The 108,160-nt window shown below is 38.2% G+C and carries 109 protein-coding genes and 38 pseudogenes (1 of these 147 running past the window's edge); 35 read left to right on the forward strand and 112 right to left on the reverse strand.

Features of this window, described 5'->3' with window-relative positions:
* The 3 genes and pseudogenes from JCM13188_RS04205 to JCM13188_RS04215 all read left to right on the forward strand — a co-directional run.
* A protein-coding gene (locus JCM13188_RS04205; RefSeq protein WP_054752365.1) for an FAD-binding protein crosses the window boundary here: on the forward strand, positions 1–465 show its 3' portion. The gene continues 363 nt to the left of window position 1, outside the view; 465 of the gene's 828 nt are visible here — the last part of the coding sequence; its start codon lies beyond the left edge, outside the window; the stop codon is at positions 463–465.
* The gene (locus JCM13188_RS04210) at positions 443–736 is read left to right on the forward strand and encodes a 2Fe-2S iron-sulfur cluster-binding protein (protein WP_054752367.1); all 294 of its coding nucleotides are present in this window, start codon (positions 443–445) and stop codon (positions 734–736) included. The genes JCM13188_RS04205 and JCM13188_RS04210 overlap by 23 nt, the downstream gene beginning before the upstream one ends.
* A 116-nt stretch (positions 737–852) precedes the next feature.
* Positions 853–1,786: pseudogene (locus tag JCM13188_RS04215) on the forward strand (NADP-dependent oxidoreductase).
* A gap of 62 nt (positions 1,787–1,848) precedes the next feature.
* Here the strand turns inward: JCM13188_RS04215 and JCM13188_RS04220 are convergent.
* The 3 genes and pseudogenes from JCM13188_RS04220 to JCM13188_RS04230 all read right to left on the reverse strand — a co-directional run bounded on the left by JCM13188_RS04220 (position 1,849) and on the right by JCM13188_RS04230 (position 3,721).
* Positions 1,849–2,264 (reverse strand): annotated as a pseudogene (locus JCM13188_RS04220) (VOC family protein).
* Positions 2,261–2,917: a hypothetical protein gene (locus tag JCM13188_RS04225; protein ID WP_054752369.1), complete on the reverse strand. Its 657-nt coding sequence runs from the start codon at positions 2,915–2,917 to the stop codon at positions 2,261–2,263. Before JCM13188_RS04225 ends, JCM13188_RS04220 begins: the two are co-directional and overlap by 4 nt.
* Before the next feature lie 72 nt (positions 2,918–2,989).
* Positions 2,990–3,721 (reverse strand): hypothetical protein, encoded by a 732-nt coding sequence (locus JCM13188_RS04230; RefSeq protein ID WP_279401371.1) that lies wholly within the window; start codon positions 3,719–3,721, stop codon positions 2,990–2,992.
* A 352-nt stretch (positions 3,722–4,073) separates the two neighbouring features.
* Here JCM13188_RS04230 and JCM13188_RS04235 point away from each other — a divergent pair, with 352 nt between their 5' ends.
* From JCM13188_RS04235 to JCM13188_RS04260, 7 genes and pseudogenes are all read left to right on the forward strand, one after another.
* On the forward strand, positions 4,074–4,760 hold the full coding sequence (locus JCM13188_RS04235) for a response regulator transcription factor (protein ID WP_054752371.1): 687 nt from the start codon (positions 4,074–4,076) through the stop codon (positions 4,758–4,760).
* Positions 4,760–5,767 (forward strand): annotated as a pseudogene (locus JCM13188_RS04240) (sensor histidine kinase). The gene JCM13188_RS04235 and the pseudogene JCM13188_RS04240 overlap by 1 nt, the downstream one beginning before the upstream one ends.
* Positions 5,764–6,243, forward strand: a complete 480-nt coding sequence (locus JCM13188_RS04245; protein ID WP_054752373.1) for a hypothetical protein — start codon at positions 5,764–5,766, stop codon at positions 6,241–6,243. Before JCM13188_RS04240 ends, JCM13188_RS04245 begins: the two are co-directional and overlap by 4 nt.
* Positions 6,189–6,380: a VanZ family protein gene (locus tag JCM13188_RS20365; RefSeq protein ID WP_369404815.1), complete on the forward strand. Its 192-nt coding sequence runs from the start codon at positions 6,189–6,191 to the stop codon at positions 6,378–6,380. The genes JCM13188_RS04245 and JCM13188_RS20365 overlap by 55 nt, the downstream gene beginning before the upstream one ends.
* Positions 6,381–6,457: 77 nt before the next feature.
* A complete protein-coding gene (locus tag JCM13188_RS04250) occupies positions 6,458–7,219 on the forward strand; it encodes an ABC transporter ATP-binding protein (RefSeq protein ID WP_054752375.1) in 762 nt (253 codons plus the stop codon).
* Positions 7,209–9,160 (forward strand): annotated as a pseudogene (locus JCM13188_RS04255) (FtsX-like permease family protein). Before JCM13188_RS04250 ends, JCM13188_RS04255 begins: the two are co-directional and overlap by 11 nt.
* Positions 9,161–9,285: 125 nt before the next feature.
* Positions 9,286–9,507, forward strand: a complete 222-nt coding sequence (locus JCM13188_RS04260; protein ID WP_054752377.1) for a hypothetical protein — start codon at positions 9,286–9,288, stop codon at positions 9,505–9,507.
* Here JCM13188_RS04260 and JCM13188_RS04265 read toward each other — a convergent pair.
* On the reverse strand, positions 9,496–9,714 hold the full coding sequence (locus JCM13188_RS04265) for a hypothetical protein (protein WP_054752379.1): 219 nt from the start codon (positions 9,712–9,714) through the stop codon (positions 9,496–9,498). The two genes, JCM13188_RS04260 and JCM13188_RS04265, sit on opposite strands and share 12 nt — an antisense overlap.
* A gap of 36 nt (positions 9,715–9,750) precedes the next feature.
* Complete coding sequence (locus tag JCM13188_RS04270) at positions 9,751–10,359, reverse strand: DUF3267 domain-containing protein (RefSeq protein ID WP_054752381.1); 609 nt, start codon at positions 10,357–10,359, stop codon at positions 9,751–9,753.
* A gap of 146 nt (positions 10,360–10,505) precedes the next feature.
* Between JCM13188_RS04270 and JCM13188_RS04275 the strand changes: the two are divergent.
* Together JCM13188_RS04275 and JCM13188_RS04280 are read left to right on the forward strand one after the other, a co-directional pair.
* Positions 10,506–11,635, forward strand: a pseudogene (locus JCM13188_RS04275) (alpha-hydroxy-acid oxidizing protein).
* A 29-nt stretch (positions 11,636–11,664) separates the two neighbouring features.
* On the forward strand, positions 11,665–12,075 hold the full coding sequence (locus tag JCM13188_RS04280; RefSeq protein ID WP_054752383.1) for a hypothetical protein: 411 nt from the start codon (positions 11,665–11,667) through the stop codon (positions 12,073–12,075).
* 33 nt (positions 12,076–12,108) lie between these two features.
* On the opposite strand, the gene JCM13188_RS04285 is transcribed toward JCM13188_RS04280, so the two are convergent.
* The 27 genes and pseudogenes from JCM13188_RS04285 to xylA all read right to left on the reverse strand — a co-directional run bounded on the left by JCM13188_RS04285 (position 12,109) and on the right by xylA (position 33,143).
* Positions 12,109–12,489, reverse strand: a complete 381-nt coding sequence (locus JCM13188_RS04285) for an SH3 domain-containing protein (protein WP_279401372.1) — start codon at positions 12,487–12,489, stop codon at positions 12,109–12,111.
* A 68-nt stretch (positions 12,490–12,557) separates the two neighbouring features.
* A pseudogene (locus tag JCM13188_RS04290) lies at positions 12,558–12,963 on the reverse strand (NUDIX hydrolase).
* A gap of 17 nt (positions 12,964–12,980) precedes the next feature.
* Positions 12,981–13,400: a nuclear transport factor 2 family protein gene (locus tag JCM13188_RS04295; RefSeq protein ID WP_054752386.1), complete on the reverse strand. Its 420-nt coding sequence runs from the start codon at positions 13,398–13,400 to the stop codon at positions 12,981–12,983.
* Positions 13,401–13,476: 76 nt separating this feature from the next.
* Positions 13,477–14,243, reverse strand: a pseudogene (locus JCM13188_RS04300) (LamB/YcsF family protein).
* A gap of 1 nt (position 14,244) precedes the next feature.
* Positions 14,245–15,251 (reverse strand): annotated as a pseudogene (locus tag JCM13188_RS04305) (5-oxoprolinase subunit C family protein).
* Complete coding sequence (gene pxpB, locus JCM13188_RS04310) at positions 15,248–15,862, reverse strand: 5-oxoprolinase subunit PxpB (protein WP_369404816.1); 615 nt, start codon at positions 15,860–15,862, stop codon at positions 15,248–15,250. The pseudogene JCM13188_RS04305 and the gene pxpB overlap by 4 nt, the downstream one beginning before the upstream one ends.
* Positions 15,823–15,954, reverse strand: coding sequence for a hypothetical protein (locus JCM13188_RS20370; protein WP_369404817.1), 132 nt, complete (start codon positions 15,952–15,954; stop codon positions 15,823–15,825). Before JCM13188_RS20370 ends, pxpB begins: the two co-directional genes overlap by 40 nt.
* Before the next feature lie 152 nt (positions 15,955–16,106).
* Positions 16,107–16,940, reverse strand: a pseudogene (locus JCM13188_RS04315) (patatin-like phospholipase family protein).
* Entirely contained in the window at positions 16,828–17,688 is an 861-nt protein-coding gene (locus tag JCM13188_RS04320; protein WP_369404818.1) for a class I SAM-dependent methyltransferase, read from the reverse strand. Before JCM13188_RS04320 ends, JCM13188_RS04315 begins: the two are co-directional and overlap by 113 nt.
* Before the next feature lie 93 nt (positions 17,689–17,781).
* Positions 17,782–18,150 carry a hypothetical protein gene (locus JCM13188_RS04325; protein WP_054752388.1) on the reverse strand — a complete coding sequence of 123 codons (369 nt, stop codon included), beginning with the start codon at positions 18,148–18,150 and terminating at the stop codon, positions 17,782–17,784.
* Positions 18,151–18,244: 94 nt separating this feature from the next.
* On the reverse strand, positions 18,245–18,541 hold the full coding sequence (locus JCM13188_RS20375) for a TIGR04104 family putative zinc finger protein (RefSeq protein WP_054752389.1): 297 nt from the start codon (positions 18,539–18,541) through the stop codon (positions 18,245–18,247).
* Between the two features lie 372 nt (positions 18,542–18,913).
* Entirely contained in the window at positions 18,914–20,593 is a 1,680-nt protein-coding gene (locus JCM13188_RS04335) for a CocE/NonD family hydrolase (RefSeq protein WP_054752391.1), read from the reverse strand.
* Positions 20,594–20,654: 61 nt separating this feature from the next.
* Positions 20,655–21,533 (reverse strand): glycine betaine ABC transporter substrate-binding protein, encoded by an 879-nt coding sequence (locus tag JCM13188_RS04340; protein ID WP_054752393.1) that lies wholly within the window; start codon positions 21,531–21,533, stop codon positions 20,655–20,657.
* Between the two features lie 23 nt (positions 21,534–21,556).
* Positions 21,557–22,389: pseudogene (locus JCM13188_RS04345) on the reverse strand (ABC transporter permease).
* A pseudogene (locus tag JCM13188_RS04350) lies at positions 22,389–23,584 on the reverse strand (quaternary amine ABC transporter ATP-binding protein). Before JCM13188_RS04350 ends, JCM13188_RS04345 begins: the two co-directional pseudogenes overlap by 1 nt.
* 113 nt (positions 23,585–23,697) lie before the next feature.
* On the reverse strand, positions 23,698–24,090 hold the full coding sequence (locus JCM13188_RS04355; RefSeq protein WP_369404819.1) for a thioesterase family protein: 393 nt from the start codon (positions 24,088–24,090) through the stop codon (positions 23,698–23,700).
* A 12-nt stretch (positions 24,091–24,102) separates the two neighbouring features.
* Positions 24,103–25,037: pseudogene (locus JCM13188_RS04360) on the reverse strand (3-hydroxyacyl-CoA dehydrogenase NAD-binding domain-containing protein).
* Positions 25,038–25,049: 12 nt separating this feature from the next.
* On the reverse strand, positions 25,050–25,925 hold the full coding sequence (locus JCM13188_RS04365) for a beta-keto acid cleavage family enzyme (RefSeq protein ID WP_054752395.1): 876 nt from the start codon (positions 25,923–25,925) through the stop codon (positions 25,050–25,052).
* Between the two features lie 212 nt (positions 25,926–26,137).
* On the reverse strand, positions 26,138–26,713 hold the full coding sequence (locus JCM13188_RS04370; protein WP_054752397.1) for a TetR/AcrR family transcriptional regulator: 576 nt from the start codon (positions 26,711–26,713) through the stop codon (positions 26,138–26,140).
* 305 nt (positions 26,714–27,018) lie between these two features.
* Positions 27,019–27,201 carry a hypothetical protein gene (locus JCM13188_RS04375; protein ID WP_054752399.1) on the reverse strand — a complete coding sequence of 61 codons (183 nt, stop codon included), beginning with the start codon at positions 27,199–27,201 and terminating at the stop codon, positions 27,019–27,021.
* A gap of 482 nt (positions 27,202–27,683) precedes the next feature.
* On the reverse strand, positions 27,684–27,983 hold the full coding sequence (locus tag JCM13188_RS04385; RefSeq protein ID WP_054752402.1) for a hypothetical protein: 300 nt from the start codon (positions 27,981–27,983) through the stop codon (positions 27,684–27,686).
* A 5-nt stretch (positions 27,984–27,988) separates the two neighbouring features.
* Positions 27,989–29,290, reverse strand: a complete 1,302-nt coding sequence (locus JCM13188_RS04390; RefSeq protein WP_279401375.1) for a DUF4139 domain-containing protein — start codon at positions 29,288–29,290, stop codon at positions 27,989–27,991.
* A gap of 94 nt (positions 29,291–29,384) precedes the next feature.
* The gene (locus JCM13188_RS17890; RefSeq protein WP_279401376.1) at positions 29,385–29,681 is read right to left on the reverse strand and encodes a hypothetical protein; all 297 of its coding nucleotides are present in this window, start codon (positions 29,679–29,681) and stop codon (positions 29,385–29,387) included.
* Positions 29,678–29,978: pseudogene (locus JCM13188_RS04395) on the reverse strand (DUF2089 family protein). The gene JCM13188_RS17890 and the pseudogene JCM13188_RS04395 overlap by 4 nt, the downstream one beginning before the upstream one ends.
* 129 nt (positions 29,979–30,107) lie before the next feature.
* A complete protein-coding gene (locus JCM13188_RS17895) occupies positions 30,108–30,263 on the reverse strand; it encodes a 4-hydroxythreonine-4-phosphate dehydrogenase PdxA (protein WP_377328673.1) in 156 nt (51 codons plus the stop codon).
* A 10-nt stretch (positions 30,264–30,273) separates the two neighbouring features.
* Positions 30,274–31,769, reverse strand: a pseudogene (gene xylB / locus JCM13188_RS04400) (xylulokinase).
* Between the two features lie 54 nt (positions 31,770–31,823).
* Positions 31,824–33,143: pseudogene (gene xylA / locus JCM13188_RS04405) on the reverse strand (xylose isomerase).
* A gap of 97 nt (positions 33,144–33,240) precedes the next feature.
* On the opposite strand from xylA, the gene JCM13188_RS04410 reads away from it, so the two are divergent.
* Positions 33,241–33,588: a DUF624 domain-containing protein gene (locus tag JCM13188_RS04410; protein ID WP_054752406.1), complete on the forward strand. Its 348-nt coding sequence runs from the start codon at positions 33,241–33,243 to the stop codon at positions 33,586–33,588.
* A gap of 11 nt (positions 33,589–33,599) precedes the next feature.
* Positions 33,600–33,854, forward strand: coding sequence for a YesL family protein (locus tag JCM13188_RS04415; protein WP_279401377.1), 255 nt, complete (start codon positions 33,600–33,602; stop codon positions 33,852–33,854).
* Here the strand turns inward: JCM13188_RS04415 and JCM13188_RS20380 are convergent.
* The 6 genes and pseudogenes from JCM13188_RS20380 to JCM13188_RS04435 all read right to left on the reverse strand — a co-directional run bounded on the left by JCM13188_RS20380 (position 33,846) and on the right by JCM13188_RS04435 (position 39,040).
* A complete protein-coding gene (locus JCM13188_RS20380; RefSeq protein ID WP_369404820.1) occupies positions 33,846–34,067 on the reverse strand; it encodes a hypothetical protein in 222 nt (73 codons plus the stop codon). The two genes, JCM13188_RS04415 and JCM13188_RS20380, sit on opposite strands and share 9 nt — an antisense overlap.
* Positions 34,068–34,144: 77 nt before the next feature.
* A pseudogene (locus tag JCM13188_RS04420) lies at positions 34,145–35,811 on the reverse strand (glycoside hydrolase family 52 protein).
* Positions 35,804–35,953 carry a hypothetical protein gene (locus tag JCM13188_RS20385; RefSeq protein WP_369404821.1) on the reverse strand — a complete coding sequence of 50 codons (150 nt, stop codon included), beginning with the start codon at positions 35,951–35,953 and terminating at the stop codon, positions 35,804–35,806. Before JCM13188_RS20385 ends, JCM13188_RS04420 begins: the two are co-directional and overlap by 8 nt.
* A 12-nt stretch (positions 35,954–35,965) precedes the next feature.
* Positions 35,966–36,789, reverse strand: a pseudogene (locus JCM13188_RS04425) (carbohydrate ABC transporter permease).
* Positions 36,790–36,803: 14 nt separating this feature from the next.
* A pseudogene (locus JCM13188_RS04430) lies at positions 36,804–37,681 on the reverse strand (carbohydrate ABC transporter permease).
* A gap of 75 nt (positions 37,682–37,756) precedes the next feature.
* The gene (locus tag JCM13188_RS04435) at positions 37,757–39,040 is read right to left on the reverse strand and encodes an extracellular solute-binding protein (RefSeq protein WP_054752410.1); all 1,284 of its coding nucleotides are present in this window, start codon (positions 39,038–39,040) and stop codon (positions 37,757–37,759) included.
* Positions 39,041–39,256: 216 nt separating this feature from the next.
* Here JCM13188_RS04435 and JCM13188_RS20390 point away from each other — a divergent pair, with 216 nt between their 5' ends.
* From JCM13188_RS20390 to JCM13188_RS04460, 6 genes and pseudogenes are all read left to right on the forward strand, one after another.
* Positions 39,257–39,589 carry a MarR family transcriptional regulator gene (locus JCM13188_RS20390; protein ID WP_369404822.1) on the forward strand — a complete coding sequence of 111 codons (333 nt, stop codon included), beginning with the start codon at positions 39,257–39,259 and terminating at the stop codon, positions 39,587–39,589.
* A complete protein-coding gene (locus tag JCM13188_RS04440; RefSeq protein ID WP_369404823.1) occupies positions 39,564–40,397 on the forward strand; it encodes an ROK family protein in 834 nt (277 codons plus the stop codon). Before JCM13188_RS20390 ends, JCM13188_RS04440 begins: the two co-directional genes overlap by 26 nt.
* Before the next feature lie 3 nt (positions 40,398–40,400).
* Entirely contained in the window at positions 40,401–40,598 is a 198-nt protein-coding gene (locus JCM13188_RS20395) for an aldose epimerase family protein (protein WP_054752411.1), read from the forward strand.
* Positions 40,508–40,876 carry an aldose epimerase family protein gene (locus JCM13188_RS04450; protein WP_279401378.1) on the forward strand — a complete coding sequence of 123 codons (369 nt, stop codon included), beginning with the start codon at positions 40,508–40,510 and terminating at the stop codon, positions 40,874–40,876. Before JCM13188_RS20395 ends, JCM13188_RS04450 begins: the two co-directional genes overlap by 91 nt.
* The gene (locus tag JCM13188_RS04455; RefSeq protein ID WP_279401400.1) at positions 40,872–41,420 is read left to right on the forward strand and encodes an aldose epimerase family protein; all 549 of its coding nucleotides are present in this window, start codon (positions 40,872–40,874) and stop codon (positions 41,418–41,420) included. The genes JCM13188_RS04450 and JCM13188_RS04455 overlap by 5 nt, the downstream gene beginning before the upstream one ends.
* 506 nt (positions 41,421–41,926) lie before the next feature.
* Positions 41,927–42,781, forward strand: a pseudogene (locus JCM13188_RS04460) (endo-1,4-beta-xylanase).
* Between the two features lie 83 nt (positions 42,782–42,864).
* On the opposite strand, the gene JCM13188_RS17900 reads toward JCM13188_RS04460, so the two are convergent.
* The 3 genes and pseudogenes from JCM13188_RS17900 to JCM13188_RS04470 all read right to left on the reverse strand — a co-directional run bounded on the left by JCM13188_RS17900 (position 42,865) and on the right by JCM13188_RS04470 (position 46,488).
* The gene (locus JCM13188_RS17900; RefSeq protein ID WP_279401379.1) at positions 42,865–43,038 is read right to left on the reverse strand and encodes a hypothetical protein; all 174 of its coding nucleotides are present in this window, start codon (positions 43,036–43,038) and stop codon (positions 42,865–42,867) included.
* Positions 43,039–43,166: 128 nt separating this feature from the next.
* Positions 43,167–46,055: pseudogene (locus tag JCM13188_RS04465) on the reverse strand (DEAD/DEAH box helicase).
* Positions 46,056–46,076: 21 nt separating this feature from the next.
* A pseudogene (locus tag JCM13188_RS04470) lies at positions 46,077–46,488 on the reverse strand ((deoxy)nucleoside triphosphate pyrophosphohydrolase).
* Between the two features lie 153 nt (positions 46,489–46,641).
* On the opposite strand from JCM13188_RS04470, the gene JCM13188_RS20400 reads away from it, so the two are divergent.
* From JCM13188_RS20400 to JCM13188_RS04480, 3 genes are read left to right on the forward strand one after another with little or no spacing between them, the layout of a single operon-like run.
* Positions 46,642–47,379: a nuclease-related domain-containing protein gene (locus JCM13188_RS20400; protein ID WP_369404824.1), complete on the forward strand. Its 738-nt coding sequence runs from the start codon at positions 46,642–46,644 to the stop codon at positions 47,377–47,379.
* A 13-nt stretch (positions 47,380–47,392) separates the two neighbouring features.
* Positions 47,393–48,568, forward strand: coding sequence for a DEAD/DEAH box helicase (locus JCM13188_RS20405; protein ID WP_369404832.1), 1,176 nt, complete (start codon positions 47,393–47,395; stop codon positions 48,566–48,568).
* Positions 48,561–48,887: a nucleoside triphosphate pyrophosphohydrolase gene (locus tag JCM13188_RS04480; RefSeq protein ID WP_054752418.1), complete on the forward strand. Its 327-nt coding sequence runs from the start codon at positions 48,561–48,563 to the stop codon at positions 48,885–48,887. Before JCM13188_RS20405 ends, JCM13188_RS04480 begins: the two co-directional genes overlap by 8 nt.
* Before the next feature lie 135 nt (positions 48,888–49,022).
* On the opposite strand, the gene JCM13188_RS04485 is transcribed toward JCM13188_RS04480, so the two are convergent.
* Positions 49,023–49,952, reverse strand: coding sequence for an HNH endonuclease signature motif containing protein (locus JCM13188_RS04485; RefSeq protein WP_279401380.1), 930 nt, complete (start codon positions 49,950–49,952; stop codon positions 49,023–49,025).
* 227 nt (positions 49,953–50,179) lie between these two features.
* Between JCM13188_RS04485 and JCM13188_RS04490 the strand changes: the two genes are divergently transcribed.
* The 3 genes from JCM13188_RS04490 to JCM13188_RS04500 are packed head-to-tail and all read left to right on the forward strand — an operon-like array spanning position 50,180 to position 51,811.
* Positions 50,180–50,668, forward strand: a complete 489-nt coding sequence (locus JCM13188_RS04490) for a hypothetical protein (RefSeq protein ID WP_054752421.1) — start codon at positions 50,180–50,182, stop codon at positions 50,666–50,668.
* A 38-nt stretch (positions 50,669–50,706) separates the two neighbouring features.
* The gene (locus JCM13188_RS04495) at positions 50,707–51,042 is read left to right on the forward strand and encodes a DUF4260 domain-containing protein (RefSeq protein WP_279401381.1); all 336 of its coding nucleotides are present in this window, start codon (positions 50,707–50,709) and stop codon (positions 51,040–51,042) included.
* A 10-nt stretch (positions 51,043–51,052) separates the two neighbouring features.
* Positions 51,053–51,811, forward strand: a complete 759-nt coding sequence (locus JCM13188_RS04500; RefSeq protein ID WP_054752425.1) for a GNAT family N-acetyltransferase — start codon at positions 51,053–51,055, stop codon at positions 51,809–51,811.
* Here JCM13188_RS04500 and JCM13188_RS04505 read toward each other — a convergent pair.
* The 6 genes and pseudogenes from JCM13188_RS04505 to JCM13188_RS04530 all read right to left on the reverse strand — a co-directional run bounded on the left by JCM13188_RS04505 (position 51,806) and on the right by JCM13188_RS04530 (position 54,452).
* Complete coding sequence (locus tag JCM13188_RS04505; RefSeq protein WP_054752427.1) at positions 51,806–52,084, reverse strand: hypothetical protein; 279 nt, start codon at positions 52,082–52,084, stop codon at positions 51,806–51,808. The two genes, JCM13188_RS04500 and JCM13188_RS04505, sit on opposite strands and share 6 nt — an antisense overlap.
* 128 nt (positions 52,085–52,212) lie before the next feature.
* Positions 52,213–52,617 carry an NUDIX hydrolase gene (locus JCM13188_RS04510; RefSeq protein ID WP_054752430.1) on the reverse strand — a complete coding sequence of 135 codons (405 nt, stop codon included), beginning with the start codon at positions 52,615–52,617 and terminating at the stop codon, positions 52,213–52,215.
* A 23-nt stretch (positions 52,618–52,640) separates the two neighbouring features.
* The gene (locus JCM13188_RS04515; RefSeq protein ID WP_279401382.1) at positions 52,641–52,958 is read right to left on the reverse strand and encodes a MazG nucleotide pyrophosphohydrolase domain-containing protein; all 318 of its coding nucleotides are present in this window, start codon (positions 52,956–52,958) and stop codon (positions 52,641–52,643) included.
* A gap of 13 nt (positions 52,959–52,971) precedes the next feature.
* Positions 52,972–53,405 (reverse strand): annotated as a pseudogene (locus JCM13188_RS04520) (GNAT family N-acetyltransferase).
* A 35-nt stretch (positions 53,406–53,440) separates the two neighbouring features.
* A complete protein-coding gene (locus tag JCM13188_RS04525) occupies positions 53,441–53,779 on the reverse strand; it encodes a VOC family protein (protein WP_279401383.1) in 339 nt (112 codons plus the stop codon).
* Between the two features lie 4 nt (positions 53,780–53,783).
* Positions 53,784–54,452, reverse strand: a complete 669-nt coding sequence (locus tag JCM13188_RS04530) for an HAD family hydrolase (RefSeq protein ID WP_054752432.1) — start codon at positions 54,450–54,452, stop codon at positions 53,784–53,786.
* 233 nt (positions 54,453–54,685) lie between these two features.
* Between JCM13188_RS04530 and JCM13188_RS04535 the strand changes: the two genes are divergently transcribed.
* Positions 54,686–55,261 (forward strand): hypothetical protein, encoded by a 576-nt coding sequence (locus JCM13188_RS04535; RefSeq protein WP_279401384.1) that lies wholly within the window; start codon positions 54,686–54,688, stop codon positions 55,259–55,261.
* A 320-nt stretch (positions 55,262–55,581) separates the two neighbouring features.
* Here the strand turns inward: JCM13188_RS04535 and JCM13188_RS04540 are convergent, their stop codons facing one another.
* The 20 genes and pseudogenes from JCM13188_RS04540 to paaA all read right to left on the reverse strand — a co-directional run bounded on the left by JCM13188_RS04540 (position 55,582) and on the right by paaA (position 73,754).
* Positions 55,582–56,379: an ABC transporter ATP-binding protein gene (locus JCM13188_RS04540; RefSeq protein WP_054752436.1), complete on the reverse strand. Its 798-nt coding sequence runs from the start codon at positions 56,377–56,379 to the stop codon at positions 55,582–55,584.
* Positions 56,372–57,363 (reverse strand): annotated as a pseudogene (locus JCM13188_RS04545) (ABC transporter permease). Before JCM13188_RS04545 ends, JCM13188_RS04540 begins: the two are co-directional and overlap by 8 nt.
* A 60-nt stretch (positions 57,364–57,423) precedes the next feature.
* On the reverse strand, positions 57,424–58,425 hold the full coding sequence (locus JCM13188_RS04550) for an ABC transporter substrate-binding protein (protein WP_054752438.1): 1,002 nt from the start codon (positions 58,423–58,425) through the stop codon (positions 57,424–57,426).
* A 254-nt stretch (positions 58,426–58,679) separates the two neighbouring features.
* Positions 58,680–59,633, reverse strand: coding sequence for an oxidoreductase dimerization domain-containing protein (locus JCM13188_RS04555; RefSeq protein ID WP_279401385.1), 954 nt, complete (start codon positions 59,631–59,633; stop codon positions 58,680–58,682).
* Between the two features lies 1 nt (position 59,634).
* A complete protein-coding gene (locus tag JCM13188_RS17905; RefSeq protein ID WP_279401386.1) occupies positions 59,635–60,111 on the reverse strand; it encodes an FAD-dependent oxidoreductase in 477 nt (158 codons plus the stop codon).
* Positions 60,112–61,313 (reverse strand): annotated as a pseudogene (locus JCM13188_RS04560) (dihydrolipoamide acetyltransferase family protein). It lies immediately after the preceding gene.
* Positions 61,314–61,329: 16 nt separating this feature from the next.
* Positions 61,330–62,348: pseudogene (locus JCM13188_RS04565) on the reverse strand (alpha-ketoacid dehydrogenase subunit beta).
* Positions 62,348–63,405 (reverse strand): annotated as a pseudogene (gene pdhA, locus JCM13188_RS04570) (pyruvate dehydrogenase (acetyl-transferring) E1 component subunit alpha). Before pdhA ends, JCM13188_RS04565 begins: the two co-directional pseudogenes overlap by 1 nt.
* 12 nt (positions 63,406–63,417) lie before the next feature.
* Positions 63,418–64,567 (reverse strand): annotated as a pseudogene (locus tag JCM13188_RS04575) (Leu/Phe/Val dehydrogenase).
* Positions 64,568–64,620: 53 nt separating this feature from the next.
* Positions 64,621–65,016 (reverse strand): thioesterase family protein, encoded by a 396-nt coding sequence (locus JCM13188_RS04580; RefSeq protein ID WP_054752440.1) that lies wholly within the window; start codon positions 65,014–65,016, stop codon positions 64,621–64,623.
* A gap of 142 nt (positions 65,017–65,158) precedes the next feature.
* Entirely contained in the window at positions 65,159–66,124 is a 966-nt protein-coding gene (locus JCM13188_RS04585) for an NAD(P)H-dependent flavin oxidoreductase (RefSeq protein ID WP_054752441.1), read from the reverse strand.
* A 22-nt stretch (positions 66,125–66,146) separates the two neighbouring features.
* Entirely contained in the window at positions 66,147–67,352 is a 1,206-nt protein-coding gene (locus tag JCM13188_RS04590; protein ID WP_054752533.1) for a thiolase family protein, read from the reverse strand.
* A gap of 174 nt (positions 67,353–67,526) precedes the next feature.
* A complete protein-coding gene (locus tag JCM13188_RS04595; RefSeq protein WP_054752443.1) occupies positions 67,527–69,044 on the reverse strand; it encodes an aldehyde dehydrogenase family protein in 1,518 nt (505 codons plus the stop codon).
* A gap of 18 nt (positions 69,045–69,062) precedes the next feature.
* On the reverse strand, positions 69,063–69,839 hold the full coding sequence (locus JCM13188_RS04600) for an enoyl-CoA hydratase/isomerase family protein (protein WP_054752445.1): 777 nt from the start codon (positions 69,837–69,839) through the stop codon (positions 69,063–69,065).
* Positions 69,840–69,842: 3 nt separating this feature from the next.
* Positions 69,843–70,615, reverse strand: a pseudogene (locus tag JCM13188_RS04605) (enoyl-CoA hydratase/isomerase family protein).
* A pseudogene (locus tag JCM13188_RS04610) lies at positions 70,596–70,912 on the reverse strand (EthD family reductase). The pseudogenes JCM13188_RS04605 and JCM13188_RS04610 overlap by 20 nt, the downstream one beginning before the upstream one ends.
* A 178-nt stretch (positions 70,913–71,090) precedes the next feature.
* A pseudogene (gene paaD / locus JCM13188_RS04615) lies at positions 71,091–71,543 on the reverse strand (1,2-phenylacetyl-CoA epoxidase subunit PaaD); the annotation flags it as partial.
* Positions 71,544–71,594: 51 nt separating this feature from the next.
* Positions 71,595–72,403 (reverse strand): annotated as a pseudogene (gene paaC, locus JCM13188_RS04620) (1,2-phenylacetyl-CoA epoxidase subunit PaaC).
* Positions 72,400–72,758 (reverse strand): annotated as a pseudogene (paaB, locus tag JCM13188_RS04625) (1,2-phenylacetyl-CoA epoxidase subunit PaaB). Before paaB ends, paaC begins: the two co-directional pseudogenes overlap by 4 nt.
* Before the next feature lie 15 nt (positions 72,759–72,773).
* Entirely contained in the window at positions 72,774–73,754 is a 981-nt protein-coding gene (gene paaA / locus JCM13188_RS04630; RefSeq protein WP_054752449.1) for a 1,2-phenylacetyl-CoA epoxidase subunit PaaA, read from the reverse strand.
* 231 nt (positions 73,755–73,985) lie between these two features.
* Here paaA and paaX point away from each other — a divergent pair, with 231 nt between their 5' ends.
* Positions 73,986–74,807: a phenylacetic acid degradation operon negative regulatory protein PaaX gene (paaX, locus tag JCM13188_RS04635; protein WP_054752450.1), complete on the forward strand. Its 822-nt coding sequence runs from the start codon at positions 73,986–73,988 to the stop codon at positions 74,805–74,807.
* A 221-nt stretch (positions 74,808–75,028) separates the two neighbouring features.
* On the opposite strand, the pseudogene JCM13188_RS04640 reads toward paaX, so the two are convergent.
* Positions 75,029–75,555: pseudogene (locus JCM13188_RS04640) on the reverse strand (gamma carbonic anhydrase family protein).
* Positions 75,556–75,674: 119 nt separating this feature from the next.
* Between JCM13188_RS04640 and JCM13188_RS04645 the strand changes: the two are divergent.
* The 3 genes and pseudogenes from JCM13188_RS04645 (at position 75,675) to mntR (ending at position 77,572) form a co-directional block, all read left to right on the forward strand.
* Entirely contained in the window at positions 75,675–76,010 is a 336-nt protein-coding gene (locus tag JCM13188_RS04645; RefSeq protein WP_054752452.1) for a hypothetical protein, read from the forward strand.
* 291 nt (positions 76,011–76,301) lie between these two features.
* Positions 76,302–77,101 (forward strand): annotated as a pseudogene (gene zupT, locus JCM13188_RS04650) (zinc transporter ZupT).
* A gap of 75 nt (positions 77,102–77,176) precedes the next feature.
* Positions 77,177–77,572, forward strand: a pseudogene (gene mntR / locus JCM13188_RS04655) (transcriptional regulator MntR).
* A gap of 233 nt (positions 77,573–77,805) precedes the next feature.
* Here mntR and JCM13188_RS04660 read toward each other — a convergent pair.
* From JCM13188_RS04660 to JCM13188_RS04665, 3 genes and pseudogenes are all read right to left on the reverse strand, one after another.
* A pseudogene (locus JCM13188_RS04660) lies at positions 77,806–78,198 on the reverse strand (DUF3231 family protein); the annotation flags it as partial.
* Between the two features lie 10 nt (positions 78,199–78,208).
* Positions 78,209–78,367 carry a hypothetical protein gene (locus JCM13188_RS17910; RefSeq protein ID WP_279401387.1) on the reverse strand — a complete coding sequence of 53 codons (159 nt, stop codon included), beginning with the start codon at positions 78,365–78,367 and terminating at the stop codon, positions 78,209–78,211.
* A gap of 195 nt (positions 78,368–78,562) precedes the next feature.
* Positions 78,563–79,039 carry a PaaI family thioesterase gene (locus JCM13188_RS04665; RefSeq protein WP_054752456.1) on the reverse strand — a complete coding sequence of 159 codons (477 nt, stop codon included), beginning with the start codon at positions 79,037–79,039 and terminating at the stop codon, positions 78,563–78,565.
* Between the two features lie 122 nt (positions 79,040–79,161).
* On the opposite strand from JCM13188_RS04665, the gene JCM13188_RS04670 reads away from it, so the two are divergent.
* Positions 79,162–79,887, forward strand: coding sequence for a DUF421 domain-containing protein (locus JCM13188_RS04670; RefSeq protein WP_054752458.1), 726 nt, complete (start codon positions 79,162–79,164; stop codon positions 79,885–79,887).
* Positions 79,888–80,124: 237 nt separating this feature from the next.
* Here the strand turns inward: JCM13188_RS04670 and JCM13188_RS04675 are convergent, their stop codons facing one another.
* Positions 80,125–80,703, reverse strand: coding sequence for a DUF899 family protein (locus tag JCM13188_RS04675; protein WP_054752459.1), 579 nt, complete (start codon positions 80,701–80,703; stop codon positions 80,125–80,127).
* An 88-nt stretch (positions 80,704–80,791) separates the two neighbouring features.
* Positions 80,792–82,050, reverse strand: a pseudogene (locus JCM13188_RS04680) (YeeE/YedE family protein).
* A 336-nt stretch (positions 82,051–82,386) separates the two neighbouring features.
* On the opposite strand from JCM13188_RS04680, the gene JCM13188_RS04685 reads away from it, so the two are divergent.
* From JCM13188_RS04685 to JCM13188_RS04690, 3 genes are read left to right on the forward strand one after another with little or no spacing between them, the layout of a single operon-like run.
* Positions 82,387–82,617, forward strand: coding sequence for a hypothetical protein (locus tag JCM13188_RS04685; protein ID WP_054752461.1), 231 nt, complete (start codon positions 82,387–82,389; stop codon positions 82,615–82,617).
* A complete protein-coding gene (locus JCM13188_RS17915) occupies positions 82,529–82,816 on the forward strand; it encodes a hypothetical protein (protein ID WP_279401388.1) in 288 nt (95 codons plus the stop codon). The genes JCM13188_RS04685 and JCM13188_RS17915 overlap by 89 nt, the downstream gene beginning before the upstream one ends.
* Before the next feature lie 46 nt (positions 82,817–82,862).
* The gene (locus tag JCM13188_RS04690) at positions 82,863–84,053 is read left to right on the forward strand and encodes a M4 family metallopeptidase (protein WP_279401401.1); all 1,191 of its coding nucleotides are present in this window, start codon (positions 82,863–82,865) and stop codon (positions 84,051–84,053) included.
* A gap of 75 nt (positions 84,054–84,128) precedes the next feature.
* On the opposite strand, the gene JCM13188_RS04695 is transcribed toward JCM13188_RS04690, so the two are convergent.
* The 38 genes and pseudogenes from JCM13188_RS04695 to JCM13188_RS17935 all read right to left on the reverse strand — a co-directional run.
* Positions 84,129–84,932 carry a hypothetical protein gene (locus JCM13188_RS04695; protein ID WP_054752465.1) on the reverse strand — a complete coding sequence of 268 codons (804 nt, stop codon included), beginning with the start codon at positions 84,930–84,932 and terminating at the stop codon, positions 84,129–84,131.
* A gap of 23 nt (positions 84,933–84,955) precedes the next feature.
* The gene (locus JCM13188_RS04700) at positions 84,956–85,171 is read right to left on the reverse strand and encodes a hypothetical protein (protein ID WP_054752467.1); all 216 of its coding nucleotides are present in this window, start codon (positions 85,169–85,171) and stop codon (positions 84,956–84,958) included.
* Positions 85,172–85,219: 48 nt separating this feature from the next.
* Complete coding sequence (locus JCM13188_RS04705; protein WP_054752469.1) at positions 85,220–85,735, reverse strand: hypothetical protein; 516 nt, start codon at positions 85,733–85,735, stop codon at positions 85,220–85,222.
* A 13-nt stretch (positions 85,736–85,748) separates the two neighbouring features.
* A complete protein-coding gene (locus JCM13188_RS04710) occupies positions 85,749–86,012 on the reverse strand; it encodes a hypothetical protein (protein WP_054752471.1) in 264 nt (87 codons plus the stop codon).
* A gap of 217 nt (positions 86,013–86,229) precedes the next feature.
* Positions 86,230–86,415 carry a pilus assembly protein TadG-related protein gene (locus JCM13188_RS04715; protein WP_054752472.1) on the reverse strand — a complete coding sequence of 62 codons (186 nt, stop codon included), beginning with the start codon at positions 86,413–86,415 and terminating at the stop codon, positions 86,230–86,232.
* Positions 86,415–86,798, reverse strand: a complete 384-nt coding sequence (locus tag JCM13188_RS04720) for a TadE family protein (RefSeq protein ID WP_054752475.1) — start codon at positions 86,796–86,798, stop codon at positions 86,415–86,417. The genes JCM13188_RS04715 and JCM13188_RS04720 overlap by 1 nt, the downstream gene beginning before the upstream one ends.
* 51 nt (positions 86,799–86,849) lie before the next feature.
* Positions 86,850–87,251, reverse strand: a complete 402-nt coding sequence (locus tag JCM13188_RS04725; RefSeq protein WP_054752476.1) for a hypothetical protein — start codon at positions 87,249–87,251, stop codon at positions 86,850–86,852.
* Positions 87,223–87,522, reverse strand: coding sequence for a hypothetical protein (locus tag JCM13188_RS04730; RefSeq protein ID WP_054752478.1), 300 nt, complete (start codon positions 87,520–87,522; stop codon positions 87,223–87,225). Before JCM13188_RS04730 ends, JCM13188_RS04725 begins: the two co-directional genes overlap by 29 nt.
* Positions 87,523–87,715: 193 nt before the next feature.
* The gene (locus JCM13188_RS04735) at positions 87,716–88,039 is read right to left on the reverse strand and encodes a hypothetical protein (RefSeq protein ID WP_054752480.1); all 324 of its coding nucleotides are present in this window, start codon (positions 88,037–88,039) and stop codon (positions 87,716–87,718) included.
* Between the two features lie 52 nt (positions 88,040–88,091).
* Positions 88,092–88,394 (reverse strand): hypothetical protein, encoded by a 303-nt coding sequence (locus JCM13188_RS04740; RefSeq protein ID WP_054752482.1) that lies wholly within the window; start codon positions 88,392–88,394, stop codon positions 88,092–88,094.
* 167 nt (positions 88,395–88,561) lie between these two features.
* Positions 88,562–88,969 carry a hypothetical protein gene (locus JCM13188_RS04745; protein WP_279401389.1) on the reverse strand — a complete coding sequence of 136 codons (408 nt, stop codon included), beginning with the start codon at positions 88,967–88,969 and terminating at the stop codon, positions 88,562–88,564.
* Positions 88,970–89,027: 58 nt separating this feature from the next.
* On the reverse strand, positions 89,028–89,387 hold the full coding sequence (locus JCM13188_RS04750; RefSeq protein ID WP_054752486.1) for a hypothetical protein: 360 nt from the start codon (positions 89,385–89,387) through the stop codon (positions 89,028–89,030).
* A 66-nt stretch (positions 89,388–89,453) separates the two neighbouring features.
* Complete coding sequence (locus tag JCM13188_RS04755) at positions 89,454–90,290, reverse strand: hypothetical protein (protein ID WP_054752488.1); 837 nt, start codon at positions 90,288–90,290, stop codon at positions 89,454–89,456.
* 19 nt (positions 90,291–90,309) lie between these two features.
* Entirely contained in the window at positions 90,310–90,663 is a 354-nt protein-coding gene (locus JCM13188_RS04760) for a hypothetical protein (protein WP_279401390.1), read from the reverse strand.
* Between the two features lie 26 nt (positions 90,664–90,689).
* The gene (locus tag JCM13188_RS04765) at positions 90,690–91,004 is read right to left on the reverse strand and encodes a hypothetical protein (RefSeq protein WP_054752492.1); all 315 of its coding nucleotides are present in this window, start codon (positions 91,002–91,004) and stop codon (positions 90,690–90,692) included.
* Between the two features lie 8 nt (positions 91,005–91,012).
* Positions 91,013–91,630, reverse strand: a complete 618-nt coding sequence (locus JCM13188_RS04770; protein WP_054752494.1) for a hypothetical protein — start codon at positions 91,628–91,630, stop codon at positions 91,013–91,015.
* Between the two features lie 2 nt (positions 91,631–91,632).
* Complete coding sequence (locus JCM13188_RS04775; RefSeq protein ID WP_054752496.1) at positions 91,633–92,352, reverse strand: hypothetical protein; 720 nt, start codon at positions 92,350–92,352, stop codon at positions 91,633–91,635.
* Between the two features lie 46 nt (positions 92,353–92,398).
* On the reverse strand, positions 92,399–93,193 hold the full coding sequence (locus JCM13188_RS04780; protein ID WP_054752498.1) for a vWA domain-containing protein: 795 nt from the start codon (positions 93,191–93,193) through the stop codon (positions 92,399–92,401).
* Between the two features lie 316 nt (positions 93,194–93,509).
* Positions 93,510–93,731: a hypothetical protein gene (locus tag JCM13188_RS04785; protein WP_054752500.1), complete on the reverse strand. Its 222-nt coding sequence runs from the start codon at positions 93,729–93,731 to the stop codon at positions 93,510–93,512.
* 53 nt (positions 93,732–93,784) lie between these two features.
* The gene (locus tag JCM13188_RS04790; protein WP_054752502.1) at positions 93,785–94,408 is read right to left on the reverse strand and encodes a hypothetical protein; all 624 of its coding nucleotides are present in this window, start codon (positions 94,406–94,408) and stop codon (positions 93,785–93,787) included.
* 246 nt (positions 94,409–94,654) lie between these two features.
* On the reverse strand, positions 94,655–95,095 hold the full coding sequence (locus JCM13188_RS04795; protein WP_054752504.1) for a hypothetical protein: 441 nt from the start codon (positions 95,093–95,095) through the stop codon (positions 94,655–94,657).
* A gap of 237 nt (positions 95,096–95,332) precedes the next feature.
* Entirely contained in the window at positions 95,333–95,752 is a 420-nt protein-coding gene (locus JCM13188_RS04800; RefSeq protein WP_054752506.1) for a hypothetical protein, read from the reverse strand.
* A 67-nt stretch (positions 95,753–95,819) separates the two neighbouring features.
* Positions 95,820–96,263 (reverse strand): hypothetical protein, encoded by a 444-nt coding sequence (locus JCM13188_RS04805; RefSeq protein ID WP_054752508.1) that lies wholly within the window; start codon positions 96,261–96,263, stop codon positions 95,820–95,822.
* Positions 96,264–96,403: 140 nt separating this feature from the next.
* The gene (locus JCM13188_RS04810; RefSeq protein WP_054752510.1) at positions 96,404–97,252 is read right to left on the reverse strand and encodes a VWA domain-containing protein; all 849 of its coding nucleotides are present in this window, start codon (positions 97,250–97,252) and stop codon (positions 96,404–96,406) included.
* A 23-nt stretch (positions 97,253–97,275) separates the two neighbouring features.
* Positions 97,276–98,697 (reverse strand): VWA domain-containing protein, encoded by a 1,422-nt coding sequence (locus tag JCM13188_RS04815; protein WP_054752512.1) that lies wholly within the window; start codon positions 98,695–98,697, stop codon positions 97,276–97,278.
* 73 nt (positions 98,698–98,770) lie between these two features.
* Positions 98,771–98,989, reverse strand: coding sequence for a Flp family type IVb pilin (locus tag JCM13188_RS04820; protein ID WP_054752514.1), 219 nt, complete (start codon positions 98,987–98,989; stop codon positions 98,771–98,773).
* Between the two features lie 47 nt (positions 98,990–99,036).
* A complete protein-coding gene (locus tag JCM13188_RS17920; protein WP_279401391.1) occupies positions 99,037–99,447 on the reverse strand; it encodes a type II secretion system F family protein in 411 nt (136 codons plus the stop codon).
* Positions 99,448–99,466: 19 nt separating this feature from the next.
* Positions 99,467–99,853, reverse strand: coding sequence for a hypothetical protein (locus tag JCM13188_RS17925; RefSeq protein WP_279401392.1), 387 nt, complete (start codon positions 99,851–99,853; stop codon positions 99,467–99,469).
* A gap of 100 nt (positions 99,854–99,953) precedes the next feature.
* Positions 99,954–100,883 (reverse strand): type II secretion system F family protein, encoded by a 930-nt coding sequence (locus JCM13188_RS04830; RefSeq protein ID WP_279401393.1) that lies wholly within the window; start codon positions 100,881–100,883, stop codon positions 99,954–99,956.
* Positions 100,855–102,225, reverse strand: a complete 1,371-nt coding sequence (locus JCM13188_RS04835) for a TadA family conjugal transfer-associated ATPase (protein WP_054752516.1) — start codon at positions 102,223–102,225, stop codon at positions 100,855–100,857. The genes JCM13188_RS04830 and JCM13188_RS04835 overlap by 29 nt, the downstream gene beginning before the upstream one ends.
* Before the next feature lie 18 nt (positions 102,226–102,243).
* On the reverse strand, positions 102,244–103,377 hold the full coding sequence (locus tag JCM13188_RS04840) for a CpaE/TadZ family protein (protein WP_054752518.1): 1,134 nt from the start codon (positions 103,375–103,377) through the stop codon (positions 102,244–102,246).
* A gap of 24 nt (positions 103,378–103,401) precedes the next feature.
* Positions 103,402–103,725: a hypothetical protein gene (locus JCM13188_RS04845; RefSeq protein WP_054752520.1), complete on the reverse strand. Its 324-nt coding sequence runs from the start codon at positions 103,723–103,725 to the stop codon at positions 103,402–103,404.
* On the reverse strand, positions 103,707–104,183 hold the full coding sequence (locus tag JCM13188_RS04850; RefSeq protein WP_054752522.1) for an SAF domain-containing protein: 477 nt from the start codon (positions 104,181–104,183) through the stop codon (positions 103,707–103,709). The genes JCM13188_RS04845 and JCM13188_RS04850 overlap by 19 nt, the downstream gene beginning before the upstream one ends.
* A gap of 336 nt (positions 104,184–104,519) precedes the next feature.
* A complete protein-coding gene (locus tag JCM13188_RS04855; protein ID WP_369404827.1) occupies positions 104,520–105,164 on the reverse strand; it encodes a GntR family transcriptional regulator in 645 nt (214 codons plus the stop codon).
* 76 nt (positions 105,165–105,240) lie between these two features.
* Positions 105,241–106,547, reverse strand: a pseudogene (locus JCM13188_RS04860) (TRAP transporter large permease).
* Positions 106,547–107,026, reverse strand: coding sequence for a TRAP transporter small permease (locus JCM13188_RS04865; RefSeq protein ID WP_054752526.1), 480 nt, complete (start codon positions 107,024–107,026; stop codon positions 106,547–106,549). The pseudogene JCM13188_RS04860 and the gene JCM13188_RS04865 overlap by 1 nt, the downstream one beginning before the upstream one ends.
* A gap of 24 nt (positions 107,027–107,050) precedes the next feature.
* Positions 107,051–107,572, reverse strand: a complete 522-nt coding sequence (gene dctP, locus JCM13188_RS17930) for a TRAP transporter substrate-binding protein DctP (protein WP_279401394.1) — start codon at positions 107,570–107,572, stop codon at positions 107,051–107,053.
* Between the two features lie 44 nt (positions 107,573–107,616).
* Positions 107,617–108,160: type 2 periplasmic-binding domain-containing protein (locus tag JCM13188_RS17935; protein ID WP_500796489.1), on the reverse strand; the 544-nt coding region annotated here is incomplete at its 5' end.

Here is a 108,160-nt window from a genome sequence, read left to right on the forward strand (position 1 = left end):
CGTGCTGGACAGAAAGCTGCAGCGTACTCACAAAATTCCAATAACATTTCGTTGGAACCATTACATCTAAACCTTAAAGGTGAACATCGCCCGCATGAAATCAAGTCAGAAATTCAAAGAGTGATGTCCGATTATTTTGGGGTGATTCGAACGAGTGAAGAATTAACTACAGCTTTATCAGAGATTAACACCATCAAGCATAAGCTTAAGGATGTGCATATTTCATCTATTAAGCCTTACTCAAGGGAAATCATCGACTACATTGAGGCTACCCATATGACCCTTACAGCTGAAGCAATGACTTTATCGGGCATTCACCGTAAGGAAAGCCGAGGAGCACACTTTAATTCAGATTTTCTAGAACAAATGAGTCCTGCCCACCATATTTTGGTTCGGTTGGGGAACAATCAATTGAAAGTTCTGCATAAGGAGGTCAAGTCTGATGAATCTTCACGTCAAAATTGATCGCGGTTCGCATGTGAGTGAGTACCATGTCAATTGTCCTAAAGTTATGACTGTGTTAAATGTTCTAGAAAAAATTTATCAGGAACATGACCCTAGTATCGCTTATCGTTTTTCATGCCGAACAGGGCTTTGCACAACATGTATGATGATGATTAACGGCAAGCCTGACTTAAGCTGCCAGAAAAATGCTGAAGCCGGGAGTGACGGTTATTTAACATTGGCTCCCCTACCGAAAGGATACACAATACGCGATTTAGTTAAAGAATATTAAGTTTAGTTACTAAGCAGATGATTTTATGTTAAGCCACTTACATTTTACAATTGCATTTGAATAACCTTTGAAGCTACACACATATTAATAACATGAATTTAAAATGAGGTGACAACATGAAAGCAATAGTCATGAATGAATATGGTCATAAAGACGTTTTAAAAGAACAGAAGTTTGAAAGGCCAACTCCTGAAGAGGGACAAGTCATTGTGAAGGTGAACGCAACTTCCATTAATCCAATTGACTGGAAACTACGCGAAGGTTACCTAAAGATATGGTGCCTTTTGAATTTCCTATTATTTTAGGATGGGACGTAGCAGGCGTCGTGGATGAAGTCGGTGAAGGCGTGAACGATTATCAAGTCGGAGATCAAGTCTTTGCCCGCCCTGAACTGACAAATCGCGGAACATATGCAGAATATACAGCAGTTGACGCTCACTTGCTTGCGAAAATCCCAGAAAACGTAAGCTTTGAAGAAGCTGCAGCAACGCCACTAACAGCGCTAACGGCATGGCAGTGTCTATTTGAACACGGCAGCGTTAAAGAAGGCGACAAGGTGTTAGTCCATGCAGGCTCAGGCGGGGTCGGTTCCTTTGCAATCCAACTTGCTAAAAACGCCGGTGCATATGTCGCAACAACTTGCAGCACGAAAACGTGGAGCTCGTCAAAGAACTTGGTGCCGATGAGGTCATTGATTACACCAAACAAAACTTTGAAGAAGAATTAACAGACTATGATTTCGTCCTTGACACGTTAGGCGGAGATATTCAAGAGAAAAGCTACAAAATCTTGAAGTCAGGCGGCGAACTTGCGTCAGTTGCTGCACCACCAGAAGAAGAAAAGGCTAATGAGCACGGCGTCAAAGCATTCTTCGTATGGTTAGAACCAAAAGGCGAACAGCTTAAACAAATCGCGAATCAAATGAAAGAAGGTAACCTCAAGGTCATTATTGGCCACCGCTTCCCGCTAACGGAACAAGGAATTCAGGATGCACACGAACTAAGCGAAACCCACCATGCGAAAGGGAAAATTGTTATCAATGTTGAATAAATTTAAGAAGGCATCAAGCTAGAGCTTGGTGCCTTATTTATGGGGAACTAACAAAGCATCCCTTACTTGATCGAGAATTTTTCTTTGAAAATCGGACTTAGTTCACTCCAAACGTCGAACTTATTTCCATCTAAATCTGAAAACACAAAGTTTCTACCTGGATGTCCGCGATCTTCAATTTCTCCAACCTGCACTCCGCGATCTTTTAAATCACTATGTAAAGAACTTAAAGCTTCCAAACCGTTTACTTCAAATGTTAACGAAAACCACTCGATCCCTTTGTAATCTACAAAATTAGCGCTTTGGTTTTCCTCTGATTTGACCAAAACAGACTCTGATTGGCAAAGTTGATAATGGCTTTATCGTGGTCTTGATAACTCAGTTCCGCTCCTAGCTTTCCAACATACCATTCTATTGATTGTTCGACGTCCATTACAGGTATATAATTCGTACCGACTCTAACCAGCTCTTTCATCATTCTTGCGCCTCCTCAACATCCACTCTTGTATTTAAATCAATTTGAATGCATTCTAGCGTAGGGTTATTTAATAGTTTCATAGCCAGCTTTTCATTGCCGCCCAAAATAGAGAAATCAGAATCGTAATCTGTATACAAACACCAACTTCTCTCATTGTCCCACAAGTAAGTTGGAGAACCCAATCCGGCGCGGTTGCCACTGTTGTACACCTTTAAAACATTACTTAATAACCCGTTATATAGTAGCCCATCCTTGTAGTCTTGCAAATCAGGAACTTCATTTACCAATTTTAAAATGTCGTAATAAAAATGACATTGACCCTGGTCCGTAAATGGCATCAAGACTGAGGTTAGCTCGTAGCAGGATTTCTCATCCAAACTCCCCTCTTCACCTAAAATTAAATATCTCGGATAACCGCCTAGCTTTCTCGCAATTTCTGCTGAACTATACTCTTTCGAATATGTGAGTCCATATTTCTTAGCTAGTTCTCGATGATAGATTCTCTCGCCAATAACAGGCTCAAATGTATCTGAATCGAATTCACTGTATAGCAGCCACTCATCTTGAATACTTAAATCTCGGTAAATTTGGGTGTAGTACTTTAATATAATGACTATACGTATTAGGCAAAAAATTCGAAACTTGAACCCCATTCGATTGATTTAAATCGATCGTTTCGTCCTTAATCCATTGTAGATTCTTTAGAACATCCCCTTCTAACAATTTTATACTCTCCCAAACCGTTTTAATAATTTATATCGATCGACCGTTAAAATGCCTTGCCAATACCGTCTTGAGATGGCAAATTCATTCGGATACTGCCCCCATTCCCAGGAGATATCCCAAATCCCTTCATCAAGCAGATCCTCAATAAAGAAATTTAGATTCTTCTCAATCAGCGAACCAAACTCCTTTGCAAGCGGATCATCAGGACTTTCTACAAAATCTAATGGAAAAGGTTGATAACTTGTCCCCCACTTCGATGGGTCTTGCTCGACGGTCTGTAAAATAAGGTTATCTACTTTTCTACTAACCTCTTCAAATGCGTAACCTGTCTGCTCTTTAAACTGAGCTTGATTAGATTCAAGTAACTTAACCATCTGATTAAAATTGCTAATCTCATGAAAGTCCATGTCTTCTGCACTCATAAGACGCCTGCAAGCCTTAGTAAGCGAATCCCAGCCAACTTGCCAAGCTTCATCTTTTTCGTTAGACCAATGTACTAAGAAAGCGGCTAGCTCTGCACTCGGGTTAAACATCCAGTTATTCTGAGCATCTTCTGAATAGCCCCACCACGGTGCATGAGGGTAGTCGTTGTTTTCTGGTATTACTGATGCCCACATACCAAGGTCCTTATCATACGTGTTGATTAAGTACGAGATCGTAGATTGCACCATGTCGTGATTAGCCCGCACATCCAAATCTATTAAAATTTGCCCTGCAGCCCACGTCGCCATCGCATTCGAGTGTGGCACCCAGAAATCAGGTTCTATACCGTGCCCAAACCCTCCGTCTTCATTTTGAAATGCCTTTAAATGTTTTAAAACCTCATCCTTCGTTCCATCCTCAAACTTATAAGCCCATCTCGCCGCCTCTAAAGGCTCGCATGACGCTTAATCCATCTAGAAGATACTTCAAAAGCCTTCGTTTTTACATCTAACATAAACTAACCCCGCTATTACTTTTATTTACTAATACATAAGTTCGACAACATTTTATTTAATCCTTTTATCTTGTTTTTAAGCCACACACCCTTCCATCACATTTGATATACTAGCCTTAATACAAGTTATATTTGAAGGTGAAAATATGTTTAAACTACTCATCATTGAGGATGACGAGTCCCTTTTTAATGAAATCAAAGAACGACTTACTCAGTGGTCTTATGATGTTTATGGGATACAAAATTTCGAGAAAGTTATGGAAGAATTTACAGGCATCAAACCAGACTTAGTTGTGATCGACATTCAGCTTCCTAAGTATGACGGGTTTCACTGGTGTCGAATGATTCGCTCGCATTCGAACGTGCCCATTATTTTCCTATCATCACGCGATCATCCAACTGACATGGTTATGTCGATGCAGCTAGGCGCTGATGACTATATTCAAAAGCCGTTTCATTTCGATGTACTCATCGCGAAGGTTCAAGCGACGCTTAGGCGGGTATATAATTACAATACCGATCATGTTCAGCTGAAAACATGGTGCGGGGCCACGATTGATTACGAGAAAAATGAAGTGACTAATGACCAAGGCAGCATTGAGTTAACCAAAAATGAAACATTTATTTTAAAGAAATTAATTGAACATAAAAATAAAATTGTTAGCCGGGAGTCCCTGATTAACAGCCTATGGGAAGATGAACGGTTCATTAGCGACAACACGCTTACTGTAAACGTTAACCGTTTACGTAAGCGACTTGGTGAAATTGGTTTAGGTGATTACATTGAAACGAAAGTTGGACAAGGCTATATCGCGAAAGAAGGAACACCCTAATGTTGATTAAGTTTTTAATCGAACGTATTAGTTGGATTCTAATGATTTTATTCATGCATGGCCTTATTTTATTCATTGCGTATGTAGATTCAGCAATTGCAATTCAATCCATTTTATACTACACATTTTTTATCTAACTTAGTGTTTTTGCTCTTTTTCATCATTCGTTATAAACGAGAAACAGACTTTTACAAAAAGCTGAACGACCGGGCTAATTTATTAGATGAATCTGAACTACCTGAACCAAAGTCGCCATTTGAAAAGATTGTGTCACAAAACGTTACGAAACAAACCGAACAATTAAAACAAATCGAATCTAACAACCGAACGAACTTAGAACAGGAAAAAGACGAGTTACTGTCGTGGATTCATGAAGTTAAAACACCTCTAACCGCTATGCAACTCATTATCGACCGAATTGAAGATCAGGCGCTTAAAACCAGTCTAGATTACGAATGGCTTCGGATTCACCTCCTTCTTGACCAACAATTACACAAGAAGCGAATGGCGATTATTGAAAATGACCTTTACATTGAACAAACAAATTTAGAACCAATTATTTATCAAGAAATTAAAAATCTAAAATCATGGTGTATTCATAAAGGAATTGGGTTTGACATTGACTTAAACGAACCTAAAGTATTAACAGATGGTAAATGGCTTGCCTTTATGGTGAGACAGTTACTCTCTAATAGTGTGAAATACAGTGAGAACTCAGATATTCTCATACAAAGTTTTGAACAAAATGGACAGACCAAACTCAAGGTGCAAGATGATGGTCGTGGAATTGATGATAAAGACTTACCACGTATTTTTGAAAAAGGATTTACATCTACGGCTAAACATCAGGATAATTCAGCTACTGGAATGGGATTATATTTAACCGAGCAAGTAGCTAACTCATTAAAAATAAACTAAATGTCGAGTCTTCAGTAGGAGAAGGATCGACTTTTACACTAACGTTCCCAAAGAAAAATGACTTCGTTCAGATCGCAGGTGACTTATGATTAGATTAATCACATGTATCATCATCTCACAACTTTTATTTGTCACATTAATCCCAGTTTGGGAAGAACTAATTGAATATCTTAATATTCTCGTCATAGCTGTTGCGTGGCTAAGTATCACCACTATCGGTATTATTTTCGGATTGCTTTGGAGTAAAAAGAAAATCAACCTTTCTGTCACGACTGTTCATGTTGGCATGTTATTTTACACAGCAGGCTTAATCATTTTGCTCTTTTTCAGACCAAACGGACCAGGCGCTGACAATATTAATGTCATCCCTTTTGAAACGATTAAACTCTATTTGTCAGGAAACGCCGAGCCCTTAGTCGCTTTATATAACATTGGAGCAAACATTGTCTTAACGATTCCGCTTGGGATCTATTACAGACTCGTTGCTAAAAAACCTAGTCTGTTAACCTATTGCTCATTGCTGTTTTATCTATTTCTATTATTGAAGTTTCTCAACTCATTTTAGGCCGCGGCAGCATGGATATCGATGATTTAATCCTTAATACAACAGGGTTTATAGTAGGGTACCTTTTAACTCCTCTTATCCAAAAAAACGCTTCACATAACACGCATGTGACGAAAAATGTCACATGCTTTTTCTAATTGTTAGGTAAAATGAAGGAAAAGAATCCCATACCCCATTTACAATGAATTCAGATGAACGGAAAGGAGTTTTTAACATGAGCCTACTTAAAGCTCACAAAATCCATAAAAGTTACGGAAACAAATTTAACAGACAAGAGGTCTTAAAAGGAATCGACCTCACACTTGAGCAAGGTGAATTCGTTAGTATTATGGGGGCATCTGGTTCAGGTAAAACGACGTTACTTAACGTCCTATCTTCCATTGATCAAGTCAGCCATGGGACGATTGAAGTAGAGGGTAACCTCATCACAAGTATGAAGTCGAAAAAACTTGCGGAGTTTCGTAAGCATCATCTCGGGTTTATATTCCAAGAGTATAATTTACTCGATACATTAACGGTTAAAGAAAATATTTTACTGCCTTTATCCATTCAAAAAGTATCAAGGAAAGAAGCGAGCGAACGTTTTGAATCACTTGCTAATGAATTAGGTATTTTAGATATTCAAGATAAATATCCTAATGAAATATCAGGCGGTCAAAAACAGCGGACATCAGCAGCAAGAGCTTTCATTCATGAACCAAGTATTATTTTTGCCGATGAACCAACAGGAGCACTCGATTCAAAATCCGCTTCCAACTTATTAAATAAATTAAGCGATTTGAATGAAAAACTAAAGGCAACGATCATGATGGTCACGCACGATCCCGTAGCCGCCAGCTACAGTAAACGGGTCATTTTTATAAAAGATGGGCAAATTTATACTCAATTAAATAAAGGCAATGAAGACAGGCAAAGCTTTTTCCAAGACATTATGAAAACGCAAGGCGTATTAGGTGGCGTTCAGTATGAACATTAATCAGCTCATCATTCGTAACCTTAAGAAAAACTTAAGTAACTACTACCTCTACGTCTTTGCCCTAATCTTTAGTGTCACAATTTATTTTGCCTTTGTCACATTACAATACGACCCATCCATGGACCCTGCAACTGGGACGATCAAAGGTCAAGCGGGGGTCAAAGCGGGCTCTGTTGTATTAATCGCAATCGTTGGGATATTCTTGATCTATGCGAACAATTTATTTATCAAAAGAAGAAGTAACGAAATTGGACTTTTTCAGTTAATCGGCATGACTAAAGGACGTATTTTTCGTATATTAAGTATTGAAAATTTCATCCTTTACTTTAGCTCAATGCTAATTGGTATTTTGCTTGGATTCTCAGTTTCAAAATTAATCGTCATGATTGTGTTTAAAATTACAGGCGTTGAAGCTGTTGCGACATTATCATTTTCACAAGAAGCGCTCATTCAAACTATACTTGTTTTTCTAGGCATTTATTTACTAATTATGCTGACGAACTATCTATTTATAAAAAAACAAAGCATTCTAGCTTTATTCCAAGTTCGGTCTTCAACAGAAGTCAAAGTCAACGTTTGTCTATTTGGCAGGTCATAATAGGAGTCTTAGGCATTGGATTAATCGGAACAGGATATTATGTATCTCAGAAGCTATTTGATCTAGCTTTTTCCTCTATTAATGGAATGGCTTTTGCCATGGCGTTCATTCTAGGTTCCGTCATTATAGGCACTTACTTATTTTACAAAGGATCCGTTGCGTTTATTTTCCAGCTCATCCGAAGACAACATAAAGGCTACCTCAACATCAATAAAGTTATGTCGTTATCTTCCATTATGTTTAGAATGAAATCAAATGCATTATTGCTAACCATTATTACGACTATCTCAGCTCTTGCAATCGGATTTTTAAGCTTAAGTTATATCGCTTATTATTCGGCAGAACAAATGGCAGAAGACTATGTGGTTCACGACTTTGCATTAGTTAATGAAGAATCCGTAGATAAGTTTACAACAGCCTTAGAAAGTAACGATATTGATTACTCTATGAAACAAGTTGAGGTCATTCAGTACGTGGCAGATGCCTCAGACATTCTCGATTTAAATATGGATCAAGATGACGCTATTATGGTTGATCCTAGCCAGTATCAAGTACCAGTCGTTAGTGATGCAGATTTTGAACAAATCAATGTTGAAAAAAATGAAGCACTATTACACGGCTACTCTGATCTTACGATGAGCTTTATGAAAATTAAAGACTCAGGAACTCTAATTTTTAAAGGTCAATCGGAAAAGTTTGAACTTCAGCAAATTGGCCTCAAGCGTGAGCACCTTGTTTCGTCATACTTTAGTGGAGGCGGTTTGCCATTAGCTGTCGTTGATGACTCAACTTATGAAAAACTAAAACAAGACTTAAACCCAGACATCCAAATGAGCACTAAATTGTTCACAGGAATTGATGTAAGCAAAGGTGACTTACAGAAAGCCAATGAATTATACATCAGTCAGAATTTAGAAGAATGGGCTGGCAATGATTCACAACTGAAGTCGAGCCAAGATCAGAAAATGAACATGGGGCTAATCATGTTTATCGTGGGCTTCCTTGGACTGACTTTCCTTGTCACGTCGGGCTGCGTCCTGTATTTTAAACAAATGGACGAAAGTGAAAGCGAACAGCCCAGTTATACAATCTTAAGAAAGCTTGGATTCACTCAGTTTGATTTATTAAAAGGTATTCAGCTTAAGCAATTATTTAACTTTGGCATCCCGCTCGCAATCGGACTTCTGCACAGCTATTTTGCCGTTCAGTCAGGTTGGTTCTTATTCGGATCAGAGTTGTGGACTCCAATGCTCCTCGTCATGGTTCTTTATACAGCTCTATATTCGATCTTTGGCATCCTGTCTGTCATTTATTATCGTAAAATCATCGGCAATGCGCTGTAGCCTGAGGGTTATGAGGAAAAATTCATTTTATGAGGAAAACGGAACACCCTTGCTCAAAAGGTGTTCCGTTTTTTCTCTTTTTGATATACTTGAGTTTAGTATTTTGCACTGAAAGGAGGTTATCTATGATTAGAAAAATTGAAATCGGCGTTCTAGCTATTGGCCTATTAATCTTTATCTTAGATTATACATATGACGGGTTTACACTTTCAGACACGAACTTATTCTTACTCATTGCTGTCGTTACAGGTGTATCCGCACTATCGGCATACAAAGAAGGTAAAAATCGTTCAGTTATATCTACTTTCTGTTCTCTTCACTTTGTCTTGTCACCTTTATTGTTTTGATATTAAATTAACTTCACAAGTCCGGCCGCGACTTAAAACCGGCATCACTTTATTCTTCGTCCACACACCAAGGGCTATAGAAATAACCAATTCTATAATCCGAATGAGTTCATGATCAATCCCAACCAAAGGATGAATTAATGAAAACATAATTAAATATATAAACGTAAACAACGCTATTAAAAATGAATTAAGAAAACAAATCATGTTAACCACCTCATACATGATTGTATCACAGAGGGATTACGCTGCCTTCCAATACGTCTTGAAACCATTATTGATTAAGCGACCCTTCTTTGGTACCTGGGTCATAATCAAATAAACATTCAGCATGTCGACACATGAAGCGATCGCATTAAACAAAATGAGTACCTTCATAAGTGGAGTCAGCATACCTACTAAACTTAAAACAATTGGCAATAAGATTGATAGAACGATAAACGGCGCAAATGAGATCACCAAGAATCTAGACCTTGAAATAATATCCTCTGTTAAAACAAACCCTGCCTGCCAGGTAATCCCGATATAAGTTTTCTTAGACTTTATAAAATGAGGTACAAAGATTAAATGAATAAGTTCATGTACCACAATCAAACCAAGTAGCCATAATAAATGACTCCCATTAATACTGATTGTGACACTTGAATCTGTAACCCCAAAATCTTTAAGTGACAAACCAGAGGTAGCTTCTATAACGACCCAACAAATAATTAGATTAATCAGCATGAAAGGAATGGACAAAAGTGAAGCCAACCCTATACTTTTTGGCTCCTTAAGTGGTGTCCACTTGTCCCCAATTAATTCCTCATCAAATGTTGGGTCTTCTTTCGGTAAACCAAATTTTATTTTCAATTGAGATCGTCTCCCTTAGGATATCTTTAATCAATTATACGAACAGGAAAACCAATAAGTTTCATAGAAGTAAGACTAAAAGAATCTGAAAGGAGATTGTCTATGAAAAATATTGGAGATCAAATACAATTTGACATCTACAAAACATGAGAAACCCAGATCCTGACAGACTTCCCGTTTCATATGAGGAATGGGAAAAGGCAGCACGTCACAAACTGGAAGACGGTCCTTTTTATTACGTTAAAGGTGGTGCAGGTGGAGGCCGTACCATGGATGCTAATGTCTCAAGCTTTAATCGCTGGCAAATCGTACCTAGAATGCTCAACAATGTAGATGAGCGTGACCAATCCATTCAGTTGTTTGGCCAATCATTCCCATCACCTATTTTACACGCCCCAATCGGAACTCAGTCGGTCATTCATAAAGAAGGCGAACTTGGTTCAGCAAAAGCTTGTGCGGAATTAGGCATCCCGTACATTGCAAGCTCTGCCTCAACTTTTCCAATGGAAAAATCGCAGAAGCTATGGGAGATGCACCTCGTTGGTTCCAGCATTACTGGAGCCGAGACCCGGAAATTGCCGCTAGCTTCGTCAAAAGAGCCGAGGCCTCAGGCTACTCTGCTATTGTGGTCACACTCGATACTCCTATGATGGCATGGCGAGAGGATGATTTACGGAACGTATATTTACCATTTCTCATTGGAGAAGGTGTTGGAAACTACTTCACGGATCCAGCTTTCCTAAGTAAACTCGACCAATCACCTCAAGATGATCCAGAAGCAGCGGTCATGCACTGGACGAAAGTATTCGGAAATACAGGACTTACTTGGGATGACCTAGCTTTTCTAAGAGAACACACCAACTTACCAATCTTATTAAAAGGAATCCTCCACCCAGAAGATGCTGAACTTGCATTAAAATATGGCGTCGATGGAATCATTGTCTCTAATCATGGCGGTAGGCAGGTAGATGGAGCCATTGCAGCCATTGATGCATTGCCGCTTATTACTGATACGGTTCAAGGTCGAATCCCGGTATTAATGGATAGTGGCATTAGGCGTGGTTCCGATATCATTAAAGCCATGGCATTAGGTGCTAAAGCCGTTTTAGTTGGCCGTCCAGCCATGTACGGACTAGCAGTAGATGGTCAACGCGGCGTAAAAGAAGTCTTACAAAACCTTGCAGCGGACCTAGACATTACGTTAGGATTAATTGGGAAGAACTCTGTCAATCAAATTGACGAATCCGTAATTGTTGAAGCACAAAATTTAGATTGAGGGAATCAGTGAAGTAAGAGGTTAGTAAAATGAAGAAACTCTTTAGTATTACCACGATCATGATTGTCGCCATCATAGGTCTATTTGTTTGGTTTCAAAGTCAGAATCAAACATGGGCATTTGAATATGTAAATTTAGACCATGATAATCTACCATTATCTGAAAAACATGCCCTCACAGTCGCCAGCCGTCATGTAGAAGGGCGTATCAATACTTATCTACCGAATCAGGAGTCACCATGGGACACACCATCTGGAGTAAATTGGTCAGATGAACTACGAGAAGAGATTGATGTCGTAACAGACAAAGAGGATCACTTCGTAGTAGAGTTTAGGCATCGAGGCGACTTTTGTGATCAAAAATTTGTTTATGTTAAGAAAAAGACAGGTCACGTTATAAATGTACAAAATGGTTATAGTAAACACGAAGCCTGTGAATAAACAAACCCACTACGATTGGTGTAGTGGGTTAAATTAATAAGCTTTCTTTTTCAAATGGAAAATATCTTCATCGTGATCCATTAATTTATGTTGAATATACTCGGCCTTTTCGTTTAAACTATCAAGTCCTTTTTTAAGTTGACCTTGTCCTTCTTTTAGTTCATTAATGCTCTCGGTGTTTTGCTCGACTTTCTCAGATAAACCTTTGACTTCGCCTTCTAGACCATTTACCCTTTCAGATAAACCATCGACTTTTCCTTCTAGATCATCTACTCTTTCAGTTAAAACATCAACCTTACCTTCTAGACCATCTACTCTTTCAGTTAAAACATCAACTTTTCCTTCTAAACCTCTAAACTGACCCGACAATTCACGAATGGCTTGCATAATCATATTAAATTGTTGTGTTTCCAATTGAGGTTCCTCTCCTTCAATCGATTTACTAAGAATATTATACAACGGAACCTCCAAAACATAAATAGTTAAAATTCGACATAGACAGGTAGAGCTTCATCATTCAAACAGGCCTCAATTCGCTCTCTAAAGTTTTTATACTCTACCATTTTAATGCCTCTTCAATCGGAAAAAATCCAACCTCTAAGCTTTCTGGACTCGTTGTTGGCTTACCACCTATTGACTTACACAAAAATAATGTATTGCAAATCGAACGCTCAACATTTTGAAAAATACCACAAAATTTCAAGACTTCAACATCTATACCAGACTCTTCTTTCGTCTCACGAATCGCAGCTTCACGTGGTGACTCACCTTCTTCAACTTGTCCACCTGGCATTTCCCAGCCTCTTAATGGGCCCTTGATTAACAACAATTCATTATGATCATTTAAACGACCGTTGCTGCAGACACGATGTGCTTCGGTGGGTTCATCATGCTTCCTCCAGTTCCTATGTATGAACTTTTTGCTCAAGACTAAAACCATTCTCGACGTATTCCCGAATCTTTTTCCACTCGCCTTGTTCTTGGCGAAACGTTTCAGCGAATAACAATTTAGAGTTGACTAATGATCCATCCAACTCAAACGTTACTAGGAAAACCGCAACCCCTTCTTGCTGACTATTAATATCAATAAATAGATCTTCAAAGTGCCATTTAGGATTTCTGCCTTCAAACTGCTTGTAAGCCTGATACCAGCCTTCTTTTGCAGCATCAGCACCCCAGTCTGAGACTTCCGCATCGGGATTTGCCCAGCGGACAATTAGATCCTTTGATTGATGGGCTGACATCCTTTCAGCATCCAAGCTATTCCATGATTCACGGTATTCCTTTAAGAAACGTTTAAAATCGTTTAGTAAATTTTGATCCATAAAGATCAACCTCCTATTACTAACAATTCTATTAAAGTAAAAATATTCCTTTGAAATTTAAAAACTACTAAATTCATTAAACTATATCACTTATTTTATGAAGTGAAATACCAGAATCTTCTAAGTCAGTTGTGATGTGCTTTGCAAAATCTAATGCATGGGGCCCGTCTCCATGAATACAAACCGTTTGTGCTTCAATCAATACATCACTGCCTTGAATGGACACTACTTTACCTTCTGTGATCATTCTTTTTACCTGATTAACAGCCGTCTCATGATCTTTAATTAGGGCGTCTCGTGACGTCTAGACGTTAAAGAACCATCCTCTTGATAGGTTCGGTCTGAGAACACTTCGCTCGCTGTTCTTAAACTTGCTTTTTTACCTGCATTAACTAGTTCACTACCCGGCAAGCCGAATAAAATTAATTCAGGGTCGACTTTGTATACTGCCTCTGCGATGGCTTCAGATAAATCCGCATCTTTCACAGCCATATTAAAGAGTGCTCCATGCGGTTTTACATGCTGAAGCTGACCGCCTTCAGCTTTTACAAATCCATATAATGCTCCAATTTGATAGACCACTAGATCATAAGCTTCCTGAGGCGAGATTTCCATCGGTCTACGCCCAAATCCAACTAAATCCGGCAGTCCAGGATGAGCTCCAATCCCAACATTTTTACCAAGTGCTAAACGCACCGTTCTTCGCATAGTGGCAGGGTCTCCTGCATGAAACCCGCATGCAATATTGGCAGATGTTACATAGTCAAGGATTTCTTTGTCTCGACCCATCTGATAAGCGCCAAAGCTCTCACCCATATCACAGTTTAAATCGATCTTATTCATGTTAGCCCTCCTTTATCTTGTTAAAAACTGAATTCTTAAGCTGAAGAAGTTCTTCTTCTCTTTTAAGAAAATCACGCTGTGCTTCTTCGATATTTACTTCTTTAAAATTTACCGCCATTCCCGGCTTCAGCTGGGCAACCTTTGGCAAATCAGCAGATGCCACTTGCGCAACCTTAGGGTAGCCTCCTGTCGTCTGCCGGTCTGCGAGTAAAATGATTGGCTGACCGTCTGAGGGTAGTTGAACCGTCCCAAAGCTAACCGCTTCTGATGCCAGTTGAATTGGCTGTTCTAATTCGAGAGGTGGACCTTCTAATCGGTACCCCATTCGATCAGACTGTGGAGTAATTTTAAAGGGTTGGTCAAAAAGAGCTTCTTTACTCTTTTGATCTAGTAAATGATACTGCTTTCCTGGAATTACCCGAACTCAGAATTCTGATTCACATAATTGGTAAACTTAGACGTTACGGCCCAGTTCACTTCATAGAATTCTTCATAAGAGACTTTTGATTCTAACCTTGTAAAAAACATTTGCGAAGTTATAGAAAGTTCCTTTATCTCAAGTTGATCACCTTTTTGAAGCGCGCGTCCATTAAAGCCACCTATACCAGCACGTAAATAAGTTGACTGGCTCCCCATCACCTCATCTACTTTCAGGCCACCAGCAATGGCTAGATAGGCCCTACACCCTGTCTTCGTTCCTTTAAACGATAGAACGCTCCCTTTCTTAACGATGATCGGACGCCACGTTTTAATGGGTTGTCCATTTATTTTCGCTGTTAAATCACCGCCGCAAATCGCAATGAGGTGATCATGTTGAAATTCTAATTCAGGTCCAAGCAAAGTAAGCTCAAGGGTTGCTTCAATTTCCGAATTACCCACTAATAGGTTAGCGATACGATGAGCTAATAGGTCCATGACTCCGCTTGCGATCACACCATACTTCTGATACCCGATTCTTCCTAAATCTTGAACATTCGTAAGGAGGCCAGGCTTTTGAACTTCAATCATTGCTCTGCCTCCTTCTCTAAAAACTCATCATAAGAAATTGGCTTAAACTTAATTTTGTCCCCTGCTTGAAGCAAGGTTGGTGGAGATTGTTCAGGTTTAAAAAGCTTCAATGGCGTTCGTCCAATCAACTGCCAACCTCCTGGGGTCTCAATTGGATACACACCCGTTTGGTTATTCGCAATCCCTACTGTTCCATCTGGAATTTTTAACCTTGGGGATTTTTGACGAGGTGTGGCAATTTGTTGATCCATCCCACCAATAAACGGAAACCCTGGTGCAAAACCCAGCATGTACACTAAATAATCACCATTTGAGTGGAGCTCGATTACCTTACTGGTTGATAAACCATTGTACTCGGCTACATATTCCAAGTCTGGCCCGAACTCACCACCATAGCATACAGGAATATCCACAACTCTAGGTTCGATTTGTTCCTTAACCTTTACATCTGCTAAAAGGACCTTGAGTTGATCACAAACATAATCATATGGTAACTGACCCTCTGCTTGTTTTGATACTTTTAAGATGTCATAAAATACCGTCACCGAAGCGTAAGCAGGAATATATTCAATCACCCAATCAATGGATACTTCTTCAAAATAAGCGACCACCATTTCAACTTTTGGTGATTCTCTATATTAATACTTTGACCTAACTCAATCACAACAGCCTGGTCACCTAACGGTTGCAGTCGAAAATCCATATTATCTCCCTTTAAAGTCTGAATTTAATGATAATTAATACTAATTATATTCCAATTATTCTACTGATTCAATTTCCTATATCATGTTGGGATATTATCATCCTCAATTGTAAATATATCGACCCCACAAAAAACACCCTAACCACAATTGGTTAAGGTGTACTTAAAAATTCCTTTAGTCGATGTTCAACGCTTTTGACGTCCTGATAACCCTGATTATAAAGTGATGTCAGTTTATTTTTATTCCGCTCAACTCGTCCTACTTTTAATTTCTCTGATGGGCAAATTACAAATACGTTCCCTTTCTTCTCTTCATCAAATATGTACTGAAGCGTTTCGTTATAAACGGCGTGACGTTTTTCCATTGCTTCAATTAACCCTGGAAATCAGCATATTTCTTTCGTAAATATCGCATAAATGACTGCGGCTTTTTAACATACCCACGATTCCGCGTTAACACGATCACATTCTTTGTATTACCATCTTTCCGATTGTTTAATTGGAATGGGGTCTGAAATCCCGCCGTCCATCAAGTACTTTCCGTCAAATTCAACCATTGGCGCGAACATTGGTAGTGAACTCGAGGCCCGAAGTAACGTCACGGCATCTGTTGGATACTCTGATTTTTTATAAAATAATGCCTCACCTGTTTTACAGTCTGTCACCCCAATGACAAACTCCTCATCCGCTTCATAATAAGCATCAAAATTAAACGGCGCGAGCTTATTTGGTAGCGTATCAAATAAAAAGTCCATCCCAAATATCTGCCGCTTCTCAATCCAATTTCTAAGCGATAAATATTCAGGGTGATCCACAAAATCAATGTTGACGGTTCGATTTCGGTCAATTTGCCGCGCGATATAAGACGATCCATTACAAGCACCCGCCGAAACCCCAATCGTATATGGCAGGTATATATTTTGTTCCATTAAATAATGAAGGACGCCTGCCGTGTAAACACCCCGGCTGCCTCCACCTTCTAGCACTAATCCAGTCTGTGTCATGACATCCCCTCTTGTTTTGTACTACATACGTTACTGCATTTGTTTTTAATAAAATAGGTACACCATTACGTTCTATGTTATATTCTAAAGGTTTAACGAGGTGTTTAACCAGCTTCCAGCCTTTAAAAACTGGATTTAATTCATGAATCATATCATAGGTTGACAGGTTAACTTCTATTAAAGCATCTAAGCTCTCTCCAGTATGTAAATCGATCTCTGTTACCTCAGTATTAATAACTAAGCAAACTAACCCTCCAGGTTTAGTGCCCTTTTCCATATCCGTTAACACTCTCTTTAATGTCAATTCTGAGCTCACATGTTCTAGGCTTGAGACAGCAACCACAAAATCGTAGCTTTGTTCCCTAATTTCAAAACCTTCGATATCCGATAAATAAGGTTCAATGACCTGTTCAACTTCAAACTGTTTGCTATAGCATAGAAGATTCTCAATAGCAGATTCTAATAAATCTACACATACAACTTTCCCTCGATTTGATTTAACAGCTTCGGCAATTGGAATGCTGTTTCGCCCAACTCCAGAACCTAAATCTAAAACATTAGGATTCTCGATCTCTTTTATTTTAGGCAGCATTTCTAAAACAGTCTGGACAGGTTTATACAACCAAGAGCCTTTTTCAAATAACTTATGTTGCTTATAACACTCATCATGGTACTTCTTCTCTTCAGCTCGTATCATATCTACTCTTTTCATAACTTCTCTACCACTCATACCCTTCAGCTTTCAGCATGTCCGTTATGATGTCAACAGGATTGGGCCCTCCTTCGATGTCATACACACGATCCATAATCAGCCGATCTGTCCCTACTTCGATAAAAACGTCTGGTTCGAATAATGATTCTCCTCAATTTCCTTTTGGTAAGTGAAAACTAACCGAAACCTGGTCTGCATACTTAACTCATTCGTTTGTTTAACCTCAGTCGAATCAATCTTACCGATTAACTCTTGTATAAACGACTCATCAGAAATGGAAAAACCCTTAATAGGCCTAGAAAATTGGCTACTATTCTTACCCTCTCTAAACACTTCGACACTTAATTGTTTAAATGTCAAACTATCATCCACTCGTTCATCAACTAACTCCCCAATAGTTGTATGTTTCTCTGCCTGCACATAAATGTAAAGGCCTAGTACGGATAAAATTACTACCGCAGTAATCACATTCTTCTTCATTTGTTCCCCCTATGTAACAACACCATCTTGCCTGCTGCATACCTGTTTTTGCAAACCCAATGTTTTCCATGAGAATGCATTTTGAATCAGCTCCTTAAAATAATGGTTGTTTACGATTAGTGAATCTTATTAGATAAGGGATAGGTATTATTGTCATGAGTAACATGGCAATAAGAATAAGTAATTGTAACCAAAAATCAATCGGTAGTATCCAAATAAACACAATCGCAATCAAGTCATAAATCAATAAGTAGGAAGTCATTTTAATAGAATCCGATGTCACATATTGCATCTCCTGACAGTTTGGACATCTCTTTTTCCAACCTAAGATGAATAGCAACTCCGACCATTTAAATTGAAAATCACAATTCCAACAAGTTGGTAACTTCATCTAATCACCCCCAACTTAATTATACCATTATATGTAAGAATTTTCAGTTAAGTCGCAAAAGATCATCTGTGAATTTAGGTGATTTTGTTCCCACGAAGAGTTGAATTGTTCGCATTTCACTGAGGTCTGTTCGCATTAGTCGGAGATTTGTTTGCATTTCAGAGAGAATTGTTCGCATCAGACGAGAGACTGTTCACATTTCTCGGAAATCCGTTCATGTCAGACGTGGATTTGTCCGTATTTCGAAAAATTCACCTTGCAGCACTATACTTCATTAACTATTAGTTTTAAAAACTAAAATTTTTTAGCCATGTTTTCTACTAATATGATTTCTTTTATTAATAAAACCCCGGCTCAAGCCGGGGTCTCCTATTAACCTTCTATAATTGGTAAAATAATGTGAGATGCATAATCTGCGCCCATATGAAGCGTTTGGTTAGCATTAATTATTTTAGTTGTATCAAGTAGTGTGTCTCCTGTGTTAGGGTTTGGGTCATACATAGGGAAGTTACTCGAAGTAACTTGAACACGGAGTGAATGTCCTTTCTTAAACACTTGACTGGTTGACCACATATCAATCTCATACTCGTAGACTTCACCCGGTTTAAGTGCACCGTGTATGGTGTTTGTTCGGACGATTCCTTCTGTCACATTAATAGATTTACCGTCTGGTAGTACGTCCGTTAATTTAACCACAAAATCAGTATTCACTACATCTGTTGAAGCGTATAATTTAAACTTAACCGGACCTGTTACTTCAATGTCTTCGCCTAAAGGAGCACTAGTATAAACTAGAACATCCTCTCGCTTTTCAACCTCTCTTTGATCTAATGGTCCCGTATTTATACCATGAATGAATAATGATGGTCCACCTTTTGTCGGAACAGGGTTGTCAGGATCATAAACGTAAGAATCGAGCGCAGACTCTGTCGGTTTGTCAAAACTTAATTGACCGTGATTGTGTAAATACAATGGCTTATAGTTCGTACGCGCTAATGGCCACTCATACTCGCTTCTCCACTCATTTGCCCCCATCACGAATAGTTTAATAGGTGCATCCTCTTCAAAAACCTCAGTCTGGTCATCTTTTAGCCAGTGATCAAACCATTTCAAATGAAGGGATGTGACATCATCAACTCCATCAATTAAGTCCCCAGAGGCTTTAAGACCAAAGTATCGTTCACCAAAGTAAGGAGTGAACACGCCATGTCCCCAAGGTCCAATAATGAGCTGCTGATCGTCCTTTCCTTGCTTTTCTAATTCAGAAAAATTATGAATCGTTGCTTGTAAGAAGCAGTCATACCATCCTGCCATATGAAAACCAGGTACGTTCACATCACCGATCGATGCACGGTCATTTACTGATAACTCACCATAAATATAAGCTTTATACAACTCTTGTAATTCTGGATGTTTCATGACAGGTGACCAGTCTTTAAATGGAAAATGACTGTGCCAATCTAGTATGTGATCTAAGTCTGCAATCAGCTCTTGAGACGTTTTCTGAAAAGTCTCTGAATCTTGTATTCTCTTCAAGTAGTCTGGCGCAACCGAATCTAGCATCCACGTCTCAAGCTTTGCTAGCTCATAGGCACCACCTCGCTTAGATAAATCACGATCAATATTGTGACCTGTAAAAGCTGGGAAAATTGCTTTAAGTGAAGGAGGCTTAGCCATGGCAGCAAACATCTGAGTAAAACCATAATACGACAGGCCGAACATTCCCACTTTGCCATTACTATAAGGAAGAGATGCTGCCCATTCTACAGAGTCATAGCCATCTTCTAATTCTTGTGCGAATGGTTTAAAGTCACCTTCAGAACTAAATCGCCCTCGCACGTCTTGAATGATGACGACATAACCATCCAACGCCATTCGAATTGGATCAATATAACGATGGGAGAAATTTGGTAGATTTTTATTGTAAGGAAGGCGAGTTAACAGAACTGGGTATTCTCCTTCACTCTCAGGCCGATAAACATTTGCATACAAAGTTACTCCGTCCCTAAGCTGACACGGGACATCACGTTCGATAACGACTTGTTCACTCATTAAAATCCCTCCAAGTAGCAAAAGGCCTGCATCTTATGGATACAGACCTTTTCATCAAATATTACTTACCTAACATTTTGTTAACTTTATCTTGATTATTATCAATCCACTCTTGTGCAACTTCACGCGGATCTTGTCCATCTTCAATTTTAACAATCATTGCTTCTACATCTTCTAAAGGAATACTCCAGTTTTGTAAGAACTTATATACATCTGGCGCTTTTTCTTTTAAGTCTTTATTTGCTAAAACATGAACGTCAGAAGGTGTAAAGTAACCATAGTCATCTTCAATCACTTTAATATCGAATTTATTAAACATTGTGTGTGGTCTCCAGCCATAGAAAATAACTGGATTATTTTGACTCATCTCTCTTTGAGCTTGAGCTAACATTCCACCTTCTGATGATGTTACAAGCTCTAAGTCAAGATCAGCCTCTTTAATTAAATCACGCATCATTTTAGTCGCACTAGCGCCTTCTTCAATGCCATATATTTTATTACCAAACTCATCTTCACGACCCTTTAAGTCACTTACTTTCTCAATACCTTCCACGTAAGTTGGAATAACTAGACCTGAATCAGCATCTTTATAGCTAATGGAGACTTTTTCGATAGAATCTTTATATTCCTCATATTGATATTGGTGTGCTGGCATCCATGAATCCATGAATACATCTAAATCACCACGTGAAAGCCCAACAAATGTCGAACTTACATCTGCCTGAGTTTCTTCAACTGTATAACCCATTTCTTCAATAATTAGTCCAGCCACTTTAGTCGGTGGTACAGTACTAGTCCATGGCGTTACCGCAAATGTAATTGTTCCTTTTTCCTCAGCTTTATCGCTACCTTCAGCACTGCTACCTTCTTCATTATTAGAACCGCATGCTGCTAATACAACTAGACTTACTGCCATTAATGTTAATATAAACTTTCTCATGTAATCTCCCTCTCCTAATTTATTTATGCTTTACCTTGACCTAACCCTTGAGTGATCCGGTCAAGAACAATCGCTAGTACAACAATTCCTAAACCACTTACTAAACCTAAACCTATGTTCACTCGAGAAATAGCTGTTAAAACAGATGCACCTAGACCTGGCGCACCGATCATCGAAGCGATAACCGCCATCGATAATGACAACATAATCGTTTGGTTAACCCCTGCCATGATGCTTGGAACAGCTAGTGGAAGTTGAACTTTAAAAAGTAACTGACTTTTAGTTGAACCAAACGCACGTGATGCCTCAACAACTTCTTTAGATACACTGCGAATACCTAGATTGGTCATACGAACTGCAGGTGGTGCTGCGAAAATAAACGTCGCAATAACCGCAGGTACACCTCCAAGACCAAATAATAGTACCGCAGGAATTAAATAAACAAAGCTTGGTAATGTCTGCATGAAGTCTAAAACTGGTCGAACCGTGTTTTGTACATGGTTATTAAGTGCACTAAATATCCCAATCGGAACACCGACTACTAATGACACAAATGTTGCCACAATAACAATAGATAATGTTTGCATCGATTGTTCCCATATGTCGACAGATCCAATAAATAGAAAACCTATTACGGTAAAAACGCCATACCTTTTCCTGCAAATCTCCAAGCAATGATGGCTAAGATTAACGTAAATAATTCTGCAGGTATGAATAAAAGGACATCTGTCACACTATTGATGAAAGCATTCAACCCATTACTCATGGCATCAAATGTATTACTAAACGTCGGCAAAAACCAACCATTTACAAACTCATTCGTCCATTTTTCTAATGGTAAGTAAAAGTAATCCATTAGCTTGTCACCTCAGCTTTCTCTTTTCCAAGAACGAGTCCTGAAAGAATAGAGACTCGAGATACAATCCCTAAGAGTTTACCGTCTTCTACGACAGCAATTGGATACTTAGCATCTGCTGCAACACCGATTAAATCGTTAAGCGGCGTCTCAGGCGTTGTTTGATGGACATCCGTAACTAAAACTTCTTCCATCGAAATATCATTCTTATAAGCATTAATCGCATCATCAATCGTAAGTAAACCTTTAAAGTTATCTTCACGATCTACCACAAAATACTTGATGCCCCTACTTCCTCCATTTTTCTAACGGCCATACGCGGGCCATCTTTATAAGTCGTTAACACTTCTGGCTTTCTCATAACAGCCTGCGCATCGAGCACCTTAGAACGGTCAACGTCTTTAACGAAATTGCTGACATATTGGTTAGCAGGATTCTCAAGGATTTCTTCTGAAGAACCAACCTGAACAATCTGTCCATCTTTCATGATCGCAATGCGGTCACCTAATTTTAATGCTTCATCTAAATCGTGAGTGATAAATAAGATTGTTTTATCTAATTTATTTTGAAGCTTAAGTAACTCATCCTGCATTTCTTTACGAATAAGAGGATCTAATGCACTGAAAGCTTCATCCATAAGCAAGATATCCGTATCATTCGCAAGTGCCCTCGCTAAACCAACTCGCTGCTGCATACCGCCACTCAGTTCATTCGGGTAGCTATTTTCATAGCCTTTTAAGCCAACATCTTCAATCGACTTCTGTGCTCTCTTTTCACGTTCCTCTTTACCAACGCCTTGTATTTCAAGACCATAAGCAACGTTTCCGACAACTGTACGGTGTGGGAATAACCCGAAATTTTGAAATACCATTCCAAGCTTTTGGCGACGTGTTTCAATTAATTGGTCTCGTTTCATTTTCGTAATATCTTCACCGTCAATTAATACCTCACCATCAGTCGGCTCAATAAGGCGATTAACTAAACGGATTAGGGTAGATTTACCACTACCAGATAGACCCATAATGACGAAGAACTCACCGTTTTTAACTTCAAATGAAGCTTTGTTAACTCCAACAGTGTTACCGGTTTGTTCTAAAATGTCGTCTTTTGAATATCCTTCTTCTAACATTCTTAAGCCCTGTTTTGGATGTGATCCAAAGACTTTTGTTAGATTTTTGATTTCAATATTACTCATAAACATTCTCCTTTTATGTACAAGCAAGAAGGAGAATTACTTCCTGCGAATCCCTATAACTCTCCCTGCCTGTTTCGGTTTTTCTAAATGTTCATGCTCTCTCCAAACGTCATCTATCTTTTCTTGAATAAATGATAAAAATGGCGCAGGCTTTCCTTGACCTTGATCCATGCCCATGAGCATTTGTTCACTTGTTGCGACCAAGTCACCATTGTGTTTTTCATGGAAAAGAAGGCATGGAGCCTTTTAACATCATGGTCAAGTAACTGCCATTCAACCGTTAACGATTCACCTTGGTGAACCTCATTTAGATAACATAGATGCGTTTCTAATGTAAAAATCGTATATTGTTTTTCTTGAATTACTTCTTCAGTAATGCCGAGGTGGCCCATCAAGGCATCCACAGCACGACTGAATACTTCTGCATACGCGGCGTCATTCATATGGCCGTTATAATCGACCCACTGCTCTATGACGCTTACGTTATATTTAAAGGGGGTAGACATAACTTTCACCTCTTAAGGCCAATAATCTTCAACTAGATCAATCAATTTCACTAAAAATTCATTACGTTTACATTCAAGCTCTGCAACTGAACGATCATCTGCGAAGCTCTCGCATCCGTTAATAACACGCTCTTTAAGTTCATCTGTTAACTCAGGTGCTTCAAGCTTCGTCCAAGGTAATTTTAATGCAGGACCGAACTGTTCAAGCATGTGGCGCATCCCTTGGTCTCCTCCAGCTAAGTGAAATGTCATAAACGGCCCCATCTGAGCCCATCTAAGACCTGCTCCATACGTAATTGCTTTATCTACTTCTTCAGTTGTCGCAATACCGTCATTAACAAGGTGTAACGCTTCACGCCATAGAGCTTCCATTAAACGGTCTGCAATGAAGCCTTCAATCTCTTTATCTATAATCATCGGCTTCATTTGCGCTGATTCATAAATCTTATAGGCTTTCTCAACCGTTTCTTGACTCGTAGACTCTCCGCCTACAATTTCAACTAACGGCAAAATATATACTGGGTTAAAAGGGTGTGCAACGACTATCTTTTCAGGATTTTCTAATGTTTCTTGAAGTACAGTCGCTTAATGCCTGACGTACTAGAACCTATTACAGCATCTGATTTCGAACTTATATCTATATCTCTTAAAACAGATTGCTTTAGCTCAACACGTTCTGGGACGTTCTCTTGAATTAGGTCCGCATCTTGAACTGCTTCTTCTAAAGTCGAAACAAATGTTAGACGATCCTTAGATGCGCCTTCTTTAAGTCCAAGAGCTTTAACTGATTCCCAAGCACGCTCTACTGTATCTCTGGTTCTTTCTGCCGCTCCTTCAGCCGGGTCAAAAGCGACCACGTCAAAGCCATTTGCTAGAAAACGCGTAATCCAGCCATTTCCGATGACGCCAGTTCCGATGACCGCAACTTTCTTTGATTCACTTGCCATTCGCCTGACCTCCTATTTCCTTAAGTTGTAAGCCTCTCTTGCCTCGGCAGGAGTCATGACTTCAATATTATTTGTGTGTAATTGTTTAACGGCTTGTTCAACGAGTGATTCGTTCGAAGCTAGAACACCTTTCTTAAGGTAGATATTATCTTCTAACCCCACTCGAACGTTTCCACCTAAGAGCGCCGTTTGAGTCACCATCGGAAGCTGCATACGTCCAATACCAAATGCTGACCAATGTGCGTTCTCAGGAAGACGGCTTTTCATATACGAAATTGTCTCAACATCCGCTTCAGCTCCCCAAGGAATACCCAGGCAGAACTGATACATCGGACCGCCATCAATTAAACCTTCTTTAACTAACTGATTCGCAAAACGAACATGCCCCGTATCAAAGCATTCTAATTCCGGCTTAACGCCACTGTCTTGTACTAATTTCGCTTGCTCTCTTAACCAGTCTGTCGGGCTCATGTAAATCATGTTGCCAAAGTTCGTACTTCCGCAATCAAGTGTGCACATCTCCGGCAAAAGCTCCCCAACTGGCTCATGACGTTCAGATGGCGTCTGAATATCTGTTCCATCTCCTCCAGCTGCAGGTGTATCAAGACTTGGAATAAAGTCACCACCACCGCCAGATGTAATATTAATAATCACGTCTGTTTCAGATTCACGAATACGATCCACAATTTCACGGTAATGATCAATGTTATGACTGATACCACCTGTCTCAGGATCACGAGCGTGAACGTGAGCAACTGTTGCTCCAGCCTTCGCAGACGCAATCGCTGATTCTGCAATTTCTTTCGGAGTTACTGGAACGTTTGGATTTTTCGTAGTTGTATCCCCAGCGCCTGTAACCGCTGCTGTAAGCATCACTTTTTGACTCATGCTGAACCTCCTAAATGTTAAAAATCGCGCTACTTATTACTATACCGTACGGACGGTTTTTCAATCCGTTTGTTACTATACCATCTAGACGGTTTAATATCAACACTCTTTTTAAAAACAATTATTTAATCAAGTATTTAAGACATAAAAAAGCCCGCATTTAGCGGGCTTTTAAGCATCAATAATATAAAATTAAAAACTGTATTTACAGTCTAGTTTTCTTCTTTTTTCTTCTTCTCAGCATCTAAATAAAGATCCTGAATCCATTCATGTAGCCGTTTATAAACAGCCTTTTTCTTCTGATCATCGATATTGTAAAGCTCCAATAATTCAGCTAACCAAATCCCATCTGTCGCAAGTCGAATAATCGTCGCATCAATAGGATCTAAACCGTCGTTCTCAATATTCGTCTGCCACTCCTCGTAAGCCTGGTATAGCGGTAACATCAACTTAGGATTAACAGCCTTCGCCGCAAGTAAACCCGCATGCATATCCTTATTCGGATACCCCTGATTAAACGTTACATTTAAGAACGCTCTTGTCCATTTACCACGATCTAACGGGTCATCTTCTACATTCCGAGCAATCTTACTACGATAGTTATGCGCTAAGTGTTCAACCATTCCCTGAACAAGCGCCTCTTTAGAGGGAAAGTGGTACAAAAGCCCACCTTTACTAATCCCAGCCTCTTTCGCAACAGCCTCTAACGTTAAATTAAATATACCTTTTTCACTCACAATTGACGAAGCCGCCTCTAAAATCGCGACTCTCCTTGATTCCTTAGCCAATGTCATCATCCTCAGCCCAAAAGATTAATTCTACTAAAGGTTACTATACTATCTGGACGGTATAGAATTCAATACATACGCAAAAATAATATAAAAGTATTACACCAATCGTATAACATCATAAACTTATTGTAGCTTTGCAAAGCTTATTTATACTATGTACACGACTTACGTACCTCTATCGTACCACGTTTCATCTTAATTTTCCGTCATTATTGGTAAAATATAGTATTACTATTTTAAAAAAAAAAGCCCAAAACCAACTACGGCTTGGACGTTTGGGCTTATTTGATCAATTAGAAGTTCTACCTAAACTTTTCAGGCTTATCCACTTTCATAGATGACACCTCACCACATTGACTACAAAACGTCAACGTCATGAACGAACTCCCCATGACCTTGTTCAAAGGCGTTACCGCAGTCGTCCCATTCCCCAATCTCCCTTGATTGAACTCATCATTCCCACATTCCTTACAGACTTCTGCCATACAAAATCCCCCTCTTATAAAATTTTATCGGTCGGTTTCTCTGATTTATCTTGCAGTTTTTCTCCAGTCATTGAAAATGATACGGCCCCTTTTCGAAAACTTACGGCCTGTTTTCAAAGATTAACGGCCTCTTTTTGAGATTTATCGGCCCTTTTTTGAAATTTAACGGCCTGTTTTGCCAACTTTTCGGCCCCTTTCTCAATTTTTACGGCCAGTTTGTCTACACATTTATCCAACAGCCCTTCTTGCTAATTGCTGAGTTTAACCTTATGTGGGAAGAAGATGATGACCAACGGAAACATGAGCACAAATAGAACGTCTATATAACCTACTGTCAAAAACCGCTGCGTAGTACTGGATATGTACTGTCGCTCCCCGCAGTTCGCACATTTCTTCCCATCCTTTGACCAAACTCCTGACCAGATATCTTTCCTTGGCCACTGATACTGATAACCATTACATTCCGCCAAAATATTCTTCCCCTAAATTGTCGAAAATCCCATATTTAGATAAACAAATAATACAATGGCAGAGCCCACCGCAAAAGCGAAGTAGTTCTCTTTCCTCGATTCAGAATCTTTCTTACTAATATGAAAGATCACCAGTAGGGCAAAATTAAGTGCATTCATCAATAAAGCGTAAAAAATCACATCAAGAAGTAGATTAGAATGCGGATCTGTCAAGCTTGCACCAAGCAACAACATGAGTATGAAAAACAAATGAGCTGGTAGACTTGCTAAATTGGCAATTAAATAAACGCGTTTAATTGGAATAATCAGCACCTCACTTATTCAAACTTAACCGTACGGCTAATATCAACTCTATATCTAAACGTAATTTTAAGTGTTTCATTGGCAGCGACGGTTTCGTTATACTCTATTTCTCCACTATTGAGCTTTTCATACTTGTGACTTGACTCAACCATTTCCCAGCCTCGCTTATAAATCGAATGGTTAATTTTCATCTGGGCCTCTTCATCTTTATGATTGTTAATGACATACTCATATTCTTTATATTCATAGATTCCGTGTTTATATGCATCCACCTCGCGGCTTTTGCATTCAATATCAAACGCCTGACCAAGGTTCAGTTCAATATCTGTGTTTTTGGCTTGATGGTCAATGAGGTCTTCGCCGATCAGCTCTAAGCTACCATCCTCTTGGTCTTCGTCATAAACTTTGACCTTACCAGCCGGAAAAGGCATACCTAAGTGTTGTTTTTCACCATTATGAAATTTCAGCATGATATCTGCCTTTTCATCGTTATAAGAATACCGATAATACCTCTCAAACGGAACTTCTGCCGCTTCAAATAACGTAATTTGTTTCTCTTGTTGATTCTTCAAAGTTGTTTTCCCTTGAAGAGTGTATAGGTGAAAATCCGAGAAGCTCTTTTCCTCAAAAGCAGGCATTTCAGCATAAGAATATAGTGAATTTTCTTGTACAGGTGGTAATGCGATAACGTCCTCAACTCGATTAACATCACCTGCAATGAGCTTCAAACGAACATTTTCAAAGTTCGTCCCTGACTGATTATGTAGTAACACCCAAGCCGTTAAATCAAACGAGTCCCCATTTAAATGAATCACATAATTCGCTTTCCACTTAAGACCACCAGTCGTATACGTCACATGAACCTCATCAACGTCAGCCTTCTCAACCTCCCAAATCAATGAAGGCTTAATAATGAGTCCATTTGGTAGTTTCGGCAAAGTCAAATTCTCCTCAGGTGGATTTAATATAATCTCTCCAGTCTCAAGGTGCTCAAGTACTAGCCCTTGCTCCGCACTTAAAAGACGATAAAATTCTTTGTGTTTAGACTTTGGGTCCACTAACTGAACCATTTCCCCGATGTACTTCTTAAGCAGCTTCACCTTATCGACCAGATCGTGGTCATAATTAAGCTCTTTAATCTGAAGTCCATCTACTATAATGGAATCCGTTTCAATCTTCTCAGACACATCTTCAAATCGGATTTGAGTCTCTTTGTTATATCCTTCGAACGAACGCTTGTCTTTTACCACTGCGAAGTTCTGGTTATAAACTGTTAACGCTAAATCTTTAGAATCCTGACCTTTAGAAATGAACATGTCTGCACCTCCCATTACTTTCCAATTCCATATTGAAACAGGAAATCCTCTTTTTTATAAAAATACTTGGAGCCAAATTAACTCCAAGTTTTGTTCATTTCATATCCATTGTTTTCATTTGATTTAATTCACGCTCTCTTTTAGATTTTAAAGATGATCTTCCATTTGCCCAAATCGAAAGTAAGATGATTGTTCCTAGAATTATAACTCTTAAAAATTCACCATTAGTTATATCATTAAACCATATTCTTGTTGCCACAAAATAAAGATACTCACCACATACACTAATGGAATAATGCCACCAAAATATGCATTTTCTGTTCTTGACAGAAAATATTGAGTTGCCACAATAATTAAGGCTATCAACACTCCAATCGTATAACTCACTCACAAATCCCCCTTTTCTTTTCTATACTTATCTATTATTAACTTAGCTGCTTCAAGACTTACCTCATCATCAATAGATAACTTTTTAATAAATTCTACAAACTCATCGTCCTCCCTACTCTCACTTACCTCAATTTTTTTGTATCATACGATCTAATCTAAGTCGAACGGTAGGGTAGGAGACATTATATAGTTTTGCAACTTCCTTCAAAGAGCCTGAGTTCATTGTAAACTTCTTAATAAACTCTAGATCTTCATATTCAAGCGCAAGGATCCATTGTGGTACATCTCTAGCTTCCATGTCTGATCCTCCTAAATATTTTATAATATTACATTAACATAAACTTTAATTTTATTAAAGTATTATTTAATATTATTAAACAAAAACTTGGAGCCTTTAATAATACTCCAAGTTCTAAATCATACTCTATTAATTTTTCGGTGCTAATTCGACACCTTGCCTGATCGCTTCAATTAAACTTTTTTCATCTGTAATACCTTTACCTGCTATGTCACACACAGTTCTATAATCAATGCTTATTCGTATGGTCAGTAAACCGACAATAATATTTAAGCCTGCCTCTATTCAATTTTTACTAACGAAAATCTACTAAACCATCATTAATTGACTTTGTCTGGTAGTATACGTTCTTATATAGATCAAATAACCTTCGATACTTCTCAACATTTTCTGGAATAGGCTTAATCTCATCCTTAACCTCTATTAAATTAGAAGCTCCTTCCAATAGACTTTGATACCATCCGAGTCCATACCCTGCTAGTAGTGCCGCACCCATGCCAGGACCTTGTTCACTTGTCAGTCTTACAATATTAGCATTAAAAATATCCGCTTGAATTTGTATCCACTCTTGATTTTTAGCCCCTCCGCCAATGGAGTAAATTGTGTCTATTGTTTTCCCTCGTTCTCGGAACATCTCTATGGTTTCGTTTAGCGAAAACGTGATGCCCTCCATAACAGCTCTTGCGAAATCTTTTATTTCGTGAGAGCTATCCATTCCGATAAAACTCCCTCGAATCTGAGCATCTGCATGAGGTGTACGTTCTCCGACAAGGTAAGGGGTGAATAATAGTCCTCGACTTCCAACGGGAACTTGATCAACATCAGCTAATAAATCTTCAAAACTTAACTCCTTGGCAAAGGTTTCTTTAAACCAGTTAAGACTGTACCCAGCTGATAAGGTCACACCCATTGCGTAGTATGCTTCTTCCTTACCATGGTTAAAAAAGTGAGCTTTTCCATCATAAGTCGCTGTCGAATCGTCTTCATAAGATAATACGACCCCTGATGTTCCAATACTACACATCGTTTTACCTTCTCCTAATATTCCTGACCCAATAGCCCCACACGCATTATCAGCACCACCAGCAAATACTTTTGTTTTAGCACTCAACCCTGTCTCCTCTACAAACTCTTCATTCAACTGACTAACATATTTGTGTGAGTGGACCAATTCCGGACATAAACTTTCATCAAGACCAACTGCGCTAGCAATTTCAGAACTCCATTCACCTTTATTTAAATCTAGCATCCCTGTTCCCGCTGCATCTGAATAGTCCATATGAATTTGACCAGTCATTCGGTACCTCAAATAATCTTTTGGCAAAACGAACTTCGCTGCCTGTTCAAATATATGAGATTCATTCGACTTCACCCATAATATTTTCGGCAACGTGAACCCTTCCAAAGCAAGATTTTTAGTTAGCTCTATGTATCGTTCCTTACCGACTAAATCATAGATTTCTTGGCATTGTTTAGTTGTTCTCGTATCATTCCATAAATGGCGTTCCTAAGTACTTGACGATTTTCATCTAATAAGACTAGACCGTGCATCTGTCCGGAAAAACTAATTCCTTCGATTTGTTCACTAGGCACTTGAGCTTGTTTAACTAATTGAGCTAAGGCTTTCTTAGTCCCACTAACCCAATCCTCTGGTTTTTGCTCACTATACCCTGCCTTTTCTTGAATTAATGGGTAATCACAAGAGGACTCCGAAACGACCTCACCTTGCCGATTCACAAGTAAAACTTTTACAGCGCTTGTTCCTAAGTCAACTCCAATGACATAACTCATGTTGATCCCTCCTCTAAAAATGTGAAGGCTAACCCAATTAGGTTAGCCAACATATTAGGCGAATGCCGTTAGTAGATACTGGTTAATCTTTGCTCTGATTTGTTCTACATGATTTGATTTATTTTCAATTTGGTCATGTTCTAACGCATACTCATACAATTTCTTAAAATCTGTTTCTCCATTAACTATGTCTTTGCCAATCCCTTTTGGTAGCTAGAATAACGGTCGTCAATAATCCCTTCTAGCACTCGATCCTCAAGTAGTTTATGAGCTACTTTGAGGCCAACTGCGAAACTATCCATCCCAGCAATGTGAGCGTGGAATAAATCCTCATCAGCTATAGATCCACGTCTTAATTTGGCATCAAAGTTAAGACCACCTGTACCAAGCCCGCCGTTTTTTCAAGATCTCATACATAGCTAAAGTCGTGGAATATAAATCAGTTGGAAATTCATCCGTATCCCAACCTAGAAGTAAATCGCCTTGGTTCGCATCCACCGAACCTAAGAGTCCATTTGCACGTGCATAATGTAGTTCATGTTCAAACGTATGACCAGCTAATGTCGCATGGTTGGCTTCAATATTAAATTTAAAGTAGTCCTCTAATCCATAAGTTCTTAAAAAAGCAAGACCAGAAGCGACATCAAAGTCATACTGATGTTTCGTCGGCTCTTTCGGTTTTGGCTCAATTAAAAATTGACCGTCAAATCCAATTTCTTTAGCATAATCAACCGCCATATGGAAAAAGCGTCCCAAATTATCTAACTCAAATTTCATGTCCGTATTAAGGAGGGTCTCATAACCTTCACGCCCTCCCCAGAACACGTAGTTTTGACCGCCTAATTCTTTACCAATCTCTAAACCCTTTTTAACTTTAGCTGCCGCAAAGGCAAACACATCTGCATTACTAGACGTTGCTGCTCCATGAGTAAAGCGGGGGTGTGTAAACATGTTTGCTGTATTCCACAACAACTGGGTACGGCTATTCTTCATGTATTCTTTAATCATACCTACGATTTCATCTAAGTTATCAAACGTTTCCTTTAATGTATCGCCTTCTGGAGCCACATCAATATCATGAAAGCAAAAGTAAGGAACCTGCATTTTCTCAAAAAATTCAAATGCCGCTTCAACACGCGCCTTAGCACGGTCCATTCCATCCAGGTGATCCCAAGAGCGAACCATCGTACCTGCACCAAATGGGTCTTCACCATTAGCTGTAAATGTATGCCAATAAGCAACGGAGAATCTTAACCACTCTTCCATTGTCTTGTCGCCAACTCGCTCACCTGGATTATAATATTTAAAAGCATATGGATTTTGGGACTGAATACCTTCGTATTTTACTTGTGGAAATTGTTCAAAATAACCCATTACTCATTCTCCCTTTCTATTAAATAAATTTTTCACTAGTTCAAAATTTCGATATAATAGTTAAAAGACTTCTAGAAAATAAAGGGGATTCCAAGCGATGAAACAGTTTATTCAATCAATCTACCAACTGACTAATTGGATTATGAGCCTTGTGTATATGAACCTTTTATGGGCTGTATTCACCTTATTAGGCGGAGTGGTGCTTGGAATACTCCCTTCAACTGTTACGCTTTACGCCATATCTAAAAAGTGGATTCAAGGCGATTATAATTTCAAATTACACCAAGAGTTTTGGAAGCATTATAAGTATGTTTTCTTAACCTCAAACAAACTCATTTTAATCGTACTCCCTCTCATATTAATAGCATTTATTAACCTATTATTTATTGTCGAGCAAGGAGCTTTTCAATTGGTACATCTACCTTTTGGGGAATCTCTTTCTTAGTTGGCATGACATTGTTATATATCATACCAACTTATAACACTTTTGATCTGCCACTATTAGGTATCTTAAAAAACGCTCTATTCATAATGCTCATCAGTCCGATTCAAAATCTGTTATTACTACTTAGTTTAGGTTCTTTACTTGTCATCTACTATTTCATCCCTGGCATTGCTTTCTTTTTTAATGTTAGTGTCTTTGCCTGGCTCAACACGTTTTTTGTCATGGATGCTACGAAACAAGTTTTGGTGAAAAAGCAATCAGTTTGACTCATCCAACCACAGAATACTTGTCACACCACGCGGATAGTATTTACTTGCGGATATTTCACCATTTATAATTTGATCACTCCAACTCCAAATGGATAAGGTAGGATGAGTTAACCATTGAACATGAGCGCGGTCAGCGGCTTGACCTTTTTCATCCCAAGATAATCCTAATATTTCCCTTGCAATATACTGATTAAGGTAAATCTTACTCAACCAAGAGTTTTGACTTGTTGAAGAAATCTTCCATCCACCATCTTCAAATAGACAGACACCTTTAACTAAAACAGTATTCAGATGACGTTTAAGGCTTTAATATATTGACCGAACTCACCTTCTTCGCTAACAGCATCTGTATCCCCTATATAGTAAGGGTAAACAAGTCCTTCTATGGCAGGAATAATTCTAGATTGATTGTTTTTCTCGATGACAGCTGGAATGAAGCCTTCGTCAGTCACATGAGATACGATTGTATTTGAGCAATTTAAAGCTTGATCTTGGGCAACTTTTGCCAGTTCACCTTCCTCAAATTGTTCGAATAAATTTTTAAGCAAAACATAAGCAGCCCAAGTTTTACTTGCTAAGTAAATGTTGTTGCGACTTTGCCCTAATGAAATATCTAAACTATCATATGTCGTGATTTCCGCACCATTTTTCGTACGGGAAGAATCTAACCCCATAATACCGTTTCGTTTAAACTCTTCTGGGTGATCACGATTTAATAGGCTTTCTAAGCACTCCTCAAAAACGACCTTTTTATCATTGAACCATTCAACATCATTGGTTTTAATAACATATGTGGCAGCTGACAATACCCAATTAAGCAGCTCTTCATGCGTCATATGAGAAAAGCAACCATCAATGTTATATAACTCATATACTGAATACTCAGGACGAGAAAATGTATTTGCGACGCCCATATCATGAGTAAAACTTCTCCCACCTGGGTGACTTTCATTTGAGTCCGGATATTTGACTTCGTCTACGTAGCTATAACGTTCAACATATAAGTCTAGAACATTTCTCATTACCCACGGATTCATCTTCAGCTCATAGAATAACTGATCAACCGTCAAATCAAATGTATTCATCATGCGGTATTCGCCTTCATTGACCACCCATAAAGGCTTTCCATCTCGTTCTAACAGTTGTGTATTCCCATAGTAACTACGAATAGCGTGCGCCATCATAAATTTCTGATCATTATTTAAGGTAGAAGATTCAATTAATTGATTAGATTCTAAACATCGTTCTTTGAACTCATCAAAATGCTCTAATACATAGCTGGATACATCTTCAATATTATTAAATAACTTTGTGTAATAATATGTTGTATCTAAGCCTACCGTTGCCCAACCATCCCTAAAAAATGAAATACAGATTGGATACGTTGCCACTTCACCAGCAGGAACATCAAATATAAGAGCACCTACTGTTCCAAGCCCAAATGTCCAATTGTCCTCATCACTTTCTAGCAAAATATCTTCCATACTAAAATGCATTGCAGATGTCGCTTGAGAGTCGTTTGTTGAGATGGCTGTCAATCTCCCTTGACCTACACCAACCAACGAACTTGTGTCATCTAATCGTCTCATTGAACTGTACGGATCATTTCCTTCATATCCAAAAACGCTCGTCTTGGTTTCTTACCATTTCGGTTATCAATCTTAAGTTCAGCAAAAACCGCTGGCACAGTCACCTTCTTAAGCTCATCTTCTGAAGCATGATTAGGCTCTGGAATTGGTTTAGCCTGAGTATAAACCGTAAAAGTTAAATCTCCTGCTTTCCAAGTATCGGACCCTAAGTTAAAATCACGTTTAATCTGATCTTTTTTAAACGCTTTAATGACATCTGGTTTATCTGGGTTAGGATCTGGATTTTCGATATCAAATCTCAGACTCTCATCTTCCTTACCCTCAAAAATGGAAGAGTATCGTATCGGTTCTCGTCTTCTAACGATTCCAGCCCGATAAACACACTTTTCGAGGAGGTTTTGCCATCTCTAAATCAAAACCACCGCCTGCTCCTGGGAAACCTAGAGTAAAACTTGCAAAAGACCCAATAGGTGAATGATGTGCATTAAAAAACATATTTTCTGGCATATTTCACTCCTCCTAACCTTTTAAAGCGCCTGCTGATATACCATCAATGATTTTGTTACTGAAAAAGATAAATGCAATTAAAATTGGAATAACACTAATCATTAAAGTTGCACCAATAGCTCCCCAATCTGTCATATACTGACCGACAAAGTTTTGGATTCCTACGGTTAATGTTTTAAAACGATCAGAGCTAATAAATGTGTTAACAAAGACATATTCGTTCCAGTTAAAAATCATATTTATAATTACTGTCGTTGTAATAACAGGTGTTGTTAAAGGCAGAATCACAGTAAAAACATTCTATTAATAGAACAGCCATCCACAATGGCTGCTTCTTCAATCTCTCGAGGTAATGTGTAGTAAAAACCTAGCAAAATCATCACTGTGATTGGTAGGTTGTAAGCTGTATATGTTAGAACAATTGATAACGGATGGTCGATTAAGTTAACTTCTAAAAACATTTTAAATAATGGAATTAAAGAAGAATGTACTGGTATCATAAGACCTACCATAATAAGCCCTAATACCACACCATTTAACTTCCATTTCATTCTTGTAATCGCAAACGTCGCCATACTTGCAATTAAGATAGTTAATATAATAGAAGACACTGTAATCCAAACACTGTTAAAAAAGTAGACACCAATATTCCCATCTGTCCATACCTTTAAGTAATTCTCCCATTTCGGATCTTCCGGAAGAGCAAATGGAGATTTACCAAAGATTTCGTTAGTATCTTTTAGCGAGAACTTTAATAACCAAACTAACGGATAAATCTGAAAGACAGCCACGATTGCTAAAAATAAATATAGTAAGAAATACAATATTTTACGCATAGTAAAGTTCACTCCTAATATTGAACTTCGTCGTTTTCATGAGAGGTCAGTTTTCTTATGATATACGTCGTGATGAGCGTGATAATCAGTAAGAAGAAAGCTATCGCACTACCATAGCCAAAATTATTACTACTAAAAGCTTCTTTATACATGTAAGAGGCCATAACCTCACTATGACCATTAGGACCGCCACCAGTCATAACCCAAATTAAGTCGAAATACTTTAATGACCCGACAATAGCTAAGACAATGGTGACCTTAATAATCCCAGCAATTAAAGGCAACTTGACCTTAAGTGCGATTTGCAGAGGTGAAGCCCCATCAATACGGGCTGCTTCAATTAATTCATTAGGTACATTCTTTAATGCCGCATAATAAATCAAAATGTAAAAACCAGCGTACTGCCATAAATTGGTATGAAAATGGCATATAGGACAATCTGTGGGTCAGCTAACCAATCTGGTGTATTCTCTATTCCAAAAAACCTAAAAACTATTTAACATCCCATTGGAAGGATGGTAAATCTTCAGCCACAACTGAGCGATAGCTACTGATGATAACAACATAGGAATCAAATAAACTTTCCTTAAAAAATCGCTACCCTTAATTTTAGAATCTAGAATCATTGAAATTAGTAGATAAATAACTAAGCTGGCTGTCGAGAAGACAGCTAATAAAAACGAATGAAAAACACTGTCCCAAAACTTTTTATCCACTAATAATTCTTTATAGTTTTCAAGCCCAATGAAAGTCATTGACCCTATTCCACTCCAATCCATCAGACCATAATACCCAGTCAGTACGATTGGAACGAAAATAAAGACTGAAACCATAAGAAGTGCCGGTAGGATATAGAGAGCAATCATAATTTGTTCGACATAACTTTATCCATTAGGAATCGCCCTTCTTTTATGTATTAGTGGAAAAGGAACATACCAACTTTGGCATGCCCTTTTCAATATTATTCTTACTCCATCGCTGCCTCATGTTCTTCTGCGAATTCTTCAGGTGATACTTCGTTACCAAACAGTCCCTGAATAAGATCTAGATGTGTCTGAGCTGCATCAGGTGACATTTGAACATCAGCAAATAATGTAATATTACTTGCATTATTTAGGTCATTTAATACATCAATGTACATTTGATGTAATTCAACTTCATCTGTGTCAACTTTTGTTGCTGGAATAACACCCGCATTTGATACAGCATCTTCTCCCCAGTTTTCAACAAAGTACTGAACAAATTCTTTCGCTTCATCTTTAACTTCGGAATTTTCAGATACAAATAACCCAACACCTGGACCACCTACAAAGCTGCTTGGATCTCCGTTTCCATTAACCGTAGGAAACTTGAAATAATCAATTGAATCCCTAACTTCTTGCGGAACATCTTCACTTGTTGTGTAATTAGGAAGATCCCACGAACCAATTAAGTACATGGCAGCTTGTTCATTGATAAACATGCTCTTCGCTTCTTGGTCACCTAATCCGTTATAACCTTTAATGAACGCATTCTTATCAACTAAATTCTGAATTTCTTCAGCTGCACTAACAAAGGCTTCATTCGTAAAGCTTTCATCACCATTAATGGCATCTGTTAATAATGTTGGTCCACCAATTCGATCAGCTAAGTACATGTACCACAATGAACCTGTCCAGGCATCCTTATTTCCTAAAGCAATTGGTGCTACGTCATTTTCCCTTAACACCTCAACGACATTTACGAACTCTTCATAGGTCTTTGGCGCCTCTAACCCATGCTCTTCAAAAATTGCCTGGTTATAAAAGACTGGAGCGATGTTTAATTCTAAAGGCAGACCATAAGCCGTGTCCTCAAAACTATAAGCATCAACAGTACCCGGAACAAATAGGTCACCAAATTCACCATCTAAGATATCGTTTAAGGATGCGAATTGACCTCCTTCAACAAATGGTTCCATGTAACCTGCAGCCCAAGTCATCCCGACATCAGGAAGTTCATCTGATGATGATAATACTTGAACTTTTTCCTTATACTGTTCATTACTTAATACTTCTAAGTCAATCGTTACTCCAGGATTTTCACTTTCGAAACCTTCTATGATGTCGTTAACAATATTGTGATGAGCCGTTGAATTCCCTTCAGGCCATAAATGCATAAATTCAATGACTTTCCCATCACCATTACTTTCCTCTCCCTCATTCGAACAAGCAGTTAACACTAAGAAGCACGACATAATCAAAACCATCAATGAAACCGCTTTCCTTTTCATCCTAAAAAATCCCCCTTGAAAAAATTCTGAATTTTAACTAAAGTATAACAATACCAACTTAGTTTGTCTAGTGGCTAAACAAAGTTATTTAAATATTTTAAATTTGATAGTATAATAAGCATTAATCAAAGTTGTTAAAGGAGATTAACATGTATAATTTCAGTAGTAAGACGTTTAATCAATATGAAGTCAAAAAGGGAAACAAATCACTAGTGCTTGAGGCAATTAAAAACTATTCCCCCCATTTCTCGGGCATCCATTGCAGAAAGAACTCAACTTAATAAAGGAACTGTCTCTTCTTTAGTTAACGAACTAGTGGAAGATAAGATCGTAACTGAAACAGGTCCAGGGCAATCATCTGGCGGCAGACGTCCGATTATGCTTCTATTCAATTCAAACGCTGGCTATTCAATAGGAATAGATATCGGCGTAAATTATTTATTAGGTATATTAACCAATCTAAATGGTGAGATCTTGACTGAAAAGAAAATTACCCTAAACGACCACGATTTTAAAAAACGTCATGGCTCAAGTTCGTTCCATTGTTGATCACCTTAAAACTAGTATACAGCCTACTCCTTACGGTTTAGTTGGAATTGGTGTCGGTGTTCCTGGCGTTGTTCACAAGAACGGAACTGTATTATTAGCTCCAAATCTAGGGTGGAGTAACGCTCCATTAAAAGAGCATATGGAAAGTACATTCAAGGTTCCTGTAACGATTGAAAACGAAGCAAATGCTGGCGCATACGGAGAAAAAATTTACGGCGTTGGGAAAGGACACGATAACATCGCCTACATTAGTGCAGGAATCGGTATTGGAGTTGGACTCATTATAAATGGTCAGCTGTACAAAGGTGACAACGGCTTTTCTGGAGAGATGGGGCATATGACCATTGAGTTAGATGGTAAACTGTGCAGATGTGGTAATCGTGGGTGCTGGGAGCTTTACGCTTCAGAACAAACAATTATCGAAAAAGCGATGGAGTCAGGAATTTCAAAAGAAGAAGCAACACTTGAAAATCTCACACATTTAGCAGAACAAGGAAACGCCATGGCTAATCAAATCTTTTCTGATATAGGTGAACTGCTCGGAATAGGAATTACTAATATTATCAACACGTTTAATCCAGAACAAATCATTATCGGTAATCGCTTAGCTATGGCTAACAATTGGATCAAGCCTTCATTGGACCGAAAACTAAAGCACAACTTACTCTCTTTTTTCCATGACGATCTATCGCTTCAATTTTCAACATTAAATAGTTATTCTGCTTCACTGGGAGTCAGTGCTTTTACCATTGAAAATTTTCTAATGATTAGTTTAACGAACGGGACAAATATGACATTTGGGTGGTAAATTATGGAAATCGAACAACGAAACGTTCTCAATAAATGGACGGAGTATACATTGACCAATGACCATGGAATATCAATTAGTCTTTTGAACTATGGTGCCACTATTACCAAATGGTTAGCTCCAGATCAAAACGGAAATCTCAAAAATATTGTTTTAGTTATGATGATTACGAAATGTATGAAGAGAACCCATTATTTTTAGGGGCTGTCATCGGAAGAGTCGCAGGTCGCATTAAGGAATCAACTTTTTCAATAGGCAATAACACTTATAACCTTGAGAAAAATGATGGTCAACATCACTTGCATGGTGGAAGCAAAGGATTGCACCACCACTTGTGGGAGGCAACGTCTTTCGCAAAAGAAAATGCCGTTAGCGTTAAAATGAAAACTAAAGCAAATAGATCAGAAGACGGATATCCTGGGAATGTTGATATAATAGTGACTTATACGCTTTCAAAACGACAATCAATTAACGATTGAATACGAAGGACATCCAAATCAAGAAACACCAATAGCTTTAACTAATCATACTTATTTCAACTTAACGGGCAATGCGAAACAAACGGCCGAGAATCATCATGTAACGTTCACTTCTTCCAAGATGCTTGAACTAAACTCAGACTTAATCCCAACAGGGCAATTACTCGATGCTAGTAATACCTTTGATTTCACCCAAGGTCGGACTTTAAAAGAAGGAATGTTGTCTAAGCATGAACAGCATCAAATAGCTGGTGGAGGCTATGATCACTACTTTATATTTGATGAGAACCCAACTATTCAAGTTGTAGAACCACAATCAGGACGTCGGTTGTTAATCGAGACAAATCAGCCAGGAATGATTTTATACTCTGGAAATAATATTGATGATCAAGTTCAGGTTAATCAACAAACTGGCAAAAAGTATTTAGGTGTATGCTTTGAGACACAAGCACACCCCGCAAGTCTACATGGGGCACCATTACCACCGATCTTGACTTCACAAAGATACTATCAACGAACTACTTATACAGTTCTAACTAGTTAAATAACACTATTACAATTGACTTATTTTTATAAAAACTTTGTTCATCCAATGGACAAATTAAGTTTCGCCAGTATAATGAAAAATAGATTTAGACAGAAAATTTCGATAAACACCTCTCTTCATAAGGGCTACTTTAATATGAAAGGAGGTTTATTTTGCAGCAATAATGTAAGCCCTTTCATAACTTTAAAAGGAGTTGTTTTGATGCACAAAAGGATCAAAAAGACTTTTATAACTACAATGGCTTTAAGTTTAGTACTGCCATTCAGCATGAACCACATCACGACTGCTGATTCTGCACCTCACGGATTAGAGGTTGAACCTTTGAAAGAGCGTTATGAAGATTCATTTGAGATCGGTGCAGCTGTTGAACCATATCAATTAGAAGGAACACATGGCGAAATGTTAAAGCACCACTATAACAGCATTACCGCTGAAAAACGTTATGAAGCCCATTAATATCCAACCTGAAGAAGGAAAATTTAACTTTGAAGAGGCGGATAAAATTGTTAAATTCGCAAAGGAAAAACGACATGAAGCTCCGCTTTCACGCACTCGTTTGGCACAGCCAAGTTCCAGAATGGTTCTTCTTAGACAGGAAAGGAAACCCAATGGTTGAAGAGACTGACCCTAAACAACGCGAAAAAACAAAAAATTACTTTTGAAAACGACTAGAAAAGCACATTAAGAAAATTGTTTTGCGTTATAGAGACGAAGTAGATTACTGGGATGTCGCTAACGAAGTCATTGATGAATACGCTAGTAATGACAGAGGGTTACGTGAGAGTAAATGGTATCAAATTACTGGAACTGACTACATCAAAACTGCATTTAAAACAGTAAGAAAATACGCTGGAGAAGATGCCAAACTGTATATCAATGATTACAATACACACGCAGGTCAAAAAGCAGATTTACTATATAACCTTGTAAGGGATTTATTAGAACAAGGCGTTCCAATTGATGGAGTTGGTCATCAGTCCCATATACAATTGGACTGGCCACAAACGGATGAGATCATAGAATCAATGGAAATGTTTGCAGAGTTAGGCTTAGATAACCAAATTACAGAATTAGATGTTAGCATTTACGGCTGGCCACCAACTGGAGCTTATCCAACTTATGAAGCTATTCCAGAAGAAGTCCACTTAGCCCAAGCCGAACGGTATAATGAGTTATTCCAAGCTTTTGAAGAACATGATGATATTATTAGCAATATCACTTTCTGGGGAATTGCAGATGACCACACTTGGCTAGATGACCGAGCAGAAAACTATAATGACGGTATTGGTAAAGATGCCCCGTTTGTCTTTGACATTAATTTCAATGTAAAACCAAGTTACTGGTCTATTATAGATTAAGCAAAACCACCCGTGCGAACGGGTGGTTTGATAGTTTATTACTGCTAAGTATAGAGAGAGAATCTAGCACTATTTAATGATTTTTAAATAGTATAAAAGAACACAACTACCGCGACCAACTGAGCTACAAAACTGACCTGCATGTAAATAAAAGCCATCTTGGCATTATCTTTCTTTCTAGCGTAGTGTCGACTAACTAGCCAAGCGACACCTGCTAATAGCACTAATAAAAGAAATAATATCTTCAGTGGTTCCATTTAACATGCCCCCTTTACGAATTTATAGTATATTCTTATTCGCCTTAGGCACTAAATATGGTGGCATTTTTTCTCTAAGTTCCCAGATGAAGAAAGTAGTAAAAACCCCTACTAGTCCTAAATATCAATTATTCATCCCTTATATATTTAAACAACCTATATTCAACAGGGTTTTCTAGCAACATATTCATATGCACAACTGGTATCTCTTTTCCGTGTTTATCCAACATACGATCTTGTATCACGGTAGACTTATCTGGTTTTGCTCTACCTAAATAATAAAAATCCTTACCTTCATCATCATCTTTTTGATGAATATATGGATATCAAGACCATTCTCTTCAGCTTGTATGATCTTCTGAACTTCTTTGGATTCTAAGGTTCTATTACTACGCGTGTACCATTTGAAAACTTCCGGACTAATTAATTCATCACCATAATCGATACTAGATTCACGTCTTCTTTGTGGTAAGTAACAAATATTGGGCATGTTCCGTGCTTCACTTTATAACCATAAACTGTGGAACTTTCATCTTGCTCCCAATTTAAGAGTTTACAGGCATCTTTCCTTGAATATTTTTCATATAAAGTAAAAGGCTCATCACAGCGGTACCCTTTTGATTTCTCTTTTGATGTATTCAAAATGTCCAACACTAACTTTCTAAAGTATTCATTGTTATTGATAGCTCTTGAGAGTGTAGAGTTAAGTGTTATAGCTTGTCCATTAAATTCTAAAATGGACTCGCCACCGTACTTTTTAATATCGTTACTCTTGAAAAAGGATAAGCTATATATACTTTTAACGGATTCAATTGAGTCTTGATCTGTCTGACAACCCAGCTCATGAAGTCTATTAATATAGGTACTTTCATTTATCTCACCGCTTCTTATTACTAATTCAAGTAGAGCTATTTCATGAAGTCGTTTTACCATTAATCAATTCTTTAGACAACATGGTTAACACTTGATATTCATGTATATCTATAGGCGGCAGATCCTTTTCTTTAACCTTTAATAAAAAGTCATAGTAATTATCATATTTATCAACTATCACCTCTGGATCAATAGAATTGTTCTTCCAAAAGTCAATTAAATAAGGAGTTTCACCTAACTTGTTCTTCAGTTGTTGGAACTCGTCTTTTAGTATTTTTAGTTGTGATAAGTTTTCATTATTAATAGAGTCATAGATTCGTTTCTTAGCAACCTCTTCAAAGTTAATTGTTGACACACCAGTAATGTAACTTGTATCAACTGTTTTACGCCTTATATTATCCTTGTTTTGCGAACGATCCCCAGAGAGGGCAACTGGGATTAGGTAATTCTTTTTGTAATTACCAATAAATCAATAATTGTGACAAACTCTTTAGTATCATGCTTTCTCAAACCGCGTCCTAATTGTTGGACAAAGATTATACTCGATTGAGTCTGTCTTAACATGACAACTTGGTTAATACTTGGGATGTCTATACCTTCATTAAAATATCAACCGTTAAAATGTAATCTAACTCTTCATTTTCCAGTTTTTCAACACAATCAAGTCGATATTCTTGTGAATCATCTCCCGTTAGTGCTACCGTTTTTAAACCTCTGTCATTCAACGATTCTGAAAGTTTATTGGCTTCATCTTTTCTGCTACAAAACATTAAACCTCTAACTTTCTTACCTGAATATCCATAGTAATTAACTTTATCTAGTATGTGATCAACCCGCTCATTAGTTACAAGTTTAGCAAGCTGTGTTGTTTCATCAATTGTTTCACCATTAATTTCAAAATCCGTCACACCAAAATAATGAAATGGACAAAGCATATCCTCTTCCAAAGCTTCTTGTAACCGTATTTCATATGCAATGTTGTAATCAAATAACTCATAAATATTAAAATCATCGGTTCTCTCTGGAGTCGCAGTCATCCCCATCAAAAACTCTGGTTCAAAATATTCTATGACTTTTTGGTAAGACTTCGCACCTGCTTTGTGTACTTCATCAACCAATATATAGTCAAACGAACTCGGATCAAGAGAACTTAAAGTTTCATCTTTAGAAATCGATTGAATCGTGGCAAATAAATATCTAGCATTAAGGTCCTTGCTTGAACCACTTAAGAATCCGTAATCCTCGTCTTTACCACCCAATATTGTTCTAAAGTCCTCTTTGGCCTTCTTTAAGATTTGCTCTCTATGAACAATAAATAGCATTCGCTTTGGCGCATATTTTCTTACATCAAAAGCAGATAAAAACGTTTTCCCAGTTCCTGTTGCTGATACGACTAATCCTTTATCATGCCCAGCATCTCTTACTGCTTGAATCTCACTTAATGCAGCAACCTGCATTTTATTTGGTTTTATTTCCATGGATTTCTCAATTGAATTAACTTGATAAGCTTCAGGCAACTCTATGACTTTATCAACATACTCTTCTTTGGACATAGGTTTATACTGCTTCTCATAACTTTCAATCCACTCACTTGTTAGAGGTTGAGCACAATTCCATATCTCCTCAAATTGGTTTTTAAAGTGATTAATTAAATCACCATTATCATAAGAAGTTAGTTTCACATTCCACTCATGGTTAACCTTCAACGCTTGAGCTGTTAAGTTTGAGCTTCCTATGATCAGTGAGTGATACGAGTCATGCTCGAATATGTACCCTTTCGCATGGAAACCTTCCACATCTGTTAGTCGCACCTCAACATTAGTAACTTTTAATAATTCTTTAAAAACTTTTGGTTGATTAAAGTGTAAAAACGTAGATGTGAGGATTTTTCCATTTATACCTTTTCTTTTAAGGTCCAGCAGCAATGATTTCAGTGTTGCTAGACCACTTTCTGTTATGAAAGCAACAGAAAATATAAACGTATTACAGTTCTCTAACTCCTCATGAAACGTAGAAAGAACACTTTCTTTACTCTTTTGATTATTTATTAATAATTGCGGTTCATATCTATTCGTACTCTTTACATTCCGATCTATAAACCCTTTTCTTAAAGAACTTTCAATATCTTTAATCAATTCCTCCATTGCACTATCACCCTCACAAACCTAGTACTTTTCAATTATAAGTTGATCCCGTTCAATTTTCTTTATTGCTGGTATATCTGCAGGTGCCCAGTCCAATTTAGAAAGTTCCTCAGGTTTTAACCATTTAATACTTTCATGTTCTGTTAAAATTGGTTCACCACTAACAAGTTTGCAGTAGTACGTGGTTAAATGGACAATTCCAAAATCATATTCATATACCGTTTGTTCAACCTTTTCTCCTATTTCTACTTCACATTTGAATTCTTCATTAATTTCACGAATCAGTGCATCTTGAGGAGACTCATTTTTTTTCAATTTTACCACCTGGGAATTCCCACTTTAATGCAAGGGTCGAGTCAATCCCCCTTTGTGCGCATAAAATATTACCGTCTTTTATAATTACTGCCCCAACCACAAATATGTCTTTTTTCATTTTTATTCCTCCGAACTTAATTAGCAGTTAATACCTTGTCTTATTATAACAAAATGTAAATATTAAGATAAAACAACCATTTTTCCACTGTTTTACCGATTTCAACCCAAATTATGTTAAAATAATGTCAACTTATGTTAGAAGGTGACGTTTATGGCACAGACCGTACCAGAGGTAATTAAACGAACAGCTACAGCTGGTGAGCGTCTATTATTTCATACATTAAAAAATTACTTACCAGACGACTATCTGGTTTACTACGAACCTGAGATTCACGGCAGACGACCTGACTTTGTCATTATAGGCCCTGATCTTGGGTTAATTGTGCTTGAAGTTAAGGACTGGACGTTAGGAACGATTGTCCAGGCGACGAAAGACGAATGGACTATATTTGGAAAAAATCAGCAACAAGCTTTCGAGAAAAATCCATATAAAAAAGCAGAAGAATTCACTTACCATATTATGAACTTCTTAAAACAAGATACGAATCTCATCCAAACTGAAGGCCGCAATATGCATAAGTTAAAATTCCCTTGTGGATATGGGGCTGTCTTTACAAGACTACATACGACTGATATGACAAAGCATTCGTTATACAACGTGATCAGTCCACAATTCTGCCTGGCACGTAATGAAATTGACCCTGACAATGAAGATTTTTCGGAAGAAGTGATAATTGAAAAAATCATTAATATGTTTAAAATTCCATTCAGATTGCGTGAACCTTTAAGTAATGATGATATTAGTGCTATTAGAGGAAATCTACTTCCTGAGGTTAGAATTAGCGCTGACTATCGGGATCCCGTTCCACATCAAGACCAAATACTACTTTCAATGCACAACCTTAAAACGATGGATATTCACCAAGAGAATTACGCAAAACATTGGTGATAAAAATAGACTGATTCGTGGTGTCGCAGGCAGTGGTAAAACGCTTATCCTTGCAACCCGCGCAGCCTTATTAGCAAGAGAAAACCCTGACTGGAACATCTTAGTACTATGTTACAACATTTCACTCTCAAGATACCTTCAACAGCTGATCGATATAAAAGTCAAGGAAGTGCAACACGAAGGTGCACAAGCGTCACTATTTGAACCAGACGAAGAACAAACATCTGAAGGTAAAATTGACGTTTATAACTTTCACTCTTTACTTAAAAACAAGCTTAAGGTTAGTGAACAACAACTACCGAATCTAATTGAAACATTAAAGTCTAATAATCAACTAATTGAAAAGTACGACGCTGTGTTAATTGATGAAGGGCAGGACTTTAAACAAGAATGGCTTCAGCTTGTGAGTTATCTCCTAAACCCTAGAACCCAGTCCCTATTATTAGTGGAGGATCGGGCCCAAGAGATTTATAAACGAAAACGTTCTTACGTCCAAGATACAGGACTGAACTTCCGAGGACGATCTAAAATCTTGTCAATCAATTACCGTAACACTCAACAAATCGTTCGTTTCGCATGGGAATTTTACCAAAGAAACTCTACGCTAAAAGACAAAGTTGTGGAACAAGGTTTTGAAGGTGAAATCATAGCACCGAAGACGACGCCTAGAAAAGGGCCCGAGCCATTTATCTATAAAGCTAATAACTTTAAAGATGAAATGCAAAAGGTCACTCAAATTATTAAGAAGTTACACGATAAAGAAAAAGTCCCTTATGATGAAATGGTCATATTATATCGCGTAAAAAGGCTATCATCTAAGGATTATATTGGAACCATCCAACACACCTTAAAGCAACAAGACATACCACACTATTGGATCAGCGAAAGTCCAGAAACTAAACGTAATTACGTCAAAAACGACCAACAAGTCAAAATTAGCACCATCGAATCCAGTAAAGGACTAGACTTCCAAGCCGTTTTCATCGTTAATGTTGATAATATGCCTTTCTTTTTAGAGGAAGATGAGAACCGAGAAGCGTCATTATTGTACATTGCCATGACACGAGCACATAAATTCCTGTCACTCAGTTATTCCGGCGAATCGAAGTTCACAAAGTATTTGGATGAGATAAAAGATGAATTGAAAAAGGAAAAAAAGATAGTGTGTGAGGAGGTGTTATATGCCTAAATATAACAAACTTATAAGAGACAAGATCCCTGAGATTATGGAGAAGCAGGGATTAAATTATAAAACAAGAGTTTTAAATGATGATGATTACGAACTAGAGATTAAACGCAAGTTATCTGAAGAAGTAAATGAATATTTTGATTCTGAGGAGAACCATAATTCTCTAGAAGAACTGGCAGATGTGCTGGAACTCCTCCATTCACTTTCTGAAATTCATGGCGAAGATATCTATAAAGTTGAAGAAATTAGAAAACAAAAAGCCTTAGAACGTGGTGGGTTTAAAGAAAAAATCTATTTAATAGAGGTTGAAGATTCGTGAGAATTTTTCTACTCCACAAAGTTTAATTTTGTGGAGTAGTTTTCTATTGCTGCTTATAACTAATGGTATAAGACTAACGATTATTAGGCACCCAAATCTCATCAAATCCATTTCGGATAGAATAGTCGTATAGCATTATAATCTTTTATCTTTATAATTATTTAACACTTTCTTTGACTCATTTACTTTCTCTACTAATTCTTCATTTCGGTCAATGATAGAGTTTAAATAACTCCGTTCAGGCAGTTTATCTCTCTTTGAATTATTACAGTTCCTACATGACAGAACCAGATTCCAAATCTGATCGGACTGAACAAACGACCAAGGGATAAAATGGTCTACTTCAGTTTGACTGTTGCTCTTTGAAAGATCTTTTCCACAATAAAAGCAGCTAGCTTCAAAATAATGAAGCAGGATTTCTTCAAAAGGTTTTAAAGAGCTGCGTTTAGCGATAGTCTCCACTTTTTCTAAAAGATAATTAATATTAGGTACTTCGTTTAACTCTTCAATCATTCTTGCCATATGATAGTTTGTTAGATTTGTCAAAAGTAGCTGGTATCTTAACATAAATTGATGAACAGCAGGTTTAAGCCTGAAGTACTCACGTTTATGGTCAAAAGCATAGAATTGACCTTTTGTATCCCCATACAATGCTCCAAATACATTTGTTTTCATCACTGACTTAATTTTTGACACTAATTTTAATTGGAGCCTATCATTTATTTTATCGAAGCTAAACTCACTTGGTATCGCATGTTTCATCTGAAACTCTAATATGTCAGTGACTGCTTTAGCATTTCCATTACCTCTGTTCTGTTTGACTAAGTCATGGTGAACAACTAAATTCCAATAAACTTTCGTGAAACCGTAAGCTAATTGGTCATAAGTTAATTCGAAATCATCATTAACTTGATATAAATTTTCAATAATAGATTTAATTAATGCGTATTTATACGTTGAAGACTTCACCGATTTAGGAGATAACACTATCGTTAAAATTCTCCAAACATCTTCATCTGTAAGGTACTCTTCATTTAATTCTCCGACCTTTAATTTATGACTCATGTTATCACTCTCAATTTGCGTAAAAATTTCCAATTATTTATTCTGCTTCTATTTTACCACTAGAAAAACCTTTTTCAAAAACCTCCCCCAAACATATAGTCATTTTTCTCTAATACCGTTATACTAATATTTGGAATAGTTAGCAAATATTATTTCGTTAATCGAAAGACTTTTAACTTTTTAATTTAGTGTTTTATATAAATAGGATGAACGAAAGGGCGAACGGTATGAAAAAGGTTAAACAAACCATCATCACCACATTAACAATATTGCTTTCAGCTTGGATTCTATATGGACAGCTAAACGCCAGTTCACAGCCTCATGAAGCTGTAGAAAAGGCTGCTAAAAAGGAAGGTATTCACTTAAATGAAACGGCCATCACGCATTTAGAGGATAATCATGCGTATACATTATATTATACGGATGATTCTTACGGTTTTGCCTTAACGGAGAAAAATATGTTTGGATGGAAGGTCGTGAATTTCATTGAAGGGCTACCACTAACGGAGGCTCTTGCGAATTACGGTTACTCATTCAGTAATGGTGTGATGCACGGGATTGTGACGTCATTTGTCTCAGGTGTTCAAATTGGGGAACAAGGTTCTAACATTCAAAATGTCCCTGGTCAGAACTTACGCGTATGGTATAACGTAAACGTAACACCTGAAGATGCGAAAAGTATAAAATTTATTAGTAAGAATGGTTTGGAGTTTTAATAACTTAAGAAACCGAGGTGAGATTATGTGAGCAAATTTTGCTGCATTTAGAAGGACTTACGGTACTTGTTATTAGTTTGTACATCTATAATGAACTAGATTTCAGTTGGATCATGTTTATCATTCTATTATTAGCACCCGACCTTGGTATGTTAGGTTATTTAATAAACCCTAAGATTGGTTCCGTGATCTATAACTTATGTCATACTTACCTCACCCCAGCTTTACTACTAGGCGTAGCACTCATTTTTTCATCCTCTTTCATGCTTGCCATTTCCATCATATGGGTTGCCCATATTGGAATGGACCGCGGAATTGGGTATGGACTCAAGTACCCTAGTAGTTTTAAAGATTCACATTTAACTAGAGTTTAGGAGCTTGTTTATGATTCGTTTTCTATCTATTTTCGTCATGTTAGTACAACTAGTGATTATCTATTTCTGGATCTTTGATTGGACCAAGCTCGTTACTACCATCGGCTTGTCCTTTTGGGGCGGGGCTATTATATTAGGCGTGACATTTTATTACTTTGGAAAAGGTAAAATGAAGCGTTTTAATTCTATTTACGACTCTGATTACCATTTTCTTTGCAGCTGTTGCTATTTTCATCGAACTTGCGACGAGTTCGATGCCTTAATAATTGCGATGTTACAAACTACGGAGGGCACCATGGACAAGCTTAAAATTGTACAAGTATCGAAAGAGTTCGATGAAGATGCTAAAGCTCATATTTTGGAAGGTTTTTTAGAGCACTTCGGATACATCGATCATTCTCTAAACCCTGATTTAAATTCCATCACCGATTATTACTCGAGACGTGGTTACATATTTCTCATAGGTTTTATTGATCAAGAATTAGTTTGTACAGGTGCTATAACGAAAGAAGGTTCTCATACTGGCAGAATTGAGCGAATGTCGGTTAAGAAAGCCTTCAGAAGGCGCGGACTGGCAAACAAAATGCTACAGCAACTCGAGAGGTACGCATTAGATATGAAATACACTAAGTTAGTTTTAGAAACCAACCAGCACTGGCAAAACGCGATTCAATTCTATCAATCAAATCACTTTATTGAAGAGAAGCGAGACCAACAAAGAATTCATTTTGCGAAGCGCTTAATTCATGTTGAAAATGATTCTTTATAAATAAAGCCATAATATATAAGCTGCCCCAAACATATTCAATAAAGAAGCAATCGTAAACAACGTAACATACTTTTCTTTTTTCATTTTAACCATCTCAATCGCTTGAACACCCATAAACAGTCCTAGCGAAAAATGCATGGCTACTTGGATTGGAGTTACGGCTGTTTTGAGCAGTAATAAGTAAACAAGAGAAGTAGCTGCTAAGAGGAAAGTTACAATCATAAGTACAATGCGTAAAGTTTTGAATGGATTAATGCTTTCACTAATTTTCACTATTAAAACACCTCGTTAGCTAATAATTATTTATTCGTCTTTATACCATCTAACATGGTCATGCCATTATACACTTAAATAACAGTTATCATTGGATTCTCCTTTTGTTTATTAGAGTATAATTTCCCCTAAAAACTACGACTAATGACCTCTCCTCGAAACTCTATAGCATCCCTGACTCTAACTTGTTGTATTTCACCCAATTCATCAACAGGAAACCAATTATAATCAGAATGTTCGTGGCTGAGTCTAATCTCCTCGCTTTCTGGCAATGAACAACGGAACATGGCAACTTGTGAATTGTTAACACTATGATAATAAAAACCAGTTAAAGTCACAGATTGTACTTCTAAACCAAGTTCTTCACGGCACTCGCGATATAATGCCTCATGGATTGTTTCCCCTGGTTCAACACTACCTCCGGGAGTACTCCAGCCCTTATTTCCATAAGTGCGTTTCAATAGGAGCATGTGACCTACTGAGTTTAGGATCCCGGCATGGGCTCCGAAACGATATGTATCATGGTATGCCACCTTAATCACTCCTACTAAACCAATTATAGATATTTCTCTTTATTAATTTCTTCTTTTAAATGAAAGCATTCTTCTAAGTCAATGTCATACACATTTGCTAAACCAATGACATAATAAAGCACATCGTATAATTCTTCTTCAATTGTCCCTTTTATAGAGTCCGACTGCTCTATTCGCTTATTTTTTCGCAAGACCTCAGAAAGCTCACCAACTTCTTCTATTAACTTATGAAAGTAAGTATGCTTTAAATCTGGCTTAAAATCTTTAGCTTTTATATACTTCTGTAAGTCTTTTACTGTAATACTTTCTAAATAGGATTCGTGTTCTTCATCGGAAAACATCTGCCTCACACTCCTACAGTTCATGCTTAAACACATAACTTACTTTATTGTAATCCATTTTTCTTCATAAAATCTGTGTGCCTCTTCGCGCTGCAAACCTGAAGATAATGCTACACTTTCTAAACCTTGGTCCTTTGCCCATTTATGGACGTAGTTAAGTAGCTTCTCTCCACAACCTCTTGATCGATTATGTTGATCCGTTACTAAATCACAGACCCACACAAACCGGCCGTAATACAGTGTGGTCATGATCTTAAAGCCTGCTACAGCAACAATTTCACCTTGGTCTATTAATGCATACAACTTGTATCGGTCTTTTTCTTTAGCTTCTAACACCAAATCAAGATAACTTTGTTCATCAAGGTGTGTTCTTAGTTGCTTCATAATGGGGTAAGCCTTTAGTATTTCTTCATGTGAATTGAGCTCTTTAATAGTTGCGGAAGTCATAGAGTTCTCCTTTACTTAAAAAATTTCTCCTATTTCTATCCGATTACCATCTGGATCATGAAAAACAGCAATTTACCCCAATCAAATGTTAATTGTTTATTCGAAAAATCAACGCCAGCTTGATCTAAATCACTTACCACTTGATCTAAAGAATCGACATCAAAACGTAGAACAGTGGGGTTTTGGTCTCTTGTTTTTTCTATACCCAAGCCTACTCCGCCTTGTTCGACCATTAAATAACCTTGTGGAATTTCGAATTTTACAAGTGTGTCTTTTATATTCAATACATTTAATTTTAATACATCTCGATAAAATGAAATGCACTCATCGTATTTTTCAACAAACAAAATTAAACCAAATTCTTTGAAATGCATGTTGTCACTCCTTATTAAGTATCTCAAGTATTGATGGAATCTCGTTTAGGTGGTTTATACAGTAATCTGCTATGACGTCAGTCCACTCTTCACTTTGTTTCCATACGCTAAGCATACCTACATTCTGAGCTGCTTGAACGTCTTTTTCTGGATGATCACCTACAAACATACTTTCATGGGGTTCCACATTTAATTCACGCATCGCTTTATTAAATATTTCTGGATTTGTCTTTTTAATACCTTCCCACTCCGAAATTAGGATGGTGTTAAAGAACTTCTCAATTCCAAGTCCTTTTATGTTATTCATTTGAAACTGCCCTTTTCCGTTGCTGATTAATCCTAGAGTGAGGTTTGTGTTCACTAACTCATCTAACATGGAGGTTAAGTCCTGAAAAGGAATGACGTTGTTTTGAAATTGAGTAATATAATCTTGAAGTAGATCTTCCCAAGTTATGTTGGCAATCCTAAATTCATCCACTAATACTTGATAAACTCGGTCTTTCCAAACATATCCTCGTTGATCTAACTCTATAAATCTATTTATATATGTATCTTTTGGAATGTGATTCATGAATTGTATGTATCGGTCGTACTGATTGTGAATGAAGCTTTTAACAGACTCATCTCGATTCAATAACGTGCCATCTAAATCGAACAGAACAGCTTTTATCATATTGGTACCTCTAAATTTATTCTATATATTTCCAACGTTATTTTAACATAAATAACATATGTACTTTTAAAATTTCATGTGGAGGTTGTGATCTGAAGGAGACTTTTCTAATTTTGATGTCAGACTTTAGCAAGTTCTTTCTTGCTTTATTTGACCCTAAAATTTTTTTAATATTACAAAAATGTGAAACAAATGAATCCATCATACGTTATGTAAGTAGAGGAGTTGATAACATGATCAAGAAAAGTTTCGTTTTGCTATCATTCATTTTATTAATAGCTGGTTGTGCCACCAGCGAGGAAAAGAGTATTCAAGACATTGAAAAGTCTATTCAAGAATCTGGTAATGTTAATATACAAATCATTGAACCTGAGGGGTTCGAGGTCAGTGTAGCTAGTGTTCTTGGCCAGCCTGGAGGACAGAAAAATAGAGAAGTTCGTATAGGTTTTGACAACAAGGTATCTGACTCTAAATTAATGTCAGAGGATGAAATTGAGGACAAAGAAGATCAACTGAATATTGATTATATCTATGGGCCATATTCAGACAACCCTAATTTTGAACTTATTTTAACTTCGGAATCGATGCAGACATTAATTGACCCAAACCTAAATTTCGAACCAAAAACCATTTCGGATAGCACGGTACTTTACCAGGAGCGTCCTGCCGACAATTTATTAATCGTTCAGTACCCTTATGAAGGTGGAGTTATTCGCTTAGATGCAACGCTGAGTGATGACGTTTCAAAAGAAGATGTTTGGGGTTACGTGGAAGAGTTATTGGGTGAATATAAGTCTTTAATGGATTAATTTCTAAATAAATAATAGGTTCAATATAAGTTTTACACAAGTTATCCACAATTTAAAAACGCTGATTAATTTGTTGGAGAGGTGATTGAAGCAAGAGCATACGAACAGTTGATCTCATCGAAGGGCGTGTGTACCTAACTTAGTTATTAACCCTTAATACTTGTTATTAATTCACACTTGCTTGTTGATAATTCTAATAAACTTGTAGATAAATTCGCCAAACCTGTTGATATATACTGAATATATGTTGATATCTATTTAAAACCTGTTGATAAGTTAAAAAGACGCTTGGGGTCACTTCAACCCCCATGCGTCTTTTTTTAATAACCTAACACAGCACGGTCACTTTCAATCGTTTTACCTCTAATGCGCTGGAACTCATCTAACAAGTTTTGAATCGTTAGCTTTTGTTTTTCTTCGCCTTTTACATCAAAAATCACTTGACCTTTATCCATCATAAACAGACGGTCCCCGAGGTCTAGTGCTTGCTGCATGTTGTGCGTTACCATTAACGTCGTTAGGCCGAACTTCGAAACGACATCTTTCGTAATTTCTGTAATGAGTTCTGCTCGTGATGGGTCGAGTGCTGCAGTATGTTCGTCGAGTAACAATATATATGGTTCAGTAAACGTCGCCATAAGGAGGGACAAGGCTTGACGTTCACCACCGGATAAGAAACCGACTTTGGCGTTCAGTCGATCTTCTAATCCTAAGTTCAAAGTCTCAAGGTATTCTCTAAAGTAATCTTTTCGCTTTTTACTCACACCTGGAACTAAGCGGCGCTTTTTATCTCGCGCGTAAGCCATGGCTAAGTTTTCTTCAATTGTCATAGATGGCGCGGTGCCAGCCATAGGGTCCTGGAATACGCGGCCAACCATTTTCGATCGTTTATATTCTGGTAGATGCGTCACATTCTTCTCGTTAATAAACACCTCACCGACATCTGGAAGAAGACTGCCCGAAACCACATTCATAAGCGTTGATTTCCCTGCTCCGTTACTTCCAATGACCGTTACAAATTCACCTTTATTTAGTTGTAGGTTAATCCGCTGTAAGGCTTTCTTTTCATCTGGTGTGTCTTCATTAAATGTCATAGAGACATCTTCAATTTTAAGCACTGGCTTCACGCTCCTTTTGCTGGGCTAGGGCTGTGCGTTTGGCGATGCGGCGTTTCCTTTCGCGCTGTGCTTGTAAGGCTTTTGGCGCAACTAAAGCTGCGATTACAAGAACTGCTGTGATGAGCTTAAGGTCACTTGACTCAAGGAATTCGACCCTAAGGGCAAGAGTGACGACAATTCGGTAAATAATAGCACCTAAGATGACTGCCAGCGTCACCCTAGCGATTGTCTTTTTACCAAATAGAGCCTCACCGATAATGACGGATGCCAGTCCAATCACGATCATCCCAATTCCCATGTTTAAGTTCGCAAAACCTCCAAGCTGTGCGACAAGTGCACCTGATAAAGCAACAAGAGCGTTTGATAATCCAATTCCAACAATAATCAGGAAGTTCGTATTCGCTGATAAACTGCGAATCATTTTTGGTTATCACCTGTAGCGCGAATGGCTAGGCCAACTTCTGTTTTGAGGAAATAATCTAATAAGAATTTGATTACCACTGTTACAACAGTCATAACAATTAAAATGGACCATGTGGTTGGAACACGATCTGCACCAAAAAGTTGAAGCATGCCGTTTAAGGCTGAATCCATCCCTGTTCCACCTAAAAACGAATGGATTTGACTAATTAAAGTAGATTCGTTTAATAGCGAAACAGTCGGTTGCCCCATGAACCGTAAATTAATCGAGTAAAGTGCGATCATCATTAGAATACCTGCTAGCAAGGCATTAATTTTACCTGCTGTATGTAAAAGTCCAGTAATGCAGCCAGCTATGAATCCAGCTAAAGCTCCGATTAATGTTGCGAATACGGGTGATACTCCATTTACGATTAACATGGCAGAAATACCTGCGCCTGTTACGAAGCTGCCATCAACAGTCAGGTCCGGAAAGTCCAACACCCGAAAAGATAGGTAGACACCTAGGGCCATGATGGCATAGATCACTCCTGATTCGATTGCACCGAATAATGCGATTAACATAGCGTCCTCCTTCTCGGCTTATGTATGGTTGTAAAGCAGGCCGAGGCCTGCTTTACTTTTTTATTCTGCCGCTTCTACTAACTGCGCTTCTTCATCCCATTCGCTCTTCCATTCAACGGCTTGCTCTTCCGCAGCGCCTTTGTTGATAAACAGCTGAATTTCAGGCGGATATTCTGGCTTAATGTCACTAGGTGATTTTTCACCTTTTAGAATTTGAGCTGCCATTTCACCTGTGCGGTATCCAATTGTGTGATAATCAATTCCAAATGTTGCAAATCCACCTTTTTTAAGTGAGTCAGGCTCGCCGACAATAAGCGGGATATCCTGCTCATTGGCAACACCGACGACACTGTCTAACGCTTCAACAACTGTGTTATCGGTAATAATGTAAAATACGTCAATTTCACTTACTAGTGATTGAGATGCTTGCTGAACTTCTGCTGCGTTCGCAACGGTACGCTCAACGATGGATAGGCTCGTGCCTTCAACGGCTTTTTTCACATCTTCAATTTGTGAAACCGAGTTAGGCTCACCTGCGTTATAGATCATACCAACTGTTGCACCTTCAAAATTTGCATCGATAAACTCGACCGTTTTGCTAATCGCATCAGGGTGTAAATCAGATACACCAGTAATGTTCTCCCCCGCTTCATCCATTGATGGAACTAAGCCCGCATCGACTGGATCTGTAACAGATGTGTAAACAATTGGAATGTCACTTGTTGCATTTAAAGCGCCAAGCGCACTCGGCGTAGAGTTCGCAAAAATTAAATCCACATTATCTGCGACGAAGCCATCTGAAATTGTTTTAACGTTGTTCTGATCCCCTTGGGCACTGCTGAAATCATATTCTACATCAAGACCTGCATCTTTTAACGCCTCTTGGAACCCTTCATATGCTCGGTCTAAAGACGGGTGCTCAACAATTTGAGTCGCACCTACTAAATAAGTTTCACCATCTCCTCCAGACCCACCAGACTGAGATCCACTCTCTTCACCACATGCGGCTAATAGCCCTAAACCTATGACTGCCACACTCATCAACTGAAACATCTTTCTCATAAAATGTTCCCCCTCATTTTTGATATAAAATGATTCTCTGGCTCGTCACTCAAGTTGTTTAATATAAGATGATTCTATATACCTATCCCAAACTCCTTTTAGAAATGTGAGTTTTTATATTTAAGAGCAACTTGCTCTTGTTTTACTTCTAGGTTACTTTTAACTGCAAAATGCGTCTGGTATGTCTTTTATTTTCTTTGTATGCTGCTCTATTTAGATTTATTTTACATTGAATGCTTCCCTATTTTAGCCCTCTAGACGTTCACCTTTTTTCGGCTTGGTGGTTGATGAATAGCTTGACCTGTTAGGGCTTCAACTGCTTCGAGCAAACCTTCGTCCATACTTGGATGGGCGAAGTTCGGGAACGTGACGTCTTCTTCCTTTGCTGCCATTTCAAGTAACTGTACGAAGTTACTAGATAATTCTATGGCGCCTGCACCGATCATATGAATGCCGAGAACAATTTCGGTGTTAGCATCGCTAATGACTTTAACCAATCCTTCTTTCTGCCCTGATAACATCGCATAGCCGTTCGCTTTCAGTGAGAACTCACCTGTTCGGTATTCAATGCCGCTTTCTTTTGCATCAGATTCGGTCATGCCAACTGATGCTACAGGTGGCGTTGTATGAATAATGGTTGGTAAAAAGGTTAGGTCCACTTCTGGATAGCCTTCTGCGATTGCCTCAGCTGCGACCTTCCCATGCTTAATCGCTTTGACTGCAAGGTTTGGGCCTTCTGCTGTGACATCCCCGACTGCGTATATATCAGGGTTTGAACTTTGCGCCATATGATTAACCACAACACGTCCGTCATCTGCCTGGTCAACTCCGAATCGATTAAGGCCTAAATCTTGAACATTAGGCTGGCGCTCACCACTCGTATATAAGTAAACCGCTTCAATAGATTGAGATTTTCCTTTATCATCCACCAATGAAACTAGTATTCCTTGGTCGGTCTGTTCTGCTGAAAATTCTTCTGCTCCTTTAATGACTTTGACCTTTTTCTTCTTAAATACTCTCATCAGCTCTTTTTCAATTGAGGCATCAAGGCCTAGTGAGTCTGGTAAAATCAACGTCACTTTACTGCCGAACTCTGAATAAACAGATGCTACTTCGAGTGCAAGTTCGTCGCTCCCATATACGATCAAGCTCTCAGGGATTTCTTCAAATTCGTACAATGCGTCTGATAGAATCACGTTTTCTCGCACATCAGATAATTCCCCCCGGCAATACAGGCGTGCTTCCGGTTGCGATAATGGCCTTTTTAAATTGATAGATATCAAACTGATGGCCGTTCTCAACCCCAATTTTATTGTCACTCGTAAATGTTGCAGCACCTTGAATCACCTCAACTTGGTTGGCTGAGCACAGTGCTTCAACACCTTTTCGAAGCTGAGTCGTCACTTGATCTTTGTATGCTAAAAGCTTCCCGAGGTCGAGTCCGGATTCTACTAAGTCAAAACCTAAGCTTTCCATATGAGGAATCTCTGATTTTTTCCGTGCAGCATACGCCCAAACTTTAGAAGGAATGCACCCTTTGTTTAAACAAACTCCGCCTAATACGTCTTTTTCGATCAGTGTGACCTTTTGCCCTAACTGCGCTGCACGAATCGCAGCCGTGTAACCTCCTGGACCTCCGCCAATAATGACAAGGTCACGTTCTTCGATCATTTCTCCGACAACCATTTATATCATCTCCAGCATGAGTTTACTCGGATTTTCTATTAAACTTATAAAGCGGTTTGAGAAGGCGACTCCCGTTGCCCCGTCTGCTACCCTGTGGTCAAATGATAATGATAGATTCATCATTGGCGGATGACGATTTCATCGTGTTCGTTAACAACTGGGCGTTTTTTCGTTTTATGGAACGCAATCAGTGCTGTTTCTGGATAATTAATGATTGGTGTTGCCCCTGTGCTGCCGAGTGGCCCTACGTTACTCATCGTAAACGTGCCGCCCTTGTAATGCTTCGCTTCAAGCTTACCTTCCTGAGCTTTTTTAGTAAGACCTTTAATTTCCTTATGAATCTCCTGAATTGATAACTGACCTGCCCCGTGCAGTACGGGTACAATCAATCCTTCTTCAACATCTGTCGCAAGACCTATATTGTAATCTTTCTTTAGTTTAATCGTTTCGTTTTCTTCATCCAGTTCCGCATTAAAGATTGGGTAATCTTTTAATGCAAAGACTAAAGCTTTAACAAAAAAGGCTGGGACAGATACTGAGATACCGTCTGCTTTCAGTTCTTCACGAAGTTCCATTAGTCGCGTCAAATCCACTTCGTCAAAATGAGTGACGTGCGGAATCGTGTATATTGATTTCGTCATTTTGGTTGCGATCTGTTTGCGCACGCCTCTAAACGGAATTTCATCTGGCTGCGATTCTCTTACCGGCTTTGCTTTCGGTGGCTCTTCCGCTTCTGGTTCCTGATTCATAAATTGATAGACATCTTCCTCCGTCACACGTCCTGACGGGTCCGACGCTGGCACTTGTTCAATATCGATGCCATTTTCACGAGCAATTTTCCTCGTATATGGAGTCGCTAATACTCGATTAACCGTAGTTATCATTCGTCTATTAGTTAACTCTTTTGTTTGAGATGGTGCTGGCGTTTCATCTTGTTTCTTAGTTTGAGCTTCCTCAGCCTGAGTTCCTTCACCTTCAATCATTAAAAGTGTTGTTCCTACTTGTACGGTTTCGCCAACGGGTACAACGATTTCTTTAATGGTTCCGTTTCCAGGTGACGGGAGCTCGGCAACCATTTTATCGGTTTGAACTTCAACAAGTGGCTGGTCCGTTTTAACGGTATCGCCTTCTTTGACGAGGTAATGAACGATTTCACCTTCCGTCATCCCTTCGCCGATATCGTGTAATTTGACTTCTAGCATGCTAGCATCCCCCCCTTTAGAAATGGACTGCTTTCTCGATACTTTGCAGCACTCGTTTTGGTGTTGGCAGCTGATGGTCTTCCAGCGCAAAAAATGGCACTGGCACATCAAAGCCTGTTACTCGCTCGATTGGTGCGCGTAAGTATAAAAAGGATGTATCGTTAATGACGGATAAAAGATCATTTCCGAGCCCGCCTGTCGATTGTGCTTCATGAACAATCACGCAGCGACCTGTTTTTTGAACCGACTCCGCAATTAGATCTCGATCAAGTGGGTATAACGTTTTAAGGTCTAATACATCACATGTGATGCCCTTTTGCCCGGCTTGTTCAGCAGCCTGCTTAGCAACTGGGACCATCGCTCCCCATGCAATGATCGTAATGTCGTCACCTTCCCCAATTTTTTCACCTTTGCCAATTTCAACCGTATATTTTCCTTCAGGGACATCCTCGCGCTTAGCCCGGTAACTTCTCATCGGCTCCATGAATATAACTGGATCCGGGTCTCAATCGCAGCAATTAGCAGTCCCTTCGCATCATATGGTGTCGCTGGACAAACGACTTTAACTCCAGGCATATGGGTAAATAATGCCTCTGCACTATCCGAATGAACCTCTGGCGCGCGAATGCCCGCTCCATATGGCGCACGAATCACCATTGGCACTGAAAAATGCCCCATCGTTTTCATACGGATTCTCGAAACGTGCGTCATAATTTGATCGTAGGCTGGGTAAATAAATCCCATGAACTGCATCTCAGCAACAGGTTTGAACCCATTAACGGCAAGACCTACTGACGTTCCGACAATTCCAGATTCTGAAAGCGGTGTATCTACGACACGGTCTTCACCGAAAACCTCTTGTAGTCCTTCAGTTGCGCGGAACACACCGCCGTTTTTCCCAATATCTTCACCGAGTAAAATCGTTCGCTCGTCTTCTTCAAGCATCGTTTTAAGCGCGTCGTTAACTGCTTGAACTAATGTTAGCTGATTTGTTTTACTCGTTTGATCAACCTTTTGTTCCATTTTTACATCCATTAAGAATCCCTCCCTAGAAGCGCTAGATAGGATTGTTTCTGTTCTGATAGCTGCTTTGGCATGTTTTCAAAAACATGATCGAACAAGTCTTCTGGATTCGGCTTCGGATACTGCTCCATCGCTTCAACGGCTGATTCGACTTCATCAGTTAATTCACGTTCAATTTGCTCAACCCAAGCTTCATCCCAGAAATCGTTATTTTTCATAAAATGCTCTAAACGCTCAACCGGGTTCACCACATCTTCACCTTGACCATCTGGACGATACTTCGTTGGATCATCCGCTGTTGTATGGGCACCCGTTCTCCACGTGACCGCTTCTATTAAGGTTGGCCCTTCGCCATTTCGCGCACGCTGAGCTGCTTTTTTTGTTTCAAAATAAACTGCGAAGACATCATTTCCATCAACTCTTACACTTGGAATATCGTAAGCTAAGCCTTTTTGCGCAATCGTCTTCGAGTTCATCTGTTTTTCAAACGGAACCGAAATCGCGTAACGGTTATTTTGGTTAAAAAAGACCGTTGGCGTTTGGAACACACTTGCGAAGTTTAATCCTTCATGGAAATCACCTTCTGATGTCGCCCCATCACCGAAGAAGCAGAGCGCAATATTATCGGTTCCTTTACGCTTTTCTGCCCAGGCTGAGCCAACTGCGTGCGGGATTTGCGTTGCGATTGGTACCGCTGCTGGAAAATATTTTTTTCCTTCTGGCGGGACACACCCTTCCGCACGGCCATTCCAATACAAAACGTGCGAACCATGTCAGCGCCAAAAGTTAAGGTCGCGCCATGATCACGGTAAGTCGGGAATACCCAGTCATGTTCACCTAGTGCCATCACGCTTCCGACTTGTGAAGCTTCCTGCCCTTCAAACGGTGGGTACGTTCCAATGCGGCCTTGACGCTGAAGGCTAATCGCTTTTCGGTCAAATATTCTTATCCTTAACATATGACGATAAACCTGTTTAACCAGATCTTCGTTAATGTTCTCCATGCTCGCTTGATCGACAACGTTGCCTTGATCATCCATCACTTTGATGATGGGAAATTGCTCTTCCATCCTGCTTCCCCCTTAGCGTATATTCCACTTCGGTTTATCTGAGCGTGTAAAGAAGCTATTTCGCTTCTCGCGTTTAGCCATTAAGTTATCGCAATACTGATTAGCTGCTTCAACAGTTGAAATGTTTTGCGTTTTTGGCTGTTTTATAAACTTCCATCATCGTGTTATAAATCTCTTTTGTTTTAAGTAAAACACGCTCTTTATTAGGTCCATATAGCTCATCGGTTACTTGTATCAAACCACCAGCATTAATAATGTAATCAGGTGCATATAAAATGCCTCGATCAGCAAGTTCGTGTCCGTGTTTTTCTTCAAGTAACTGATTATTCGCAGCTCCTGCAATTGCTTTAAACTTAAATTGCTCTATTGTTGTCTCGTTAATAATTCCTCCAAAAGCACAAGGCACAAAAATATCAGCATCAGCTAAGTAGATGTCATTCGGTTCAACGATGTGCAGTTTACCTGGTAAACCTTTTGCTTCTAATTGAATCGTTTCGATGTTTTCAGTGCTAATGTCTGATGCGTAGACCGTTGCGCCTTCTTCTAATAAACGCTTCGCTACTTTAAAGCCAACTTTTCCGAGTCCTTGAATCGCATACGATACGGCGCTTAGATCTTCATGGTCAAAAAGCATGTGACATGTTGCTTTTAAACCATAGATTACACCTTGTGATGTCGGGATTGACGAGTCTCCACCACCTCCGTATGCTTCAGGAATTCCTGCAATGTTTTTCGTTTCTTTATACGCATGGACGAAATCTTCTAACGTCGTCCCCATATCAGTTCCCGTGTAAAATCGCCCGTTAAGAGAATCAACGAACTGGCCAAATGCGCGGAATAATTCAGGTGATTTATCTGTTTTAGGATCGCCAATAATAACGGATTTTCCTCCACCAAAATCTAAATCAGCCGCGGCACATTTGTAGCTCATACCTTTAGATAGTCTAAGCACGTCTTCTAATGCATCATCAAACGTTTCATAAGGATGCATGCGGCAACCACCAATCGCCGGACCAAGTTTAGTGCTATGTATGGCGATGATTGCTCTGAGTCCTGTTTCCGGATCATTACAGAAAATGACTTGTTCATGCTCCATCATCTTACTCATGAGGTCGTAGCTTTCGTTTCGATCGTTCTTTGACGATGTTTTTAAAAAACTCATAACCATCCTCCTCAATCGGATTTAATTTTTATAAAACTAAACTTCAGGGTGACTTAACTAGTTTGCGGTGAGATTTTTTGTTCAATTAATTCTTTCGGTAAAATGACTTGCTTGACTTCGCCTTTACCGATTAATTGCTCATTATTGTAGGCTTCAACGGATGTGGTTACTTGTGGGTGTTCATATTTCGTAAGTGTTGCTGTTAACGTAACTTTTGAGTTAGCTGGAGCTGCGTCGACGTGCTTGACTTCAACGGCTGCTCCCATACCTTCTTCATGTTCTTCTAAAAATGGCAAAATGATTTTTCGCGAGACCCATTCCATGTGATAAACCATGGCAACAGTTGAATACACAGGATGAACTACTTGCCCTTCAAAGCTCGCAAACATATCATCAGTTACATCGATTTCAATTGTTTCTTGTCTACCAAGATCCATTCCTTGCTTCATGCCATCGCCTCTTTTTATTAAAAATATCAGCTCTAATTAAAAGCGCTTACATGATTCAATAAAATTTTATATAACGTTATTACAACGCTATTTTATCATTGCGTCATAAAACAGTCAATTTGATTTTAGAATTTTTAGAATATTAACTCGTTAAGTTAATATTCAGAAGCTCTTTAGCTTTTGCAACCTGCTGAGTCGCTTCATTCATCATGCCTGTTAAAAGCTGCTGAACGGTTGGTACATCTTGAATGAGGCCGCATACTTGACCACCATTTAAGAATCCATTTTCTAAATCACCTTCAAGCGCTCCTTTGCAGTGGTGATCTTCTGAAGTCAAGGTGCGGTAATCATCCTGACTCATGCCGACTCTTTCAAGATCATGTAACCTCTCTGCATAAGGTGTTTTTAAAATTCGGCGAACCTGCCCAACTGAACGCCCGACAATCACAGTGCCTGTTCCATTATCATCAAGTAGCTTTTGCTTATAATGGATATGAAAAGGTGCCTCCTGAGTCGCAATGAGTCTAGTGCCCATCTGAACGCCGTTTGCTCCTAACATAAGTGCAGCAGATAACCCTTTTCCATCACCAATACCTCCAGCTGCGATAACAGGAACACTGACGTTTTCTGCAATTTGCGGAACGAGTGTGAACGTCGTGAGTTCGAGGTTCGAATTGATCCCAGCCGCTTCATACCCTTCAGCTACTAGAATGTCAGCTCCTGCTTCTTCAGCTTTCTTCGCATGTTTAACAGACGCAACTAACGTCATGACTTTGATACCATGCTCGTGAAAAACTGGGATAAACGGAGCAGGGTTACCCGCAGACAGCGACACAACTGGAATGTCATGGTCAATCACTAATTTGACGAGCTCCTTCACATGAGGTGTGACACCAAGGGCAATGTTAATCGCAAACGGCTGATCGGTTAGCTTTTTCGTCTCTAAAATTTTGAGCTCGACTTCCTCAGGCGTCATCGTGCCGCAGCCAAGTGTTCCGAGCCCCCCCGTATTAGAAACAGCTGCTGTTAGCGGGGCATTACTGATATTCCCCATTCCGCCTTGGACAATTGGATATTTAATGTTAATTAAGTCACAAACTGGGTTCATAGTTAGTCCTCCTCGGTTCTGATCAATCACTTACATTCTCAATGATGGTCGCAATCCCCTGTCCGACACCTACGCACATGGTTGCTAATCCATACTTCGTTCCGCGTTTTCGCATTTCGTGAATAAGAGTGGTTAAAATACGAGCCCCACTTGCTCCTAGAGGATGCCCGTAAGCAATTGCTCCTCCGTTAACGTTTACAATCTCTCGGTTCATGCCAATTTGTTTAATACACTCTAATGATTGTGAGGCAAACGCTTCGTTCAATTCGACTAATCCTAAGTCATTTACAGTTAAATTCGCTCGTTTTAACGCTTTAGCCGTCGCACCAATTGGTCCAAGTCCCATTACGGCAGGTTCTAACCCAATCGTTGCTCCTGAGTTGAATTTTGCTAAAGGCTTGAGGTTGAGTTCTTTCGCTTTTTCAGCGCTCATAAGCAATAGCGCAGATGCTCCGTCATTAACTCCTGAAGCATTTCCGGCTGTAATTGTACCTTCGCCGAATATAGGTCTTAAATTTGAAAGCTTTTCTAATGTTGTCGTTGGCCTAGGGTGTTCATCTTGATTGACCACAATTTCATTCCCTTTTCGGTCGTGGTAAACAACTGGAACGATTTCGTCTTTTAACCTACCAGATTCCATCGCTTGCTTTGCCTTCATTTGACTTTCAAAAGCAAATTCATCCTGTTCTTCTCTGCTTATCCCGTACCGTTTGGCGACGTTCTCTGCCGTCTGAGGCATAGAGTCTGAACCATACATGTTTTCTAACTTTTTGTTCGTAAAGCGCCAGCCAATCGTCGTATCAAAAAGCTCTCTATTACCACGCGGAAACTCTTGGTCTGGTTTAGCCATGACTAAAGGAGCCCTCGTCATACTCTCAGTACCACCCGCTATGTATATATCACCATCACCAACCACAATCGCACGTGCAGCCTGCATAACAGCATCCATGCCTGATCCACAAAGCCGGTTAACGGTTACACCTCCGACTTCAACCGGAAGCTCCGCTAATAAAGCAGACATTCTAGCGACATTACGGTTATCCTCACCAGCCTGGTTCGCATTGCCTAAAACCACTTCTTCGATTTCACTTACAGGCACACCGGGCTGCCTTTCTAATAATGCCTTTATGACAATCGCCCCAAGATCATCAGGACGAACATGTTTTAGCCCGCCTTTATAGCGGCCAATCGGTGTTCTGACCGCATCTACAATGACAACGTCTTTCATCGTAATCACGCAACCTTCTTAAGTTATTGAATGTAAATTTTCTATGGGTGTGTTTCACCTTCCTACGGGTGTGTTTCCCAATCCTATTGGCGTAACCTCCACCCAATAGGCGTTAACCCACTTTTTTTATCAAAACATGGTCGAGACATAATATGCCTCGACCATTTCATTACTTTAAACCCCGAAAGGATTGAGTGGTTTTGGACCGTAGTAAGATAATACGCTCTTATCTTCCATGTATAAATCAAGTGTTTCAACAGTAAGCTCACGGCCAAAGCCTGATTGCTTATAACCACCGAATGGTGTGCCTGGGAATGCTGAGAATGGGCTATTCACCATAACAATTCCGGCTTGAATTTGGTGCGCGACTCGGGTTGCACGACCTTGGTTTGTCGTCCAAATCGCCGAACCTAAACCGTATTTCGTGTCATTCGCGCGTTTGATGACATCTTTTTCATCAGAGAATTTTTCAACGACCACTACCGGTCCGAAAATTTCTTCTTTTACTGCCTTCATATCAGGTGTGACATCCGTAATGACGGTTGGCTCATACCAATGACCATTTTCAAAGCCTTCAGGATACATCGGCTTTCCGCCTGTCGCAATCGTTGCTCCCTCGTCAATCGCAGACTGAACATAGCCATCAATGACTTCTAACTGCTCTCGGCTAATAATTGAACCGAGATGAGTTCCTTTATTTAATGGGTCGCCAGTTTGGAGCTTCTTCGTCTTTTCAATAAACTTCTCCATAAACTCATCGTAAATATCTTCATGTACGAACATTCGAGAACGTGCTTCACACGACTGGCCTGTGTTGAAGAAAATACCGAATAATGAACCTGCAACCGCTGCTTCCATATCCGCATCTTCAAAAACAATGTTTGGCGACTTTCCACCAAGCTCTAGTGTAATGCGTTTTAACGTTTGAGATGCTTTTTCCATAATATCTTTACCAGTCGGTGTTGAGCCGGTAAACGCGACTTTGTTAATGTCTTCGTGCTTCACTAAGTAATCACCAACAACAGCACCAGAACCTGGAACGGTATTCACAACCCCTTCAGGAACGCCCGCTTCATGACAGATTTCATTTAAGATAATCGCTGTAATTGGCGTAAGGGATGCTGGTTTAATCACCACTGAACACCCAGCTGCGATCGCTGGAGCTATCTTCCACGCCGCCATCATCATCGGGTAGTTCCAAGGAATAATCTGCGCACAAACACCAACAGGCTCTTTATGCGTATAGTTAAAAAATCCATATGGCATGTTGTTCACTTCGCCGCGGTGACCAACAATCGCACCTGCATAAAACTCAAAGTCTTCAATGGATTGGTTGACTTGAACCTGCGCTGCTCCAATTGATTTACCACTATTTAAAACTTCCATTTCTACTAATTCGTTGAAACGTGAACGCATAATTTCAGCAATCTTATTTAACACACGAGCACGTTTGCCGACTGGATATTTGCGCCACTTTCCATTATCGAATGCGTTACGTGCTGCTTGAACCGCTTTTTCCGCATCCTCTTCATTTGCTTTAGCAATAGTTGCAATTGCCTCGCCCTTAGCTGGATCAAAAGTATCGAAAGTCTCACCTGAACTGCTCTCAACTCGCTCTCCATTAATAATCATCGAGTAATGATCACGCTTCATGTCTCCTACTTGTTTAATCGCTTCTTTAGTCATTTCCATGATTGATTCACTCCTTTACTATTTTCCGATAAATGTTGGTTTTCGCTTCTCCTTAAACGCCTGAACGCCTTCGTGATGATCCTCTGAAAGGCCCGCGATCCTCTGTGCAAATGCTTCTTTTTCTAAGAATTCATCGAACGACTCATTCATGCTATCGATCATGTACCGTTTAACGAGTTCAATTGACTTTGTCGGCATACTCGCTAAATGTTGCGAGAAAGCGTCTACCTTTTCATCCCACTCATCAGGCTCGATTAGTTCCGTCGCTAAACCAAAGTCATAAGCTTCTTCCCCTGTAATTGGTTTACCTAAAATCGTGACTTCCATCGCTTTCGCGTAACCAATCAACCTTGGAAGTAAATATAAAAATCCAGAATCTGGAACCAGGCCAATTCCTACAAAAGCGCTAACAAACTTAACGTTTGGCTGAACCAACCTGAAATCTGCTGCTAAAGCAAGGCTCATACCAGCACCTGCTGCTGTTCCGTTAACCGCAGCTACAATCGGTTTCGGCGTAGCCTTGATCGCCTTCATCATGGGATGATAACGAGAACGCAAAAACTCAGCATGGTTCGTATCGTCACCAACGTCTTGTAAGTCCTGACCCGAACAAAAGGCCTTTCCTTCCCCCGTAATCACAATGCACCTTATGTCATTGCTTTTATTTGCAACCTTCAGTGCTTTCGTAATCTCTTTATTCATGACTTCAGTAATAGCGTTGTACGCTTTTGGCCTGTTCAGTGTAATCGTTGCCACACCTTGATTTTCACTGTACTTAATCGTTTCAAATTCCAACCGCTACACCCCCTTAAAGTGTGGAGGTCGTTTTTCAGCAAAAGCTTCATGCCTTCAGTTTGATCTTGTGAATCAAACGTTAAGTAAAAATTCTTCCGTTCTAGCTTCATCCCCTCTATTAAAGGTAAGTCTTCGGCTGCTTTAACCGATTCTTTAATGAGGCGGAGCGATATAGGCGCCTGTTTTGTTAGTTGATGAGCGACCCGCATCGTTTCTTCCTCAACGAGCTCAGGTGCAATCACCCGGTTAACAATGCCCATTTCGTTCGCTTGCTTCGCGGTCATTGACTCACCTAACCAAATCCACTCAAGAGCCCTTCTTGACCCGATTGCTTTGGTTAAAAGTTGTGTGCCACCAGCACCAGGCATAACGCCTAACTTCACTTCAGGGAACCCAAACTTTGCTTCTTCACCCGCGATTATCATGTCACAGTGAAGTACAAGCTCAAACCCGCCACCTAAGGCAAACCCGTTAACTGAAGCTAAAATTGGTTTGTTAATGAGCTGTATTCGGTCCCAGACGGCAAAAGGATCTGCAAGTTCTAATGATAGAGGGGATTCGTTCATCATCTCTTCAATATCAGCGCCTGCCGCAAAGACTTTTTGATTTCCTTTCACCACAATGACTTTTACTTTTTCATCACGGTCGTACATCTCAAGTGTTTCAACGATCTCATCTACCATTTGCCGGTTCAGTGCGTTTAACACGTCAGGGCGGTTGAGTTGAACCACCCCAACTGAGTCTTCAATGTACGCATTAATGTACTTTTTCGACATTGACTTCTTCACCTATGACAAGTGTGACGAGATCACCGGCAAATTGCATAACGTCTTTTCCTGATGCTTTTCCTTCGTCTGTTTTCATGGCAGTTTGTAGGGATTCGTGGTCGTCGTAGAACATCTCGCATAGCAAGTAGTAATCGGTTTTACCCATTGGCGAGCCGACGATTTTAGTAACTTTCATGTCGCGTAGGCCCGGGATTTTTGTGTGAGTGGTGTGTGTGTGTTGAAGTAGTGCTCATCGAACTTCTCCGGATCTTCCGGTTGTTTGTAAATCGCGATTAATTTAACCATTTGAAAAACTCCTTTATTATAGTCTTATTTGAGAAATCCACTCCCTTTCCGTGGGCGAACCGCGAGCCTCCTCGGGCTCATGCCCTGCGGGGTCTCACCTGGTTCGCTGTTCCCACAGGAGTGTCGTGGATTTCTCACCTTTTAAACAAAAACCGTTCTCCTTAACTTCCTACATTAATCAATACACATAATCCACAACTGGTTTCATGGCTTCGAATGGGTTGCGGCAACTTGTGCAGTAGAGAATGCTGCGGCATGCGGTTGGACCGAATACGTTTTCCATTGATGTATAGTCCGAGCCGCAATACGGACAGTCAACCGTCCATTCTTCACCAGGTTGGTAGTTCTCTGGTGGCGGAGCGACTCCGTGTTTTTTGAGCTGCGTTTTGCCTTCATCTGTAATGGCGTCAGTAGACCACTTTTCTTCAAATGAAAAGTGAACCTCACAGTCCGATACCCAAGGCAAATCACCAACTGCCTTTTGAACATCTCGCTTAATAAAATCTAAAGCTGGGCATCCTGCAAAAGTCGGAACCATCGTGATTAACACTTGGCTTCCAATCACCTTCACGTCGTGCACCATTCCAAGGTCAAACACGCTAACAGACGGCAATTCTGGGTCGTCTACTGTTTTAACACAGCTTCGATTTCCTTAAGATGTTGATTCACTCCATCTCACCTCCTACCAAACAGCATCTTTGTCACTTTCATACACTTCAGCTAAAATCTCTAAAGCTTGGTTTAAGTCTGGCGTGTGATCACCATCCCTCCCGCTTCCATACTTCTTGCCAAAGTTTTTCGCTGGCAGTTCTGGTATGGTTTTGGATAACTCTTCTAACCAGCGCTCTCTTAAGGTGTCTTCACTCACCACAATTCCTAAGTGCTCAGCTCCGCTGCATGTGCTCCTAGTTCAAACACATCGCCGCACTGTTCCCACGCTTCTTCAAGTCTTTCTTGCAATCTATTTCGGGCATCATCAGTCGATTGATAGAGTTGTTTAAACCAAATTCTCCAGTGAGCTAAATGATATGGCTGTTCCATTAATACTTTTCCAGCGACATTCGCAAGCGGTTTATACGAACCTTTTGTAATCGCTTCCAACTTAACCTTTTTAAAAGATTCATAGAAGAAGTTACGAACAACCGTCAAGGCCCAGTCGTAATAAGGCTCTTCTGTATAGTGGCCTTCACCATTTTTCTTCTCAAAGTAAATGGCATTCTTTCGTTCTTCAGGCTTACGCTCATGGGCAAGGAAATCCGCTTCTTGATCCCCTAACTCTTCTAGTAGATTATAAAACATCAGCGCGTGGCCCATCGTGTTTTGCGTAATTGAGGAGAACGCGACATCTTCTTCAATGTGAGGTGCTAACCCGAGCCATTCAGACCCGCGGAAAGAGATCAGAAAATCATCATCAGCGAGTTGGTATAACAAGTCTTTTAATGCGTTCAAGTAAGTTTGATCTTGCTTTGCTGCTTCTGCTGATTCCATCATTTCTTCTTCACCTCTTTCCAAGACATAATTTCCTTCTCATCTAACATGCCTTGTTCTTTTTCCTTCCACTTTTGTCTTAAATAACCGTACCTTTTGTTCTACGGTAATCTTTATTGTCTAAGCGCTTTGTCCAGTTCATGCGCTCTTCACTCGTCATCGCCCGGATGTTATCGCGTTTTACCACCCAAACATCTAATACATCTTCTCGGCGCATAAAGTTCTCCATGGCCATAGATAGAGCCATTTCTTCATTTGGCGCAAGAAGGCTAAATTGATGCTGGATCGGTGCTTTCACACTTTTTTTACTAAACACTTCGTATTCTTGATAAAAACTCGTCTCGTTTGTCTCTTCCAATCCCCTCGCTCCTTCCTAAGAACCGATCGCTTCTTTTGATAACGCCTGACGCACCCAGCGGTTATTCTCGTAAGCTACTTCTCTTAGGCGTAAGCGTTCTTTTGATCTTGGACCTTTATTTTTAATTATTCGTTTAAACTCATCCCAATCAGGCTGCTGATAAACCCAGCGCTCTTCTTTTTCATCGTAGTGTACCGTCTCATCTGGCACCGTTAATCCTAGTGAAAAGACCCGTGGTAAATACTTATCTAAGAAAGCCTGGCGCAGCTCCTCATTATTACTTTTACGAATCTTGTATTTAATCATAATGTCCTGCTTTGATGATCCTGTTGTATCAGCTGATGCCGGGCCGAAAAACATGAGTAGTGAAGGCCACCAGCGATTGAGTGACTCTTGTAAAATAGCACGCTGATGCTCTGTTCCTTCTGCTAAAGCCATAATAATCGCCTCACCATGCTGCGCGTGAAAAACTTCCTCTTGGCAAATCCGCTGAAGTGCTCGTTGGTACGGGCCGTATGAAGCATCTAGCATATTCGTTTGAGATATAATCGCTGCTCCATCCACTAACCAGCCAACCATGCCGGCATCTGCCCATGTTTTCGTTGGCATGTGAAAGACATTATGAAACTTTAAATCTCCTGATAATAGATCTTCCATAAGGTCTTTACGTGTCTTGCCATAAGGCTTCATGAGATCCTCTGCGACACGAAGCAGTAACTGTCCGTGTCCCATTTCATCCTGCACCTTTGCCATAATGCCTAGCTTCCGCTTCATCGTAGGAGCTTTAGGTGTCCACTCTTTCTCTGGAAGCGCTCCCATAATTTCGCTAATGCCATGCATGGATATCAGTTTAATTAAAGCAACACGGTATTCCTCTGGCATCCAGTCATCCGCTTCAATCTTCTCCCCCGCTTCAATTCGTTCCATAAAGCGATCATACTTCTCTTGATCATCACGCGGACCATCTGTTGGACCATACTCAATGTAATGATACATATAGTCACCTCATATCATACGTTTATTTAACGTAATCGTATCAAATCGTTATACATTATTCAATAAGATTTTTTAATTTTCAAACATTTAATTCTTTAGTCACTAAAGTTTATGTTGTCATAACATGTGTCATTCGTGCATTTCTTTAAAATAAATGCGTGAATAATTTATTTGTTTATAGTAAACTAGTCTCAAATTGATACAAATGAAGAACGGAAAGGATCATCAGAAATGGACAAACAGTTTAACACACGGTCTATGATTTTTACGTTATATGGAGACTATGTCCGCCATTACGGGAGCGTGATCTGGATCGGTAGTTTAATAAAATTATTAAAAGAATTCGGGCACAATGAACAGGCCGTGCGCGCAGCTATCTCTCGTATGAGTAAGCAGGGGTGGGTAAAATCTGAGAAACGTGGTAATCGAAGCTACTATTCTTTAACTGAACAAGGAAAAGCACGCATGGAAGAGGCCTCAAAACGCATCTATAAATTCGAGTCCCAAAAGTGGGATGGATACTGGCGTATGCTAGTCTATAATATCCCAGAAAATAAACGCAGTTTGAGAGACGAACTTCGTAAAGAGCTTGTTTGGAGTGGATTTGGAAATCTATCAAATAGCTGCTGGATTACCCCTAACCCACTTGATGAACAAATACATAGGTTAGTTGATAAGTATGAGATTGCGGATTACATTACCTATTTCAAATCGACGTATGAAGGTATGAGCACACCGCAGAGCTTAGTCGATAAATGTTGGGACCTAGAGGATGTCAATCAAAAGTATTCTGATTTCATTAAGGAATATAGCGAGAAGTATTATATTGATAAAAACTTAATCGAAAAAGGTGCGATCAGTGACGGGGCATGCTTCGTAAAGTGCGCTTCTCTCGTTCACCAATACCGGAAATTCTTATTCATTGACCCAGATTTGCCTGAGGAATTACTTCCTAATCAATGGTTAGGAAATTCAGCCGCGACATTGTTTAATGACTATCATGATTTGCTTCAGCCTCGTGCGACTCAGTTTTTTGAAAGTGTGTTTGAATAGAACTGTCGTTTAGCGGTGCTCGATTATCGTTTCGGGAACCAAGAATATAGTTTAATAAATCTCGTCTCGTAATTAGATAATAAAATGAAAAAATAGATAATAAAACTTCGATTTTAGATAATAAATATTAAAATCAGATAATAAACTACCGATTCTGGATAATAAAAACAAAATTTAGATAATAACCATAAAGCCCAACCACTCAAGGTTGGGCTTTTACCTTACTTAATTCTTTCAAATACTTCTGGGTCTTGAAACTCACGACCCTTATTGGCATAAGTATTAATCGTCTCTTCAATCATTTCTAGATCCTGATCGGTTAGATCACGCACAACTTTACCTGGTGAACCGAGCACGAGTGATCGTGGTGGAATAACCTTGCCAGATGGAACCAAACTGTTCGCACCGATAATAGAATACTCACCTATCTCAGCTCCATCTAAAACAGTTGCTCCCATACCTACAAGTACACCTTTTTTAAGTGTACAGCCATGCACAATGGCGTGTGACCAATGGAAACCTCATCCTCCATGGTTAATGGAAACTGTTCGTATAAATGGCACATCGAGTTCTCCTGAATATTACAACGCTTGCCAATTCGAATGGGGCCCTCATCACCGCGGATGGTAACGTTGAACCACACACTGGAACCTTCGCCTATTTCAACATCTCCAATAATCTTAGCATCATCTGCGATAAACACTGAGTTGTGAATTCGTGGGGACTGGTCTTTGTAACGATAAATCATTTTACCCCTCCCGTTTAGTTTCTATTTTTAATATAACATAAATTAAATAATGCGTTTTAAAAGCATAATATCTGTAACCTTTAAACCCATCAATCGACTAAACTACTGGAGGGATTCCAATGAAACGATTATGGCTTATAATCGCAACCACCTTCTTGATGGCCTGCCACCAGTACCCTGGTGAGGGTTATGAAGGTGCCTTAACCGTAAATCAAGTCCTTGAGTTAAACCCCGATGCTAAATATTTTGAATTTAATAACCGAGTATACACAAAGGTGAACTGGGCTAAGGATCTTCAGTTAACTAAATGTGAACAAATTGGAGAAATCGAAAAGGGTATGTCAAATCATTTACCAATTGGTACTAAAATTTTCGCCCCCAAAGAGAGGCGTGATCTTTTAATAGTAGAACAAAATGGAGTGCAACATTACTACCTGGTTGCTTATGGAGAGTAATTATATAGATATGAATCAACATTACATAAGAAGTCCCATTAAAACAATCCAATGTAACTGCACTAAAGAAAATTAGCCCTACCTTATTGCATATCTAAAATTTTATGTTATAGTTTCCTAAAGGAAACATTCGGTCTCAAATGAAACTTTTATGTAAATATAAGCACGCTTTTTAAATAATAGGCATATCATTAAATTAGATTTTGCAGTTACTTTTTTTTAGTCAAAAAGTTTCCTAAAGGAAACATATTGTCCACCATGAAAGTGTAATTAGAACAGGAGGAACCAACTATGACAGAGAACTTATTACTTGCTTTTGGGCTAACATTGATGGCGGGGCTTGCAACAGGTATCGGCAGCCTGCTTGCATTCTTAACCACCACCACAAACACGAAGTTTTATCATTCACACTTGGATTTTCTGCCGGGGTGATGATTTACGTATCGATGATTGAAATATTTTTTAAGGCTCAAGAATCACTAGTAGCTGCGATGGGAGAAGTCCAGGGTAACTGGCTAACAGTTGCAGGATTTTTCGGAGGAATCTTACTGATTGCTCTAATTGACCATTCTATCCCGAAACAAGGAAATCCACATGAATTGAAGAAAGTTGAAGATATGAATAAAGAACCAAAAGACCCTGCCTTACTTAAAATGGGGACTTTCACAGCTATTGCGATTGCAATTCACAACTTTCCTGAGGGGATTGCGACATTCACTTCTGCTTTGCAAGACCCTGCGCTAGGACTTGCGATTGCTGTAGCAATTGCGATTCATAATATTCCCGAGGGAATCGCTGTCTCCGTTCCCGTTTATTACGCAACTGGCAGTCGTAAAAAAGCCTTTAAATTATCGTTTTTATCTGGCTTATCAGAACCAATCGGAGCATTAGTTGCGTTTTTAATTTTGATGCCGTATTTAAATGACATTATGTTCGGGATTATTTTTGCTGGAGTCGCAGGGATTATGGTGTTTATTTCTCTTGATGAACTACTTCCAGCCGCTAAAAAGTATGACGAAACTCATGTATCAATTTACGGAGTCATTAGTGGAATGGCTATTATGGCCTTAAGTATTTTATTATTTATTTAAAAACTTGTCCGTTTAATCTAAAATAAAGATAAAGAGATCGTTAAAGGAGGAAGCTGTTTGGCTACAACACCCAACATGGAGGATTACTTAGAGATTATCTATTTGATGTTTGAAGAAAAAGGCTACGCACGCGCAACCGATATAGCAGAACACCTAGATGTCCTACCTTCCTCTGTGACTAAAATGATGAAACGATTGGATCGTCAAGGTCTTGGCGTTTATGAAAAATATCGCGGATTTGTCTTAACGTCAAAAGGCAAAAAATAGCTAAAGACATCGTGGATAAACACCAGACTCTTGAAGATTTTTTCCGTGTGTTTGAAATAGATTCTGAAAATATTTACGAAGAAGTAGAAGGGATTGAGCATCATATCGGAAAAGAAAACGACCTTCTGCATTTCATCGCTCATTCGCTTTTTCGAGGATCACCCAGAGATTAAAAACAATATTTCAAATATCGCGAGGATTTAGATGATTGATTGGACTATCACCATGGATGCCAACAACTCATGGTGAGCTTTATAAAAAACACGAGGTGAATTTGTCGACCTAGGACCAGCTTATGAAGGTGCAAAAATTGGTTTAGCCGTTCCAGCTTATATGGATGTCAAGTCTCTTAAAGACTTTGAACCTGCGGAATAATTAAGTAGTTTCTATATTAAAAACTCCTCTTTTTACGAAACGGAAAGAGGAGTTTTTTATATTTATCGATTTTTAGAAGGCGCACCTGGTGGATGGTAAAAAGGCGGAACCTTTAACCAGCCACGTTTTCGCATTAAACTTTTTGCCTTCATACCTAACGATAATTTATCAATATGAAACTTTAAAAACATAAGGCCAACATCCGTCCTCACACTTTGACTTGCAGAGCCACTACATAAATTACTCGCATATACAAAATTAATACTGAGGGTATTCATAATTTCATTCTCCGTCATTCTAGCACCCTCTGGCACAGCTTCTGGTTCTGATTTCGGTTTATGTTCAGGAGCTGCAGGAAGTGTAACTCCCTCATCAATCATAAAGCTTCGCAGTTCTTTTTTATGAGAGTTAGCTACTTTCAAAGCTTCATTCACAAAGTCAACAACTTCTTTATTTTTGTCATGTTTAAACTAATTTCTTCATAAACAATAATACTTTCAACGAACGCAAGGTAAGTCCAGCATGCCATGCTTCGCCTACATGTATATCTTCTTTTTCACCATCTGTTAAACTCTTTAACGTGTGTAAGGAGGCTTCAATCCATTTCGGAAAATTATTTCCCACCTACGTTCACCTCTACTCAAATTTAGTTAAAATTATTTTTTACTAAATGAGTAGAAATATTCTTCCTTAAGTAAAACGTGTGACAAGCGCTACTAAAATCAATAAAATTAAGCCGATATAGATCAGGGTTTTCATACGATCCACTCTGAACTTCTCCTTTTTTTATTAGCATGCGCTACGTCACTCTAGATTATGTTACTGAGTAAAGTTTTCTGGCATAACTACTGCCACAACTGATCCTGAAGCGACTTTTTCTTCCCCAGCAAAAACATCAATATCCGTTTTAAATTTATGTTCCCGAACTTCTTCAACTTTTCCCACAGCTTTTAAGACCTTTCCTTGAGGTGTTGGTTTTGTGAATTTAATTTCTAAAGAAGCTGTCACAAACCTTGGAGCATCCACTCCGTCACCTGGTTCATTCCCCTTTTTGCGATGAAGTGCTAATGAAGCTGAACCTGTCCCGTGGCAGTCCATGAGAGATGCAAGAAACCCTCCATAGACAAACCCAGGAATAGCCGTGTATTTCTTATCAGGCTCATAATATGTAACGGTCTGATCTCCTTCCCAGCCAGTTCTAAATTGATGCCCTTCTTCATTTAGCCGTCCACACCCGTAGCAATGAGCAAAACTGTTCGGGTAATCATCTTGAATCGCATGTTTAATATGTGTCACCTGAATCCACCTCTGTTTTTTAAATTTTTCTATAATTTTAGATTATCATACATCGTATAGCTGTGCATGAGGTCTTGAGATTAGGTCAAAATACAATTAAGACAGCTTAAGGAGCCTTATTTATGGATGAAACTTTAAAAGAAACATTGATTGTACTTGGAAGAATTATAACGATCTTGCCACTTTTATTATTGGTCACGATTTTTATGGGGAAAAGAGCAATAGGTGAGCTCCCTATATTTGATTTTTTAATTGTCATTTCACTCGGCTCTTTAGTAGGTGCGGATATAGCTGACCCATCCATTGAACATTTATACACAGTCGTTGCACTAATCGCAATTGCTATGTTGCAAAGGTTAGTAGCTAAACTCAAAATAATGAACCGAAAAATTGGCCGCTACCTAACTTTTGAACCTACCGTAGTAGTCCAAGACGGCAAGCTGTTAAATCAAAATCTAAAACGCATTCGCTACTCAATTGATAACATCCTTCAGCTGCTAAGAGAAAAAAACGTGTTTGACCTAAATGATGTCCAAACAGCCATCATCGAATCTGATGGAAGTTTAAGTGTGTTATTAAAACCATCAAAAAGGCCCATTACAATTGAAGATATGCAGCTTGATGGAGGCCAGCCTAGCATATCATTACCTGTCGTTATGGAAGGGGAAATTTACACAAGTATTTTAAAATCATTTAGTTTGAATGAAACGTGGTTAAAAGAAGAACTGGCTAAGCGTGGTATTTTAGATGTACAGGAAGTTTTTTATGCCGCTATTAACTATGATTTAGAACTTCACATTTCTCTTAAAAACGAGAAAGGATTATATGTTCCAAGGTTTTATCATTAGACCCTAAAGATTTTATGATTTTAGCTACAACTTCAATAAAAATAAAATTTATGGGACATCAGAAACCTTTTATGAGACATTTGTAAACGAAATGCGGAATCGATTTTTGTCGAAAAGGGGCATTAGACTTAATTTATAAGACATTAAAGCCGATTTATAGGACATTTCGGCAAATATATGAGACATTGCATTAGAAAAAGCTTTTGCACCCAACATAGGCGCAAAAGCTCACAGAAATTAATATGCCTTTTTCGGCGCCCACTGACTTTCCTCTTCTGGTAGTAAATCTATGAATGACCACATACCACAGAATGAATCTCCTGGGCCGAATGGAGCTGATGAGTATTGATAAATCTGACCATCTTCGTCTTTTTTCAGAATGGATACGCCAGGCTGAGGTGCACCATCTGAAGTTTCAAAACCTAATGCTTGTTTGAATTTAGATTGTGCAGTAGAAACTAGTTTAAATCGCCACTTACGCTGATCCGCAAATTCAGCCATGACATCAGGTTCGTCGGATGAAGCCAAAACAACCGGCGCCACGCTTTCTAAATGGTGAAGGATTCCATTGATTTCATCCGCCCAAAGCATACAATAATTACAAGACTTACCCATATTCTGAATAACATATAACGTGTCAGCATCACCAAATAGCTTATCGACCGTCACTTTGTTACCTTCCCTGTCCAGTAACTCATAATTATCAATGACCACTTTTCCCTCTTGCTTCATCAGCTCAAATAATTCCTTCTTTTTAGCAGCCAACTCTTCGTGAAGACTATTAATCCTCTGTTCTAAAGTACCCGCATCAGACATTCCCATACCTCCTAAAATATTTGTTATGTTTTAATTCTACAAAGATATGGAAAAACCTCTTATTGCTATGTGCAATAAGAGGTCTTTTTTAACAGAATGAATCTTTTGGTTTTGGTACGGATAATCCGAATAGTGGTCTTAGATATAATGCGATAAAAGTACCGGCTAAAGCCATGATTCCCCATACATAACCGTGTAAACTAAATGAAGCAATACCGCCGAAGTAAGCACCAATATTACAACCAAAGGCTAAGCGTGCGCCGTAACCCATTAGTAGACCACCAATGATTGCTGCCGTCACATTTCCTTTAGTAAGGTTAGAAAACTTAAATAAACCTCCTGCAGCTGACGCTAAGAAAGCACCTAAAATAACACCAAAGTTTAACACAGTTGTTGAATCCGCAAATATAGATGCTTCTAATGCCTGAGCATTAGCACCTTGCCAGTAGCTCCAGCTAGCGACGTCAACCCCAAAGAAGCTTGCTGCTTTAGATCCCCATAAGGCAAATGCCGACGTAATGCCCCATGGATTGCCTCGCGTCATAAGTGTTAACGCGTTTAACACAGCAAGCGCGATCGCAGCTGCAAATAGAGGCCAAGAACCACGGAAAATACGTTTCCAACCTGATGTTGTTGGTAGTGGCGCCATTTTCGGAGCCTTTTTCTTACGTTCTACGACAAGCGTAATCCAGGCAATTAATCCAAATAACGCAATCGACACAGCCCAGGCACCTCCGTACCCTAGACCAGTTGATGTCGCAATTGAGAAAGCTTCCATCGAAGGCAGCTCCTCTGTCCAAATGGTAAATGCGCAGCTCCTACCGTTGCACCTACGATGAAAAATAGTAACGTGATGAGCATCACCGTACGCCCGCCACCAACAGCGTATAGCGTACCAGATGCACAACCGCCACCTAGCTGCATGCCGATTCCGAACATGAACGCACCAACTAATACGCTAATCCCTACAGGTGCGACATAGCCGGCTGCACCTGTTCCAAAGAACGAAAGGCCAAATGCCAAGATTGGAGCAAACAACGTTACGGCCACTCCAAGCATCAACATATGTGCCCGAAGTGCCTGACCGTTTCCAACCGATGCAAGGCGGCGAAAGGCTGACGTAAAACCAAATCTAGCATGGAATAGCGTGTAGCCTAGTAATAAACCAAGTATTAATAGTACGGGCTGCATGGATGATTGGGTCATCATCAAATACACCATAAGTATAGCTGTAACAGCTAACCCACCTATGATTAATTTAGTTTGCGGTTTATTTAAACCTGTGTCTTTAGCTTTCACAGGATCTTTAACTTCGTTGACAGGCTGTACTCTTGTTGTTGTCGCCATATTAATTCTCCTTTTTCTGATAAATTTTGTCGGAATTAATGACATACATTATCATATTAAGGATTGAACGCTTTGTCAAAGGAAAAACTTACAAACTATCAAAATGACTTTCTCTAGTACTCATTAACCATATTATTTCGATTAACGAACTATCATACTATAGTAATACTCCCTCTTAACAGCTTAGTATAATCACTTTTCCCAGTTGTGATTGCTTTATTTCTAACACTAAAGTGCTATTATTTTAATTTTCTAAATATAATAATAAATCATCATGACAACCTAATTCTTCCAATCTATAATATCTATTAACTATAGATTGGGAGGGGTTATTTTATGAAAATGCGTAAAGCAACATCCGTTGTCTTAGCATCAACGTTAATTTTGGGTGGTTTTCAAACAAGCCACGCACTCATCCAAGGAGATGTACAAGCTCCGAATGTTATGGCACAACAACAAACGAAAGACTTTAAGGATCATGTTCCTATCTTTGTTAAGGAAATGCAGAAAGAACGCTTTTCAAAGAGTAGCGTTAAAAAATGCCAAAGCCTATTTAAACAAGCATAAAGATAAACTTAATATAGAGAGCGCTCAGCAGGAGCTCCAGGCTAAAAACGTTGAAAAAGACGAACTAGGCATGACGCATATCCGATTTAATCAGGAGAAAAATGGAATACCAATGAAGGCACCGAAGTCATCGTTCACTTTAACAAACAAAACGAAGTTGTCGCTGCGAATGGTCATGTCAGCCAAGATACGGACGTAATCAATTAAATACGAACCCAAAACTATCTGAAGGAAAAGCTATTGATATTGCGAAAACAAGTGTCGAAGCACCAGACCAATTAAAATATGAACCAAGATCTGAACTAGTCATTTATCCATTTGAAGGGGAGCAATATCTAGCTCATAAAGTAAACGTGACGTTCTTATCGGACGAGCCAGGTAACTGGTTTGTGTATGTCGATGCACATACAGGAGAAGTCATCGATCAATTTAATGCATTACACCCACTAGAAGAATATAAAATGGAAGATCACACAGGAGTTGGAACAGGTGTTCACGGTGAACTTCGAGGAGATTTACACATGTCTCGAGTTAAAGCAGATGGAGACAGCACTCATTTCATGCTTGCCGACCACTCCCATGAGGGCCTAGAAGGCATTCTAACATATGATTATAAAACAGGTGAGCTCGTCACCAATAACAGTGCAGCTTTCAACAGTGAGGAAGATGCACCAGGAGTTGATGCGCATTATAACTCCGAACAAGTATATGATTACTATAAAGAAGAACACGACCGAAACTCTTTAGATGATGAAGGAATGGCCATCGTCTCTTACGTTAACTTTGGAAACAACTACAACAATGCCTTTTGGAACGGGCGTAACATGACTTACGGTAATGGAGATGGTGACTTTATGGTTCCGCTATCTGCTGGACTTGATGTCGCCGCACACGAGATGACTCATGGCGTTATTTCGAATACGGCTAACCTGGTTTATAGAGGTCAATCAGGTGCGTTAAACGAGTCGTTCGCAGATATTTTCGGAGCTATTATTGATGATGAAAACTGGGAGTTAGGTGAAGATATTATGGGACCTGGTGCTGTTGAAGACGGACGAACTGCACTTCGTAGCCTAAGTGACCCAAGTAAATTCCCAGTTAACGAGGCCTATGTGCCATATGGAAATGGTGACGGTATGTATCCATCACATATGGATGAATTTTATGATTTACCTTGGTACCTTGATAATGGAGGCGTACACATTAACTCATCCATTATTAACCATGCCGCGTATTTAACCGCACAGGAAATCGGACGAGAAGCGTTAGGTAACATTTATTATCGTGCTCTTGTTCATTACCTAACACCAAACTCTAACTTCCAAGAGGCTCGCCAAGTCATTGTTCAGTCGGCAATTGACTTATACGGTGAAGGAAGCGAAGAAGCCCAAGCGACAGCAAGTGGCTTTGATCAAGTTGGGATTAATGAAGAATAAATAAATGAAGCCTTCGCAGGTGTGCGGAGGCTTTATTCATAATGATACTGCCAATTAAACTATTTGTTACAACCATTAATTCTTATTATCTGAATCAATATCTCTATACCTTTTTTTATATTGATAATAATGAACTGTCTCTTCAGTTTCAAAAGAATATTGACTCCAAGAATTATTCAATTCTTGAGTTTCATCTGTAATAACCAACTTAATTTCTTCTGGTTCTAATTTCATAATATGAGACTCTATAACCTCTAGTTCCTCTTCTTGCCTATTAAAAACTCTAAAACTTAATTGCACTTCTTTTGATTGATCGAAATTATTTTTAACATAAAATACATTTGCATAGCTATCACAAGTATACCTTGGTCGAGTGCTTTCTGCTCGCAAACAATTGCTTTCTGAAGAAGCTAAAATAACAGCAATATCCTCATCTTTCTCATTCAACTTTTCATAGGCAAAATTGAGATCTCTAACGTATTTCATTTTCTCTCCAGCAGGTAGAAACCAAATTATAATGGTCAGCATGACTAACATGAATACCCCTATGAATTTCCACATTAGGGTAGGATTATGGTAGTGTGTTCTTCCTACTTTTAAAGTAGTTATGATATTGGCTAAGGAGAAAACTCCTCCAATAATTAAAACCGTTATTAAAGCTATACTTGCAGAATGAAGGTTGATGAAGATTGGGATGTTATATCTAATGTTTAAATATATTGCATGGATTAAAACTAATAATGCAAGAGTTAAAAAGAGCTTTAATGGCCCTTTCCACTTAACTTTGGCTATTTTACCTCTTTTATAGTCTACAACCGAGAATAATAACCAAATTAGTGGTACGGTTGTAATTAAAATAACAAGTAAAACCATTAACATATTTATTTACCCCTAAACTCAAACTAAACATTTGAATTATATTCTTTATTCTTAATTGATTCTAGATGCCTTTTTCTCATAGTAGGTACTCCTGTCGCTAATACAACAGCTGTAATTAAAGAAGCATTTGAAGCTGTACCATTAATTAATTCAACAAGCGTAACAGGTATATAGATACCGTATGTGAAAATCATTAAAAACAGATAAAGTCGTCTAATACTTTTTTCGGATTTAAACATATTTACACCTCAATTAGATTTTTTAAAACTTATATATTCTCCTACTAACTAAATTTCTTCTTCTTCAAACTCAATATCATATTCTTCTTCAAACTCTACAATCTTGTTTTCTACTTCTTGAGTTAATTCATCAAACTCTACCATTAATTTATCGATTTCTTTTGAAGCTTCGTTAGCTTCTTCCTCAGTCATTTCACCATTAGCCAACTGACCTAATATATCCACTTCAAGTTTCATAGCTTCATGCCAAGCAGTTATTTGTTTCTTTCGTAAATCATGATACTCTTTTACACTTTCTGATTCCGGGTCCTTAGATTCAAGGTTAGTTAGCATTTTCCCAACAAGGTCGGGTAACTCTTTCTGAATCTCATAACTCTCTTCTACAGTTGCAGCTGTTTCTGTTTGTTGTAGGACTTCTTCAATTTCATTCAGTACTTCATCGTTAAACTCAGTTAAATCATTATGGTAACTAATAATCTCTTCCTGCTCCTCAGAACCGCTACATGCAGCTAATACTAATGATAATAACAGAACTAACACTGAACCCTTCATTAAATTCTTCATTCAAATTCGTCTCCTATTCTTCTAAATTAATTGTTTTTGGATTTCCCCATATATCCTCTAAAAAATCAATTTTAGGTCCTGAGGAGTTTTGATACACATTATCTTGAAAATTCTCAATAATATTGCTATATGTTGTGGCCGTAAACTCTTTAGAAGCCTTTACATGAAATCTATTATTCTTAATTTCCAGTTGAGCATCTTCTAATAGTCCATCGTTCTTTTGAATAGTACGTTTAATACTTCTAATGACTTTTTGTTTATCCACTCTACTTTCCAAGAATCCCTCAAGTTCAACTCGATAGTCTGAGCTATTTAATTCTTCATTTAAGACCTGATCAAATGCTTCTATTTCTATCTCTCTTAAAGACCATCCAACATATCCACCTGAGGTTTCTAGATGTTCTTTACGGTTAGAGACTTTTTCTTCAAAGTCTTCGAAAAAGCATGTAAAGCTCCTTCTAATGTTTCCTCTTCATACTCGTCGATAGCGTTTCTTACCTCTTCGTAAAAACACTAGTCGCGACCATACTCGCTTGTTGTGCAATGGAAGCAGATTTTTCCTTCGTCGCAAACACACTTCCTAAATTTAGAACAAAGACGAACAACACCATATTTATTATAAGAAGGCCTAATACAAATATCGCAATGTTTCCACGTTCATTATTCAATATCTTCTTCATCACTCAATCACCCTACTATGAGCTTCAGCTGTAAAATTAATCGTAGGCGTTTGTGTTCCAAAAATTTGTTCCGGTAAGAAAATCAAACGAATACTTGCATTAACCGTCGTCGAGAACTCTCTACTTGTAGTGTCAGTTCTACTAATTATTCCTCCTAGATAATTAGTAGAGTCTAGGATTGATTCAGCTGCGATTTTCGCTTCACTGTTATTTTCTGTAACAGAATACACCTTTGCATACTCATTTGCTGCTGATTGCGCTACAATCACACCATGAACACTCACGATGAACTGAATCATGATTGCTAGTAGGATAAAAGCTAATGGAACAATCCCTAAAAATTCAATTGTCGCCGAACCTTCTTCAGATTTAATTTTATTCATTAGCTATTATCCTCCTTAATTGGTTATAGATTTCAAGTGTCTTCATTTCTGCTAATTAAAATATTGTAATAGGCCTGTAGGGTACCTTAATTCTTTTATTGTTTCTATATTCGATTTCCTTTGCCTTTCAATGTGTTCTTCAATATAAGCTGCTATATATTCATCTCTGTTACTTATGTTTGTTGTATCTATTTGAGTAACTTCATTTAATTCACTTATCATTTTTTCCTTATCTTTAGTAAATTCAGAGACATATCGTCTAACCTCATCTGTAAACAATTCTGGCTTATCTTTAATTACTTGTTCTAGGTCTTTAAAATAGTCTACAGAATCAATGGATAAGTTGATTTGTTGATTCTGTATATAATCTAACTCTGCATTCATCTCTAACACTGCATCTACATCTTCCGCTTCATAGATATTATTAGGTTCTTTTTGATTGGATAAAGTCATTAAATCGCTTCATTAAGTTAGACAATTGATCTTGCAAATTGAGCATTTCTTTCAACATATTAATTAAAGCATTAATAATACCCTGCTCTTTTTCTGTTAGGTTTCCTTCTAGTAATGTTTCCAAGTGTGTTCTCGTTTTTTGAAACCCTATCATATTTATATTTTTTCTGTACGTGCCATGCCTTTTGGTAGAAGAAATTCTCGAGACTAAAAGCACATAAGATTCAAAAGCCTTTAAGTACTCATCTTTATCTATGTGTTGATCATCCACCGAAAAAACACTCCGCCCGTATCTTTCCCAAATCTACTATAAAAGGCCATATGATATAAGTTTCCATTATAAGATAATTTTTTTATCATCGACCCATGAAGTTTCAAAAAGCTTTTTATGCTGTTTTACTATTTTTTTACTGCTGGTTGCGAATACAAAAGATCACCCTTTCTCAATTTATAAAACTAAGCCCTTAATAACAATCAAAATTCCTAGCCTTACATTTTAATTTACTTAAATACCTTTGTTGCATCTCTTTATAGCTATCTTTAAATGCTCGGATATGCTCTTCTCTCATGAAGTCTTCTTGATCATCAAAGTAAGTAATCTTACGTATTTCTCGCTCAAGTCTATCTTTGCTTTTTGAAAACTCCTTAATATACCTTCTAACTTCAGCAGTAACATAACCTCTTAATAGGTTATTAGAATGTAACTCATCATAAATTATTGTAAATTCATCACAAGTATTAAGTTCATTGTTTAGCTGTTGGAATTGTATATAATCTAACTCTGCCAAAATAGTTTGTATGTGATCAACATCTTCTGGGAAAAACCGATTCCCATCTACTTCACGTTTTTTTCTTCATAAATGATTCATACTCTTCTACAAGTTCAATACACTCTGTCTGTAAATTCAAAGTACTAGTAATTGTATTTAAACACTTATCAAAAACTGGTTTATTAATCGTGCCGGTATCCCTAGCAATGTCTTTCAAGAAAGATTTTGTCTTTTCGTAAGCGATCATATTTATATTTTTTCTTTCTGTGCCATTTCTTTTAATACTTGAAGCGTTAGTTAGAAAATAAACTAGTAGCTCAAAGGCTCTATGGTATTCCTCTTTAAAAGCGTTATCAGGTGATGTTAGTATCATTTCTGTGTCTTTTTTGAATCTTCTATAAAAACAAAGTAAAAATCTTTCCCATTCAATTGAAGAAAGTTAGGGTTAATCGTGTACTTTTCAAAAACTTTTTTATACTTTTCTGCTTCTTTAATTATCTTTTGAGGAAACATCTTTTCACTCCTACAAGTTGTGAGTGATTAGTCAAGGTTTCTTATGTCTTCCTTCAAGCCTTGAAGATAAGTTCGTTGCATTTCATTATATCTTTCTTTGACTTTATCTATATGTTCTTCCTTTGTTAACTTATCTTGTTCTTTAAAATAAGTAATTTTTTGAATTTCTTGATGCAGTACCTCTTTATCCTTTGAAAATTCTTTTATATACCCTTTAACTTCTGGTGTTACATATTCTTGCACTCTACTATTAGTGTTTAAATCTTCATTGATATAGGAGAAATCATCAAAACCTTTTATAGAATTACCCAATTGTTTATACTGTATATAATCTAATTGAGCTAAAATAGATTGTACAAAATCTACATCATCAGGAAAGAATCTATTATTATCCTCACCACGCTTTTTATTAATGAATGAATCATATTGATCCACTAAATTAATTACTTCCTTTTGTAAATTCAAATTTATTGTTAAGATATTGTAGGTATTCTCATAATACGGTTTTATATCTTCGTTCAAAACATTTCTGTCTAATACTTCCTTTAGAAAAGCCTTTGTTTTTTTCAAATCCTACCATATTAATTTTTTTCCTTGAGTTGCCGTTATCAACTATACTAGCACCATTATTTAAGAGGAATACTAAGTATTCGAGTGCTCTATTATAATCTGCTTGATCGGCTTCATTTGTTGTCGCAGATACAATTAATTCGCTTTTTTTGCTATAAAAACGAGTAAAAAATACTAAATAAAAATCGGTACTATTTAAGTGAAGATAAAAAGGGTGAACCCAGTATTTTTCAAATAGCTTTTTATGTTTTTTTGCTTCTTGTAATACCTTTAACGGAAACATTATACTTCTCCTATCACTCCATTAACTACAGCATTTATAACCAGCTAATACTTAATTGTTTTGTTTTTACATGACCTCTAATAACCCTTTTGGATACCTTAAGTCTTTTAGTAAGCCTTTATTTAGTTCTCTTTGTCGATCAACATGCTCTATTATATAAGCATTAATATAATCTTCTTTACCATTAATATTTGATGTGTCTATTTGTGTAACCTCTTTTAGGTTTTTTATCATTTTTTCCTTATCCTTAGTAAACTCAGAAACATATCGTCTAACTGCAGTTGTAAACATGCTTGGTTTATTCTTAATAACCTCTTCAAGTTGTTTAAAGTAGTCAACCGAATCGATAGATAAATTACCTTGTTGATTTTGTATATAATCTAGCTCCGCATTCATCTTTAATAAAACATCTACGTCTTCGGGGTGATAAATGTTATTGGGTTCTTTTGACTTAAGGAAACTATTAAATCGATTCATTAAATCTGATAGCTGGTCTTGCAAATTAATCATTTCCCTTAACATATTAATCAATATGTCCATAAGTTTCTTTTCATCTTCAATAAGACTTTCACGTTTTAATAATGCTTTTAAGTGAGCTTCTGTATTTTCAAAACCAATCATACTTGCTTTGTTTTTATAATTTCCGTGTTCCTTGGTAGAGTTTGTTCTAGTTATTAGAAGCACGAATAACTCAAATGCTTCTAAGTACTCTTCCTTAGTAATATTTTCATCGTTTGGTGTGAAAATGATTCCACCGTTGACAGTGTTATACTTCTTATAAAACACTTTATGGTAAATGTTACCTTTATAAGAAAGCTTTTTATCGTCAAGCCAATATGTCTCAAAGAGTTTTTTTAAACTGTTTAGCTTTTGTTCTACTATTAAAAGAGAATCATCATACATAGGAAATCATCCGCGCCATTTAAGAAAACCAACCTTTCACTTTACTGATGGCATTACTAGCCTTATCTTTAGCACCATTCCACATAGATTTTGCAGTTTCTTTAACGCTACCTTTCCAACGTCTCGCTATAGCTCCAGTTGCCTTTGATCCAAGCCACACTACGGCTCCAGTTGCTACCATTCCAGCACCTACTAACTGCCCTCCAGGAACTGCAGAGGCTATAACACCAGCATTCATCAAGGTACTACCTACACCTTCACCAACTTTAGCACCTGCAGCTGTGAGTTCAGATCCAGTAGCACCTGAACCACTTAAGTCGTTAAAATTGGCAATACTCCCTGCAGTATCCAATATTGAAAATCCTGTCCCCACTGCAGCCCCTGCAATATTCAATTTAGTTAGAGCACCAAAGTAGGTGAGGAGGCGGTAATACTTGCAGCCGATCTCAGATCACCGATTCCACTAGTGGTTTGTGTAACATTTTGAATATCTCTAAATTTCTTTATTCCCTCTACACCTAATGCTACTTTTTCTCCAGTTTCATAAGCATCAAAGAATGCATGACCATCATACTTAAGTTTTAATCCGTTTATTAAAAGATTGGTACGAAATCCTGTAACTGAACTTAGGCCAAACTTCGAAGTTCCGCCAGCTTCTACTATGGCTTGATGTTTTAGAAAATCACCAGCAAGCTCGACTTGACCTAAGACCACATCTTTAGCTACATACTTTCCAACTTTATAACCATCACTCTGTAAAAATCATTTAAGTTCCACGAGTCACCAGTTGTTAATTTACCTGTAGTTTCAATACCACTGAATGGAGCACCCGTTATTCCATTTAACACCCACGGATTACCTTGAGTCCCAGTTCCGTTAAACCCACTCTGTAACCATGGATTTCCGGTTGTTACAGAGCCATTAAATCCATTCTGCAACCATGGGCTTCCCGTTGTTCCGGAGCCATTAAAGCCATTCTGAGACCATGGATTAGCTAAGTATCCGTTTGCTGTCCAACCTTGTAAATGCCATGGCAGGGTTTGCCACTGGTTACCAGGATTGAAACTCTGCATGGGATTACTATTCCAGCCTTCACCTTGTGTTCCTTCACCATTCCAAGTTTCGCCTTCTGTCCCGTTGCCTTCCCATGGATCACCTTCCCACTGTAAGTTCGACCCATCCCAAGTCTTACCTTCCCATGGATCGCCTTCCCATGTATCTCCTGTCCACGGGTTACCAGACCAAGAGTCTACCGCAAAAGCAACAGGAGTAAATAATGGGTAAAACGCAATAATCGCAACGATTAAAGAAACAAAAACTCTCTTTAATTGTCTAAACACATCTACACCCCTATCTCACTTTTTTCACCGCTAACGTCAAAGGTCTCCAGTTGCTCACGCCATTTAATGATTAGCGATGTCATCCACATAATTAAAAATGGAAAAAACAATAGATTGATTGTCATCTGGGTGATCATCTGTGCTGCAAATGATGATGTTATATTAAATAATTGGTAAGTAACAAAAATACCAAATAATAACTCAACCATCCCTAAGAGAAACAGCATTAAGGATATTTTAAGAAAGCGCTTTTTACCAATACGAAAACCTTCCTTAAATGATTTCCAAGTAGACTTCTCATCAAAAATGCTTAAATAAGGCACCGGGAAGACTAATGCTAGTAAGATTAATCCCGGAAGTAAAAATAACATAAAGCCAATGGTCGTCAGAAATGCGGTGATGCAGGCAAATATGAAAACCGTGAACCCGTTCGCTAAAAAAATGAAGATTGAATTTCTTAAACTGTGGTCTTTACCCATATGTTCGTTGTAAACAAATCGTATATATGGAGTTTGCGCATATAAAAATAACAACAACGTCAAAAAACCATTATAGATATCTGCAACTGAATAAATTGAAAAGCTTGGTGTTATAGCATATATGTAGTTCGTTGCAAACGAGTGTATGAGAAGTAAAGGCAATGTTGTAGTGAGCATGAGTACTAATATTTGTTCAAACTTACCAGTATATAATTCCCATGTATTTTTTAAAGGGTGATCCATTTTAACCTCTCCAACTTTTCGCTAGACTTTTAGCTTAATAGACTTCCTACTGTTTGCTTTCTTCCATCAGTTCATCTAGACGATTTATCGTTTTTTCATATTCTTCTTCCATTAGGCTTTTAAGCTCTTCAAATTTATTATCATTAAACTCCGATAGTTTATTTGACCTATCATCTATAAGCTGTTTTAGCTCGTTCTCAGTTTCTTCATCAATTTGTTCAGTTTGAACCAAGAGTTGTATGGCGCGGTTATATAATCTACTTTCACGATTAACAAGGTCACGAAACTCTGAGGAAATATCATTTAGCTCATTGTTTTTATCGATTTTGTCCCAGTTAATGTCTGTTTTCTCTAATGCACTCCAAATATTATTACCCGCTTCACGAACGGCTTCATTTATATTTTTAAGGGCAGCATCGACTAAACCTTCACCGGATTTAACATTAGTGAATTCACCACCGCCCGCTTCAGCTACTGCCTTTAATTGTTGTTGGGCCTCATTCCCAACATCAAAGCCAATGATATTCACAGCTGTTGCAATTCCTGAATCATGTAAGTTCCTTGCGGCTTTGACAGGGTCTCCTCCACAGGTCTCTTCCCCATCACTTATGATATAGACTGTATTTTCCACATCATCATTAGAATTTTCTAATAAATCCTTTTCTGCAGCCTCTATGGATGCTGCTAAAGGAGTCCAACCAACAGGTTTAAACTTGGATAAAGCCTTATCAAATTTTTTACTGTCATAGTGATTTAATGGGTAAACAACTTCCGTACTAGAACATGACAGCTCTTGATCTGCATCTCTACTACTTCCCTTGTGTCCATATACTCTAAGCATTATTTGCGCGTCTTTAGGTAACTCGGAGACAAACTCTTTCAAAGCTTTTTGGCAGATTGCATCTTAGTCTCACTACCAACATAAGCACCCATACTGCCACTTGCATCCATCAATAATGCTATATGTTTTCTTTTTTCTTCTGACTCTTCACTTTCTTCAGCGCTAGCCCCCTCAGGTGCTCCTTCAATCGAGAACGTCGGATCAAAGTTTTCATATTTATTTAATGGCGAACTGTAGTCGGCTGCTGTTAACTGTGTTAAGAAAGCGTATATCTCATCCGGTGTGGCTTCATCTGGGAGTTTTTCAACCTTCTGTTTTACTCTGCTTCTTTAACCTCTTCCATTAAAAACAATTCTCCAGGTCCTTCTTTAATCATCCCTTCTGCATCAGTTGCTGCCACTGGTACATCAATAGATTCTCCTGCAACGTCTTCTTGATTTTCCTCATTTGAAGATGCATCATGCGATTCATTAGAACAACCAGTTATCAATATAAGTAAGATAATTGAAAAGCTTACCCAACTCTTAAACAAACTCATTGAACTCATCTCCCAAAGTTATGAACCATTTATATCTGGATACCTTAAACTTTTTACCATATTTGCGGATAACGTAATAAGTTTAAACTATCATTTACCCTTTGATTCAATCCCTCTCTATAATAAGTGTTCCATTTTTCATAAATAGTTTCATAAGTATCTACACTTGTTATGTTAATGTTCTTTGTAATTTTATTTATTGAATTATTCAATTCATCATAAATAACATCAGTAATCATACTTTTTAAAATTTTATTATCAAAACTTATTTCAGCTTCATCGAACACTTCTCGATGCTTATAAACAAAATCGAAATCTTTACTATTTTTAAAACGAGTATGCAACTGTTTGTATTGTATTAAGTTAAACAAAGGCAGATATTTAATGAGTATTTCAAGATCATTATTACTGAAAAAACCTTTATTATTTATTTCTTCTAGCAAACTATTAGCTTCTTTCCATCTTTCTTCGAATTCTTCCTGTAGTTGAAACATGTCATTTAAAACTTCATATGCATTTTGGAAATTCCTTTGATTTGGATCCAATATATCTAGACTAAGAACCTTATTTAAATAGTTTTTTACGGTCGAGTGTGAGTTTAGCTCAACCTGTGTTCTTTCACTTAAATTTTTGATGTTGTTAACAGTCACTGCAAACATCATATGAGCAGTAAACACATTTTTTAGCTTCATCTTTACTAGTATGTCCGTTTGGATTAATTAGCGCATAACCTTTAACATTTCCTATTAATATATTTTTGTATAAAACATAGTAAAATGTTTCTTCGCCATTACAGAATGCACACGGGTTAATTTTTATCTTCTCTAAACCTTTTTTATAATTCTTGCTTAATTTATTTACTCTGTTATACATATCCAATAGAAATCACCACAGTTATTCTAGTTTCACACGAATGTTTATATTTAAGAAAATAACCCTTTAACTTTACTAAAGGCTTTGGTAATTGAGCTCTTAGTAGAATCAACAACTTTTTTGCCAATACTTTTTGAGGTACTTAAGATATCACCTTTCCAATTGCGTGAAAATAATTGTACCCCTTTAGATATACCATAAATTCCCGTACCAATAGCAGCTATTCCAAGGCCTAACGCCTGGCCCCCAGGGATAGCCATCACTAAGGCTCCTGTACTAGCAATTGTTTCACCTACATTAGCACCTATCTCTGCTCCAGCAGTAGTTTTAACTGTGCTTTTTGCACCTTCACTTAATTGTAAAAATGCTTTTATACTCTCACCAGTTTTATAAGCAGACACAAAAGAATTCAACCCTGCTATACCAGCATTAAACTTAGATAGCGCCCCCATACTGGCCCAAGTCTTTTTTAACGTTTTGAAAGTCCGCATTTTGTAATAAGTCCTTAGCAGATTGCTTCACTAATGAGCTGTATTTATTTAAACCTTTTCTATTTAATTCATCGGACATACTTACATCTGTACTATCTACAGCTAGTGCTTTAATTTCTTTTACAGAATTAAAAGCTTCATAACTATTAGATGCAGTATCATAAATGTTGACAGCTGTATTATTATCATCTAATAATAACTTGGAGCCATTAAGGGCAATATTATTAGCAAACCTTCCTAAACTAAGTTTGCCATCAGATAATCCAAATGGGTTATCTGATAAATTATACTGCTGTATATTAGACCGTTTAATATAAAGTCTGCTGATTTAAAAGCACTACCTTCATAGAAAGCTATCGAGTAACCAGCCCTGCTGTTCCAATGGTTTAATTCACTATCACTAATACTTAAACTAGAAAAACTTCTAGTCATTAATTGATTCCCATATGGGTTCCAGGGAGAACTAGGCGGCACACCAAACTCTGTTCCATTGATTTTCGTATCAGTTTCTTCGCCTTCCCACTGAAGATTAGATCCATCCCAAGGTTTACCTTCCCATGGATTTCCTTCCCATGTATTACCAGACCATGGACTAACAGCGTGGAGAGCCGGAATTAATAATGGAGATAACGTTATATACAATTGATAAAATAACACTCTTTTTGAACCACTTTTTCATCTAACCACCCCGTAAATTTAATTTTCGGGGTATTTAACGCTATCTTTATAAGTGTTTGATATCACTCTTCTGATGTTTGGGATTTATATTTTTGTTCAACCATTTTTTAGCTTCCTGTAACGATTTTTCACTGATTTCTTCCATATCTTTTTCAAGTTGGTTTCCTGTTTCTTCGATTTTTTCCATAACTGTACTAATTCTGTTTTTAAGTTCCTTGCTTTGTTCATAAGTTATGAATTCAATTTCCTCTAATACATCAGCAAAGCTATGCAAATTATTATCTACGCCTAATGTAGTGAAATACCAATCGTTACTTATACCAAGGATGTCAAAGTAATTATCGGTTTCCTGAACTTCTATGTCATACATAGCATCATCTTTCCATTGATTCCATGACTCTAACACCTTCTCAGCTCTATCGAACTCTTTTTGTAGTTCTTCCTCATTACTTGCAGAAGCGAAGATTCCACCAGAAACTTCGGCCATCATCTCGAGTTGTTTTTGTGCTTCGGCATCCGTTTGGAAACCAATGATGTTGATAATAGGCTGAGCATTAGACTTAGATAGTTCTTTTGCTACAGCTATAGGGTCTCCATCACATGTTTCGATCCCATCACTTACTACATAAATTAATTGGTATTCTTTTTAGCATCAAATTGACTTAGTGCTTCTTGCGATTGTTTTAGAGCGTCCGCTAAAGGGGTCCATCCCATTGGTTTGAATTGATTTAAAGATTTTTTGAATTTATCTTCATTGTAAATATTAAATCCATATACCTGTTCAATCGCATTACATGACATTTCTTTATCACTATCTGCTCCTGTCCCTTTGTGCCCATAAACTCTAAGAGACACGTTGGCTTCTTCAGGAACTTCGGACAAGAATTCTTTAATAGATTTCTTAGCTACATCCATCCTAGTTCCATTACCAGCTGGATTCGCCATTGATCCACTCGAATCTAATATAACTTCAACATTATAATTCTCTTTAAAATGAAACTTAGTATCTGGTAAGTCAGGGTTACCAAAGGAAGCAAACTCCCACTTTTTTATTACATCCTCAGGATTTGGATAATCCTGAGCCACTAACCAGTACATTTTTCTTAAAAACCTCTCATATTCTTCATCAGTTGGGTTTTTACTCATCGGGCCAACGTCTTGCATAGCTTCTTTTATCTCTTGATCTAGATCATAAATACTATCTGCGTTTGCAAATCTACCTGGTGATTGACTAGCCAGCCCTTCCACATTCGTTGGAATTGGGTCAAGTTCTTCTAGTGTTATTTCAGGCTCTTCATCTTGACTTTCTTTAACATCCTCTGTCTCATTACTCTCTTCTTGGTCTTGATCAGAAGTAGTTACAGTTTCATTCTCAATTTCAGGGTCAGAATCTTCAGGATGAGGCTTGGTGCTATCACTGTTACTACAACCTGAAATGAATAACACTATTAATAGAACATACAATGGTTTAAGTTTCATCATTACTACCTCTTTATTAAAAACTAATCATCCTGTGTGGTTTGTTTATTATATTTCTCTTCAACAATTTTTCTTGCTTCTTCTAAATTTTTATCTCTTAACTCTTCGAGATCTTTTTCAAGTTGATCAACTGTAGAATCTATCTCACTTATTACAGTATCTATTCTGCTTTTCATTTCAGAAAGTTGATCAATTGTGAAAAAACCTAAATCTTGGGATACATTTACTACCGCTTTCATTTGATTACTTGTCGACATCGTTGTAAATGACCACTCATTATGAAGCCCCATAATGTCGAAGCTACTATTGACTCTTTTTGCCTCTAGATCTTGCATAGCATCATCTTTCCAGTCTTTCCATGCGTCTAATACTTCTTCTGCACGCTCGAACTCCTCTTGTAGTTCTTCTTCATTGCTTGCTGAAGCAAAAATACCGCCAGAAACTTCGGCCATCTTTTCGAGTTGTTTTTGTGCTTCGGCATCCGTTTGGAAACCAATGATATTGATAATCGGCTGAGCATTAGACTTAGATAACTCTTTTGCTACGGCTACAGGGTCCCCATCACACGTTTCGATTCCATCACTCACAACATAAATTAAATTCGTATTCTTTTTTGAGTCAAATTGACTCAAGGCTTCTTGCGACTGTTTCAAGGCATCCGCTAAAGGAGTCCATCCCATTGGTTTGAATTGATTTAAGGATTTTTGGAATTTGTCTTCATGGTAAGTATTAAACCCATATACCTGTTCAATCGCATTACACGACATCTCCTTGTCACTGTCTGCTCCTGTTCCTTTGTGCCCATAAACTCTAAGAGATACGTTTGCTTCTTCAGGAACTTCGGATAAAAATTCTTTAATAGATTTCTTAGCTACATCCATCCTAGTTCCATTACCTGCTGGGTTAGCCATGGATCCACTCGAATCTAAAATAATTTCAACATTATAATTCTCTTTAAAATGAAACTTAGAATCTGGTAAATCCGGACTTCCGAAAGATGCAAACTCCCACTTTTTAATAACATTCTCAGGGTTAGGATAATTTTCTTTTACTAGACTATAAATAAAACGCAAGTACTTCTCATATTCTTCATCAGTAGGGTTTTCACTCATTGGACCTAACTGATTCATTTCCTTCTTAAGTTCATCTTCTAAATCATATACACTTTTTGGGTCAGCAAACTTTCCGCTGGTTTGTTTAGCTAAACCTTCAACATCTGTTGGTATGGGTTTAAAGTCATTTAAAGTCAAGCCTTCTTCTGCTTCTGCTGCTTGTTTATCAGCTGCTTTTTCTTCTGTTTGATTCTCATCATTTTGGGGTTCGCTTTCACTGTTTTCAGTTTTCGTCTGGTCATTATCACTATCTGAATTTTTAGGAGTATCATCTTCTTTATTACAACCTGTAAATACTATTAAAATAATCAGAATTAATGTTAACCAACGCATTTTTTTTTTGTCATATTTTAAAAATCCCCTGTTCTAGTGCAAATTTAGTATCCAGTAAGCATATTGAATACTATTAATTTCCTGACCCTATTTTTTCAATTAAATTCCCAAACTTAGTTACCAAAGTATCACCAAATTTCCCCTCACTAAACGCTTGCGAAATCACTCCTACTAAAATCACAATTACTGCCGCAATACCAATCCACTCTAATGTCTGTGAACCTCTTTCATCCTGCTTAAAACCTTCCACCTTGTTCATCATTCTAGTGTACATACCTACTAAAAAGTTCATTTAAAATTCCTCCTTATATTTTTTAAAATAAATTAAATATGCTATTATCACCCATCAACATATTCATGATCATTAGCCCTGCAATGATCAGTATGGAAACGGGTGCTATTAAAAAAAGTTGTCACTAAGGTTACTTTTGGCGATGCCTTAGCAGCAAGTTCTTTTACCTGTTCTTGCCTAATTTGTCTAAGGTCATCGGCTTGCACTTTGAAGGTTTGGGCTATCGGAATTCCTAGTTGCAAACCTTGAATTAACCCCTTAATTAAAGATTGGAATTCATCATTATCATTCCGTTTAAGTAATTCTCTGTAAGCTTTCTCTCTTGGAACACCTAAATCAATTTCTTGGTTGAACCTTGAGAATTCTTCTCTGATTGGCCCATCAAAGTGAAGGATGACTTCTCTTAATGCCTGGTCCAGACTCACACCAGCTTGCAAACTTGTGCTAATCGTATCCATAAAGTCTGGTAAGTCACGTCTAATCGCTTGCTGGCGTTTTTTTTACTTCTCTTCTAATCAAAATAATTGGTAAAAAATAACCAAGCACTGGGTTAAACACCAACATATATTGAGAAAATGGTAGCCCTATTAGAACGGCAAGAACCCCTGAAATAAAACCGATTATTAATAGAAAAATCTTTAAACCTTGAAATCTAGCAACTGTCAGTTTTAAAGGGTTCCCTGATTTTCTGAGCCATTCTTCTACCATGAAATTTTCACTAAAGAAGTTAATGCGCTGTCCTAGATCAGAAAATTCATCTGCATACTTTGTCATGAATTGAAAGAGTTCAGCTCTTCTATTTTTCTTTTTCTCTCTTTTCTCGAACGGGTCTGTATCTGTTACATCCGATACATGATCTAGCACGTCTCGTTTATTATTCAGAAAACGACCAATAATGCTTTAAAAAGAGCAATGTACAAAACCAAAACGCTATTATTGAGAGTATGATTAATGCATCCATAGGCTACACCTTTATATCCGTAATTTTTCGTATGAGAACAAACGATAGAACAATTGATCCAACGAATAGGAAGAGCATGACGAGTCCGAACCCCGACCAAAGTGGATCAATGAATCCCTCGATGACGTTGTTCATAACGAGTAACAAAAATACTGGAAGAGCTGGAACGATAAATGAAATATATTTTTGTTCAGATGTCATGGTTTTGATAATTTGGTTTAATACTTTGCGATCTTCGAATGTATTGGCCATTGTTTCAAGTGTGAGAGCGAGATTTCCGCCTGTTTTCTTCTGAATTAATAGAGTTGCTATAAAGAGATTAAAGTCTCGTGATTTATTTCTTTTCTGAACTTCTCTAAGTGCTCTGTCTAATGTGACTCCCATTTTGAGTTCATTAGAAATTCTTTTGAATTCTGCTCCTGCTGGTCCGCTTAATTCTCTTGCGACTATGTCGATTCCCTGGTTGACCGTTAAGCCTGACCTCGCTGCGTTACCGAGTAACCTACATACTTCACTCAGTTGCTCATTAAACCTTGCTTCGTAACTGTTTTTTCTAAAATAGAATAATAGATAGTTAGCAATAAATAAGAGTAATATTGGAAGAAGCAAGCTGACTTTAAGCGACATGCCAAATATAGAAGACATCATGACAAAGAGTGCCATGTAACCAACAATTAAGATTCCGAGATATTCAGAAGGTAAAAGTTTCAAATTCGCATTATGTAGTTTATCTTTGAGGGCTTGGGAGGACTCTCTTTCATCAAAGCGATCTCCCCATTTACTGATAAAACTTTTACGTTCTTCTTCTGGAAACCATTCTTTTACTTTCATATTCCATTCTTTCTTTTGAGACCTAAACCCTAGGAAATAGTAGCCAGCCATAAGCAAGGATAAAATAGCTAAGCTATAAAGTATAGACACTGCTATGTTCATCGCTATAAACCTCCCTCGTCTCAAAGAAAGATGGGCTGATTTCAATTCCATGAACTCTTAAATGTGGTAGACATTTAGGTATAATACCAGTTGGTGTAAATTGGCCAATAACGTTGCCTTCTTCATCCATACCAGTACGTTGGAATTTAAATATGTCTCTTACTTCGATTTTCCCACTAGCTGTTTTTTCAACTTCTGATATATTCATGATTTTACGTGTACCATCTGTTAACCTTTGAACTTGAACGATATAATCTAGAGCTCCCGTAATGTAATCTCGAATAACTCCTGTTGTTAAATCCATTCCTGCCATAATAACCATGCCTTCCACACGATTAATAGCATCAATTGGCGTATTAGCGTGAACGGTTGTGAGTGAACCTTCGTGACCTGTATTCATGGCTTGCAGCATATCAAATGCTTCAGGGCCACGGACCTCACCCACGATGATTCGGTCTGGTCTCATTCTTAGAGAGTTTTTAACCAATTGTCTAATGGTGATTTCGCCTTCACCTTCAACGTTTGGCGGGCGAGCTTCCATTCCAACTGCATTCGGCCTTTCTAACCTTAACTCTGCTGAATCCTCAATGGTAATGACACGTTCTTTTTTCGGGATGGATTTTGCTAAGGCATTGAGGAGTGTCGTCTTACCACTACCCGTTCCTCCAGAGATTAGGACGCTTAGTTTTGTTTTGGTTATGGCTTGCATGAATTTAGACATCTCATCAGTAAATGTCCCAAATTCCTGTAGATCATCCATTGTAAACGGAGTTTTACGGAATTTTCTTACTGACAATAGTGTTCCGCCTAAGCTAATGGGATTAATAACTGCATTCACACGACTACCATCTGGTAATCTAGCATCGACCATTGGTGAACTCTCATCAATACGTCTACCAAGTGGCGCTACGACCCGGTCAACAATGTGACGAACGTGATCTTCATCCTTAAAGGAGACATTTACTCGTTCAAGTTGACCCCGTCTTTCCACGTATACTTCATTAGGGGCATTGACTAGTATTTCTGTTATATCCTCATCTTTTAGTAAAGGTTCCAGTGGTCCAAAACCAACACTTTCATCAATTAACATTGAAAGCATTCGTTTTTTATCTTGCTTAGGGATGACTACTTTTTCTTCAGACATAAACTGGTTAACCAGTCGCTCAATTTTTAAACGTTTATCAGAATCACTTAAACTTGTAATTTGTTCAAGGTTCACCTCAGTTAGTAAACGAGATTTATAGTGTTCGACCAATTCTTCAATATAGCCGAAATTTGATCGGACGTTGGACTCCAGTTCGTTCTCTAACTTTTCTTTTGATTCCCTTTGAAAAAGCGACATACTTTCACCCCTTTCACACTATTTCAGCATAGAGTTAACCCATTTATGTATGTCTTTAGAAAATGGCGTTAACTTCTTTTCTTTAGGTTCTTTACGTAACGGTTCACCATGATTAATTTTGGCTTGAATGTTTTTATAATCTCTTCTAATTTCTGCTGCTACTGGGTAAGATACGAATCGTTCCAAGTCTTTCTTTGTTAACTCTGTATCCTTGCTTTTCATATTAATCACGACTTCCAGTTTTTCTTTAGTATTAATGCCTAGTCGTGTAAATAGGCTTTCCACACTCTTTAACACGCGCATTGATACGGTATTAACATCCATTACATAATAGATTCGATCCGATTCTTCCAATGCCATTAACGTCTTTTCATCCATCCAGTTTGGTAAATCGATAACGATGAAATCAAAATTTCGCTTACTTGCTCTAATTAGCCTTAAAACAAAATCTTCAGTAATTTTTTCTGCCATCTCAGCATCTTTAGGACTAATTAGAACATTTAATTCAGAATGTGATTCTCGTTCTGATACATTTCTGATGTGGTGTTCCCCTAGTTCATTAATAACTGGAAGTAAGTCGATGATGGTACGGTTACTTTCGATACCAAGATAAGTTTCAGCCCCGCCGTATTGAAGATTGAGGTCAATAAACAATACTTTACCAGTTGACTCAAGCTTTAGTGTTTGTGCGTAAGTTGCACTGATTAACGATTTGCCTGTTCCTCCAGAACCACTATAAAATGCAAAAACCTTCCCGCCACCTCGTTTAAAACCTTCTGACTCGTTTATAGATAAATCTCTTCTAGCATAATCTTGCGCTAGTTCTTCGAGCCTTTCCTTGAGAATGAGTTCTTCACCAGGTATCACATAAAAATCTGTGACACCTAGACGGTTTAAACTTCTAAGCAAATCAAAGTCTTCAACTCCATTGACGCAAACAACTGAGGCACTTGGAAACTCTGCTAATGCTGACTGAACTAAGTCAACTGTTGAATCATCTTGATTAGCGACTATGATAATTTGAGCATGGATCTTCTTAAAATCATTTATCGATACTTCTAATAGGTTAAAAGATTCACTGATTTGTTGACGCAGTGTATCTTTAAGTTCTGTATGATTTCCAATTACGTAGAGATCGTTAACTTTACTCATAAGGCTCCTCCAACGACTATTATTCTATTCTTCACTTGAATCATTTTGATTGGTTTCTTCTTGGCTTTTTTCTTGGTTCGATTCGTTATTATTCTGTTCATTGTTCGTTTGTTCACTTTGTTCGCTTGATTCATTTTCCTCACTTGACTCTTCACCTTCAGATTGTTGCTGAGGTAGTGAATCTTGTATGTTTTTACCAACACTTGCCCTAACAATCCTTAGGCTATCAGCATAATTCTGTAAATGAATTAGTTCGGTAACTCTATCAAATGGGATTTCAACACGTGCTGCTAAGAAGTTATTAGTCTCATCATCTTTTGACGTTTGGATCACATTAACATTTTCCATAAATACTTCTGTGACAGGTTCATTATTAAATTCATGTGATACAACGATATCGACTCGATCTCCTGGAGCGAGTGCTTCATCGAAAAGATTCGTTCAGATTGTATGAGTGTGATTAAACGTGTATTCTCACTAGTTATAGCTGATGCTTCTTTTAACATCGTGTCGGTTATAATATCGCCTTCTGTTAATGGGACTAAAGATACCATGTTTGTTAGTTGAGACTCTGAGGTTATGTAATCATCTCTTAAATATCTTTGCGGGATTTGTTCTGTAGTAACATCTGAGGCTGTGATAATCTTTCTTGATGCAATGTCTCCGTTTGCTTTATAAACCGTTACAAACGTCCCTAAATCTTCGTTTAAAGATTGGACCTTCTGGAGTATCAAGTAGCCTGATGTAGCTGCTAGGATAATAGCTAATAATAGAAATATGAGTGCTTTTCGTTTCGATTCCAGCATGACTTTTGACCTTCTTTCTGCTTTGCCTCTTTTAGACTATTATGTTTTTTCCAAATAAAATACCTTGAATTCAAGATAACCTTAGAGTAACAAGGGATTGACAATTTCTTTAACTATCATGTTACCAAAGTAGGAATATTTTTCTATAAATCTAATTCCCCAATTACTCATAACTATAAACGGGTCTTTTGGACTATTTTTCCTTTTCTTTTCAAATTTTATAGTTAAATAGTATTGTTTTTCTGTTAATTTTAATAAATGTTTAGTTACTTTATGTAAGTTTATATAAAAAAGCCCCAACTGATTGTTTATAAACAACACAATTGGAGCTATATATTAATTGGTTTTCTCTGTCTGTTCCTTATAGGCCATTACGGTATTCATTTTATGGTTACGAACTTCAAGCTCAATTACACTAAAATCTTCTTTGTTTCTTAACATCTGTATAATAGATTCATGTTCTTCAATTGACTTCTTCGCTCTTTTCGGATGAAACGTTGAGCCCGTCACCCTGATCGAATCTATTTTCCGCCATGTATCTCTTATGGATTTAACTAAATATAAATTGGGGCAGCTTTTGTAAATTTCATCATGAAACTGACGGTTCGCATCCCCAAATTCGGCAAAATCAAACTCTTCAAGTGCTTGTTCCATTTGGTGGTTAATTTTTTCTAATTGAATCAGTTTGTCTTTATCCATGAAGTCCTTGCTTAAAGCTGTTGCGTAGCCTTCCAAAACAGCTAAGACTGATAACGTTTCAATATACTGACTGTCATCAATAGGTGTTACGACAGGGCCGATGTTATTTTGATATTCAATCAGCCCTTCTGCTTCAAGTTGGCGAACCGCTTCACGTATCGGAATTGCGCTTGTTTCTAATTCTTTAACTAATTGATTGATGACAATGCGCTGACCTGCTACATAAGTTCCTTCTAATATTCTTGATTTCATATAATTATACGCTTTTTGTTTCTTGTTCATACTGCACTTCTCCATTGATTAGCTAGATTTTGTTAAATAGTCTACTCCTAATATACCAAAAAGTGAATGGTGAGTTCTATTTATTCATCATATCTGGTAGAACGGTTACTAAATCAGGTATTACAATAAGAACTGCAACGCAAATAACCATTGCCACAATCATCGGCATGACACCTTTGAATATGGTCTGTATTGGAATGTGAGGTGCAGCCCCTTTAATTACATAGACACTGATACCAATTGGTGGCGTTAACGAACCAATGTTAATAGCCATAACCATGATAATTCCAAACCAAATGCCATTAAACCCTAGTTCAGTAATGATCGGATATACAATTGGAAGAGTTAAAACAATTAATGATAATCCTTCTACAAAGCAACCAAGTAAGAATAAGGCTAGTAAGATAAAAACTAGAATAATATAATTGTTTAACTCAAGGCTACCTACAAATGATGTTAGTTCTTGCGGTATTCTACTGATCGTTATAAACTGCCCGAACAAGGTCGCGCCGATTAGTATAAGGAATATGTACGCTGTTAACCTTACTGATTCATTAAACGAATCCAAGAACCTTTTCCAGTTAAGTTTTTACTGATCAGTGCAACTAAAATGGAACAGAAAGCACCTACACCTGCGGCCTCGGTCGGGGTGAAGAAACCAGCATAGATTCCTCCTATTGTAATTAAGAAAAGAAGTAGGAATGGCCAAATTTTGGCTACTGATTTAAATTTTTCACTAAAGGATACTTTTTCTGTTCGAGCAGGTGCCAAGTTTGGCTTTCTCGAAACTAGAATAGCAATAGTTATCATAAACAAGATGACTTGTAAGATCCCCGGAATAATACCTGCTATTAGCAATGCACCAATTGGTTCTCTAGTCAGAATTCCATATAATATTAAAATGACACTAGGTGGGATTAATATTCCTAACGTTCCTCCTGCAGCAACACAAGCAGTCGAAAGACTAGATTTATAGTTATACTTTTCCATTTCGGGAAGAGCTATTTTTGAAACAGTTGCCGTGGTCGCATTAAGTGAACCTGATATAGCAGAGAAAATACTTGAAGTTCCGATTGTTGCCATAGCTAGACCACCACGAAGGTGACCAACCCAATGGTCGACAGCTTTGTATAAATCACTTCCAATACCAGTGTTTGATAAGACCATCCCCATTAAAATAAATAATGGAATTACACTCAAGGAATATGACGAAGCTGTATCAAAAGGTGTACGGCCCAATTGAGAAAAGGCCACATCCCATCCTCTAATCATACTGGTCCCAATAAACCCGACTATAATTAGAGATATACCTACTGGGATTTTCAACATAAACAATATAAGTAAAACAACAATACCTATAACACCTAACATCTCAGCTGTAATCATTTTCTTATCACCTTCTGTCTATACCTAAGAGCTAAAACGACTGCCACTAACGCAAACATAACAGTTCCAATCACACTAAATACTGCAAATATAAACATCGGTAACTCTATATCACCAGTTACAGTGTTTGAGTCTAATAGTCTTTGTGCATTGTTCCACATACTCCATGAAATCAAGATCATTAATATTGCAATAACCACATTAATAATTATTTCAACGACATACTGCAATTTTTCAGGAAATTTCTCAACAACAAAATCAACTGTTATATGTTCTTCATTTAGATGTGTGTAAGCAATACTTGCGAAAATAACAACGATTAACCCTACTTCTACTACATCTACCGTTCCTGTGATAGGTGCTTTAAAGAATTTACGACCTATGACATCGAGCGTCACCATTAACGCCATTATAAATAAAACAAATTGGGCCACATATTGTAGCCCTTTGCAAACGAGTCTCACTATTTTTTCCACAGTGAACACAACCTTTTAATTGTATTACTCTTTAACTTCTTCTTTTAGCTCTTTCGCCCGTTCATATATCTCTTGACCTGGAAGCCCTTCTTTTTCCATATCTTGAATCCAGCCTTGTGTTACATCTTTTAAGGCGTCCTTCCACGGCTTAAGTTGTTCATCTGTTAGCTCAATGAATTCTGCACCGTTTTCTTTTGCTAATTCTTTACCTTTTTGACCGTCAACATCAAATACTCTACCTGCTTCAGCTGAACGTTCTTCGCCAACTAAGCCCTTCAATAACTCTTGATCGCTTTCGCTTAAATTGTTGTACGTATCCTTATTCATAACCGAGAAGAATGGGGTAGCTGAAAAGTTACCAACGGTTATATATTTTGCAATCTCATGAAAACTGTAATTATATAAGGTTTCTAAAGGAACCATTGCTACATCAACTGTGCCTCTTTCTAAAGCTTCGTATACATCACCCATAGGCATTGACACAGGTGCAGCTCCAAGCGATTCTAAAATTTTATTACCTAGTGGAGATGGCGATCTTACTCTCAATCCTTCTAAGTCTTCTGGTGACTCAATTTTATGATCAATACTAATTAGTTGGGCTGGTTCAGCTGTAAATAAAATAATGGCTCTGTTTCGTTATGTTCTTCTTGTATTTCAGGGAATTCTTTGTATAGATTCCATAGAATTTTAGAGCCATGCTCGGCTGTTTCGGCTAAGAATGGTAATTCTAAAACTGAAACCGAAGGAAAACGACCTGGTGTATAACCATAAACACTTAATGCAATATCGGCTTCACCTGTAACAGCCATATCGTATTGTGATCCAGCATCACCTAAGGCATTAGCCGGATATAATTCGTATGTAATTCTTCCATCTGTTTCTTCATTCATTGTGCTACCGATATCTTCAAATACTTGCGTTTGAATAGGGTGTTGTCCTGGTAAGAAGTGAGAAATAACTAGGTTCTGTTCCCCTCCCTCTCCTGAGGATCCATCTGCACTTTCAACACAAGCTGAAAGCAATGTCATCAACAATAAACTCGTAATCACAACCAATAGACGCTTCATATTTTCTCCCCCAATTCGTATTGTTAACGCTTTCATATTCTTACTTACTGTAATTATATATAAATAA

This window comes from Piscibacillus salipiscarius JCM 13188, assembly GCF_001311865.1.
In the GTDB taxonomy this organism is placed as follows: domain Bacteria; phylum Bacillota; class Bacilli; order Bacillales; family Alkalibacillaceae; genus Piscibacillus; species Piscibacillus salipiscarius.

What these genes read in the sequence shown, in the direction of transcription:
- JCM13188_RS04210 (WP_054752367.1), top strand. Translation starts at nt 443, where the DNA reads ATGAATCTTCACGTCAAAATTGATCGCGGTTCGCATGTGAGTGAGTAC.
- JCM13188_RS04225 (WP_054752369.1), bottom strand. Translation starts at nt 2,917, where the DNA reads ATGGGGTTCAAGTTTCGAATTTTTTGCCTAATACGTATAGTCATTATA.
- JCM13188_RS04230 (WP_279401371.1), bottom strand. Translation starts at nt 3,721, where the DNA reads ATGGCGACGTGGGCTGCAGGGCAAATTTTAATAGATTTGGATGTGCGG.
- JCM13188_RS04235 (WP_054752371.1), top strand. Translation starts at nt 4,074, where the DNA reads ATGTTTAAACTACTCATCATTGAGGATGACGAGTCCCTTTTTAATGAA.
- JCM13188_RS04245 (WP_054752373.1), top strand. Translation starts at nt 5,764, where the DNA reads ATGATTAGATTAATCACATGTATCATCATCTCACAACTTTTATTTGTC.
- JCM13188_RS04250 (WP_054752375.1), top strand. Translation starts at nt 6,458, where the DNA reads ATGAGCCTACTTAAAGCTCACAAAATCCATAAAAGTTACGGAAACAAA.
- JCM13188_RS04260 (WP_054752377.1), top strand. Translation starts at nt 9,286, where the DNA reads ATGATTAGAAAAATTGAAATCGGCGTTCTAGCTATTGGCCTATTAATC.
- JCM13188_RS04265 (WP_054752379.1), bottom strand. Translation starts at nt 9,714, where the DNA reads ATGATTTGTTTTCTTAATTCATTTTTAATAGCGTTGTTTACGTTTATA.
- JCM13188_RS04280 (WP_054752383.1), top strand. Translation starts at nt 11,665, where the DNA reads ATGAAGAAACTCTTTAGTATTACCACGATCATGATTGTCGCCATCATA.
- JCM13188_RS04295 (WP_054752386.1), bottom strand. Translation starts at nt 13,400, where the DNA reads ATGGATCAAAATTTACTAAACGATTTTAAACGTTTCTTAAAGGAATAC.
- JCM13188_RS20370 (WP_369404817.1), bottom strand. Translation starts at nt 15,954, where the DNA reads ATGGATTTTCGACTGCAACCGTTAGGTGACCAGGCTGTTGTGATTGAG.
- JCM13188_RS04320 (WP_369404818.1), bottom strand. Translation starts at nt 17,688, where the DNA reads ATGAGTGGTAGAGAAGTTATGAAAAGAGTAGATATGATACGAGCTGAA.
- JCM13188_RS04325 (WP_054752388.1), bottom strand. Translation starts at nt 18,150, where the DNA reads ATGAAGAAGAATGTGATTACTGCGGTAGTAATTTTATCCGTACTAGGC.
- JCM13188_RS20375 (WP_054752389.1), bottom strand. Translation starts at nt 18,541, where the DNA reads ATGAAGTTACCAACTTGTTGGAATTGTGATTTTCAATTTAAATGGTCG.
- JCM13188_RS04335 (WP_054752391.1), bottom strand. Translation starts at nt 20,593, where the DNA reads ATGAGTGAACAAGTCGTTATCGAACGTGATGTCCCGTGTCAGCTTAGG.
- JCM13188_RS04340 (WP_054752393.1), bottom strand. Translation starts at nt 21,533, where the DNA reads ATGAGAAAGTTTATATTAACATTAATGGCAGTAAGTCTAGTTGTATTA.
- JCM13188_RS04355 (WP_369404819.1), bottom strand. Translation starts at nt 24,090, where the DNA reads ATGTCTACCCCCTTTAAATATAACGTAAGCGTCATAGAGCAGTGGGTC.
- JCM13188_RS04365 (WP_054752395.1), bottom strand. Translation starts at nt 25,925, where the DNA reads ATGAGTCAAAAAGTGATGCTTACAGCAGCGGTTACAGGCGCTGGGGAT.
- JCM13188_RS04375 (WP_054752399.1), bottom strand. Translation starts at nt 27,201, where the DNA reads ATGGCAGAAGTCTGTAAGGAATGTGGGAATGATGAGTTCAATCAAGGG.
- JCM13188_RS04390 (WP_279401375.1), bottom strand. Translation starts at nt 29,290, where the DNA reads ATGTTCATTTCTAAAGGTCAGGATTCTAAAGATTTAGCGTTAACAGTT.
- JCM13188_RS04410 (WP_054752406.1), top strand. Translation starts at nt 33,241, where the DNA reads ATGAAACAGTTTATTCAATCAATCTACCAACTGACTAATTGGATTATG.
- JCM13188_RS20385 (WP_369404821.1), bottom strand. Translation starts at nt 35,953, where the DNA reads ATGCCAGAAAATATGTTTTTTAATGCACATCATTCACCTATTGGGTCT.
- JCM13188_RS04435 (WP_054752410.1), bottom strand. Translation starts at nt 39,040, where the DNA reads ATGAAAAGGAAAGCGGTTTCATTGATGGTTTTGATTATGTCGTGCTTC.
- JCM13188_RS04440 (WP_369404823.1), top strand. Translation starts at nt 39,564, where the DNA reads ATGGCTCAAGTTCGTTCCATTGTTGATCACCTTAAAACTAGTATACAG.
- JCM13188_RS20395 (WP_054752411.1), top strand. Translation starts at nt 40,401, where the DNA reads ATGGAAATCGAACAACGAAACGTTCTCAATAAATGGACGGAGTATACA.
- JCM13188_RS04450 (WP_279401378.1), top strand. Translation starts at nt 40,508, where the DNA reads ATGGTTAGCTCCAGATCAAAACGGAAATCTCAAAAATATTGTTTTAGT.
- JCM13188_RS17900 (WP_279401379.1), bottom strand. Translation starts at nt 43,038, where the DNA reads ATGGAACCACTGAAGATATTATTTCTTTTATTAGTGCTATTAGCAGGT.
- JCM13188_RS20400 (WP_369404824.1), top strand. Translation starts at nt 46,642, where the DNA reads ATGGCACAGACCGTACCAGAGGTAATTAAACGAACAGCTACAGCTGGT.
- JCM13188_RS04480 (WP_054752418.1), top strand. Translation starts at nt 48,561, where the DNA reads ATGCCTAAATATAACAAACTTATAAGAGACAAGATCCCTGAGATTATG.
- JCM13188_RS04485 (WP_279401380.1), bottom strand. Translation starts at nt 49,952, where the DNA reads ATGAGTCATAAATTAAAGGTCGGAGAATTAAATGAAGAGTACCTTACA.
- JCM13188_RS04490 (WP_054752421.1), top strand. Translation starts at nt 50,180, where the DNA reads ATGAAAAAGGTTAAACAAACCATCATCACCACATTAACAATATTGCTT.
- JCM13188_RS04500 (WP_054752425.1), top strand. Translation starts at nt 51,053, where the DNA reads ATGATTCGTTTTCTATCTATTTTCGTCATGTTAGTACAACTAGTGATT.
- JCM13188_RS04515 (WP_279401382.1), bottom strand. Translation starts at nt 52,958, where the DNA reads ATGTTTTCCGATGAAGAACACGAATCCTATTTAGAAAGTATTACAGTA.
- JCM13188_RS04525 (WP_279401383.1), bottom strand. Translation starts at nt 53,779, where the DNA reads ATGCATTTCAAAGAATTTGGTTTAATTTTGTTTGTTGAAAAATACGAT.
- JCM13188_RS04530 (WP_054752432.1), bottom strand. Translation starts at nt 54,452, where the DNA reads ATGATAAAAGCTGTTCTGTTCGATTTAGATGGCACGTTATTGAATCGA.
- JCM13188_RS04535 (WP_279401384.1), top strand. Translation starts at nt 54,686, where the DNA reads ATGATCAAGAAAAGTTTCGTTTTGCTATCATTCATTTTATTAATAGCT.
- JCM13188_RS04550 (WP_054752438.1), bottom strand. Translation starts at nt 58,425, where the DNA reads ATGAGAAAGATGTTTCAGTTGATGAGTGTGGCAGTCATAGGTTTAGGG.
- JCM13188_RS17905 (WP_279401386.1), bottom strand. Translation starts at nt 60,111, where the DNA reads ATGGTTGTCGGAGAAATGATCGAAGAACGTGACCTTGTCATTATTGGC.
- JCM13188_RS04580 (WP_054752440.1), bottom strand. Translation starts at nt 65,016, where the DNA reads ATGAAGCAAGGAATGGATCTTGGTAGACAAGAAACAATTGAAATCGAT.
- JCM13188_RS04585 (WP_054752441.1), bottom strand. Translation starts at nt 66,124, where the DNA reads ATGAACCCAGTTTGTGACTTAATTAACATTAAATATCCAATTGTCCAA.
- JCM13188_RS04590 (WP_054752533.1), bottom strand. Translation starts at nt 67,352, where the DNA reads ATGAAAGACGTTGTCATTGTAGATGCGGTCAGAACACCGATTGGCCGC.
- JCM13188_RS04595 (WP_054752443.1), bottom strand. Translation starts at nt 69,044, where the DNA reads ATGGAAATGACTAAAGAAGCGATTAAACAAGTAGGAGACATGAAGCGT.
- paaA (WP_054752449.1), bottom strand. Translation starts at nt 73,754, where the DNA reads ATGTATCATTACATTGAGTATGGTCCAACAGATGGTCCGCGTGATGAT.
- paaX (WP_054752450.1), top strand. Translation starts at nt 73,986, where the DNA reads ATGGACAAACAGTTTAACACACGGTCTATGATTTTTACGTTATATGGA.
- JCM13188_RS04645 (WP_054752452.1), top strand. Translation starts at nt 75,675, where the DNA reads ATGAAACGATTATGGCTTATAATCGCAACCACCTTCTTGATGGCCTGC.
- JCM13188_RS04670 (WP_054752458.1), top strand. Translation starts at nt 79,162, where the DNA reads ATGGATGAAACTTTAAAAGAAACATTGATTGTACTTGGAAGAATTATA.
- JCM13188_RS04675 (WP_054752459.1), bottom strand. Translation starts at nt 80,703, where the DNA reads ATGTCTGATGCGGGTACTTTAGAACAGAGGATTAATAGTCTTCACGAA.
- JCM13188_RS04685 (WP_054752461.1), top strand. Translation starts at nt 82,387, where the DNA reads ATGAAAATGCGTAAAGCAACATCCGTTGTCTTAGCATCAACGTTAATT.
- JCM13188_RS17915 (WP_279401388.1), top strand. Translation starts at nt 82,529, where the DNA reads ATGTTCCTATCTTTGTTAAGGAAATGCAGAAAGAACGCTTTTCAAAGA.
- JCM13188_RS04695 (WP_054752465.1), bottom strand. Translation starts at nt 84,932, where the DNA reads ATGTTAATGGTTTTACTTGTTATTTTAATTACAACCGTACCACTAATT.
- JCM13188_RS04700 (WP_054752467.1), bottom strand. Translation starts at nt 85,171, where the DNA reads ATGTTTAAATCCGAAAAAAGTATTAGACGACTTTATCTGTTTTTAATG.
- JCM13188_RS04705 (WP_054752469.1), bottom strand. Translation starts at nt 85,735, where the DNA reads ATGAAGAATTTAATGAAGGGTTCAGTGTTAGTTCTGTTATTATCATTA.
- JCM13188_RS04715 (WP_054752472.1), bottom strand. Translation starts at nt 86,415, where the DNA reads ATGAAGAAGATATTGAATAATGAACGTGGAAACATTGCGATATTTGTA.
- JCM13188_RS04720 (WP_054752475.1), bottom strand. Translation starts at nt 86,798, where the DNA reads ATGAATAAAATTAAATCTGAAGAAGGTTCGGCGACAATTGAATTTTTA.
- JCM13188_RS04725 (WP_054752476.1), bottom strand. Translation starts at nt 87,251, where the DNA reads ATGACTTTATCCAATCAAAAAGAACCTAATAATATCTATGAAGCGGAA.
- JCM13188_RS04740 (WP_054752482.1), bottom strand. Translation starts at nt 88,394, where the DNA reads ATGATACTAACATCACCTGATAACGCTTTTAAAGAGGAATACCATAGA.
- JCM13188_RS04750 (WP_054752486.1), bottom strand. Translation starts at nt 89,387, where the DNA reads ATGTTTCCGTTAAAGGTATTACAAGAAGCAAAAAAACATAAAAAGCTA.
- JCM13188_RS04755 (WP_054752488.1), bottom strand. Translation starts at nt 90,290, where the DNA reads ATGTATGATGATTCTCTTTTAATAGTAGAACAAAAGCTAAACAGTTTA.
- JCM13188_RS04775 (WP_054752496.1), bottom strand. Translation starts at nt 92,352, where the DNA reads ATGGATCACCCTTTAAAAAATACATGGGAATTATATACTGGTAAGTTT.
- JCM13188_RS04780 (WP_054752498.1), bottom strand. Translation starts at nt 93,193, where the DNA reads ATGCTTAGAGTATATGGACACAAGGGAAGTAGTAGAGATGCAGATCAA.
- JCM13188_RS04785 (WP_054752500.1), bottom strand. Translation starts at nt 93,731, where the DNA reads ATGAGTTTGTTTAAGAGTTGGGTAAGCTTTTCAATTATCTTACTTATA.
- JCM13188_RS04795 (WP_054752504.1), bottom strand. Translation starts at nt 95,095, where the DNA reads ATGCGGACTTTCAAAACGTTAAAAAAGACTTGGGCCAGTATGGGGGCG.
- JCM13188_RS04805 (WP_054752508.1), bottom strand. Translation starts at nt 96,263, where the DNA reads ATGATGGCCGAAGTTTCTGGTGGAATCTTCGCTTCTGCAAGTAATGAG.
- JCM13188_RS04810 (WP_054752510.1), bottom strand. Translation starts at nt 97,252, where the DNA reads ATGAAACTTAAACCATTGTATGTTCTATTAATAGTGTTATTCATTTCA.
- JCM13188_RS04815 (WP_054752512.1), bottom strand. Translation starts at nt 98,697, where the DNA reads ATGCGTTGGTTAACATTAATTCTGATTATTTTAATAGTATTTACAGGT.
- JCM13188_RS04820 (WP_054752514.1), bottom strand. Translation starts at nt 98,989, where the DNA reads ATGAACTTTTTAGTAGGTATGTACACTAGAATGATGAACAAGGTGGAA.
- JCM13188_RS17920 (WP_279401391.1), bottom strand. Translation starts at nt 99,447, where the DNA reads ATGGATACGATTAGCACAAGTTTGCAAGCTGGTGTGAGTCTGGACCAG.
- JCM13188_RS04830 (WP_279401393.1), bottom strand. Translation starts at nt 100,883, where the DNA reads ATGAACATAGCAGTGTCTATACTTTATAGCTTAGCTATTTTATCCTTG.
- JCM13188_RS04835 (WP_054752516.1), bottom strand. Translation starts at nt 102,225, where the DNA reads ATGTCGCTTTTTCAAAGGGAATCAAAAGAAAAGTTAGAGAACGAACTG.
- JCM13188_RS04840 (WP_054752518.1), bottom strand. Translation starts at nt 103,377, where the DNA reads ATGAGTAAAGTTAACGATCTCTACGTAATTGGAAATCATACAGAACTT.
- JCM13188_RS04845 (WP_054752520.1), bottom strand. Translation starts at nt 103,725, where the DNA reads ATGGAAAATGTTAATGTGATCCAAACGTCAAAAGATGATGAGACTAAT.
- JCM13188_RS04850 (WP_054752522.1), bottom strand. Translation starts at nt 104,183, where the DNA reads ATGCTGGAATCGAAACGAAAAGCACTCATATTTCTATTATTAGCTATT.
- JCM13188_RS04855 (WP_369404827.1), bottom strand. Translation starts at nt 105,164, where the DNA reads ATGAACAAGAAACAAAAAGCGTATAATTATATGAAATCAAGAATATTA.